The organism is Stutzerimonas stutzeri (assembly GCF_002890895.1).
Classification (GTDB): Bacteria; Pseudomonadota; Gammaproteobacteria; order Pseudomonadales; family Pseudomonadaceae; genus Stutzerimonas; species Stutzerimonas stutzeri_AB.
Genome location: NZ_POUL01000002.1, coordinates 1 through 115,343, shown reverse-complemented (window position 1 = coordinate 115,343; position 115,343 = coordinate 1). Strand labels below are relative to the sequence as shown.

Annotated in this window: 91 protein-coding genes and 2 pseudogenes (1 of these 93 running past the window's edge); 39 read left to right on the top strand and 54 right to left on the bottom strand. The window is 61.6% G+C overall.

Annotation, left to right across the window (positions count from 1 at the left end):
* The 6 genes in view from CXK96_RS03520 to CXK96_RS03495 are tightly spaced (each overlapping or abutting the next) and all read left to right on the top strand, a layout consistent with a single transcriptional unit that may run on beyond the window.
* Positions 1–733 carry the 3' portion of a creatininase gene (locus tag CXK96_RS03520; protein WP_102835123.1) on the top strand. Its footprint begins 44 nt before the window's first position, so the window shows 733 of its 777 coding nt (coding positions 45–777); its start codon lies beyond the left edge, outside the window; it ends in the stop codon at positions 731–733.
* On the top strand, positions 730–1,374 hold the full coding sequence (locus tag CXK96_RS03515; RefSeq protein WP_256061634.1) for a cysteine hydrolase family protein: 645 nt from the start codon (positions 730–732) through the stop codon (positions 1,372–1,374). The genes CXK96_RS03520 and CXK96_RS03515 overlap by 4 nt, the downstream gene beginning before the upstream one ends.
* The gene (locus CXK96_RS03510; RefSeq protein WP_102835122.1) at positions 1,371–2,165 is read left to right on the top strand and encodes an N-acyl homoserine lactonase family protein; all 795 of its coding nucleotides are present in this window, start codon (positions 1,371–1,373) and stop codon (positions 2,163–2,165) included. Before CXK96_RS03515 ends, CXK96_RS03510 begins: the two co-directional genes overlap by 4 nt.
* On the top strand, positions 2,162–2,965 hold the full coding sequence (locus CXK96_RS03505) for a hypothetical protein (RefSeq protein ID WP_102835121.1): 804 nt from the start codon (positions 2,162–2,164) through the stop codon (positions 2,963–2,965). The genes CXK96_RS03510 and CXK96_RS03505 overlap by 4 nt, the downstream gene beginning before the upstream one ends.
* Positions 2,962–3,855, top strand: coding sequence for an ABC transporter permease (locus CXK96_RS03500; protein ID WP_102835120.1), 894 nt, complete (start codon positions 2,962–2,964; stop codon positions 3,853–3,855). The genes CXK96_RS03505 and CXK96_RS03500 overlap by 4 nt, the downstream gene beginning before the upstream one ends.
* Positions 3,852–4,691: an ABC transporter ATP-binding protein gene (locus tag CXK96_RS03495; RefSeq protein WP_102835119.1), complete on the top strand. Its 840-nt coding sequence runs from the start codon at positions 3,852–3,854 to the stop codon at positions 4,689–4,691. The genes CXK96_RS03500 and CXK96_RS03495 overlap by 4 nt, the downstream gene beginning before the upstream one ends.
* A gap of 128 nt (positions 4,692–4,819) precedes the next feature.
* Here CXK96_RS03495 and CXK96_RS03490 read toward each other — a convergent pair whose 3' ends face one another.
* The 6 genes from CXK96_RS03490 to CXK96_RS03465 all read right to left on the bottom strand — a co-directional run bounded on the left by CXK96_RS03490 (position 4,820) and on the right by CXK96_RS03465 (position 13,656).
* The gene (locus CXK96_RS03490; RefSeq protein WP_102835118.1) at positions 4,820–5,554 is read right to left on the bottom strand and encodes a proteasome-type protease; all 735 of its coding nucleotides are present in this window, start codon (positions 5,552–5,554) and stop codon (positions 4,820–4,822) included.
* Between the two features lie 85 nt (positions 5,555–5,639).
* Complete coding sequence (locus tag CXK96_RS03485) at positions 5,640–6,434, bottom strand: transglutaminase family protein (RefSeq protein ID WP_102835117.1); 795 nt, start codon at positions 6,432–6,434, stop codon at positions 5,640–5,642.
* Positions 6,431–7,381, bottom strand: a complete 951-nt coding sequence (locus CXK96_RS03480) for an alpha-E domain-containing protein (RefSeq protein ID WP_102835116.1) — start codon at positions 7,379–7,381, stop codon at positions 6,431–6,433. Before CXK96_RS03480 ends, CXK96_RS03485 begins: the two co-directional genes overlap by 4 nt.
* Complete coding sequence (locus tag CXK96_RS03475; RefSeq protein WP_102835115.1) at positions 7,381–8,793, bottom strand: circularly permuted type 2 ATP-grasp protein; 1,413 nt, start codon at positions 8,791–8,793, stop codon at positions 7,381–7,383. The genes CXK96_RS03480 and CXK96_RS03475 overlap by 1 nt, the downstream gene beginning before the upstream one ends.
* 348 nt (positions 8,794–9,141) lie before the next feature.
* Entirely contained in the window at positions 9,142–12,525 is a 3,384-nt protein-coding gene (gene amt / locus CXK96_RS03470; protein ID WP_102835114.1) for an ammonium transporter, read from the bottom strand.
* Between the two features lie 108 nt (positions 12,526–12,633).
* Entirely contained in the window at positions 12,634–13,656 is a 1,023-nt protein-coding gene (locus CXK96_RS03465; RefSeq protein ID WP_102835492.1) for an alpha/beta fold hydrolase, read from the bottom strand.
* Positions 13,657–13,797: 141 nt separating this feature from the next.
* Between CXK96_RS03465 and glnT the strand changes: the two genes are divergently transcribed.
* The 4 genes from glnT (at position 13,798) to CXK96_RS03445 (ending at position 18,268) form a co-directional block, all read left to right on the top strand.
* Entirely contained in the window at positions 13,798–15,162 is a 1,365-nt protein-coding gene (glnT, locus tag CXK96_RS03460; RefSeq protein ID WP_102835491.1) for a type III glutamate--ammonia ligase, read from the top strand.
* A gap of 22 nt (positions 15,163–15,184) precedes the next feature.
* Entirely contained in the window at positions 15,185–16,258 is a 1,074-nt protein-coding gene (locus CXK96_RS03455) for a putative urea ABC transporter substrate-binding protein (RefSeq protein ID WP_102835113.1), read from the top strand.
* A gap of 82 nt (positions 16,259–16,340) precedes the next feature.
* On the top strand, positions 16,341–16,949 hold the full coding sequence (locus CXK96_RS03450; protein ID WP_102835112.1) for a TetR family transcriptional regulator: 609 nt from the start codon (positions 16,341–16,343) through the stop codon (positions 16,947–16,949).
* A 221-nt stretch (positions 16,950–17,170) separates the two neighbouring features.
* Positions 17,171–18,268 carry a hypothetical protein gene (locus CXK96_RS03445; protein WP_102835111.1) on the top strand — a complete coding sequence of 366 codons (1,098 nt, stop codon included), beginning with the start codon at positions 17,171–17,173 and terminating at the stop codon, positions 18,266–18,268.
* A gap of 44 nt (positions 18,269–18,312) precedes the next feature.
* Here the strand turns inward: CXK96_RS03445 and CXK96_RS03440 are convergent, their stop codons facing one another.
* Positions 18,313–18,675: a response regulator gene (locus CXK96_RS03440; protein ID WP_102835110.1), complete on the bottom strand. Its 363-nt coding sequence runs from the start codon at positions 18,673–18,675 to the stop codon at positions 18,313–18,315.
* Entirely contained in the window at positions 18,672–20,462 is a 1,791-nt protein-coding gene (locus CXK96_RS03435; RefSeq protein ID WP_102835109.1) for a PAS domain-containing protein, read from the bottom strand. Before CXK96_RS03435 ends, CXK96_RS03440 begins: the two co-directional genes overlap by 4 nt.
* Positions 20,463–20,690: 228 nt before the next feature.
* Here CXK96_RS03435 and CXK96_RS03430 point away from each other — a divergent pair, with 228 nt between their 5' ends.
* The 6 genes from CXK96_RS03430 to CXK96_RS03405 all read left to right on the top strand — a co-directional run bounded on the left by CXK96_RS03430 (position 20,691) and on the right by CXK96_RS03405 (position 28,653).
* The gene (locus CXK96_RS03430) at positions 20,691–22,202 is read left to right on the top strand and encodes a CoA-acylating methylmalonate-semialdehyde dehydrogenase (RefSeq protein ID WP_102835108.1); all 1,512 of its coding nucleotides are present in this window, start codon (positions 20,691–20,693) and stop codon (positions 22,200–22,202) included.
* Positions 22,203–22,269: 67 nt separating this feature from the next.
* On the top strand, positions 22,270–23,166 hold the full coding sequence (gene mmsB, locus CXK96_RS03425) for a 3-hydroxyisobutyrate dehydrogenase (protein ID WP_102835107.1): 897 nt from the start codon (positions 22,270–22,272) through the stop codon (positions 23,164–23,166).
* Entirely contained in the window at positions 23,163–24,218 is a 1,056-nt protein-coding gene (locus CXK96_RS03420) for an enoyl-CoA hydratase/isomerase family protein (protein WP_102835106.1), read from the top strand. Before mmsB ends, CXK96_RS03420 begins: the two co-directional genes overlap by 4 nt.
* Before the next feature lie 10 nt (positions 24,219–24,228).
* Positions 24,229–25,380 carry an acyl-CoA dehydrogenase family protein gene (locus CXK96_RS03415; RefSeq protein ID WP_102835105.1) on the top strand — a complete coding sequence of 384 codons (1,152 nt, stop codon included), beginning with the start codon at positions 24,229–24,231 and terminating at the stop codon, positions 25,378–25,380.
* A 201-nt stretch (positions 25,381–25,581) separates the two neighbouring features.
* Positions 25,582–27,234, top strand: a complete 1,653-nt coding sequence (locus CXK96_RS03410) for a long-chain fatty acid--CoA ligase (protein WP_423835178.1) — start codon at positions 25,582–25,584, stop codon at positions 27,232–27,234.
* A 345-nt stretch (positions 27,235–27,579) separates the two neighbouring features.
* Entirely contained in the window at positions 27,580–28,653 is a 1,074-nt protein-coding gene (locus CXK96_RS03405) for a CaiB/BaiF CoA transferase family protein (RefSeq protein ID WP_102835104.1), read from the top strand.
* Between the two features lie 124 nt (positions 28,654–28,777).
* Here CXK96_RS03405 and CXK96_RS03400 read toward each other — a convergent pair whose 3' ends face one another.
* From CXK96_RS03400 to CXK96_RS03375, 6 genes are all read right to left on the bottom strand, one after another.
* Positions 28,778–30,442, bottom strand: coding sequence for a cation:proton antiporter (locus CXK96_RS03400; RefSeq protein WP_102835103.1), 1,665 nt, complete (start codon positions 30,440–30,442; stop codon positions 28,778–28,780).
* Between the two features lie 307 nt (positions 30,443–30,749).
* Positions 30,750–31,880 (bottom strand): acyl-CoA dehydrogenase, encoded by a 1,131-nt coding sequence (locus CXK96_RS03395; RefSeq protein WP_102835102.1) that lies wholly within the window; start codon positions 31,878–31,880, stop codon positions 30,750–30,752.
* A gap of 9 nt (positions 31,881–31,889) precedes the next feature.
* Positions 31,890–33,077: an acetyl-CoA C-acyltransferase gene (locus CXK96_RS03390; RefSeq protein ID WP_102835101.1), complete on the bottom strand. Its 1,188-nt coding sequence runs from the start codon at positions 33,075–33,077 to the stop codon at positions 31,890–31,892.
* Positions 33,078–33,092: 15 nt separating this feature from the next.
* Positions 33,093–33,860 (bottom strand): SDR family NAD(P)-dependent oxidoreductase, encoded by a 768-nt coding sequence (locus CXK96_RS03385; protein ID WP_102835100.1) that lies wholly within the window; start codon positions 33,858–33,860, stop codon positions 33,093–33,095.
* A gap of 158 nt (positions 33,861–34,018) precedes the next feature.
* On the bottom strand, positions 34,019–35,065 hold the full coding sequence (locus tag CXK96_RS03380; protein WP_102835099.1) for an AraC family transcriptional regulator: 1,047 nt from the start codon (positions 35,063–35,065) through the stop codon (positions 34,019–34,021).
* Positions 35,062–35,952 carry a LysR family transcriptional regulator gene (locus CXK96_RS03375; RefSeq protein ID WP_102835098.1) on the bottom strand — a complete coding sequence of 297 codons (891 nt, stop codon included), beginning with the start codon at positions 35,950–35,952 and terminating at the stop codon, positions 35,062–35,064. Before CXK96_RS03375 ends, CXK96_RS03380 begins: the two co-directional genes overlap by 4 nt.
* 173 nt (positions 35,953–36,125) lie before the next feature.
* Here CXK96_RS03375 and CXK96_RS03370 point away from each other — a divergent pair, with 173 nt between their 5' ends.
* Complete coding sequence (locus tag CXK96_RS03370) at positions 36,126–36,902, top strand: enoyl-CoA hydratase (protein WP_102835097.1); 777 nt, start codon at positions 36,126–36,128, stop codon at positions 36,900–36,902.
* A 216-nt stretch (positions 36,903–37,118) separates the two neighbouring features.
* Here CXK96_RS03370 and CXK96_RS03365 read toward each other — a convergent pair whose 3' ends face one another.
* The 8 genes from CXK96_RS03365 to CXK96_RS03330 all read right to left on the bottom strand — a co-directional run bounded on the left by CXK96_RS03365 (position 37,119) and on the right by CXK96_RS03330 (position 45,991).
* On the bottom strand, positions 37,119–38,144 hold the full coding sequence (locus CXK96_RS03365) for a branched-chain amino acid ABC transporter permease (protein WP_102835096.1): 1,026 nt from the start codon (positions 38,142–38,144) through the stop codon (positions 37,119–37,121).
* Between the two features lie 2 nt (positions 38,145–38,146).
* Complete coding sequence (locus CXK96_RS03360) at positions 38,147–39,034, bottom strand: branched-chain amino acid ABC transporter permease (RefSeq protein ID WP_102835095.1); 888 nt, start codon at positions 39,032–39,034, stop codon at positions 38,147–38,149.
* A gap of 79 nt (positions 39,035–39,113) precedes the next feature.
* Positions 39,114–40,331, bottom strand: a complete 1,218-nt coding sequence (locus CXK96_RS03355; protein WP_102835094.1) for an ABC transporter substrate-binding protein — start codon at positions 40,329–40,331, stop codon at positions 39,114–39,116.
* Positions 40,332–40,553: 222 nt separating this feature from the next.
* The gene (locus tag CXK96_RS03350) at positions 40,554–41,270 is read right to left on the bottom strand and encodes an ABC transporter ATP-binding protein (RefSeq protein ID WP_102835093.1); all 717 of its coding nucleotides are present in this window, start codon (positions 41,268–41,270) and stop codon (positions 40,554–40,556) included.
* On the bottom strand, positions 41,267–42,040 hold the full coding sequence (locus CXK96_RS03345; RefSeq protein WP_102835092.1) for an ABC transporter ATP-binding protein: 774 nt from the start codon (positions 42,038–42,040) through the stop codon (positions 41,267–41,269). Before CXK96_RS03345 ends, CXK96_RS03350 begins: the two co-directional genes overlap by 4 nt.
* Before the next feature lie 246 nt (positions 42,041–42,286).
* Positions 42,287–43,558, bottom strand: coding sequence for an OprD family porin (locus tag CXK96_RS03340; RefSeq protein WP_102835489.1), 1,272 nt, complete (start codon positions 43,556–43,558; stop codon positions 42,287–42,289).
* 104 nt (positions 43,559–43,662) lie between these two features.
* Positions 43,663–44,256: a peroxidase-related enzyme gene (locus CXK96_RS03335; protein ID WP_064482396.1), complete on the bottom strand. Its 594-nt coding sequence runs from the start codon at positions 44,254–44,256 to the stop codon at positions 43,663–43,665.
* Between the two features lie 58 nt (positions 44,257–44,314).
* Positions 44,315–45,991: an AMP-binding protein gene (locus CXK96_RS03330; protein WP_102835091.1), complete on the bottom strand. Its 1,677-nt coding sequence runs from the start codon at positions 45,989–45,991 to the stop codon at positions 44,315–44,317.
* Between the two features lie 237 nt (positions 45,992–46,228).
* On the opposite strand from CXK96_RS03330, the gene CXK96_RS03325 reads away from it, so the two are divergent.
* The 4 genes from CXK96_RS03325 (at position 46,229) to CXK96_RS03310 (ending at position 51,872) form a co-directional block, all read left to right on the top strand.
* Entirely contained in the window at positions 46,229–47,392 is a 1,164-nt protein-coding gene (locus tag CXK96_RS03325; protein ID WP_102835090.1) for an isovaleryl-CoA dehydrogenase, read from the top strand.
* A gap of 104 nt (positions 47,393–47,496) precedes the next feature.
* Positions 47,497–49,104, top strand: a complete 1,608-nt coding sequence (locus CXK96_RS03320; RefSeq protein WP_102835089.1) for a carboxyl transferase domain-containing protein — start codon at positions 47,497–47,499, stop codon at positions 49,102–49,104.
* Positions 49,105–49,158: 54 nt separating this feature from the next.
* Entirely contained in the window at positions 49,159–49,962 is an 804-nt protein-coding gene (locus tag CXK96_RS03315; RefSeq protein WP_102835088.1) for a gamma-carboxygeranoyl-CoA hydratase, read from the top strand.
* Entirely contained in the window at positions 49,959–51,872 is a 1,914-nt protein-coding gene (locus CXK96_RS03310; protein ID WP_102835087.1) for an acetyl/propionyl/methylcrotonyl-CoA carboxylase subunit alpha, read from the top strand. The genes CXK96_RS03315 and CXK96_RS03310 overlap by 4 nt, the downstream gene beginning before the upstream one ends.
* A gap of 200 nt (positions 51,873–52,072) precedes the next feature.
* Here CXK96_RS03310 and CXK96_RS03305 read toward each other — a convergent pair whose 3' ends face one another.
* The gene (locus CXK96_RS03305) at positions 52,073–53,695 is read right to left on the bottom strand and encodes a methyl-accepting chemotaxis protein (protein ID WP_102835086.1); all 1,623 of its coding nucleotides are present in this window, start codon (positions 53,693–53,695) and stop codon (positions 52,073–52,075) included.
* A 152-nt stretch (positions 53,696–53,847) separates the two neighbouring features.
* On the opposite strand from CXK96_RS03305, the gene CXK96_RS03300 reads away from it, so the two are divergent.
* The 8 genes from CXK96_RS03300 to CXK96_RS03265 all read left to right on the top strand — a co-directional run bounded on the left by CXK96_RS03300 (position 53,848) and on the right by CXK96_RS03265 (position 61,890).
* On the top strand, positions 53,848–54,762 hold the full coding sequence (locus CXK96_RS03300) for a hydroxymethylglutaryl-CoA lyase (protein WP_272867942.1): 915 nt from the start codon (positions 53,848–53,850) through the stop codon (positions 54,760–54,762).
* Between the two features lie 40 nt (positions 54,763–54,802).
* Positions 54,803–55,498 carry a CoA transferase subunit A gene (locus CXK96_RS03295; RefSeq protein ID WP_102835085.1) on the top strand — a complete coding sequence of 232 codons (696 nt, stop codon included), beginning with the start codon at positions 54,803–54,805 and terminating at the stop codon, positions 55,496–55,498.
* Positions 55,499–55,500: 2 nt separating this feature from the next.
* A complete protein-coding gene (locus CXK96_RS03290; protein WP_102835084.1) occupies positions 55,501–56,127 on the top strand; it encodes a CoA transferase subunit B in 627 nt (208 codons plus the stop codon).
* 130 nt (positions 56,128–56,257) lie between these two features.
* Positions 56,258–56,653, top strand: coding sequence for a MerR family transcriptional regulator (locus tag CXK96_RS03285; RefSeq protein ID WP_102835083.1), 396 nt, complete (start codon positions 56,258–56,260; stop codon positions 56,651–56,653).
* A 377-nt stretch (positions 56,654–57,030) separates the two neighbouring features.
* Positions 57,031–58,116, top strand: coding sequence for a TRAP transporter substrate-binding protein (locus CXK96_RS03280; protein ID WP_102835082.1), 1,086 nt, complete (start codon positions 57,031–57,033; stop codon positions 58,114–58,116).
* Positions 58,117–58,324: 208 nt separating this feature from the next.
* Entirely contained in the window at positions 58,325–58,939 is a 615-nt protein-coding gene (locus CXK96_RS03275) for a TRAP transporter small permease subunit (protein WP_256061635.1), read from the top strand.
* A gap of 16 nt (positions 58,940–58,955) precedes the next feature.
* The gene (locus CXK96_RS03270) at positions 58,956–60,323 is read left to right on the top strand and encodes a TRAP transporter large permease (RefSeq protein WP_102835080.1); all 1,368 of its coding nucleotides are present in this window, start codon (positions 58,956–58,958) and stop codon (positions 60,321–60,323) included.
* A gap of 76 nt (positions 60,324–60,399) precedes the next feature.
* Positions 60,400–61,890 (top strand): sigma-54 interaction domain-containing protein, encoded by a 1,491-nt coding sequence (locus tag CXK96_RS03265; RefSeq protein ID WP_102835079.1) that lies wholly within the window; start codon positions 60,400–60,402, stop codon positions 61,888–61,890.
* Between the two features lie 202 nt (positions 61,891–62,092).
* Here the strand turns inward: CXK96_RS03265 and CXK96_RS03260 are convergent, their stop codons facing one another.
* From CXK96_RS03260 to CXK96_RS03250, 3 genes are all read right to left on the bottom strand, one after another.
* A complete protein-coding gene (locus tag CXK96_RS03260; RefSeq protein WP_102835078.1) occupies positions 62,093–62,863 on the bottom strand; it encodes a 3-hydroxybutyrate dehydrogenase in 771 nt (256 codons plus the stop codon).
* 551 nt (positions 62,864–63,414) lie between these two features.
* The gene (locus tag CXK96_RS03255) at positions 63,415–64,398 is read right to left on the bottom strand and encodes a M28 family peptidase (protein WP_336442432.1); all 984 of its coding nucleotides are present in this window, start codon (positions 64,396–64,398) and stop codon (positions 63,415–63,417) included.
* 146 nt (positions 64,399–64,544) lie between these two features.
* Positions 64,545–65,471, bottom strand: coding sequence for a LysR family transcriptional regulator (locus CXK96_RS03250; RefSeq protein ID WP_102835076.1), 927 nt, complete (start codon positions 65,469–65,471; stop codon positions 64,545–64,547).
* Positions 65,472–65,593: 122 nt separating this feature from the next.
* Here CXK96_RS03250 and CXK96_RS03245 point away from each other — a divergent pair, with 122 nt between their 5' ends.
* Positions 65,594–65,998, top strand: coding sequence for a RidA family protein (locus CXK96_RS03245; RefSeq protein WP_102835075.1), 405 nt, complete (start codon positions 65,594–65,596; stop codon positions 65,996–65,998).
* Between the two features lie 57 nt (positions 65,999–66,055).
* Here the strand turns inward: CXK96_RS03245 and CXK96_RS03240 are convergent, their stop codons facing one another.
* From CXK96_RS03240 to CXK96_RS03225, 4 genes are all read right to left on the bottom strand, one after another.
* On the bottom strand, positions 66,056–68,938 hold the full coding sequence (locus CXK96_RS03240; protein ID WP_102835487.1) for a PAS domain-containing hybrid sensor histidine kinase/response regulator: 2,883 nt from the start codon (positions 68,936–68,938) through the stop codon (positions 66,056–66,058).
* A gap of 483 nt (positions 68,939–69,421) precedes the next feature.
* Positions 69,422–71,086, bottom strand: coding sequence for a phosphoglucomutase (alpha-D-glucose-1,6-bisphosphate-dependent) (gene pgm / locus CXK96_RS03235; protein ID WP_102835074.1), 1,665 nt, complete (start codon positions 71,084–71,086; stop codon positions 69,422–69,424).
* A gap of 224 nt (positions 71,087–71,310) precedes the next feature.
* On the bottom strand, positions 71,311–71,904 hold the full coding sequence (locus tag CXK96_RS03230; RefSeq protein ID WP_102835073.1) for a LysE family translocator: 594 nt from the start codon (positions 71,902–71,904) through the stop codon (positions 71,311–71,313).
* A gap of 104 nt (positions 71,905–72,008) precedes the next feature.
* Positions 72,009–72,848, bottom strand: coding sequence for an AraC family transcriptional regulator (locus tag CXK96_RS03225; protein ID WP_102835072.1), 840 nt, complete (start codon positions 72,846–72,848; stop codon positions 72,009–72,011).
* A 262-nt stretch (positions 72,849–73,110) separates the two neighbouring features.
* On the opposite strand from CXK96_RS03225, the gene CXK96_RS03220 reads away from it, so the two are divergent.
* Complete coding sequence (locus CXK96_RS03220) at positions 73,111–75,633, top strand: bifunctional diguanylate cyclase/phosphodiesterase (RefSeq protein ID WP_256061637.1); 2,523 nt, start codon at positions 73,111–73,113, stop codon at positions 75,631–75,633.
* Positions 75,634–75,697: 64 nt separating this feature from the next.
* Here the strand turns inward: CXK96_RS03220 and CXK96_RS03215 are convergent, their stop codons facing one another.
* From CXK96_RS03215 to CXK96_RS03205, 3 genes are all read right to left on the bottom strand, one after another.
* Positions 75,698–77,806, bottom strand: coding sequence for an ATP-binding protein (locus tag CXK96_RS03215; RefSeq protein WP_102835070.1), 2,109 nt, complete (start codon positions 77,804–77,806; stop codon positions 75,698–75,700).
* Between the two features lie 280 nt (positions 77,807–78,086).
* Complete coding sequence (locus CXK96_RS03210; protein ID WP_102835069.1) at positions 78,087–80,672, bottom strand: sensor domain-containing protein; 2,586 nt, start codon at positions 80,670–80,672, stop codon at positions 78,087–78,089.
* Between the two features lie 200 nt (positions 80,673–80,872).
* Positions 80,873–81,763 carry a LysR family transcriptional regulator gene (locus tag CXK96_RS03205; protein ID WP_102835068.1) on the bottom strand — a complete coding sequence of 297 codons (891 nt, stop codon included), beginning with the start codon at positions 81,761–81,763 and terminating at the stop codon, positions 80,873–80,875.
* A 114-nt stretch (positions 81,764–81,877) separates the two neighbouring features.
* Between CXK96_RS03205 and CXK96_RS03200 the strand changes: the two are divergent.
* Together CXK96_RS03200 and CXK96_RS03195 are read left to right on the top strand one after the other, a co-directional pair.
* Positions 81,878–82,303 (top strand): annotated as a pseudogene (locus CXK96_RS03200) (VOC family protein).
* Between the two features lie 621 nt (positions 82,304–82,924).
* Positions 82,925–83,341, top strand: a complete 417-nt coding sequence (locus CXK96_RS03195; protein ID WP_102835067.1) for a hypothetical protein — start codon at positions 82,925–82,927, stop codon at positions 83,339–83,341.
* Here the strand turns inward: CXK96_RS03195 and CXK96_RS03190 are convergent.
* Positions 83,338–84,978: a Na+/H+ antiporter gene (locus CXK96_RS03190; RefSeq protein WP_102835066.1), complete on the bottom strand. Its 1,641-nt coding sequence runs from the start codon at positions 84,976–84,978 to the stop codon at positions 83,338–83,340. The two genes, CXK96_RS03195 and CXK96_RS03190, sit on opposite strands and share 4 nt — an antisense overlap.
* Before the next feature lie 520 nt (positions 84,979–85,498).
* On the opposite strand from CXK96_RS03190, the gene CXK96_RS03185 reads away from it, so the two are divergent.
* Together CXK96_RS03185 and CXK96_RS03180 are read left to right on the top strand one after the other, a co-directional pair.
* Positions 85,499–87,226 (top strand): tannase/feruloyl esterase family alpha/beta hydrolase, encoded by a 1,728-nt coding sequence (locus CXK96_RS03185; protein ID WP_256061638.1) that lies wholly within the window; start codon positions 85,499–85,501, stop codon positions 87,224–87,226.
* Positions 87,227–87,504: 278 nt separating this feature from the next.
* A complete protein-coding gene (locus CXK96_RS03180) occupies positions 87,505–88,761 on the top strand; it encodes an OprD family porin (protein WP_102835065.1) in 1,257 nt (418 codons plus the stop codon).
* Between the two features lie 84 nt (positions 88,762–88,845).
* Here CXK96_RS03180 and pcaD read toward each other — a convergent pair whose 3' ends face one another.
* The 18 genes from pcaD to CXK96_RS03090 form a co-directional block, all read right to left on the bottom strand.
* Positions 88,846–89,634: a 3-oxoadipate enol-lactonase gene (pcaD, locus tag CXK96_RS03175; RefSeq protein ID WP_102835064.1), complete on the bottom strand. Its 789-nt coding sequence runs from the start codon at positions 89,632–89,634 to the stop codon at positions 88,846–88,848.
* A 199-nt stretch (positions 89,635–89,833) separates the two neighbouring features.
* On the bottom strand, positions 89,834–91,039 hold the full coding sequence (gene pcaF, locus CXK96_RS03170) for a 3-oxoadipyl-CoA thiolase (protein ID WP_102835063.1): 1,206 nt from the start codon (positions 91,037–91,039) through the stop codon (positions 89,834–89,836).
* The gene (locus CXK96_RS03165) at positions 91,036–91,830 is read right to left on the bottom strand and encodes a CoA-transferase subunit beta (protein ID WP_102835062.1); all 795 of its coding nucleotides are present in this window, start codon (positions 91,828–91,830) and stop codon (positions 91,036–91,038) included. The genes pcaF and CXK96_RS03165 overlap by 4 nt, the downstream gene beginning before the upstream one ends.
* Positions 91,830–92,699, bottom strand: coding sequence for a CoA transferase subunit A (locus CXK96_RS03160; protein ID WP_102835061.1), 870 nt, complete (start codon positions 92,697–92,699; stop codon positions 91,830–91,832). Before CXK96_RS03160 ends, CXK96_RS03165 begins: the two co-directional genes overlap by 1 nt.
* 186 nt (positions 92,700–92,885) lie before the next feature.
* On the bottom strand, positions 92,886–93,728 hold the full coding sequence (locus CXK96_RS03155) for an IclR family transcriptional regulator domain-containing protein (RefSeq protein ID WP_102835060.1): 843 nt from the start codon (positions 93,726–93,728) through the stop codon (positions 92,886–92,888).
* 91 nt (positions 93,729–93,819) lie between these two features.
* Complete coding sequence (locus CXK96_RS03150) at positions 93,820–95,091, bottom strand: OprD family porin (RefSeq protein ID WP_102835059.1); 1,272 nt, start codon at positions 95,089–95,091, stop codon at positions 93,820–93,822.
* Between the two features lie 96 nt (positions 95,092–95,187).
* Positions 95,188–96,411 (bottom strand): benzoate/H(+) symporter BenE family transporter, encoded by a 1,224-nt coding sequence (locus tag CXK96_RS03145; RefSeq protein WP_102835485.1) that lies wholly within the window; start codon positions 96,409–96,411, stop codon positions 95,188–95,190.
* A gap of 261 nt (positions 96,412–96,672) precedes the next feature.
* Complete coding sequence (gene catA, locus CXK96_RS03140) at positions 96,673–97,611, bottom strand: catechol 1,2-dioxygenase (RefSeq protein WP_102835058.1); 939 nt, start codon at positions 97,609–97,611, stop codon at positions 96,673–96,675.
* A 73-nt stretch (positions 97,612–97,684) separates the two neighbouring features.
* Positions 97,685–97,975, bottom strand: coding sequence for a muconolactone Delta-isomerase (catC, locus tag CXK96_RS03135; RefSeq protein WP_102835057.1), 291 nt, complete (start codon positions 97,973–97,975; stop codon positions 97,685–97,687).
* Between the two features lie 15 nt (positions 97,976–97,990).
* Positions 97,991–99,112: a muconate cycloisomerase family protein gene (locus CXK96_RS03130; RefSeq protein ID WP_102835056.1), complete on the bottom strand. Its 1,122-nt coding sequence runs from the start codon at positions 99,110–99,112 to the stop codon at positions 97,991–97,993.
* Positions 99,113–99,139: 27 nt separating this feature from the next.
* Positions 99,140–100,483 carry an MFS transporter gene (locus tag CXK96_RS03125; RefSeq protein WP_102835055.1) on the bottom strand — a complete coding sequence of 448 codons (1,344 nt, stop codon included), beginning with the start codon at positions 100,481–100,483 and terminating at the stop codon, positions 99,140–99,142.
* A 103-nt stretch (positions 100,484–100,586) separates the two neighbouring features.
* A complete protein-coding gene (locus tag CXK96_RS03120) occupies positions 100,587–101,366 on the bottom strand; it encodes a 1,6-dihydroxycyclohexa-2,4-diene-1-carboxylate dehydrogenase (RefSeq protein ID WP_102835054.1) in 780 nt (259 codons plus the stop codon).
* 72 nt (positions 101,367–101,438) lie between these two features.
* The gene (benC, locus tag CXK96_RS03115; RefSeq protein WP_102835053.1) at positions 101,439–102,449 is read right to left on the bottom strand and encodes a benzoate 1,2-dioxygenase electron transfer component BenC; all 1,011 of its coding nucleotides are present in this window, start codon (positions 102,447–102,449) and stop codon (positions 101,439–101,441) included.
* Positions 102,450–102,459: 10 nt separating this feature from the next.
* Positions 102,460–102,948 carry a benzoate 1,2-dioxygenase small subunit gene (benB, locus tag CXK96_RS03110; protein ID WP_044315803.1) on the bottom strand — a complete coding sequence of 163 codons (489 nt, stop codon included), beginning with the start codon at positions 102,946–102,948 and terminating at the stop codon, positions 102,460–102,462.
* Positions 102,948–104,309 carry a benzoate 1,2-dioxygenase large subunit gene (gene benA / locus CXK96_RS03105; RefSeq protein WP_102835052.1) on the bottom strand — a complete coding sequence of 454 codons (1,362 nt, stop codon included), beginning with the start codon at positions 104,307–104,309 and terminating at the stop codon, positions 102,948–102,950. The genes benB and benA overlap by 1 nt, the downstream gene beginning before the upstream one ends.
* Before the next feature lie 210 nt (positions 104,310–104,519).
* The gene (locus CXK96_RS03100; protein ID WP_102835051.1) at positions 104,520–106,460 is read right to left on the bottom strand and encodes a hybrid sensor histidine kinase/response regulator; all 1,941 of its coding nucleotides are present in this window, start codon (positions 106,458–106,460) and stop codon (positions 104,520–104,522) included.
* A gap of 202 nt (positions 106,461–106,662) precedes the next feature.
* Complete coding sequence (locus CXK96_RS03095) at positions 106,663–107,616, bottom strand: AraC family transcriptional regulator (protein WP_102835050.1); 954 nt, start codon at positions 107,614–107,616, stop codon at positions 106,663–106,665.
* Positions 107,617–107,842: 226 nt separating this feature from the next.
* A complete protein-coding gene (locus CXK96_RS03090; protein ID WP_102835049.1) occupies positions 107,843–108,742 on the bottom strand; it encodes a LysR family transcriptional regulator in 900 nt (299 codons plus the stop codon).
* A gap of 168 nt (positions 108,743–108,910) precedes the next feature.
* On the opposite strand from CXK96_RS03090, the gene CXK96_RS03085 reads away from it, so the two are divergent.
* From CXK96_RS03085 to CXK96_RS03070, 4 genes are all read left to right on the top strand, one after another.
* Positions 108,911–109,609, top strand: a complete 699-nt coding sequence (locus CXK96_RS03085) for a CoA transferase subunit A (protein ID WP_102835048.1) — start codon at positions 108,911–108,913, stop codon at positions 109,607–109,609.
* Positions 109,610–109,633: 24 nt separating this feature from the next.
* Positions 109,634–110,293, top strand: a complete 660-nt coding sequence (locus CXK96_RS03080; protein ID WP_102835047.1) for a CoA transferase subunit B — start codon at positions 109,634–109,636, stop codon at positions 110,291–110,293.
* Positions 110,294–110,368: 75 nt separating this feature from the next.
* A complete protein-coding gene (locus tag CXK96_RS03075) occupies positions 110,369–111,550 on the top strand; it encodes an acetyl-CoA C-acetyltransferase (protein ID WP_102835046.1) in 1,182 nt (393 codons plus the stop codon).
* 134 nt (positions 111,551–111,684) lie between these two features.
* Entirely contained in the window at positions 111,685–113,025 is a 1,341-nt protein-coding gene (locus CXK96_RS03070) for a short-chain fatty acid transporter (protein ID WP_102835045.1), read from the top strand.
* An 88-nt stretch (positions 113,026–113,113) separates the two neighbouring features.
* Here CXK96_RS03070 and CXK96_RS03065 read toward each other — a convergent pair whose 3' ends face one another.
* Both CXK96_RS03065 and CXK96_RS20890 read right to left on the bottom strand, forming a co-directional pair.
* Positions 113,114–115,075 (bottom strand): methyl-accepting chemotaxis protein, encoded by a 1,962-nt coding sequence (locus tag CXK96_RS03065; protein WP_102835044.1) that lies wholly within the window; start codon positions 115,073–115,075, stop codon positions 113,114–113,116.
* A 160-nt stretch (positions 115,076–115,235) separates the two neighbouring features.
* A pseudogene (locus CXK96_RS20890) lies at positions 115,236–115,343 on the bottom strand (IS110 family transposase); the annotation flags it as partial.

Sequence of the window (115,343 nt, the reverse complement as noted above, 5' to 3'; positions counted from 1 at the left end):
ACACCGCGTTCGTGACGGCTCCGTGCTCTTCCTCCCTTGCGGTGCCACCGAACAACACGGCCCGCACCTGCCACTGGGCACCGATGCACTGCTTGCCAGCGCGATCTGCGCCGATGTGGCGCAACGTGTCGGTGGGCTGGTCGCGCCAGCGCTGTCCTACGGCTACAAATCACAGGCCAAATGCGGTGGCGGCCAGCACTTCTGCGGCACCACCAGCCTTGATGGCGCCACGCTCAGCGCCCTGGTGCGCGACGCCGTGCGCGAATTCCATCGGCACGGCGTGAAGCGATTGGTGCTGGTGGTTGGCCATTACGAAAACCAGTGGTTCGTTGGCGAAGGCATTCAACTGGCGCTACGTGATCTGGGACCGGATGCCGGACTCGAGGTCATGCGCCTGGAGCACTGGGACTTCTGTCGTGAAGACACCCTGGCCGATGTGTTTCCAGACGGTTTTCCAGGCTTCGCCCTGGAGCACGCCGCTGTCATCGAAACCTCGCTGATGCTGCATTACTACCCCAGCCTGGTGGCGCTGGAGCGCATCCCGGACGAAGCCCCCGCCGACTTTCCACCCTATGACATGTACCCGCCCCGCACCGAGTGGGTGCCGCCGTCTGGCGTGCTGTCTTCGGCCAAGGGTTCGACGGCAGCAAAAGGTCAGCGCATGGCCGACGACATCGTGGGCGGTATTGCTGCCGCTGTGCGCGGAGAGTTTGCTCTGGAGAATCTCCTGTGAATCCGGCATTGGCGCATACCGCGCTGCTGGTAATCGATATGCAGCGTGATTTCTGCGCACCGGGCGGCTATGCCGATCAAGCCGGACTGGACATCGAGCGGCTGCGAGCGCCCATCGAGCCGATCCGCCAGTTGCTGGTCGCCGCACGCCGTTGCGGCCTGTTCATCGCGCACACCCGCGAAGGCCATCGGGCCGACCTCAGTGACCTGCCCGAGACCAAGCGGCGGCGCGCCCAAGCCAGCGGCGCACCCATCGGCACGCCTGGCCCCATGGGTCGCCTGATGGTTCGTGGCGAATACGGCAATGACCTGATCGATGAACTGCAACCCGAGCCGGGTGAGCCGGTGATCGACAAACCCGGCTACAGCGCCTTCGCCCACACCGACCTGGAATTGCTGCTGCGCAATCGCGGTATTCGTCAGTTGATCCTGACGGGCGTGACTACTGAAGTCTGCGTGTCATCGACCCTGCGGCACGCGGTGGACCTCGGCTTCTCCTGCCTGACGGTGGCCGATGCTTGCGGCTCGGCCTACCCCCCGCTGCATGCCGCCGCGCTGTCAATGATTGGCGTCGAGGGTGGGCTGTTCGGTGAAGTCATCACCAGTGATGCGCTCATTTCTCTGCTGGAGATGCCCGCATGACCGATGTGCTCAAACTCTGGCCGCTGCTCACCGCGACCCATCGCTACGACAAGTCCATCTCGACCCGCAATCGGGGCCAGGGTGTCCAGATCGAGGCGCCGATCCTGGCGTTTCTGATCGAGACCCGGCAGGGCCGCATCCTTTTCGACGTCGGCTGCGACTACGCCAAGCTCAGCGATCCGGAGCTCAGAGCTCGGTGGTACGACCCGGTGGAGTTCCCCATGGGCCCGCCGCAGATGACCGAGGAACAGCGCCTGCCGGCACATCTGGCCCGGCACGGGCTGACACCAGCCGACATCGACCTGGTGTTTCTCAGCCACCTACACTTCGACCACGCCGGTGGGCTGTGCGAGCTATGCGGTTGTGATGTGCACGTGCACGAGGCCGAACTGGAGGCCGCGCTGGCCGAGGCCGACGATGCCTACTTTGCGGACGACTTCTCCGACACCATCGTCGACCAGCAGCGCTGGAAATTGCAGCGCGAGGAATATCAGCTGGTGCCGGGTGTGCAGGCGATCAACACGCCTGGGCACACCGCCGGCCACATGTCATTGATGGTCGAACTGCCGCACGGCAAGCCGGTGATTCTGACCGGCGACGCGGCCGACCTGCAGGAAAACCTCACCGATGAAATCGCGCCCGGTCTCTGCTGGCAAGACAGAGAAGACCTGGCGCTGGACAGCATTCGCAAGCTCAAGGGATTGGCCGCCGAAGCCAAGGCTGAGTTGTGGCCGAACCACGACATGGCCTTCTGGCGAACCCTCAAATGCTTCCCGGAGTACCACGCATGAACAGTGTTCCCGAATCTTATCTGGGCGTGTGGCGACGCCGTCTGTTGACCACGACCGACGGGCGCCGCGATGAAACCAGCGATGTCTACTGGCTGCAGACCGCCCAACTGCACGCCGACATACGCATCCCTCACCCGCCCACCGCCTCCGCGTCCCTGGCTACCTGTTCGCAGGCGCAACAGCTCGACCTGTGCGAGCAAGGCGGCTTTGCCGGGCTGACCCTGGTGGAGGGTGACATCTGCCAATGGCAGCGTCTGATCGATTACCAGCCACCAGGCGCTGCACCGGACATCGGCCGTATGCGTTTCGAAGGTGCGGATCAGTTGCTTGAAGACGGCCTGGACGGCCGCTATCACGAGGTGTGGCAGCGCGTTCCCGAATCGGCAGGGACCAATTGGGGCCTGTGGCTGCGCTCGGCCGATGAGCTGGAGCGACAGGCCTGTCTGCTGGTCGCCGGAGACTACTTCATGTTCGCCGCCGACCGGCCCTTGGCCCTGGACGCAGATGGCAGTCGCCTGCGCGATCAGGTCGCCCGCGCCGCGCCGGCAAAACGGCTCGAACTGCTGGCCTGCGAAATTTCCTTCGGCCGCCAACGCAACGGTGCGACGCCCTGGATGATCAGCCACTCAACCCTGCCCGGACGTGTCGGTGACAGCCTGCTGCCGAGCTATTGGAATTTCAGCCAACCGGCCGGGATTCCCGAAGAGGATTTGGCCCGCATTGGCCAGTTTCCGCCAGCGCTGGGCTGGGTCAGCGTAGCGAATCCGCATTTACCGACCGTTCAAGAGGTAGTCGCATGACGGCGCATTTATCCCTAACCGCGGACTCCGCTCTGGATCGACCCACGGCGGCGGAAAGGCAGCCCGCCAGCACGCCGCACACGGTCCCGGCCAAGCCACGCCGAGCGCGCTGGTGGCGCATCCGAGGCGATCTGCCGAAAACCACGGTCTGGGCACTGGCAGCCGCAGGCCTGATTGCGCCCTTCGTGCTCTGGTGGGCCTATACCGCTCTGGGGCTGGCGGACCCGATGTTCATGCCCAGCCCCGGTGCCGTGCTCGAACGCCTGGGCCGCTGGTGGACCAGCGAAGGTTTGTTAACCGACATAGGCATCAGCGTCTGGCGGGTGATGGCTGGCTTCGGCGCATCGGCTCTGCTCGCGCTGCCGCTGGGGCTGTACATCGGCACCTATCGCCCGGTGCAGGCTTTTCTCGAGCCACTGACCGACTTTATCCGCTACATGCCGGCGGTCGCCTTCATTCCGCTGGTGATGCTCTGGGTCGGCATCGACGAGGGTTCGAAGGTGCTGATCATCTTTATCGGCACCTTCTTCCAGATGGTCTTGATGGTGGCCGAAGACGTGCGCCGTGTACCTATGACGCAGATCGAGGCGGCGCAGACCATGGGCGCCAACCGGGGCGAGATCGTCAAGCTGGTGATCCTACCGTCGGCGCGTCCGGCCATTCTCGATACCCTGCGCATCACCTGCGGCTGGGCCTGGACCTACCTGGTCGTCGCCGAGCTGGTGGCCGCCAATTCGGGCCTCGGCTACGCCATCCTCAAGGCACAGCGCTACATGCACACCGACAAGATCTTCGCCGGGATTCTGCTGATCGGCATCATCGGCCTGCTCACTGACCAGGGCTTCCGCTGGCTGTCACGCCGGGCCTTCCCATGGAGAAAACAAGCATGAGCGACGCCAAGATCCGCATTCAGCAGGTGGGCAAGACTTTCGTTAGCGAGACGCGCGAGGTCGAGGCGCTGCAGGCTGTCAACCTGGAGATCCAGCCAAACGAATTCATTACCTTTGTCGGCGCATCGGGCTGCGGCAAGTCCACGCTGCTGCGCATCATCGCCGGGCTGGAAACACTCAGCCGTGGAGAAATCCTGCTCGACGGTAAGCCGGTGGGCGGCCCGGGGGTCGACCGCGCCATGGTGTTCCAGCACTACAGCCTCTACCCCTGGCTGACGGTGATGAAGAACATCAAGTTCTGCCGTCAGCTCAAGGTCATCTCTGACACCGTGCGTGGCGATGGCGATGTGGAAACAGCGGCCGGCCGAGGCGATGCGTTGCTCAGCTTGATGGGCCTGACCAACTTCGCCGAGGCCTTTCCAAGCCAGCTCTCCGGCGGCATGCAGCAGCGTGTGGCCATCGCCCGGGCCTTGATGCCCAAGCCCGCGACCTTGCTGATGGATGAGCCTTTTGGCGCGTTGGATGCACAGACCCGCGAGGTGATGCATGACCTGATCCGCCATGTTCACAGGCTGGAGAAGACCACGATTCTGTTCGTCACCCATGACGTCGAGGAAGCCATCTACCTGGGCGGCCGTGTGGTGCTGATGGCGCCGCGGCCGGGGCGCATCGATTCGATCTATGACGTCCCGCTGCCCGCACAGCGCCATCAGGACATGAAGCTCTCGCCTGAATTCACCGCCCTCAAGCGCGAGATTCTTGGGCGGATTCGCGAAACCTCAGGCATGCAGACCGACCTCGACCAGCTGGCGAAACTGACGGCCATCGCGGGTTAAGCGGAGTCCCGTTCAGCGGGCATGCCCATAGACCAGTACGCCCCCGCTTTTGAGAGAAAGACAGCGGGGCCGCAAAGTTCTACATCCAGGCGCACCCTGTGCGCCATCGTGATTGAAAGCCAAGCCCTTCAGTCGAGATAAAAAGCCGGCGCTGGCGGCAACTCTTCAAGCAAGCGTCGCAGAGTGCTGCACCATTGCTCACGGATCTCCAGAAAATACGGATCATCCTCGGTAATCCGGTGGCCTTCAGGAAGCTCCAGGCTGTCCTTGCGGTAGACCATCAGGTCCAAGGGCATTCCGACCGATAAATTGCTGCGGATGGTTGAGTCGAAGGAAATGAGCGCACAGCGCATCGCCTGATCCAGCGTGGTGGTGTGGCTGAGGGCGCGGTCCAGAATCGGCTTTCCGTACTTGCTTTCACCGATCTGGAAATAAGGCGTGTCAGTCGTCGCGCAGATGAAGTTTCCTTGCGGATACAGGTTGTATAGCTCGGGTTCTTCACCAGCGATTTGTCCGCCAATCAGGAACGAGCTGCTCATGTCGATTTCCGGGCCTGTGCTTGGAGCGCTGTCGTGTGCGACGACCTCCCGCATGGTTTCACCCACCAGCCGAGCCGCAGCGAACATGGTCGGCACGTTGTTCAGATGAATGCCCTCACCCGTCAGTCGATGGCGCAGCAAACTGACTACTGCCTGCGATGTTGCCAGGTTGCCGGCCGTTTGCAGCACGATCATCCGCTCGCCGGGGACCCCAAATCGATAGAGCTTGCGAAACGTCGCGATGTGATCAACGCCCGCGTTAGTTCTCGAATCCGAAACGAACACCAGTCCGTCTGCCAGGTTCATGGCTACACAATAGGTCATGCTTTTCTGGCTCGTTAAGTAAAGGCTGGCCGTATAGGGGGCGCTGATAAATAGCCTCAGTGAGCGCCGGTAAATGACCCGGTCGCTACTGCGCTGCCATTTGCATAGGCATCACCTGTACGTGTGCATGCATCGATTCGCTTCCGCCGCCGCGGCGCATGCCCCGTACTGGACAGGCATCAAGATAATCCAGCCCGACTGCCAATTTCAGATGGCGGTCGGGGCGGATCAGTCGATTGGAGACGTCAAAGCTGTACCACTGCCCCTCGAACCACGCCTCAACCCATGCGTGACTGGCGAGATGGCCGCTGTCGTCGGTCAGCAAATACCCAGACACATAGCGTGCAGGAATGCCCAGCGAACGACTACAAGCGATGAATGCATGACTGTGGTCCTGGCAGACACCTGCACCGCCGGCAAATGCCTGGGCAGCGGTGCTTTCCACCTGTGTGGAGCCAGGCGTGTAGATCATGTGGTCGGCCAGTGCGTTCATCAATCCACTCAGCGCCTCTCGATCGCGACGCGCACCGCACTGGCTATGGGCGAAGTCTTTGAGGGCGCCGTCGGCCTGGGTCAGGGGGCTCGATCGCAAGAAAGGCAGTGGCGATCCCTCTTCAGCCTCACACTCACAGGACTCGTCGATTTCCACTTGCCCCTGCGCACGGATGACCAATTCGTCATGCGGCTCATCGAGCGTCAGCACATGCAAGACGTTTCCGTAGGGATCACGTTGTGCACGCACGGGTCTGGGCAACTCAAGCTGCCAATTGAAGACGTGCTGCCGTTGGCTCTGCTGAGGTGTCAGCCGCAGGTACTGAATACTTGCGCGCACCTGATCCTGGTAGCGATAGCTGGTGTCATGGCTGATGGATAGTTTCATGCGGCCTCCAGATAAGAAGAATGAATCGCGCTGCCCAGTCGCCCGATCTGGTCGATATAGGCCGTGATCCAGTCATGCAGACCGGTATCCAGCACTTCATCGATAGAGGTGTAACGCAAGCCGGCTTCCAGCTCGGAGGCCAGGCGTTGGGCGGGCCGACCGTTATCTCCCGGCAGACTCGCCAGAATCAGTTGCAGTTCGACCAGACAGGACCGCAGCGAACGCGGCACATCAGCCCTCAACAGCAGCAACTCGGAAACCTTTGCCGTGCGTGGCGAGCCGCGATAGATCTCGGCGAACGCTTCGAATGATGAGAGCGCACGCAACAAGGCGCTCCACTGGTAGTAAGCGCGAGCGGACCTGTCGTCGAGGTTTTCGCTTTCTTCGCCAAGCAATTCGTGCCGGGCGTCCAGCAAGCGCAGCGTGTTATCGGCCCGCTCGATGAAGGTACCGAGACGGATGAACCGGTAGGCGTCGCTGCGCATGATGGTGCCCACGGTAGCGCCTCTGAACAGATGCGAGCGCTCCTTTACCCATTCGCAAAAGCGGTTGATACCGTATCGCCCGAGGCCTTGCTCCGCGATGCCAGGCATTTCCAGCCAGGCCGCATTGATGTTCTCCCACATGTCAGACGTGATGCGCCCGCGCACAGCGTGGGCGTTGCTACGCGCCAAGCGCAGGCAATTGAAGAGGCTGGCGGGATTACTCTCGTCGAGCGCAAAGAAATGCAGCATCCGGTCGACGTTCAGTGCACCCTGCTGCTCCCGATAGTGATCCAGCGTACCGGTGATCAACAGCGGCATGGCCAGTTCGTCGAGGCCATCGCCGCGGCCATCTTGCGGCATCAATGAAAGCGAGTAGCTGACCTCCAACATGCGCGCCATGTTCTCGGCACGCTCCAAATAACGAGACATCCAATACAGATCGGCAGCCGTTCGACTGAGCATCAGCAGTCCTCCACGATCCAGGTGTCCTTGGTGCCGCCACCCTGAGACGAATTGACGACCAGCGATCCCTCCCGTAGCGCCACGCGTGTCAGGCCGCCAGGGACCAACCGTGTCTCGCGACCGCTCAAGACGAACGGACGCAGGTCGATGTGCCGAGGCGCGATGCCGTTTTCCACGAACGTTGGGCACGTCGACAGGCAGAGGGTCGGCTGAGCGATATAGGCGCTGGGATTGACCTTGATGCGGGCACGAAACATCTCGATCTCGGCCGCGCTCGCGGCCGGTCCGACCAGCATGCCGTAACCGCCAGACCCCTGTGTTTCCTTGACGACAAGATCCTTCAGGTTGGCCAGTACATGAGAGAGATCGGCCGGCTTTCGGCATTGCCAGGTCGGCACGTTGGCCAGAATCGGCTCCTCATCCAGATAGAAGCGAATCATGTCGGGCACGAATGGATACACCGACTTGTCATCGGCAACGCCGGTTCCGATGGCATTGGCCAGGACCAGATTGCCCGCCCGATAGGCCGACAGCAGACCCGGCACGCCCAGTGAGGAGTCGGGATTGAAGGCCAGCGGATCCATGTACGCATCGTCGAGGCGACGGTAAATGACATCGACTTTGCGAGCTCCGGAGGTGGTGCGCATGTACAGGCATTCATCACGAACAAACATGTCCGCACCTTCGACCAGCTCCACACCCATCTCGCGGGCAAGAAAGGCATGCTCGAAATACGCACTGTTATAGCGGCCCGGCGTCATCACCACTACACACGGGTTATCCAGAGGACTGGCGTTCTTCAGTGTCTCCAACAGCAGGTTGGGATAATGGTTGATCGGAGCGATGCGCTGGGCTGAAAACAGCTCAGGAAACAGCCGCATCATCATCTTGCGATCTTCCAGCATGTAGCTGACGCCGCTTGGTGTGCGCAGATTGTCTTCCAGTACGTAGTAGGTCCCGTCACCGTCTCGAACGAGGTCGACGCCTGCGATGTGTGCATAGAGGTTGCGGTGCAAATCCAGGCCCTGCATGGCCGGCTGATAACCTTCGTTGGCCAGGACCTGCTCTGCTGGAACCAGTCCCGCCTTGATGATGCGCTGGTCTCGGTAAAGATCGGCAAGAAACATGTTGAGCGCCTGCACCCGCTGAATGCAGCCCCGCTCCACGACTCGCCACTCGCTCATAGGGATCGAGCGAGGAATGGTGTCGAACGGCAGAAGACGCTCGGTGCCTTGGTCATCTCCATAAAGGGTGAAGGTGATCCCGGCACGGTGAAACAGGAGGTCCGCCTCGCGCCGCCTTTGCGCGAGCAGATCGGGTGGCGTATCGGAAAGCCAGGTCGAGAACGCTTGGTAGTGCGAGCGGCATTTGCCCTGCGCATCGTACATCTCATCGTAAAAAACGCGGTCCATGCGGAGCCCTCGAACAGAAACCTGCCCAACAGCAGTGCAAACTACGCGCCACGCGGTATAGCCCCACTGATTACGATGACATTGGGCTATGGATCAGCGCAGTCCGCACCGTTACTGAGCATTCTGAACGAGGCTGGGAACGCGACGCTCCGTTTTGAGACACGGCGCACGATTTTGAAGGCGTTGGCTCTGCGAAATGCTCCGGCATTACGAATGTCTGCAAAGACGCCGTCGCAATCAGACAGCCATGCGACAACAGCCAGACTTCCGACCGATCACTACGAAAACAATCGGAAGCGAGCAGCGCCACAAACGGCGATGTGTGTCGCCACGGCAGCCGACGCGGCTTCAGCGCGGCATCATCCGCACCCCGGACAGTTCGGACAGCGGCCCCGGTCGGCCCAGGTGATAGCCCTGCACGTAGTCGACGCCGATCTCCTGCAGGCACTCGAGAATGGCCGCTGACTCGACGAACTCTGCCACCGTGCTCAGCCCCATTTCGTGGCCGATGTTGTTGATCGAAGCCACCATGGCTCGCGCAATCGGGTCCTGGTCAATGTCCCGCACGAAACTGCCATCGATCTTCAGATAGTCCACTGGCAAGGTCTTCAGATAGCCAAAGGACGACAAACCGGAGCCGAAGTCATCCAGCGCGAAGCTGCAGCCGACCGCCTTGAGCCCCTTCATGAAAGTCATCGCGCGGCTAAGGTTGGCGATTGCTGCGGTTTCGGTGATTTCGAAACACAGGCAATTGGGGGGGATCCGGTGACGCTCGATGGCTGACAGGACGAATTCGAGAAAGCTCTCCTCCCCCAGCGAGGTTGCCGACAGGTTGATCGAATAATGCCCGAGCGACGCCCCGGGGCGACGACGCAGATCGCCAACCCATGCCAGAAAATTACCCACGACCCAGCGGTCCACCGCTGGCGCCAGGTCGTAGCGCTCGGCCGCTGGCATGAACGCTCCGGGCGGAATGATGCTGCCATCCTCGCCCTGCATGCGTACCAGCACTTCATAACGCTGCGAACCGTCGTCGCCTGCGGCACGCACGATGGGCTGGACGAACAGCCGCAACAGGTCGCCATCCAGCGCTTGCCTGAGCCGCTGCGTCCATTGCATCTCGCCACGGCGTTCCATCAATTGTTGATCGTCCGCCTGATATACATGCACGCGGTTGCGACCGCCGTCCTTGGCCGCATAGCAGGCGCTGTCAGCGGCGCCCAGCAAAGGCCCCAGGGTTTTGACGTGTTCATCAATGGCTACCAGGCCAATGCTGGCGCCAACCGCAAAGCTCTTGCCGTCCCAACTGAAGCGAAACTCGTCTACCGCGTGGCGTATGTCTTCGGCTATCCGCACCGCCTGCTGCAACGAGCAGTCGTTGAACAGGATGCCGAATTCATCGCCGCCCAGCCGCGCCAGCAGATCACTGCCACGCACGCGGCCTTTCAGTAACTGGCCCAGTTGGCGCAGCAGCTCGTCACCGGCTGCGTGGCCACAGGTATCGTTGACCACCTTGAACTGATCCAGATCCATATAGCAGAGAACATGTTCACCAACGCTGTATTCACGCAAGAGCGATTCGATTCGACGTTCGAACGCAGAGCGATTCATCAGCCCGGTGAGGTTGTCGTGGTTGGCCTGGAAGGTCAGCTTGCGGGCCAACTGGTGAGTAACCGTGACATCACGAAAGGTCAGCACCGCACCGATGATTGCTCCTTCTGCATCGCGGATGGGCGCCACTGCATCCTGCACCGCCAGTCGCGTGCCATCTGGCCGTTGCAGAAAGCCCGGCGGCCGTTCGGTACGATCCTGACGGTCGCTTCTGCGACGCAAACCGAGGCTTGCGGCGTTGGGCAGTCGCGCACCGGTGGCTTCGTCGAAAAGCTGATACACCTCATCAAGCACCAGCCCCTGTGCGGCGGCCTGGCTCCAACCGATGAGGCGCTCTGCACTGGGGTTGAGATAGCGCACACGCCCGAGCCTGTCGGTGGTGATCACACCATCGCCAATGGATGCCAGGGTGACTTGAGCGAGCATTTTCTCTGCAAACAGCTGCTCTTCGACCTGCCGGCGTTCGGTGATGTCTCGCACCATGCAGACAAACGCGTCATCCGGGCGAGCACCCTGGCTGGCGGTCAGCTCTGCGGCGAACAACTCACCGTCTTTGCCGTGCAACATCATTTCAGCTTTCATCTCGCCGCCGGCCTCCGGCAACAGCGACGCGTTGCTGCCTAAGACAAAATGTTGAAAGGGCTGCCCGATGATCTGCTCGGCCGGCAAGCCGAACAGCCGCTCGGCACCCGGGTTGCAGCTGGTCAGGATGCCGTCTCGTCCATAAGTGACGATGCCGTCGCGGATATCCCGCACGATGGTCTGCGTCTTCGCCACGGCATCTTCCAGAGCGCGAATTACCTTGTTGTATTGCTCCGCGATCTGGCCTACCTCGGTGAAGGGTTCCACCTCCACTTCGCGCTGGAACTGCCCTTGCCGCTGATGCTCGGCCATGGCGTCCAGCAGCTCGATCAGTTCGGTGCGTGCGCCATGCTCGCTGACGTTCAGCCCCACCCGCTCGTCATCGGGGTCCACCCGCATCGGGTAATAACGATTGATCACTCGCAACAGCAGATAGGTCACGCCAAAGGCCCAGACCGCACACACCAATACGCCCTGCAGCTGAACCATCAGCTGATCGAGGCGACCCAGGCCAGTGCCGAGCAGTATCGGGTCAGCGAACAGCGCCACCGCAACGGTGCCCCACAAGCCAGCCGCCAGATGCACCGGTACCGCGCCGACGGCATCGTCGATGCCAAATCGCACCAATAGCCGGTCCGACAGCCACATGGCCAGGCCTCCGCCCGCACCAATCAGCAGGGAATCCGCAATACCGACCGCATGCGCGCTGGCGGTAATGGCCACCAAACCTGCCAGCATGCCGTTAAGTAACGCGACAGGCTCGATGTAGCCGTGGCGCCACTGCGACAGCAACATCGACAAGGCCATCCCGGCCATGCCTGCCACTACGGTATTCACGACGATCCCCGGCACACGCCCGTCAAAGCTCAGGGTGCTGCCGCCATTGAAACCGAACCAGCCGAACAGCAGCAGCAAGCCGCCCAGCATCGCCAGCGGCAGGTTCGACCCCGGCATGTTCTGCCGCAGCCACTTGCTATCGAAGCGTCCCGCGCGAGGGCCGATAACCATGACCGTTGCCAGCGCGATCCAGCCACCGACCCCGTGCACCACGGTGGAACCGGCAAAGTCGACAAAGCCTTGCTGCGCCAGCCAACCCTGACCCTCACGCAGGGCACCACCCCAGGCCCAATGGCCGAACAACGGGTAGATCAAACCAGCCGAAAGTGCAGCAACGATCAGATAAGCATTGAAACGCATGCGCTCGGCCGCTGCGCCGGAGACGATGGTGGCGGCGGTTGTGCAGAACATGGCCTGGAACAGGAAAAACGCCATCGGCCAGCTGTCGTCGATGGCGAAGTCGAGCATGAACAGACCCGAGCCCATCAGGCCGTCCTGGCTGGTGCCGAACATCAGCGCAAAGCCGAACAACCAATACAACAGCAAGGCGATGCACAGGTCGGCCATGTTCTTGGTTGCAACATTGATAGCGTTCTTGCTGCGCGTCAGACCGGCCTCCAGGCACAGAAAGCCGATCTGCATGTTGAACACCAGCCCGGCGCAGAGCACTACCCAGAGAATATCGATGGAATCTTTCGGCATAGGTGTCCCATGGAAGAAGTCGGCAGCGGCAGCGGTATGCACAGCACCTGGCAGCGCTGGCCAATAGCTATTAGCGAGAAACGTGCCAGTCCGGAAAAGACTTTTTGGTCAGGACGCGAGCAGTTCGTGCATGGCAGAGAAGACCTGCGCCATGGCCTCTGGGCTGCGCCCCGGCCCGCCCGCGCAATGGCCCCAGTCCGACTCCAGCACGCGCAGTTCGGCGTTGGGCATCAGCGAGGCTTCGTGGCGCGCGTCCTCGACAGTGAAGTAAAGGTCGGTGCTGCTCGGCATGATGATCGCCCGCGCCGAGAGGCGGGCCAGCGCGCCCTTCAGGCTGCTCGCGCCGGCCAGCACCGACGGATCAGCCGACTGCCAGGTAGCCAGCACGCACAGCAGATCATTGGCATCCTGTTCCAGATGGTCTAGCTCCCAGTAGTCGAGCAAGGCGTCGAGACTGGTGAAACCCAGTTCACGCCACTGTTCGTTGCGAAAGAACGCCTGCGAGTATGCCCAACCGGCATAGGCGCGACCGAAGGCTCGCAGGCCGCGTTCGGGTGCTTGGGTATAGCGCCCGCCCAGCCAGGCCGGGTCAGCCTGCAACGCCGCCTTCACACCTTCGAGGAAGACGAAGTTGTGCGGCCAGCATCGCGCCGTGCAACAAAACGGCAGGATGCGTTGCACCTTTTCAGGGAACACCAATGCCCAGTAAAGCGCCTGCATCCCGCCCATGGACCAGCCCGTCACCAGCCGCAACCGCCAGGACAGCCCGAACAGCTGGTCGAGCAGCATGCGTTGAGCCCGCACGTTGTCAGTCAGCGTGATGCGGGGAAAGTCCGCGCCCTGCTGCCCTGCGGCGGCATTGCTGGGAGAGCTAGACCAGCCGGCACCGAACAGATTGGTCAGCACCACACAGTAGTCACCACCGGCCAGGGGGCTCCCTGCACCAAGCAGGGGCAGACTGCCCCAATGCGAGCCACCGTAGTAGCTGGGAACCAGCACGATGTTGTCTTTCTGGGCATTTGGCGAACCCACAACCTGATAGCACAACTGCGCTTTTTGCAAAGTCTGGCCACTGTCGAGCACTAGATCGCCCAACTCTGCGTATTGCTTTAGTCGTTCAACTTCAATCACTTGCATGCCTCCTGAGGCACATTGGCGACGACCTTTGCGGGCTTCGCCGAACCGTATCTATACACACTGGCATGTATATTGGATGAAGGATTCGTGCCACAGCGCATGACGCTGGCCCGAATTCAGCAAGGGATTTTCACCATGACGACCTTTCCGCTTTCCCAGATCGACGAACTCAAACAAGGCCTGCAGGACAAGGGCGTCAAGTACGCCATGGCCAGCTACGTGGACATGCACGGGGTAATCAAGGGCAAGTTCGTGCCACTGGCTCATCTGGGCCAGATGCTGCGCGGTTCCGAGCTCTATACCGGCGCTGCGCTCGACGGCGTACCACAGCAGATCAGTGATAACGAAGTGGCCGCTATGCCCGACCCGGCCAGCGCCACCCAATGCAGCTGGAACCGCAGCCTGGCCTGGTTTGCCAGCGACCTGTACCTGGATGGCAAGCCCTTCGACGCCTGCTCACGCGGCATTCTCAAGCGCCAGACCGAAGCAGCGGCCGAGATGGGCTACAGCTTCAACCTGGGCATCGAAACCGAATTCTTCCTTTACAAGGACACGCCGGACGGCGGTTTCGCCCCGCTCAGCGATCGCGACACCGCGGCCAAGCCCTGCTACGACCCACGCCTGCTGATGGACAACCTGCCGGTCATCGATGAGCTGGTCGAAGCCATGAACGAGATGGGCTGGGGCGTCTATTCCTTCGACCATGAAGACGCCAACGGCCAGTTCGAAACCGACTTCAAGTATTCGGACGCGCTCACCATGGCCGACCGCTTCGTGTTCTTCCGCATGATGGCCAACGAGATCGCCCGCAAGCACGGCGCCTTCGCCACCTTCATGCCCAAACCCTCAGCGCAGCGCACCGGCAGCGGCGCGCACTACAACATGTCCCTGGCCGACCTGGCGTCGGGCAAGAACCTGTTCGAAGTAGACGGCGACGATCCCCATGGTTGCGGTGTCACCCCGCTCGCCTACCACTTCATCGCCGGCGTGTTGAAACACGCCAAGGCCATCTGCGCGGTGATCGCGCCAACGGTTAACAGCTACAAGCGCCTGATCCGCAAGGGCGCCATGTCCGGCTCGACCTGGGCACCGGTGTTTGTCTGCTACGGCAACAACAACCGCACCAACATGCTGCGCATTCCGTCTCAGGGCGCCCGGGTCGAATGCCGCGCCGCGGACATCGGCTGCAACCCTTATCTCGGCGCCGCGATGATCCTCGCCGCCGGCCTTGAAGGCATCCGCGAAAAGCTCGAACCGGGCCAGCCGCACCGCGAAAACATGTACGACTACAGCGAAAAAGACGTCGCGGACATGGGCATCGAAACCCTGCCGCGCACGCTGTCTGAAGCCATCGACGCCTTCGAGGCCGACCCGCTGTCGCGCCAGGTGTTCGGCGATGCCATGTACCAGGCCTTCGTCGACTACAAACGCGACGAATGGAATGCCTACCACACCCATGTTTCCGACTGGGAAATCCAGCGCTACCTGAAATTCTTCTGAGCAGATGACAAGGAGATTCACCATGCAAGCCAATACTTTCAAGCGAGCACTCTGTGCCGGCGCCGTCATCTTCGCTGCGCTTTCGCCATTCGCCGCCCAGGCTGAAGAAAAGAAAAGCTTCGATATCGCCTGGACCATCTACGCCGGCTGGATGCCCTGGCAGTACGCCGACGAGTCGGGAATCATGAAAAAGTGGGCCGACAAGTACGGGATAGAAGTCAACATCACCCAGATCAACGACTACGTTGAATCCATCAACCAGTACACCGCGGGCCAGTTCGACGGCGTGGTCGCCACCAGCATGGATGCGCTTTCGATCCCGGCTGCGGGCGGCGTCGATACCACAGCACTGATCGTTGGCGACTACTCCAACGGCAACGATGGGCTGGTGATGAAGGGCAGTGCTGATCTGAAAAGCCTCAAGGACCAGCAGATCCATCTGGTCGAACTGTCGGTCTCGCACTACCTGCTGGCTCAGGCGCTGGACAGCGTGGGGATGAGCGAGCGCGACGTGCAGGTGGTGAACACCTCGGATGCCGACCTGGTCGCCGCCTTCAGCACCGACGACGTGCGCAACGTGGTGACCTGGAATCCGCTGCTGGATGAAGTCGCCGCCATGCCCGATGCGCACAAGGCCTTCGACTCCAGCAATATTCCCGGTCACATCAAGGACCTGACCATCGTCAACAGCGAAACGCTGGCTGACAACCCGGACTTCGGCAAAGCGCTGGTCGGCGCCTGGTACGAGGTGATGGGCATTCTTGAAAGCGATACCGAGGAAGGGGCGAAGGCACGTGCGGCCCTTGGTCAGGCATCGGGCACCGATCAAGCCGGTTACGAAAGCCAGCTCAAGGGCATGAAGATGTTCTGGACGCCGGCCGATTCGTTGGCCTTCATTCAGAGCGATGAGGCTTATCAGGCGATGGACAGCGTTCGTCAGTTCTCTTTCGATCACGGCCTGCTGGGCGACGGCGCCGACTCGGTTGATTTTGTCGGCATCGCCATGCCGGGCGACAAGTTGCTCGGCTCCGAGAGCAACGTCAAACTGCGCTTCGATACCACCTACATGCAAATGGCGGCGGATGGAAAGCTGTAGAAAGCGTCTGGCTTCTAGCTTCCGGTCCAACGCTGGAAGCTAGAACACCCTCGCCCTTCCCTCATCCCCGACGATCGAGCCCATGCGCCGTACGAAAGAAGACGCCGAGCAAACCCGCCTGAAGATCATCGCCGCCGCGCTGGAGCTGTTCAGCAAGAACGGTTATTCCAATACAACGCTGGCGATGATCGCTGATGAAGCGGGTTTCAGCCGTGGGCCAATCTACTGGCACTTCAAGAACAAGGACGAGCTGTTTCAGGCGGTTCTGGGATTTTCCCAGCAGCCGCTGGAGCGGTTGATCTCGCAGAGCCTGGGCATGGCGGATCAGCCGCGGTCGGCGCTAGAACACTTCATCAGCGAGTGGTTCCGCCTGTTGCTTGAAGATCGCTGGCACCGGCAGTCGTTCGAGATCTTGTTGAACAAGACCGAGTTCACCGAGCAGATGGCCGATACGCTCAAGCGTGAGCGCAAACTGACACGCGACATCGTCAAGCTGCTGGAGCAGCTGATCGAAGCGGCAGACTCCGGCAACAGCCCTGCCCCAGCCAAGTCACACAGCCGTGCGCTGTTTCTCTATGCGAGCCTCATGGGCATCACCCACAGCTGGTTGTTCTCGCCAGAATTGTTCAGCCTCAAGTCGCAACAGGCATTGTTCACCCAGCAACTGCTGGCCGCCTGGCCACGGACCTAAGCAGACGCGGCCCCTTGCCACACAGCCCTACGGGTTCTTTATTTCAAATCGGTACAAAGCACAATGGTGGCAATCCCCGCCTGAGACTCAGTGACTGCGTCTAATACAGAGCGACGGTGGCCGGATTAATCCTCCATCCATGCCAGATAGGCTTTCCGGTGGATACACAGCGGCAAACCTGATGAATAGAACTCAGGCTTCCGCACCGGAAGGACTCTGACATGCAAGCCACAAGAACAATTCTGGCAGCCGCCATTTCCGTACTGCTCATCAACCACGCCTACGCGGTCAATGAATCAACCCAGGACCAGGCGGGGTCCGACAACTACGCCGATATCACCCAGCGAGGCGAAGACAGCAGTATCTCCCAGCGCCAGAGCGGTACAGGCAACGTCGTTTACACCGACCAACGCGGCGCCGGGATGACAGCTGACAGCGAACAGGCCGGCAGCGGCAACATCTCCATCACCGATCAGAGTGGCGTTAACGGTAACGTGGCGATCAGCCAGGACGGGGAATACAACCTGGCCACGGTTCTTCAATCCTCGATAGGCACAGGCCAGTCGGTAGCCATCTCCCAGGCGGGGATCAGCAACTTGGCTTATATCGAACAACCCGACGGTGCCGGCAACGCCGCCACGGTTACCCAGAACGGCCAGGGCAACGCCACCGAGGTGTTCCAGGTTGGCCGTTTAGGGAAAAGCTACACCGGCGTTCAGAACGGTGACGGCAATACGGCCTACATCGAACAGACCGGCGGCGCCGCTGCCGATACCGAGCAGAGCGGTACAGCCAACGTCATCAGGCTCACCCAGGATGGTTTCCCCTATGGGGCATACGCGTCGATCAGCCAGAACGGCATAGGTAATGAGGCAACCCTCGACCAGCGTTCTGGAGGACGCTATTCGTCCGGTGATGTAACGCTGGTGCAAATCGGCACGGACAACGTCGCCGATGTCGTGGAGTCTGGTGGCTTCTCTTCGTTCTCTTTCACTCAAGATGGCACCGGCAACGTGCTGACCGCAGAGCAAGGCGGACGCTCGACGACAGTGGACGGTCGCTCTACGGGTAACGACAACCGGGTCGACATCGAGCAGAGCTTCGATGGCAGTAGTCTCGTCATCGACCAGAACGGGACGGCCAACGAGATCGATGTGGTTCAGATGGGCTATTACAGCAGCGGCACAGTCGAGCAGACCGGTACGGAGAATTACGCTTCGCTCCTGCAGACCGGTGCGTGGGACAACGTGCAGCAGTACGACGCGACCATCAGGCAGGACGGCACGGGCAATTCGGCGATTGTTACGCAGGGGCCATAACCCCCAGGGCCTGCAGCCGCCTCATTCCGCAGCAGCAGGCCAGTTCATTCAGCAGCCAGGGCCCGGCGCACGATTTGCTCGAGGTCACTGAAGAAGAAAGGTTTTTGCAGCGTCGGAATGTGCGCGTAGCGCGGGTCCATTCCGACCGAGCCATAGCCGGTCGCGAATACCAGCGGAATGTTGCGCCCAATCAGTCGATCGGCAATCGGAAAGCTACTTACCCCGTCCAGATTGACGTCCAGCACCGCCAGATCGAAATCACCGTTCTCGGCAGCCTGCATGCCTTCGGCAAACCGCGGCACCAGCTCCACATGCTCACAGCCGATATCCTGCAGCATGTCTTCCAGCAGCATCCCGACCAGCGCCTCATCCTCGATGACCAGTACTCTTGAACACAGTCCGCTCATTGCAATGGCACCTCGATATCGCAGACAACGCCACCACTGGGAAAAGCGAGACGTACTTCAGCGTTCAGTTCACCGGCCAGACCGCGCTCGAGCAGGCGCGACCCGAAGCCTTTTCGCACGGGCGGTGAAACGATCGGCCCGCCGACCTCTTCCCAGTGCAACTGCAAAGTGGCTGTCTGATCTGACTGTGACAGCTTCCAGACAATGCGAACCTGGCCCGAATCGCTGGACAAGGCCCCATATTTGGCCGCGTTGGTACACAGCTCATGCAGTGCCATGGCCAGCGCCAGTGCCTGCTTGGGCCGCAACCGCTGCGCCGGCCCCTCGCTGATAAAACGCTGGCGGCCATCGACCCGAAACGGCGCGATAGCCTGTTCAATCACCTCACGCAGGTCAGCGGCTTGCCAGTTCTCCCGAGACAACACGTCGTGCGCCTTTGATAGCGCAATCAGCCGCCCTTCAAACCAGTGATAGCCCTGGTTGCTGGCGTCTCGACGAAAGCTCTGCGCAGCAATCGACTGCACCGTCGCGAGCGTGTTCTTGACTCGATGATTGAGCTCATTGAGCAACAGCTGGCGATGGTCTTCGGCGACCTTTCGCTCGGTGATATCGACCAGCATGTTGACCGCACCAATCAGCTCGCCCGCGCCATTGCGCAGTGGCGCGGGATAGGCGAGAAACGGCACGCGGGTTCCGTCAGGGCGCTCGGCTATCGCTTCGGCCCCCTGGATCGCGCTGTTTTCGGTGACCGCCACCGCCATCGGGCAATCCTCGTGACCCATCGGTGTGCCGTCTGGCCAATACAACCGCCAGGTCACGCACCACTCATCGCTACCGATCACCGGTACACGCCCGGCCAGCTCGACACAAGCCTGGTTGAAATAGCTGACCTTGCCATTCGCATCGGTGGTGTAAACGGCTGTGGGCAAGGCTTCCAAAAGATCGCGCAAGCGCTGTTCTGCTTCTCGGTTAGCGGCCTCCAACTGCTTGCGTTCGGTGATGTCGCGGGTAATTGCCAGTTGCACGTAACCGCCGCTGGATCCGTTGCTGCCGTCTGGCATCGTCATGGGCACCGCGTGGGTTTCCATGTGCCGTCGTTCCCCGGCGAGATTGATGATGTCGAATTCCCAGCTGAGTTTCTCGCCGTCGCAAACGCGCAGGTGTTGCTCCTGCCAAGACGCGCGGTGCTCAGACGCAACGAGCTCGAATACGCAGCCACCCTCTACGTCCTCTGGAGCATTTGCTGCCAGCATCTGCAGGCCAGCGGGGTTCATCTGGACTAGCGTCCCGTCGCGATCAACCACCTTCACGCACTCGGGCGTGTGGTTCACCATCGCGCTCAACCAATCGACGTTACGCCGCCGGTCAGCACTTGATTGCCGCGCAGGTGTAGTCGCCTGAAAGCAGACGACTGCGCCGGTGATCTGCCCGGCGTCGTTGCGCAGCGCTTCGATATTGGCCAGTGCGGCCGCCGGAATGCCATCGGGACGCTCGATCAGCAGCGCGACGTCCTGAGCGGCGCGTCCCGTGCGGATCGTGTGACCCAACGGGGTATCGGCAAGGGATATCAGCTCGCCATCGCTTCGGACTATCCGCAGACGGCCATGACTGGCTAACACACCGCCGCACAGCTGATCGGCCATTCGGTTGTAGCGCAGCACGGCGCCATTGGCGTCGAGCACGCACACACCCATAGGCATGACGTCGAACACGGGATCATCGAACGGCGACGAATCCGCAAGGGCTTCGGCTACCAGGTTCGCACCGGGGATATTTGCAATCTGCATCAGCACCTTTCACGACCAGTCGATGGATGTCCCGCCGGCAGAGTTTACCGAACCAAGCGAGACGGCGAGTCCAGACAGCCCAGCAGTATTCACCGCAAAGGACAGTATGTGCATTTATGCAGACCAGCTATGCAGCGAGCCGCATTGATGTCGGCAAATATGCACTCTAGGATCAGGACAGCTCCATCCATTCTTCTATCCAAAGAACAACAATCGCTAGGACACGCCATGACCCAGTCAAGTGCCATCCCCACAGTCAAACTCCTGATCGGCGGTGAGCTGGTCGAGTCATCAACCAGCGAATGGCGCGACATCGTCAACCCGGCGACGCAGGAAGTCCTGGCCCGCGTACCCTTCGCTACCGAGGCGGAGATGAACGCTGCCGTCGCCAGCGCCAAGGAAGCCTTCAAGACCTGGCGCAAGACGCCCATCGGCGCGCGCTCGCGGATCTTCCTCAAGTACCAGCAGCTGATTCGCGAAAACATGAAGGAGCTCGCCGCCATCCTCACTGCCGAACAGGGCAAGACCCTGCCGGACGCTGAAGGCGATGTGTTCCGCGGGCTCGAGGTGGTTGAGCACGCCGCCGGCATTGGCAATCTGCAACTGGGCGAGCTGGCCAACAACGTCGCCACCGGCATCGACACCTACACGCTGCTGCAGCCGCTGGGTGTCTGCGCGGGCATCACCCCGTTCAACTTCCCGGCGATGATTCCGTTGTGGATGTTTCCCATGGCGATTGCCACCGGTAATACCTTCGTCCTCAAACCGTCCGAACAGGACCCGATGGTGACCATGCGTCTCGCCGAACTGGCGATGGAAGCAGGCGTGCCGCCGGGCGTGCTGAACGTCATTCACGGCGGCGCCGAAGCGGTGAACCTGATCTGCGATCACCCGGACATCAAGGCCGTTTCCTTTGTCGGTTCGACCAAGGTCGGCACCCATGTCTATAACCGCGCCAGCGGAGCCGGCAAGCGCGTGCAGTGCATGATGGGCGCCAAGAACCACGGCATCATCCTGCCCGACGCGCACAAGGAGCAGACCCTCAACAACCTCGTCGGCGCGGCATTCGGCGCAGCTGGCCAGCGCTGCATGGCACTGTCGGTGCTGATCCTGGTGGGCGAAGCACAGAGCTGGCTGCCGGATCTGGTCGCCAAGGCCAAAACACTGAAGGTTAATGCGGGTGCTGAAAGCGGGACCGACGTTGGCCCCGTGGTGTCCTGCACTGCGCTGGATCGCATCAGTTCGCTGATCGAGCACGGCGTGTCGGAAGGTGCAGAACTGGTGCTGGACGGTCGCAATCCGCAGGTCTCGGGCTTCGAGAAAGGCAACTTCGTCGGGCCGACCATCTTCTCCGGGGTGAAGCCGGACATGACCATCTACCGGGAGGAAATCTTCGGCCCGGTGCTCTGCGTGATGCAGGTCGACACCCTCGACCAGGCCATCGAGCTGATCAACGCCAACCCCAACGGCAACGGCACCGCCCTGTTCACCCGTTCCGGCGCCGCGGCCCGGCATTTTCAGGAAGAGATCGACGTTGGCCAGGTCGGCATCAACGTGCCGATCCCCGTACCGGTGCCCATGTTCTCCTTTACCGGCTCGCGCGCCTCCAAGCTTGGCGACCTCGGCCCGTATGGCAAGCAGGTGGTGCAGTTCTACACTCAGACCAAGACCATCACCCAGCGCTGGTTCGATGAGAACGAGGTCGGCGGCCCGGTGAACACCACCATCAACCTCAAGTAACGGGATCGGCGTCGGCTAAACACCCGGCGCCGTTTCAGCCGTCAATCAGAACAAGAAGGAAACGGCCATGCATATCGGATTTCTAGGGCTCGGCAACATGGGTGGGCCCATGGCGCGCAACCTGCTCAAAGCCGGCCATCAAGTCACTGTTTTCGACCTCTCAGCGGCTGCGGTTTCAGGCCTTGTCGAAGCCGGCGCCAAAGAGGCGACCTCTCCGGCTGCCGTCGCGGGTGCAGGGGTTGAAGCCATCATCACCATGCTGCCGGCTGCCGCGCATGTGAAGCAGGTCTACCTCGGTGAAGACGGGCTTCTGGCCAACGTCCAATCCGGCGTTCTACTGATCGACTCCTCCACCATCGACCCAATGTCCGCACGGGAAGTTGCCGCCGCCGCAGCAAACAACGGCAACCCCATGCTCGACGCTCCGGTATCCGGTGGCACCGTCGGCGCCGCAGCCGGCACCCTGACCTTCATGGTTGGCGGCAGTGAGGCGGACTTCCACAAGGCACAGCCAATCCTGGCGACGATGGGCAAAAACATCGTTCATTGCGGCGACACAGGAAACGGTCAGGTGGCCAAGGTTGCCAACAACATGCTGCTCGGCATCTCGATGATTGGCGTGGCCGAGGCCATGTCGCTGGGCGTGGCCCTGGGGATGGACGCCAAGGTGCTGGCCGGAATCATCAACTCGTCGAGCGGACGTTGCTGGGCATCGGAGATCAACAACCCCTTCCCTGGCGTGCTGGAAAACGGCCCGGCCTCGCGAGGCTACAGCGGCGGGTTCGGCACCGACCTGATGCTCAAGGATCTGGGCCTCGCCAGTGAAGCGGCCAAACAGGTGCGCCAGCCGGTTATCCTCGGTGGTCTCGCGCAGCAGCTTTATCAGGCCTTCAGCATGCAGGGCCACGGTGGGCTGGACTTCTCCGCGATCATCAAACTCTACCGTCAAGAGGACGAGACATGACCCAGGCAGAAGCGCCGGTACTGATCGAAGTACGCAACCGCGTCGGCTATCTCACACTCAACCGCCCCGCCGGGCTGAACGCCGTCACGCTGCCCATGGTGCGGATGCTCCACGAGCAACTGCAGGCCTGGGCGGACGACCCCGATGTGGTCGCCGTGGTATTGCGCGGCGCTGGCGAGAAAGCCTTCTGCGCCGGTGGCGATATCCGCTCGCTGTACGACAGCTACAAGAGCGGCGACAGCCTGCATCGGGCGTTCTTCGAGGAAGAATATGCGCTGGACCAGTACATCCATGCCTACAGCAAACCCCTGCTGGCATTGATGAACGGCTTCGTGCTCGGCGGCGGCATGGGCCTGGTCCAGGGTGCCTCGCTGCGGGTGATTTCCGAGCGCACGCGGATGGGCATGCCGGAGGTCGGCATCGGTTACTTCCCGGATGTGGGCGGTAGCTATTTCCTGCCACGCCTGCCGGGCAACCTCGGCCTCTACATGGGCCTGACCGGTAACCACGTCGGCTCGGCCGACGCGCTGTATGCCGGTCTCGCCGATTACTGCGTGCCTTACGAGCGTTTCGCCGAGCTTGAGCAGGCGCTGGACCGCCAGGATTGGAGCACTGCGCCGGTGCAGACACTGACCAACCTGCTGGTGTCCATGGGTTGCACCGAGTTGCCGGATGCGCCGTTCAAGGCGCTGTTCCCGGCCATCGAGCAGCATTTCGCCCATGACAGCGTCGCTGCCATTCGCCAGTCGCTGGCCACCGAAACACGTCCCGAGTTTCGCGATTGGGCGGCCGAGACGCTCAAGACCATGGACAGCCGTTCGCCGCTGTCGATGAGCGTCACGCTGGAAATGCTCCGTCGTGGTCGCAGCTTGTCGCTGGCCGACTGCTTTGCCATGGAGCTTCACCTGGACCGCCAGTGGTTCGACGAAGGCGACATCATTGAAGGCGTCCGCGCGCTGATCGTCGACAAGGACAAGAACCCTCGCTGGAACCCGCCTACGCTGGACGAAGTGACGCCCGAGCGCGTGGCGGCCTTCTTCGCCGGCGCCTGAGGAGCTGCATATGCAAGACATTGAACTGAGCGAAGAACAACGGATGATCCGCGACATGGCGCGCGACTTCGCCCGCGCCGAAATCACGCCCAAGGCAGAGGCCTGGGAACAGGCCGGCTGGATCGGTGACGACACCGTGACCCAGCTTGGCGAGCTTGGCCTGCTGGGCATGATCGTGCCCGAGCAGTGGGGCGGCACCTATATCGACTATGTCGCCTATGCCCTGGCCGTCGAGGAAATCTCCGCCGGCGACGGCGCCATCGGTGCGCTGATGAGCATCCACAGCTCGGTGGGCTGCGGTCCGATTCTGAAATACGGTACGCCGGAGCAGCAGGACCAATGGCTGCCGGACCTGGCGGCGGGCCGCGCCATTGGCTGCTTTGCCCTGACTGAACCCCAGGCTGGTTCCGAGGCGCACAACTTGCGCACCCGCGCCGTGCTGGAAAACGGCGAATGGGTGATCAACGGCGCCAAGCAGTTCGTCAGCAACGGCAAGCGCGCCAAGATCGCCATCGTCTTCGCCGTCACCGATCCGGAGCTGGGTAAGAAGGGGCTATCGGCGTTCCTGGTGCCCACGGATAACCCCGGTTTTGTCGTCGACCGCATGGAAAAGAAGATGGGCATCCGCGCTTCGGATACCTGTGGCGTGACCCTGCGTGACTGTCGCATTCCCGAAGCCAACCTGCTCGGCCCACGCGGCAAGGGGCTGGCCATCGCCCTCTCCAACCTCGAAGGCGGCCGCATTGGCATCGGCGCCCAGGCGCTGGGCATTGCCCGCGCCGCGTTCGAGGCAGCACTCGGCTATGCCCGCGAACGCATCCAGTTCGACAAGCCGATCATCGAGCACCAGAGCGTGGCGAACATGCTGGCCGACATGCACACGCGCCTGAACGCGGCGCGATTGCTCATCCTGCATGCCGCTCGCCTGCGCAGCGCCAACCTGCCGTGTTTGTCCGAGGCCTCGCAGGCCAAGCTGTTCGCCTCGGAAGTTGCCGAATACGTCTGCTCCAAAGCCATGCAGATCCACGGCGGCTACGGGTATCTCGAGGATTACCCGGTCGAGCGTTATTACCGCGATGCGCGTATCACGCAGATCTACGAAGGCTCCAGCGAAATTCAGCGACTGCTGATTGCGCGGGAGCTGAACAACTACGGGCTATGAGCGACATGCGACGCGTGCCCGCGCAAGGCGTGGGTCCAGCGCGGAGGACAGGACCAACGGGTAAGAGCACGCCGGGCCCTTGGCGGACAATCGGCTAGATTTACAGAGCGAGAACAACTCGCCATGGCAGCAAGCAGTATTCGAATGACAGATGGTGGCAAGCGCGGCCGCCATCCAGACAACAATAAGAAGGATACGACGATGCTCAAAGGTACGATGCAGCAGACCCCGCTGATGATCAGCGGCATTCTGACCCATGCCGCCCTCGCCCATGGCGACCGGGAAATCGTCTCGCGGCTGGTGGATGAACCTATCTGGCGCTACGACTACGCCGGGCTCGCCACACGCACCGGCCAGGCAGCCGCAATGCTGCGAAGCCTGGGCGTGAAAGCTGGCGACATGGTGTCGTCCATTGCCTGGAACACGCATCGTCACTTCGAGCTGTTCTTTGCCGTACCCGGCATCGGCGCGGTACTGCACACGGCCAACCCGCGGCTGTCGGACGAGCAAATCATCTACACCCTGAACCACGCCGGCAGTGGCGTGCTGCTGTTCGATCGCAGTTTTCTCGCCGTGGTCGAGCGAGTTCGGCCGCGACTGGAGCATATCCAAACCTTCATCATGCTGTCGGATGCCGAACGCACCGAGCCTGGGGACGTTGGCGCGCAAAGCTACGAAACGCTGATCGCTCGAGAAGCGCCAATCACGGATTGGCCTCAGTTCGATGAAAACGCCGGCGCCATGCTCTGCTATACGTCCGGCACCACCGGCAATCCGAAAGGCGTGGTCTACAGCCACCGCTCGGTCGTTCTGCATGCCATGGCAGCCGGCCTCACCGGCGCCTTCGGCTTCTCGGCCTTCGATTGCATCATGCCGTGCTCCTCGCTCTACCACGCCACCGCTTGGGGCGTGCCTTTTACCGCTGCGATCAATGGCTGCAAGTTCGTCCTGCCGTGCGACAAGATGGACGGCGCCAGCCTGCAGGAGCTGATCCAGAACGAGGGCGTCACCTTTTCTGGCGGCGTGCCGACAATCTGGACGATGTACCTCAATCACCTGGAGCGCACCGGCGAAGATACCGGCAAGCTCAAGTGCCTGGTCATCGCCGGCTCGGCCGTGCCGCGCGCGCTGGCCGAGAAATTCGAGACGAAATATGGTGTCAGCGTCCGCCAACTCTGGGGCATGACTGAAACCAGCCCGCTCGGCGTCGTCGCCACGCCGACGCCCAAGCTCGCCGCCATGGGCGAAGCGGCCACCAACGAGGCCATCTGGACCCGCCAGGGCCGGCTGCAATTCGGTATCGAGCTGAAGATTGTCGATGAGGCAGGCAACGCACTGCCGCATGACGGTATCAGTTCCGGCGCCTTGCTGGTGCGCGGCCCCTGGACGGTCGAGCGCTACTTCCGCAGCGAAACCACCGCACTGGACGCTGACGGCTGGTTCGACACCGGCGACATCGCCACCCTCGACCCCAACGGCTACATGCGCATCACTGACCGCAGCAAGGACGTGATCAAGTCCGGCGGCGAGTGGATCAGTTCCATCGACATCGAGAACATCGCCGTGGCCTGCCCCGGCGTGCGCATCGCCGCAGTGGTCGGCGTGACGCACGAAAAATGGGAGGAGCGGCCGATCCTGATCATCGAGCCCCACGACGACACCGAAATCTGCATCGAAACCGTGCTCGCCTTTCTCGAGCCACAGATCGTCAAATGGTGGATGCCCGACGCCGTCATCATCGACAGCGTCCCGCTGACCGCGACCGGCAAGATTGACAAGAAAACCCTGCGCGACCGTTACCGCGACCACCTGATCGAGCTGGAGGGAAGCGCAGCGGACGCGGCGAGCCTGTAGCGCGGCAGGACCTTGGGGCGCGCCGTAAGGTGGGCTTCAGCCCACCGATCTCACCCAGCCGAGCGAGCGTAGTGGGCCGCACCGTTTCGCGGATTCACCCCGCCTTCTCCGGCGAGCTACCTGGCGGCCCGTAGGCTGGGTCTCGGTCCACCGTTCTTGCCTACTCGAGGGATCTAACGAATCGCGCCGTTTCACTGACTCACCGCGTCATCTCCGTGCGCATCCGTGAACTCGGCCATCAATGCCACTTAGCACGCCAGGCCGATCACAACCGCCCGCGCCGGAACCACACGGATGCCTGCACGTACGGGCGCGATGGCCCCATCACCAAAAGGAACGCGCCTTATGTCGACCGCCACCCCTCGCCAAGGTCCGCTGATCGGTCTGCGAGTACTGGAGTTCGCCAGCATTGGGCCCGGCCCACACTGCGCAATGCTGCTGGCTGACCTCGGCGCCGAGGTGATTCGCATCGAGCGTGAAGGCGGCAATGGCTGGCCCAATCCAGTGGTTGATCGCGGCCGCAAACGCCTTACGCTGGACATCCGCACAGACGCCGGGCGGGAGCAATGCCTCACGCTAGCCGAAGGTGCCGACGTGCTGATCGAAGGCCTTCGTCCTGGCGTAATGGAACGGCTTGGCCTCGGCCCGGAACAGGTTCATGCGCGTAATCCAAGGCTGGTCTACGGCCGGATGACCGGCTGGGGTCAGACCGGCCCCTTGGCCCAAAGCGCCGGCCATGACATCAACTACCTGGCAATCACCGGCGCTCTGGCGGCCATCGGTGGACGCGAAGGCCCAGCGATCCCGCCGCTCAATCTGGTCGGGGATTTCGGCGGCGGCTCGTTATATCTGGCGTTCGGCATCATGGCCGCGTTATGGGAACGCGAGCGGTCAGGCCTGGGCCAGGTGGTCGATGCCGCCATCGTCGACGGCGTGTCCTCGATGATGACCTTCTTCGCCGGCCTCTTGCCCAGCGGCGCCATCTCGCTGGAGCGCAACCGCAACCTGCTCGCCGGGGCCGCCCCGCACTACCGCTGCTACACCTGCGCCGACGGCCGCGACATTGCCATCGGGCCGCTGGAGCCGCAGTTCCTTGCCGAGCTGATGCAGCGGATCGATGCGCCCGACCTCCTGCGTCAGGGCTGCAACAACCCAGAGATATGGGCCGAGCAGAGCGAAGCGCTCGCCTGGTTATTCGCCAGCCGCACCCAAGCCGAGTGGTGCGCCCTGCTCGAAGGCAGTGACGCCTGCTTCGCCCCGGTGCTGAACCTGGAAGAAGCCGCGCAACATCCGCATATGCGCGAGCGCGGGGTCTATCACGACATCGATGGCGCCTTGCACGCCGCCCCCGCGCCGCGGTTTTCAAGAACGCCGGGGTCGATTACGGAGCCCATCGAAAACACAGGCGGTTGGGACTGATAGCGCGGTGTGAGAGCTCGATCTTGGTCAAACCGGGTGGCTCCTATCAGCCAATTGGCCGTACGACGCTCCGCTTCACCCCTACCCTTGCACGCCGCGCGGACCAAACGATGGTGCTGTGCCGCTAGTGCCGTGCCTTTTCTTCCAAGTCACTCACCAGCCAACGTGCCGCAAAGTCTGCTGCGTCGGTAAAGGGGTTGAGCACCATTGCGACACCGGCGTCATCGAGCGACCGGCCGTGCTGGTCGTCTCTTACCACCCCCGCCACCTGGCCACCGAAGCCTGCGACCCGCAGAGCATGTAAAAAGGCCCGGTTCGATTCCCACTGCGGGAAGGTGGTCACGACCCAGTCGGCATGCTGCAGCGGCAGCGCCTCCAGCAGACTGGGATCCTCCCCGTCACCAAAGCGCACATTTAACCCGCCCTGGGCCAGCGCACGCACCGCTTCGGGATCGAAATCAACGCCCATTACGGTGACATCCGCGCCGTCAAGCTGCCGCAGCAAGCGCGCACCATAGCGACCCATTCCAAAAACCAGAACCTGTGGCTGGCCTTCGGGACGCAACGGTCGGTCCACTTCGAGTTCGCGGAACGGGCGCTTGCGCTCGAACACGCCAAGCCAGGGCATCAAACGCTCGTAGAGCGGTTGTGAGAACAGAATCATGTAGGTCGACAACATGATGGTGACCAGCCCTACCAGCGTAGTCAGTCCCAGCGCATGGGCATCGACGTGGCCCAGGGTGATGCCCATGGCGACGAACACGATGGAGAACTCGCTGATCTGCGCAACGGTAAGCCCGGCCAGAAACCCTGTGCGCTTGCGATAACCCATGAACCCCATGATCGCCATGACGATCAACGGGTTGCCGATCAGCACGAAGAGCGACAGCACCACGGCGGGCAGCGCCTCACCGCCAAGGGTGGAAAAATCCAGTTTGGCGCCCAGGTCGATGAAGAAGAACAGCAGCATGAAATCACGAATCCCGGTCAACCTCGCGTTCATCGCTTCGCGGTACCCAGTCGAGGCCAGCGAGAAGCCGGCGATGAATGCGCCGGCCTCCTTGCTGAAGCCAGCCCACTCGCCGATCACTGCGAGGCCGCAGCCCCACGCGATGGCGAAGATCAGCAGCAGCTCCTGAGAGCGAGCCATGGCGGCCATCACCCTCGGCAATACATAGCGCATCAACAGAAACATCAGCAGCGCGGCGAGCACCAGGCGCATGATCAGCGAACCCGCGATTTCCAGTGTGCCCGCCTCGCCAGCCCCCCGCAGCGCACTCATCGTCATCATTGCCAGCACCACGGCCAGATCCTGGACGATCAGGAAGCCGACCGCGATGCGCCCGTGCAGCGAGTCCAGCTCACGTTTATCCGAAAGCAGTTTGACGATGATGATGGTGCTGGAAAAAGTCAGCGCGACGGCGATGTAGATCGCCTCCACCGGGCTCTTGCCCAATGCCAGCGTCAGGATGAACCCGAAGACGATGGTGAACGCTAACTGACCGAGCCCAGTGGCCAGCGCCACCGGTCCGATATGACGAATATGCTGCAGGTCGAGTTTGAGCCCGACCACGAAGAGCAACACCGTTACGCCAATTTCCGCCAACAGGTTGATCTGGTCGTGCGCCCTCACCAGGCCGAATACCGCCGGGCCGACCAAAATGCCGATAACGATATAAGCGATCAACACCGGCTGTCGCAGCCGGACGGCAACCGCACCGGCTGCTGCCGAAAACATCAGCAGCACCGCGAATTCGACATAGGGCCCATGGGCCAGAATCGTCTCCATCCTCAGTCCCCCTCGCCAGCGCTCTGCATGCGGTTGCGAGGAAGTCTAGTTAAGACGGCGACGCTACGGGCTGACTGAGCGTATCCAGTCGTTGCCGGCAAGGCTGGCCTCACTGGAACTGGGGAAGTGCGCGGCGTTGAAACTATTGCTCGAAACGCAGCGCATCGTCTTGGCGGCTCGCATACCAGATGTGAGACACAAGCGTATGTGTGGGACTTGCGACAAGCGGACGGTCGGCGAGCGGCGCTGTCGCAAGTCGCGCAGCGAACGCAGGCCGCCCATGTAAGTTGTGACTGGGCTCTGTCTCCTACCCCAAATTACGCGCGATTACCAACCGCTGGATGTCGCTGGTGCCTTCGTAGATCTGGCAGACCCGCACGTCGCGGTAGATGCGCTCGACTGGAAAGTCCTTGAGATAGCCATAACCCCCCAGCGTCTGAATCGCCGCCGAGCAGACCTTCTCGGCCATTTCCGAGGCAAAGAGTTTGGCCATCGAGGCCTCGACCAGCGCCGGCTGACCGGCCTCGCGCAGCGCGGCGGCATGCAGCACCATCTGCCGCGCAACGGCGGTCTGGGTCGCCATGTCGGCCAGGCGAAAGGCGACGGCCTGGTGTTCGGTAAGCGCCTTGCCGAATGCCTCTCGGTCCCGGGCGTAATCGCGGGCGGCTTCGAAGGCTGCACGCGCCATGCCCACAGCCTGGGCGGCAATGCCGATGCGCCCGCCTTCCAGGTTCGCCAGGGCAATGCGGTAACCCTCGCCCTCCTCGCCCAGGCGCTGGGACTCATGCACGCGCATGTCCTCGAAGGCCAGTTGGCAGGTGTCCGAGGCGTGCTGGCCGAGCTTGTCCTCGACGCGTACCACCTGATAGCCGGGCGTGTCGGTGGGCACGATAAAGGCGCTGATACCGCGCTTGCCAGCCTCCGGGTCGGTTACGGCAAAGACGATCACCGTGCCGGCGTGCTGACCCGAGGTGATGAACTGCTTGGCGCCGTTGAGCACATAGCTGTCGCCGTCACGCCGCGCACGGGTGCGCAGGCTGCTGGCATCGGAGCCCGCATGCGGCTCGGTCAGGGCAAAAGCGCCGATCTGCGCACCGCTGGCCAGCGGCGTCAGGTAGCGCTGCTTCTGTTCCTCGCTGCCGAAGCGCAGGATCGGCACGCACCCGACTGAGTTGTGCACACTCATGATGGTCGAGCAGGCGCCATCACCCGCAGCGATCTCTTCCAGTGCCAGCGCATAGGCGATGTAGCCGGTCTCGCTGCCGCCCCATTGTTCGGGGCAGAGCATGCCGAAAAAGCCGAGCTCGGCCATCTCGCTGATCGCCTCGGCCGGGTAACGGTGTTCACGGTCCCAGTCGGCGGCAAACGGCTTGAGGCGCTCCTGAGCGAACTGCCGGGCCATATCGCGAATGCTGGTTTGATCTTCATTGAGCAGCATGGCAAGTCCTCAGTCGAGCAGCTCGACGGCCATGGCAGTCGCTTCACCACCGCCGATACAGATGGCCGCGATGCCCTTGCGCAGGCCACGGTCGCGCAGTGCAGCGATCAGCGTCACGAGAATACGTGCACCGGACGCACCGATCGGGTGGCCCAACGCGCAGGCTCCGCCATTGACGTTGACCTTGGCGTGATCGAGCCCCAGTTCGCGCATGGTGACCATGCTGACCACCGCAAAAGCCTCGTTGATCTCGAACAGATCGACCTCGTCGAGGCTCCAGCCGGTTCGTTCCAATAGCTTGTGAATGGCCCCGATGGGCGCAGTCGGGAACAGGTTGGGCGCGTCGGCGAATACCGCATGCCCATGAATCACCGCCTGAGGTTTCACCCCGAGTTGTTCGGCGTGGGAACGTCGCGTCAGTACCAACGCGGCGGCACCGTCAGAAATCGAACTGGAATTGGCAGCCGTCACGGTGCCGCCTTCACGGAAGGCCGGCTTGAGCGACGGAATCTTCTCCGGCATCGCCTTAGGTGGCTGCTCGTCTTCGCTAACGGTGCGCTGCGCGCGTCCTTGAGTTACTTCAAGCGGGACGATTTCGCTGGCGAAGCGGCCACTGGAAATGGCATCGCGGGCCCGCTGCAGGGAGGCCAGCGCGTAGGCGTCCTGCTCCTCACGCGTGAACCCGTGATTCTGCGCGCAATCCTCGGCAAAGGTCCCCATCAAGCGGCCTTTGTCATAGGCGTCCTCAAGGCCGTCGAGGAACATGTGGTCGAGCACCTTGCCATGGCCCATGCGATAGCCACCGCGGGCTTTTTCCAGCAGATAAGGCGCGTTGGACATGCTCTCCATACCGCCGGCGATCACCACATCCACCGAGCCGGCGCGTAACGCATCATGGGCGAGGATCGCCGCCTGCATACCCGAGCCGCACATCTTGTTCAGCGTGGTGGACGCGGTCGCCTTGTCCAGCCCCGCACCGAGTGCAGCCTGGCGGGCCGGCGCCTGGCCGAGGCCTGCCGGCAGCACGCAACCCATCAGCACTTCCTGCACCTGTTCGGCGGCGACACCGCTGCGCTCGACTGCTGCGCGAATTGCCGCTGCGCCCAGCTCCGGCGCGCTGAGGCTTTTAAGATCGCCCTGAAAACCGCCCATGGGGGTACGGGCGCTGCCCAGGATAACGATTGGATCATTGTTCATTGCTGTCTTCTCCAATTATTTCGCGGCCATGCGCAGCGCGCCGTCGAGGCGAATCACCTCGCCGTTGAGCATGTCGTTCTCGACGATATGGCGGACCAGCGCCGCGTATTCACTGGCACGGCCCAGACGTGGCGGGAACGGCACACCCGCGGCCAGCGAGTCGCGGACCTCTTGGGTCATGCCAGCCATCATCGGCGTCTCGAAAACGCCCGGCGCGATGGTCATCACGCGGATGCCATGGCGTGCCAGTTCACGCGCCGCCGGCAATGTCATGGCGACCACGCCGCCCTTGGAAGCTGCATAGGCGGCCTGGCCAATCTGCCCGTCGTAGGCCGCGATAGAGGCTGTGTTGATGATCACGCCACGGCTGCCCTGAGCATCGGGCTCGCCGCGGGCGATAACTTCGGCGGCCAGGCGCAGCATGTTGAAGCTGCCGATCAGGTTGAGGCCGATGACCTTGCTGAAACTGTCCAAGCCATGTGGACTCTGACGACCGAGGATCTTTTCGCCGCTGGCGACACCGGCGCAGTTGACCAGCCCGTGCAGACCGCCGAACCGTTCGACCGCTGCGCTCACCGCTGCCTGCGCGGCCGCCTCGTCACACACATTGGTGACTACGGCGTGGGCGTTGGCGCCTAGCATTTCGCTGCGCTCGTTCAGCAGCTCGGCATTGATGTCGGCCAGCACCACCTTTGCCCCTGCGGCGACCAGCGCTTCGGCAGCGGCCGCACCCAGGCCGGATGCGCCGCCGGTGATCAGGAAAACCTTGTCTTGAATGTCCACAGCACGACCTCATGGAGATGGATGGGATCGCGGCACATTGGCTGCCGGATCCTGCTGGGTTCATCTTCTTCAGACCAGTGGGTACGAACAATGGTCGATGCACGCAATCGCGATGACCGGTTTGGCCAAGCCAGGCGCTATGGTCGGTGTGGGCTTCGCTATGAAAAGCGCGAAATAACCGGTTCGTCCGCCCGCAAGATCAGGCTGCGGTACTGCCCCGGATTGGTCCCGGACCATTTGCGGAACGCCTTGTAGAACGAGCTGACATCGGCAAAACCCAAGCGCTCGGCGATTTCCGCGTAGGTGATGGAGGCGTCTGCCAGCCACAGGGTGGCCATTTCCTGGCGCACCTGGTCCTTGATCGCCTGGTACGTTTGCCCAGCCTCGGACAGCCGACGGCGCAAGGTCGAGGCTGATACGCACAACGTCTGCGCCAGCGCTTCGCTGGTCGGCCATTCTTCGGCCGGCAATTCACGCAGCTGCGCCTTGATGCGGCTGGCGAGGCTCGTGGTGTCGCGGTATTTGACCAGGATGTTGGAAGGCGCATGCGCCAGGAAGCCGTGCAACTCCTGCTCGCTGCGGCGCACCGGCAGGTCGAGCACCTCGGCAGCGAAAATGATCCGTGTAGTCGGCCGTGCGAAGCGCAGGTTGCGCGAGAACATGACGCGGTAGTCGTCGGTGTAGGCCGGCTCGTCGCAACGCAGCTCGACGGCCAGCAGCGGGATGCGCCGTCCAACCAGCCAACAGGCCAGGCCGTGCAACAGCATCCAGAAGGTGAAGTAGCTGAAGGCTCTGAGCGGCCGGGCACCGGGTGGCTCCGACAGCGTGATTTCAGCCAGGCTCTCGCTGCGACACAGCTCGCCGCGAAAGCCTTCGAAGGTCAGCCCGAAGAAATCCAGCGCGACACGAAGTGCGCCATCGAGGGTTTGCTGGGCCATCGCCGCTCGGCATACAAAGGCGAAACTGCCGGCACGCATGCGCCGCGCATCCATACCAAAAAACTCATCGTCAAAGTGCCGCGCCAAGCGCCGCCAGAGCTTGCTGAAGTCAGCCACATCGATTCGCGCCTCGGAATCTGCCAGATCGACCGACATCAGCCCGAGCTGATGCAGCAGCTGATCGGCTGGCAACGAGGGCGAAGTGAAGGCTTGCAGCGCCTCGTCCACCAGCCTGACGGAAATGGTGCCCTTGCCGTCGCGGTTCATGCGCGCCCCATCATCACGTCATGACTATTGGCAGCAACGTCCCGCAGGAAATCCCAACACACGCGCATCCGCGCCAGGTCCTTGTTTTCCACCGGCATCAGCATCCAGAAGGTTCGGGTGAATTCGATTTCGCCGACCAGGACCTCCTTGAGCAGCGGCTCCTTGCGCGCCAGGAATGCCGGCAGGATGGCAAGCCCGGCCCCGGCTGCCACGGCCTCTTGCTGGGCAAGGATGCTGGTGCTGCGCAGCGAGTGCTGACGGGGACGGACGATCTCGTCGAGGTAGAACAGCTCTTTGCTGTACAGCAGGTCCTCGATATAGCTGACGAAGACATGATCGCTGAGGTCCTCCCGGCTGCGGATGGGCGGGTGTGACGCCAGGTAGGCTTCCGACGCATAAAGCCGCAACACGTAGTCGGTGAGCTTGGTGATCACATAAGGGCCACGCTCGGGACGCTCCAGCGTGATGACGATGTCCGCCTCATGCCGCGCCAATCTGACCGAGCGCGGCACCGCCAGCAGATCCACGCCCAGGTGCGGGTAATCGCGGGTCAGGTTGGCCAGTTGGCCTGCCAGCATCACCGTGCCGTAGCCCTCGGTCGCACCAATGCGTACCTGGCCTGAGAGTTTGTCGGCGGTGAGGCTCGGTTGTTCGATGGAGGCAATGGCGCTCTCCATCGCCTCGGCCTGGGCCAGCAGTTCGCGGCCCGCCTCGGATAGCCGGTAGCCTGCTTTGGCACGGATGAACAGTTGCCGGTCCAGGCTTTTCTCCAGCGCCTGCACCCGTCGGGCCACAGTGGTGTGGTCTACAGCCAGGCGCCTGGCGGCGACCGTCAGTTTGCCCGCACGCGCGAGTTCGAGAAAAAAACGCAGGTTGTCCCAATCCACTGCAGACTCCAGATCCATCGAGTTGACGCATGCCGTCCGCGGCGCGCTGTGCAAAAACACAGAATACCTCTGCATTTCGCACCATGGGTTTACTATTTTTACACTGCTAGGCTCGTCTATCGAACCTCGTATCGCCTCAGCGCGACCGTCCCTTTCAAGCACAAGGAACCGACATGAGCCAGAAGATCCATCTCGAAATGCGCGACCACACGGCGCTGCTGACCATTGCCAATCCACCTGCCAATACTTGGGATCGCGAGTCGCTGGCGGCGCTGGAACAGATGATCGGCCAGCTCAACGAAGATCCAAACGTCTACGCGCTGGTCATTACCGGCCAGGGCGACAAATTCTTCTCGGCAGGAGCTGACCTCAAACAGTTTGCCGACGGTGACAAGAACGGCGCGCGAGAAGTCGCGCAACTCTTTGGCCGTGCCTTTGATGCACTGACGCGCTTTCGCGGCGTTTCCATCGCGGCCATCAACGGATACGCCATGGGTGGCGGCCTCGAATGTGCGCTGGCTTGCGACATTCGCATTGCCGAAGAACAAGCTCAGATGGCCTTGCCGGAAGCCAGCGTGGGTCTGCTGCCCTGCGCCGGTGGCACGCAGAACCTGCCTTGGCTGGTGGGCGAAGGCTGGGCCAAGCGCATGATCCTTTGCGGCGAACGCATCGATGCTCAGCGCGCCGAGAAGATTGGTTTGGTCGAAGAAGTGGTCCCGCGTGGGCAATCCCTGGACGCAGCCCTGAAGCTTGCCGAAGGCGCAAGTAAGCAGAGCCCTTCCTCGGTCAGCCGTTGCAAACGCCTGGTGATGAACGCGCGCAACGACGATCACAGCTCAGGTTGGGCGGAGGAACGCGAGCTGTTCGCCGAGCTGTTCGATACAAAGGATCAGAAGGAAGGTGTCAACGCGTTCCTGGAGAAGCGCAAGCCTAACTGGCAGAACGCTTGAGGCGCGTCTGATCATCATGGGTAAAGTCTGACAAGACAGGCTCAGGGAAGAGCCTGAACGAAGCGGCGACGTCGCATCTCGTATGCTGTTACTGCGTCAGGCCGATGCCATCCGGCCCCAGCGAAGGCATGGCCGGCCACACCTTTCGGCGCTCCTCTCCCGCCGCGTGTATGGCCAACCAGCGGCGGCACGTCAGGGCCCCTAAACAGCAGCCCGCTATTTGAAGTTGCGCTTGATCAAGCGCTCCACCCACCCGACGATCCCCGAGCGGAACAGCAGCACGCAGAGCACGAAGATCACCCCGAGAATCACGTGCACCCATTCACCCAGCGGGCCGTTGGACAGCGAGCTCTGCAGCGTGACCACCACCGTCGCGCCCACCACCGGGCCGAGAATGGTGCCGACGCCGCCCAGCAGGGTCATCAGGATCACCTCTCCGGACATGTGCCAATGGGCATCGGTCAGTGACGCAAGCTGGAACACCACTGTCTTGGTCGAGCCAGCCAGGCCGGTCAATCCCGCGGAGATGACGAAGGCCAGCAACTTGTGCGCGTCGACGTTGTAGCCCAGCGAGATCGCCCGCGGCTCGTTTTCGCGAATCGCCTTGAGCACCTGACCGTAGGGCGAATGGATGGTGCGTTGGATGATCACGAAGCCAAGCACGAACACCGCCAGCACGAAGTAGTACAGGGACATGTTGTTCTGCATGTCGAACAGACCGAACAGATGCCCGCGCGGTACGCCCTGCATGCCGTTTTCACCACCGGTAAACGGCGCCTGGACGAAGACAAAGAACACCATCTGGGCCAACGCCAGGGTGATCATCGCGAAGTAGATGCCTTGCCTGCGAATCGCCAGCAAGCCGAAGACGAAGCCAAGCACGGTGGACGCCAGTGTCCCGGCGACTATCCCCAGTTCGGTACTCAGACCCGTATAGGTACTCAGCATGTAGCCAGTGATATAGCCGCCGCAGGCGAAGAATGCAGCGTGTCCGAAGGACAGCAGCCCGGCGTATCCCAACAGCAGATTGAATGCACAGGCGAACAGGGCGAAGCACAACAGCTTCATCAGGAACACCGGGTACACCATTAGCGGCGCCACCATCGCTATGCCCAGCAGCGCCAGATAAAACAGGTGCTGGCGCCGTCGCGCAGCACGGCGGCGCTCGCGCTCGGCATTGGCGCGCACTTGTAGCGCCGAGGCCTGCATGGGAGACGCTTGAATGTTTTCTTGAGTCGACATGTTCATGCCTCCTTTCCGAACAGACCGGCTGGCCGCAGCAGCAGTACCAGCACCATGATCACGAAGATCACCGTGTTGGCCGCCTCCGGATAGAACACTTTGGTGAGCCCTTCGATGAGGCCCATCGCGAGTCCCGTGACAATCGCGCCCATGATCGAACCCATCCCGCCGATCACCACGACGGCGAACACCACGATCAGCAGATTCGAGCCCATCCCAGGCGTGACGGCGTAGATAGGCGCGGCGAGCACACCAGCGAACGCGGCCAGCGCGACGCCATAGCCGTAAGTCAGGGTGACCAGCAGCGGAACGTTAATACCGAAGGCCTGCATCAGTTTCGGATTCTCCGTACCGGCGCGCAGGTACGAGCCCAGCCGGGTGCGTTCGATCATGTACCAGGTCGCGAAGCACACCGTCAGGGCCGCAACGATCACCCAGCCGCGGTAGGTCGGCAGGAACATGAAGCCCAGGTTATGCCCGCCCTTCAGCAGGTCGGGCATCGGATACGGCGATCCGGACACGCCGAACAACTTGACGAAACTACCCTCGACGATCAGCGCCAGGCCGAAGGTCAGCAGCAGACCGTACAGATGGTCTTCCCCGGCGATACGGCGCAGCAGACCCCGTTCGATACCCATGCCCAGCAGGCCGATCAGCAACGGCGACAACAGCAAAGCCATCCAGTAGTTGATGCCCAGGTAATTCAACCCGATGAAGGCGGCAAAGGCACCGAGCATATATTGCGCGCCGTGGGCGAAGTTGATGATGCGCAGCAAGCCAAAGATGATGGCCAGGCCGAGGCTCAACAGCGCATAGAACGACCCATTGATGAGGCCGAGCAGAAGCTGCCCGAACAGTACGCTCAGGGGAACGCCGAAAATGAGAGTCATGATTCACTACCCAAAGGGATTCCGGAAAACCCGGCCAGCGCAGCATGGCTGCTGACCGGGTAGCGGTACGCCAGTCTGGTCAGCCCTTCGGAGCCATCTGCTGGCACTGGCTCTCACCGATGGGACGGAAGGCCTCATCGCCCGGAATGGTGCTGACCACCTCATAGAGGTCCCACTCGCCCTTGGATTCGGCTGGGGTCTTCACCTTGACCAGATACATGTCGTGCACCATGCGGCCGTCTTCACGGATCTTCCCGTTCTTGGCAAACATGTCGTTGACCGGTGTCTTGGCCATCTGCGCGCGAACGACCTGGGCGTCGTCGCTGCCCGTTTCCTTCACGGCGTTGAGGTAATGCATGGTCGCCGAGTAGATACCGGCGGGAACCATGCCTGGCATGCGACCAACGCGCTCTTCGTAACGCTTGGCCCAGGCGCGGGTTTCTTCGTTCATGTCCCAGTACCAGCCGGTGGTCAGCATCAGCCCCTGGGTGACGTCCAGTCCCATCGCGTGGATATCGTTGAGGAAGACGACCATGCCGGCGAGTTTCTGTCCGGATTGGGTCACGCCGAATTCGCTGGCGGTCTTCAACGAGTTCACCGTGTCTGCACCGGCGTTGGCCAGCGCGACCACATCGGCGCCTGAACCCTGGGCCTGGAGGATGTAGGAGGAGAAGTCGCTGCTCGGGAATGGGTGGCGTACCGTGCCGACCACGCTGCCACCTTCGGCTTCGACGACCTTCTTGATGTCGTTTTCCATGGCGTGACCAAACGCGTAGTCAGCGGTGAGGATGAACCAGCTCTTGCCGCCATCCTTGAGCACGGCATTGGCGGTGCCGTTTGCCAGCGCGAAGGTGTCGTAGGTCCAGTGGATATGGCTTGGCGCGCAGTACTCGTTAGTGATGCTCGAAGCGGCAGCGCCGGAAATGAGCGCGAGCTTGCCGCCCTGCTCTACCACCTTGGCGGCTGCCAGCACCACGGAGCTGGCGACCATGCCGGTCACCATGTCGACGTTACGCTCGTCGATCCACTGGCGAACCGTATTGGCACCCACGTCGGGCTTGTTCAGATCGTCGGCGTTGAAGGTGACGATCTTCTTGCCGTTGACCGTGCCACCGAAATCCTCGATGGCCATTTGCAGTGCCTCCAGTCCACCAGGGCCAGACAGATCACGGTAGGTTCCTGACATATCGGCGAGATAACCGATGCGAACTTCGTCGTTGCTGATTTCGGCCTGGGCGGCACCGGCGATCATGCTGGATACAAGGATGGCGGCTGCGGTTTTCTTGAGCATTTTCATATTCACCCACTGTGATTGTTTTTGTTGTGGCTATTGATCACCGGCATCTACTGCGGACCGGCTGGCTTGCAGGCGTTGTGAAGACATAACGAACGACGGGAAGGCAAGGCAAAAACAGGGGAGGATGCGGAGTTACGAGCTGTAAATGAGCATTCCAATCCTGTTTTTAACGCTGCATTACCGAGCGCAGTCGTTTTCACAATGACTGCTTGGCGAGGGTGGTCACACCCCCAGACAACTATTCAAAAACTCCTTTTTCGAATCCAGGTCTGCGGCGCTGATCTCTTCGATAATCTGCCCGTGCTCCATTACGTAATGACGGTCGGCCAGTGGTGCGGCGAAGCGGAAATTCTGCTCCACCAGCACGATGGTCAGGCCACGTTTCTTGAGCCTGATCAGGACCTCCGCAAGCTTTTGCACGATCACCGGAGCCAGACCTTCGGTGATTTCGTCGAGCAGAAGCAGATTGGCACCGGTGCGCAGGATGCGCGCCATCGCCAGCATCTGTTGCTCGCCGCCGGACAACCGCGTGCCTTGGCTGAAGCGACGCTCGTAGAGGTTGGGGAACATTTCGTAAAGCTCATCCAGCCCCATTCCGCCGCTGCGCACGGTCGGCGGTAACAACAGGTTTTCCTCGACGTTGAGACTGGAGAAAATGCCGCGTTCTTCAGGACAGTAGCCGACGCCGAGCCTTGGGATCTGGTGGGCAGGTATGCCGATGGTTTCGTTGCCATTAACGATGATGGAGCCGGTGCGCCGGCCGACCATGTTCATGATGGCGCGCAACGTGGTGCTGCGGCCTGAGCCGTTGCGACCCAGCAGGGTAACGAGTTCGCCTCGCCCCACCACCAGGTCGACCCCATGCAGAATGTGGGATTCGCCGTAGAACGCATGCAGGTCATCGACTCGCAGCTGGTCGCGATCAGCTTTGGGCGTCATGCGTGAGCCTCCTCTGCGTTAGCTTCGCTACCCATGTAGGCCTCGCGCACCTCAGGATTTGCCGAGACGCTGTCGTAATCACCCTCGGCCAGGACCGAGCCGCGCGCCAGTACGGTGATGCGGTCACACAGTCGGCTGACGACGCTGAGATTGTGCTCGACCATCAGCACCGTACGGTTTTCGGCAGCGCGTCGTACCAGCGCCACGACCATGTCGACGTCTTCACCGCCCATGCCTTGAGTCGGCTCGTCGAGCAGCAGCACGACCGGGTCCAGCGCGAGCGTAGTGGCCAGCTCAAGCGCGCGTTTGCGTCCGTAAGGCAGCTCGATGGCCAGCGTCTGGGCATAGCTTTCCAGATCGACCTCTGCAAGCAGCTGCAGCGCGCGCTCGTCGAGCTCGCGCAGAGTGCCTTCGGATTTCCAGAAGTGAAACGAATTGCCCATTTTCTGCTGCAATGCGACGCGCACGTTTTCCAGCACGCTCATGTGGCCGAACACCGCAGAAATCTGGAACGAGCGCACCAGGCCGAGACGTGCGATCTGATTCGCCTTCATCGAGGTGATGGCCTTGCCGCGGTAGAGGATCTCGCCCCGTGTAGGCGTCAGAAACTTGGTGAGGAGATTGAACACTGTTGTCTTGCCAGCCCCGTTGGGGCCGATCAGTGCATGGATGTGTCCCTTCTGTACACGCAGATCAACGGAATCCACTGCGGTAAAGCCGCGAAATTCCTTGGTCAGACCGCGCGTTTCCAGCACGAATTCCGGTGCCATGGGATGCCCTCTAACCCTGATTATTGTTGTTGGTTATGGCGCAGATCACTGGGTGACCTTTACGTAAACGATAACAACCGTTTACAAGTTGAAGCAAGCATCCTTTTCAAACGCTCGATTGAGCGTACTACTGGTCATGTCGGGCTATACAGCAGCAGCTGTACACGTGAAATGCCCTGAAAAAACCGGGCCGCAAGGGCCCGGTAAAGGATCAACGAGGAGGTATTGCGGTGCTGCTCAGGACGCTTACCAGAGCGCCAGGGTGTAGCTAAGGATCACGCGAGTTTCGTTGATGTCGCTGCCAAAGTTGCTGCGTACCGTGGCGTTACGCACTTTCATGGCGAGGTTCTTCAACGGTCCGTTCTGGACCACATAAGCGATATCCGTGTCGCGTTCCCACTCTTCACCTTCGCCACCGCCGGCCAGGTTGACGTTGTCACCGGACACGTAGCGGGTCATCAGGCTCAGCCCGGGGATGCCAGCAGCAGCAAAGTCATAGTCGTAGCGAACCTGCCATGACTTCTCGTCTTCGTTGCCGAAGTCATTGATCTGCAACAGGTTGATCAGCATGTTGTCGCCGCCGCTGACGTACGCAAAGCCGGTGTCGCCGCTCAACGTCTGGTAACCGCCAGTAAAGCCATGGCCGCCGATTTTGTAGGTGAACAGCGCGCCGAACGCGTTGTTATCGACGTTGCTGCCGCCGTCATCGGTCGAGCGCACGTAGCGCAGGTCGGTCTTGAAGCTCTGGTTTTCACCGAGCGGCATGATGTGGACCAGCTGCGTGTTGTGCTGCTTGTAGATGCCATCCAGGCCGCCGTAGTAATAGCTACCGGTCAGTTCGGGCATGAACTGGTATTTGCCGCCGGCGAACAGGAACTCGTCGCTGGTTTTGGTACTACCCAAGACGATATTGCGCGCTGCACCACTAGTAGGCGCATAAACCGTCAATTCTTCGTAGTCCGAGGAGTCACGGTAGCTGATGCGATCGAGCATACCGACATCAACGGTCAGACCCTCGATTTCCTTGCTCTGCAACCAGCCCCCACGGAAGATGCTGGGCAGCAGGCGGCTATCGTTGCGCATTACCACTGGGATGATCGGCTGCAGGGTGCCGACGTGCAGGGTCGTGTTGGACATCTTCGCTTTGGCGGTCAGCCCGGCAGTGCCGTAGTCATCAGACGGCTGACCGGACGAATCGCGCTGCAGGATGCCGGTGCCGGAGCGATCCGGGCTGGAATCGAGCTTGACGCCCAGCAAGCCGAGCGCATCCACGCCGAAGCCGACCGGCCCTTCGGTGTAGCCCGATTCCATCTTCAGGATGAAGCCCTGCGCCCATTCGTCGGCCTTGGATGGAGACGCCCCGGACTGGCGGAAATCACGGTTCATGTAGAAGTTGCGCAGCTCGACGCTGGCTTTGCTGTCATCGAGAAACGCGGCGGATGCCATGGTTGAGGTGCCCAGCGCTGAAGCTGCCAGGCTGCTGAAGAGGAAGAAACGGCTCAGGGGTTTCAATTGCATGATCATCTCTCTTGTTATTGTCTTGGTTGATGCAGCTGATGGACCCGACCTCGCTCCTGTCGGGTCTCGTTTACCGCGTTATGCGGTAAATCCATGGCTACCGCTCAGTTCGCGGCAGCTCTGGGCACACGACCCAGCAAATAAAATTCGTCGTTGGGCGGCGTTCGCGCCATCGACACCAGACGGTTGGAAAGACCAAACAGCGCAGCAATCGCGCCAATGTCCCAGATGTCGCTCTGAGTGAAGCCCATCTTTTCCAATCGCGCCTGCCAGGCGTCATCTAGTACGCCACGTTGTGCAGCCAAGTGCAGTGCAAAATCGAGCATGACCCGCTGGCGCTCGCTGAGCCCGGCGGTGTGGTAGTTCACTGCAATCCGATCGGCAATCAGTGGATCCTTGGCCAGGATTCGCAGAATCGCGCCATGCGCCACTACGCAGTACAGACAGCCGTGATCGGCGCTCACCGCCACCACGATCATTTCTTTCTCGGCTTTGGTCAGACTGTCCGATTCTCGCTCCATCAGCGCATCGTGATAGGCAAAAAAAGCCCTGAATTCATCTGGCCTATGGGCCAACATCAGAAAAACATTGGGTATGAAGCCGGCTTTCTCTTGTACCGCCAGAATGCGTTCACGCACATCGTCAGGCAGCGAAGCGAAGTCATCAACGAGCGGAAAGCGACTGATGGGCTGGGTCATGGAGGGCTCCGTATCGTTCAGCAAATGAAGCGGCTAGTCGAAACCAGCCGCTGGGTCATCACTCGGCAATGCCGAGCTCTGCAACGCTGACCTCGCGCATCTTGAACTTCTGCACCTTGCCGCTGATCGTCATCGGGAACTCATCGACGAACTTGATATGTCGCGGCGTCTTGAAATGTGCGATCCGACCTTTGCAGAACTCGCGCAGATCGTCGGCAGTCGCTGAATGCCCCGGGTGCAACTTGACCCAGGCAACGATCTCTTCACCGTAGGTCTTGTCTGGTACGCCGATCACCTGCACGTCAGCCACCGCCGCGTGGGTGAACAGAAACTCCTCCACCTCCCGCGGATACACATTCTCACCGCCGCGAATGATCATGTCTTTGTTGCGGCCGACGATCTTGATGTAGCCCTCCTCGTCCATGGTCGCCAGGTCACCGGTGTGCATCCAGCGCGCGCCGTCGATAGCACCGGCGGTGGCCTCCGGATTGTTCCAGTAACCGAGCATGACGCTGTAACCGCGGGTACAGAGTTCGCCGATCTGCCCGCGCGGGACGATGCGGTTGTGTTCGTCGACTACCTTACTTTCCAGGTGCGGCTGGGTGCGCCCGACACTGGTGACACGGCGTTCAAGGTCATCATCCGGGCCGGTCTGAGTCGAGACGGGGCTGGTTTCGGTCATGCCATACGCAATCTGCATCTCGGCCAGGTGCATGTCGTCGATGACGCGCTTCATGACTTCGATCGGACAGGTGGAACCGGCCATGATCCCGGTGCGCAGATTGCTCAGATCCAGCGATTGACGCTCCGGGTGGTCGAGCATGGCGATGAACATGGTCGGCACGCCGTACATACCGGTGGCCTTTTCTTCGGCTGCCGCTTGCAATGCCGCGAGCGGTTCGAAGGCGGCGCTCGGATAGATCATCGTGGTGCCATGGGTGACGCAACCAAGATTGCCCATGACCATGCCAAAGCAGTGATAGAGCGGGACCGGGATCACCAGCCGGTCGTGCTCGCTGAGCTTGAGACTCTCACCGACCATGTAGCCGTTATTAAGGATGTTGTAGTGACTGAGCGTGGCGCCCTTGGGGAAACCCGTGGTGCCGGAGGTGTACTGAATATTGATCGGGTCATCGAATTGCAGCTGCTCACCGCATTGGCGCAGCTGCTCCGGGCCGACGTTCTCCGCCATGTCCATCAGCCCTTTCCACAGGAGCATGCCGTCAACCGGCGTGTCGCACAGGCTGATCACCCCACGCAGCTCGGGCAGCATGTGGCTCTGCAAGGCGCCGATGGCCGAGCGCTCCAGCTCCGGCAGCAGCTCATGCAGCATCGCGTGATAGTCCGAAGTCTTGAACGCATCAGCGCAGATCAGCAAACGGCAGCCGGACTGCTTCAGCGCGTACTCGAGCTCGTTCAGGCGATAGGCCGGGTTGATGTTTACCAGCACCACGCCCACCTTGGCGGTTGCAAACTGAGTGATGCACCACTGCGCATTGTTGGGCGACCAGATGCCCACCCGCTCGCCAGGCTTAAGGCCGAGCGCCAGCAAGCCGCGTGCGCAACGGTCCACTTCGTCGGCCAGCTGTGCCCAGGTGTAACGCAGGTTCTGGTGACGGACGACCAAGGCCTCACGGTCGGAGAACCGCTCGACAGCCCGGTCGAACGCCGCACCGATGGTCATCGGCAACAGGGGTTTGGTCTGCGGTCCGCAGGTGTAGCTCGGAAGACTCATGTCGAAATTCCTCAGTCTTATGTTTGTTATGAGGCCTTACTGCCACGAAGGCTGCAGTTGACAGTCATTCGGGACGTCGTTACGTTAACGTAAAGGTAACAGCGTGACAACCCACCGCACCCTACGCCTAAAGTCGGTATGGAAGCGGGACAAACGACAGGCTGAACCGCAGGTGAAAACCGGCTCTACTCCCTTCGGCGGCCGGATGAGAACAACTACAAGACAGACAGGTGGCACATGAACTATTCAGGCCTCAACTTCGCTCTCGGTGAAACCGTGGACATGCTTCGCGACCAGACCCGCGGTTTCGTTGCGAATGAACTGGCGCCTCGCGCCGAAGCCATCGACCGTGACAACCTCTTCCCCAGCGACATGTGGCGCAAGTTCGGCGACATGGGCCTGCTCGGTATCACCATAGACGAGGAATACGGCGGCGCTGGCATGGGTTACCTGGCGCATGTCATCGCCATCGAGGAGATCAGCCGCGGTTCAGCCTCGGTGGGCCTGTCCTACGGCGCGCATTCCAACCTCTGCGTCAACCAGATCAACCGCAACGGCACACCAGAGCAGAAGGCGAAGTACCTGCCCAAGCTGATTTCCGGTGAGCATGTCGGCGCACTGGCCATGAGCGAGCCCAACGCCGGCTCCGACGTGGTCTCGATGAAGCTGCGCGCCGACAAGAAAGGCGACCGCTACGTACTCAACGGCAGCAAGACCTGGATCACCAATGGTCCGGATGCCAACACCTACGTGATCTACGCCAAGACCGACCTCGACAAGGGCGCCCATGGCATCACGGCATTCATCGTCGAGCGCGACTGGAAGGGGTTCTCACGCGGCAGCAAGTTCGACAAGCTCGGCATGCGCGGCTCCAACACCTGCGAGCTGTTCTTCGATGACGTCGAGGTGCCGGAAGAGAACGTGCTGGGCGCCGAAAATGGCGGCGTCAAAGTACTGATGAGCGGCCTGGACTATGAACGCGTGGTGCTGGCCGGCGGCCCGGTCGGGATCATGCAGGCGTGCCTGGATGTCGTGGTGCCTTACATCCACGACCGCAAACAATTCGGCCAGAGCATCGGCGAATTCCAGTTCATCCAGGGCAAGGTGGCCGACATGTACACCCAGCTCAACGCCAGCCGCGCCTACCTGTACACCGTCGCGCAGGCTTGCGACCGTGGCGAAACCACCCGCAAGGATGCCGCCGGCGTGATCCTCTATACCGCCGAGGCGGCAACGCAGATGGCGCTGCAGGCTATCCAGATTCTCGGCGGCAACGGCTATATCAACGAATTCCCCACCGGCCGCCTGCTGCGAGATGCCAAGCTCTACGAGATTGGCGCTGGCACCAGCGAGATTCGTCGGATGTTGATCGGCCGCGAGTTGTTCAACGAAACCAAATAAAAGGGCTGGAGGCGAACTCAGTAGGGTGGGCTAAAGCGGAACGAAGCCCGGCCCACCCTACGCGACCGAGCGCATCCACCCCGCGGATTGAACCGGAGCCGAACATGGCCATCCTGAACACCCAGATCAACACCCGCTCGCCCGAATTCGCCGCCAACCGCGACGCCATGCTCGAGCAGGTGGAAAGCCTCCGCACGCTGCTCGGCAAGGTCAGCGAAGGCGGTGGTGAGAAGTCCCAACAGCGCCATGTCGCTCGCGGCAAGCTGCTGGTGCGTGACCGCATCAACGCCCTCCTAGACCCTGGCTCGGCCTTTCTCGAGGTCGCGCCACTGGCCGCCCACGAGGTGTATGGCGAGGACGTCGCTGCCGCCGGCGTGGTTGCCGGTATCGGTCGAGTCGAGGGCGTCGAATGCATGATCATTGCAAACGACGCCACGGTAAAAGGCGGCAGCTACTACCCGCTCACCGTTAAAAAGCACCTCCGTGCTCAAGCTATCGCCCAGCAGAATCGCTTGCCATGCATCTACCTGGTGGATTCCGGCGGAGCCAACCTGCCGCGCCAGGATGAAGTATTCCCTGACCGCGAACACTTCGGCCGAATTTTCTTCAACCAGGCCAACATGAGCGCCATTGGCATTCCGCAGATTGCCGTGGTGATGGGCTCCTGTACTGCAGGTGGCGCTTATGTACCGGCGATGGCCGACGAAACCATCATGGTGCGCAACCAGGCGACCATCTTCCTCGCCGGCCCGCCGCTGGTGAAGGCGGCGACCGGGGAAGTGGTGACTGCTGAAGACTTGGGCGGCGCCGATGTGCACTGCAAAACCTCCGGCGTGGCCGACCACTATGCCGAAAGCGATGAGCACGCCCTGGCCATTGCCCGGCGCTGCGTCGCCAACCTCAACTGGAAAAAGCTTGGCCAGGTACAGCCGCGCCAACCGCGTGCGCCGCTGTATGCCGCGGACGAGCTTTATGGCGTGATCCCCGCACAATCCAAGCAGCCCTACGACGTGCGCGAAGTCATCGCGCGGCTGGTCGATGGCAGCGAATTCGACGAGTTCAAGGCGCTGTTCGGGACCACACTGGTCTGCGGCTTTGCCACGCTGCACGGCTACCCGATCGCGATCCTGGCGAACAACGGCATTCTGTTCGCCGAAGCCGCTCAGAAAGGTGCGCACTTTATCGAACTGGCCTGCCAGCGCGGCATCCCGCTGCTGTTCCTGCAGAACATCACAGGATTCATGGTTGGCCAGAAATACGAAACCGGCGGCATTGCCAAGCACGGCGCCAAGCTGGTCACTGCGGTCGCCTGCGCCCAGGTGCCGAAATTCACCGTGGTCATCGGCGGCAGTTTCGGTGCCGGCAACTACGGCATGTGCGGCCGAGCCTACGACCCGCGCTTCCTGTGGATGTGGCCCAACGCCCGTATCGGCGTGATGGGTGGCGAGCAGGCTGCCGGGGTATTGGTGCAGGTGAAGCGAGAGCAGGCCGAGCGCAGCGGACAGACCTTTTCGGAGCAAGACGAGGCGCAACTCAAACAGCCAATCCTCGAGCAATACGAGCACCAGGGGCACCCCTACTACTCCAGCGCGCGACTGTGGGATGACGGTGTTATTGATCCGGCGCAGACGCGCGACCTGCTGGGCCTGGCAATCTCGGCGAGTCTCAACGCACCGATCGAACCGACCCGGTTCGGCGTATTCCGGATGTAAGGCCCGCGACAGAGCGCAGTACTGACCGCTGGCTGGCTCGTATAGGAGAAGCAGATGACCGATTTCCAGACCATCGAATTGAACAAAGACGCGCGCGGCTTCGCCACCCTGTGGCTCAACCGACCGGAAAAGAACAACGCCTTCAACGCCGAAATGATCCGCGAACTGGTACAGGCAATCGACACGGTGCAGGCGGACAAGAGCCTGCGCTTCCTGCTGCTGCGCGGCCGCGGCAAGCACTTTTCGGCCGGGGCGGATCTGGCCTGGATGCAGCAGTCGGCGAAGCTGGATTTCGATGCCAACCTCACCGACGCCCGCGAGCTGGCCGAACTGATGTACAGCCTCTACCACCTCAAGCTGCCGACGTTGGCAGTGGTGCAAGGCGCAGCGTTCGGCGGTGCGGTCGGACTGGTCGCCTGCTGCGACATGGCCATCGGTGCGCATGACGCGCTGTTTTCCCTCTCCGAAGTGCGCATCGGTCTAGCTCCCGCGGTAATCAGCCCCTTCGTGGTCAAGGCCATGGGCGAACGCGCCACACGCCGCTACGCCATGACGGGCGAACGCTTCAGTGGCGAGCGCGCCCGCGACCTCGGCCTGTTGTCCGAGACCTACGCCGCCGCCGAACTGGATGACGCCTTGCACGGCTGGCTCGACAACCTGTTGCTCAACAGCCCGCAGGCCATGCGAGCCAGCAAGGATCTCTTACGCGAAGCCGCCAGCATCTCGCTGAGCCCGGCGCTGCGTCGCTACACCGAAAATGCCATTGCGCGCATACGGGTCAGCCCCGAAGGACAGGAAGGCCTCAACGCCTTTCTGGAGAAGCGCAAACCCAATTGGACGCAGGAGCCAGAACAATGATAACTACCCTGCTGGTCGCAAACCGGGGCGAAATCGCCTGCCGCGTGATGCGTACCGCCAAGGCCATGGGCCTCACCACCGTAGCTGTGCACAGCGGCATCGACCGTGATGCCCGGCATGCCCGCGAAGCCGACATTCGCGTTGACCTCGGCGGCGCCAAGCCGGCCGACAGTTACCTTTTGATCGACAAACTGATTGCCGCCGCCAAGGCCAGCGGCGCGCAGGCGATCCATCCGGGCTACGGCTTCCTTTCCGAGAATGCCGACTTCGCTCGCGCCATCGAGGATGCCGGCCTGATATTTCTTGGCCCGCCTGCCTCGGCCATCGATGCCATGGGCAGCAAATCGGCGGCCAAGGCACTGATGGAAAAGGCCGGCGTGCCACTGGTGCCCGGCTATCACGGCGAAGCCCAGGACGTGGAAACCTTCCGCGTCGCTGCAGAAAAGATCGGCTACCCGGTATTGCTCAAGGCCACCGCAGGCGGTGGCGGCAAAGGCATGAAGGTGGTCGAGCGCGAGGCTGATCTGGCCGAGGCGCTGCAATCAGCCCAGCGCGAGGCGCAGTCGTCGTTTGGCGACTCGCGCATGCTGGTCGAGAAATACGTCCTCAAGCCGCGTCACGTCGAGATCCAGGTGTTCGCCGATCAGCATGGCAATTGCCTCTACCTCAATGAGCGCGACTGCTCGATCCAGCGCCGCCACCAGAAGGTCGTCGAGGAAGCGCCCGCCCCGGGCCTCTCCGCTGAGCTGCGCCGGGCCATGGGCGAAGCCGCGGTCAAGGCTGCGCAGGCCATCGGCTACGTCGGCGCCGGGACGGTCGAGTTCCTGCTCGATGCCCGTGGCGAGTTCTTCTTCATGGAAATGAACACCCGCCTGCAGGTCGAGCACCCGGTCACCGAGGCCATCACCGGACTCGACCTGGTGGCCTGGCAGATCCGCGTAGCCCGTGGCGAACCGCTGCCAATCACCCAGGATCAGGTACCGCTCACAGGCCACGCCATCGAAGTGCGGCTGTATGCCGAAGATCCGGACAACGACTTCCTGCCGGCCACCGGTACGATCGACCTCTACCGCGAATCGGCCGCAGGGCCTGGGCGTCGGGTCGACAGCGGCGTGACAGAAGGGGACACCGTTTCGCCGTTCTACGACCCGATGCTCGGCAAACTCATCGCCTGGGGGGAAAACCGTGAAGAAGCGCGCCTGCGTTTGCTGGCGATGCTGGATGAGACCTGCGTTGGCGGCGTGCGCACCAACCTTGCTTTTCTGCGTCGCGTAGTCGGGCATCCGGCTTTCGCAGCGGCAGAGCTGGACACCGGCTTCATCCCGCGCCACGAAACCGAGCTGATGCGGGCAACCGGCGAGCTGCCCGACGCGTTCTGGCAGCTCGCCGCCGGGCTGTTCGTGCAGACCGAGCCGGCGAAAATTCGTGAGGACGACCTTCATTCGCCTTGGGCGCAGCGCGATGGCCTGCGCTTCGGTATGCCGGCGCGGATCGGCGTGCACCTGCAATGCAACGGTGAAAGCCGACTGGTGCGCATCGATACTGCCACCGCCAGAAGCGAGTTGGCCGCCTCGCAAGCCAGCCGTCAGCCAAAGACCCTCCGTAAGGACGAAACGCTTTACCTTGAATGGAATGGCGAGTTGCAGGCGGTCACCGCGTTTGATCCCATCGCCGAAGTCGAGGCCAGCCACCAACATCACGGCGGCCTCACCGCCCCCATGAATGGCAGCATTGTTCGCGTACTGGTCGAGGCCGGGCAGACCGTCGAGGCCGGCACCACACTGGTCGTGCTGGAAGCGATGAAGATGGAGCACAGCATCCGAGCCGCCGAAGCGGGCGTGGTGAAAGCCGTCTACTGCACTGAAGGCGAGATGATCAGTGAAGGCACCACTTTGGTAGAGCTTGAGTGATGAAAGCCGCCGCAGGCCGGGCAATCGGGCAGGCTCTGCCGGCCTCGCCAGGCGCTGGTGGCGTAGGTCCAGCCGCTCAATGCGGCCGTTGTAGAAGCGAGCCTGCTTGCGAAGGCAGCGACCCGAGAGGTCGCCGCTCTCGCGGACGAGCAATAAATCGCCCTTCACGCTCCGGGAGCGGCGCAGTCACAGCGCAGCGGCTACATCCGGAAACGACTCACCAGTCCATTCAGATCCACCGCCAGGCGCGACAGCTCCTGAGTCGCCACACTGGTTTGCTGGGCGCCAGCAGAGGTTTGCACCGAGAGATCACGAATGCTGACCAAGTTTCGATCTATCTCACGGGCCACCTGCGCCTGCTCCTCCGACGCACTGGCGATGACCAGGTTGCGCTCGTTGATTCCGGCGACCGTCTCGGCAATCCGCACCAGGGCAACGCCAGCCGCTTCGGCCTTGTTCAGGGTGGTCTGCGCGCGCGAGGCGCCTTGTTGCAGCGCTTCGACTGTCAGCCCGGTGCCTTGCTGAATGCTGCCAAGCATCGACTCGATTTCTCGGGTCGACTCACCGGTACGTTTCGCCAATGCTCTCACCTCATCCGCCACCACGGCGAAGCCGCGGCCGGCGTCTCCGGCTCGCGCCGCCTCAATGGCAGCGTTCAGGGCCAGCAGGTTGGTCTGCTCGGCCACCGCGCGAATTACATCCAGCACACGGGTGATGTTGTGGGTCTGATCGGCCAGCTCACCGGCACGGGCCGAGGCGCTGACAACATCAGCCGCCAACGCCTGTATCGATGCAATGGCGTCTTCGAGCTGCATACGTCCCTGCTGAGCCGACTCGCTGGAAGCCCGCGACGCCTCGGAGGTGGATACGGCATTGCTGGCCACCTCTTCGACCGCACAAGTCATCTCATTCACCGCCGTGGCGGCCTGTTCAATCTGATCGTTCTGCCGCTGCAAGCCCTCGGTGCTGTCCAGCATGACAGCGCTCATTTCTTCGGCCGAAGCCGTCAGCACATGGGCCGAATCGTTGATCTGCCCGATGATGCTACGCAGGTTGGCCTGCATCTCGCTCAGCGAGGTCAGCAGCTCAGTGGCTTCGTCGTTGCCATTAACATGAACTTCATGGGTGAGGTCGCCTTTGGCAATCTGATTCGAAACGGCGACAGCGCGACGCATGGGCCGCACGATGCTGGCGGTCAACAGCAGCGCCAGCGCAACGGTCGAGACCAACGCAACCAGGATCACCGAGGCGATCACCCTCTGCGCGTTCCGATAAACGGACGTGGCCGCCTCGACAGCATGATGGGCGCCCTCCTCGTTAAACGACCGGAGTTCCAACAAAGCCTGTTCGAGCTGGTGGCTAAGCTCGCTAACCCGCGCGTTCACCGCGGCAGCCCTGTCCTCGCTCGGGTTGGCGGCAAGCACGCGCTGGCGATCCTGAAGCGCTTGGGGATAGCTGGCGTATACATTCTTGACGACACCGAACACGCGAGCCTCATCAGGATTGGATATGTGCTCCTCGTAACGAGCCATCAGCTGGCTGAGCTTGGTCATTGCTGCAGCGATCTGCTCGTCGCTCTTGCGAAGCGTTTCGGCGTCTTGGAAGGCCAACTGCCGCATGGATTCGATCCGCACGTGAGCAAGATTCAGCGCCATATCGTCAGCGGCCGCCTGGCTTGGCATCCAATCGGAGTCGATCTCGCTGCCCGCAGCACGTATCGCGGACATCTGCATCAGGCTGAACAACCCAAGCGCGGCCAGCAGCACGGCTACAAGCGCAAAGAACAGCAGCGTGCGATGGGAGATTTTCAATTTGCGTAGCATGGCGGTTCTCAAACGTGGTGCCGCCAGCAAGAGGCGGGGCTTCCAGTTTTATCTGCCATGCTGTTGATAACTTGAGCCGCAGAGTCTTGCTATGACCTGCCGGTCATCGGCTTTCACCGCACGGCGCTCGAACTTGTTCATGAGGACAACCAATGACTCCAACCACTGAAATGCCACGTCGGGTACGCCTTGTGGAAGTCGGCCCCCGCGACGGCCTGCAGAACGAAAAGCAGCCCATCAGCGTTGCAGACAAGGTTCGCCTGGTCGACGACCTCACCAGCGCGGGGCTGCACTATGTCGAGGTGGGCAGCTTCGTCTCGCCCAAGTGGGTGCCACAAATGGCGGGTTCTGCCGATGTGTTCGCGCAGATCAAGCAGAAGCCCGGCGTCACCTACGCCGCGCTGACGCCCAATATGAAAGGACTCGAAGCAGCCATCGAAGCCGGCGTCAGTGAAGTGGCTGTGTTTGGCGCCGCCTCGGAAGCCTTCTCGCAAAAGAACATCAACTGCTCCATCGACGAAAGCCTGGCGCGCTTCGCTCCGCTGATGACTGCAGCGCGCGAGAACGGCATTCAGGTACGCGGCTACGTCTCTTGCGTGTTGGGCTGCCCTTACGAAGGCGAAGTAGACCCCAAGCGCGTCGCGCATGTGGCGCACGAGCTGTTCGCCATGGGCTGCTATGAGGTTTCGCTGGGCGACACCATCGGTGCCGGCACACCGGGCAAAACCCGACAGCTGATCGAGGCGGTCAGTCGCGAGGTTCCGCGTGACAAGCTCGCCGGTCACTTTCACGACACCTATGGTCAGGCGCTGGCGAACATCTACGCCAGCCTGCTGGAAGGCGTCGGCACCTTCGACAGTTCGGTCGCAGGCCTCGGCGGCTGCCCCTATGCCAAAGGCGCCAGCGGCAATGTGGCCAGTGAAGACGTGCTCTACATGCTCGACGGCCTGGGCATCCAGACCGGCATCGACCTGAACGCGCTGATCGCGGCCGGTCAGCGCATCAGCGATGTGCTGGGTCGTCCCAACGGATCACGCGTCGCGCGGGCCCGACTGAGCGCGGAGTAACCCGAGTCTGTAGCCAACCTCAGATAACAAGAGGCATTTCATGAACAAGATCTATCCCAACGCCAAGCAGGCGCTCGACGGCCTGGTCGAGGACGGCATGACGCTCGCCGTTGGCGGTTTTGGCCTGTGCGGCATTCCCGAGGCACTGATCGAGGCACTGCGCGACACGGGCAGGAAAGACCTCACCGTGATCAGCAACAACGCCGGCGTCGACGGCTTTGGCCTCGGTCTGCTGCTCGAAACGCGCCAGGTGCGCAAGATGATTTCCTCCTACGTCGGTGAGAACAAAGAGTTCGAGCGCCAGTACCTGGCCGGCGAACTGGCACTCGAATTCACTCCGCAAGGCACCCTGGCCGAGAAACTGCGCGCCGCTGGCTCCGGCATACCCGCCTTCTATACCCGTACCGGTTACGGCACGCTGATCGCCGAAGGCAAGGAAACCCGCCAGTTCAATGGCGAGTGGTACGTGATGGAAGAGTCGCTGCCCGCCGACGTATCGCTGGTCAAAGCTTACAAGGCGGACAAGGCCGGCAACCTGGTTTTCAACAAGACCGCGCGCAACTTCAACCCGCTGGCGGCCATGGCAGGCAAGGTCTGCGTGGTCGAGGTTGATCATCTGGTGGAAACCGGAGAACTGGACGCCGACCAGATCCACCTGCCGGGCATTTACGTGCAGCGCATCATCCATAACCCGAACGCCGAGAAGCGCATCGAAAAGCGCACGGTGAGGAGCTGATCATGGCCTGGACACGCGAACAGATGGCGCAACGCGCCGCGCAGGAGCTGCAGGACGGTTTCTACGTCAACCTGGGCATCGGCTTGCCGACTCTCGTCGCCAACTACATTCCCGAAGGGATGGACGTCTGGCTGCAGAGTGAGAATGGCCTGCTCGGCATCGGTCCTTTCCCTACCGAAGACGAGATCGACCCGGACCTGATCAATGCCGGCAAGCAGACCGTCACCGCCCTCCCCGGCAGCGCCTTCTTCGACAATGCGATGAGTTTCGGCATGATCCGCGGCGGCCATATCAATCTGGCCATCCTTGGCGCCATGCAGGTCTCGGAGAAAGGCGACCTGGCGAACTGGATGATCCCCGGCAAGATGGTCAAGGGCATGGGCGGTGCGATGGATCTGGTGGCTGGGGTCAAGCGCGTGGTCGTCTTGATGGAGCACACCGCCAAGGGCGCGCACAAGATCATCAAGCAATGCGACCTGCCGCTGACCGGCGTCGGTGTAGTCAACCGGATCATTACCGATCTGGGCGTGCTTGACGTGACCGAGCAAGGCCTGAAGCTGGTAGAGCTGGCCGACGGGGTGAGCTTCGAGGAGCTACAAGACGCCACCGGTTGTTCGATCCAGCAGTGAGTGGCGCGATATGGCCCGACGCCACTGTGCATCGGGCCAACGCAGCGTGTAGCCTTGACTCGCTTTCAAACCGTAGTAAACGCGCCCGGCTCCGTGAGTCGTGGGTGGATAGGCAGAACTGGATACCTTCATGGCAAAGCAGACGTACAGCATTTCCGATTTGGCCAACGAGCTCGATATCACCACCCGCGCCATACGCTTCTATGAAGAACAAGGCATGCTCTCGCCGAAGCGGCGCGGCCAGGAGCGTATCTACACCCCCAAGGATCGTGTCGCCCTGAAGCTCATCCTGCGTGGCAAGCGCATCGGCTTCTCGCTCGCCGAATGCAAGACCCTGATCGAACTCTACGACCCCAAGGCCGGCAACCAGAAACAGCTGAACATCATGCTTGGCATGATTGCCGAACGCCGCCAGCAGCTCGAACAGCAATTGCTTGATATTCAGCAAATGCAGCTGGAACTTGATACCGCCGAAGAACGTTGCCTCACCGCGCTGAAGGCGACCGTGGAAAAGGATGTGGGCTGAGTCCGGCCCCCGCTTTCGCTTAAAGCACCCTAGAGGGAAAGATCGCAGCGCTCCTAACGTCATGCTTGCTGCCGGATTGAGCCTTCGGGTCCAGATATATAGACATCAGTCCAGAGGTTTGGACAGCCCTTAGGTCGGCGCGGATGAGTGTCCGGCCAGTTGGACACATGCAAAATTGGCTGAACGCCGATAAGCCTCTGGCCCGTGGGTTATCAGGTTTTCCCACAGTCAGGCACAGAACCTGCTAAGTAATACAGGCAAGACGCCAGAACACCTGGCGGGACGATAAATCAGTGCTGCCTCGTCTCGCTTTCCGGCCAACTGAACGCCGGCCCGCGCCTCTGGTTACCAAAACAAAAAAAAGAAGGAAACCTGCAATGTCGATATCCAAAAAGCTGTCCCGACTCGCCTGCGCCATCGGTGCTACCACCCTTCTCAGCGCCAGCCTGATCAGCACTGACGTCATGGCAGCCGAGAAGATTCGCTGGCAAGTGCCCCTGGCCTTTCCCTCTCACCTGGTCGGTCTGACCACACCTATCAAGCATCTCTCAGAATCCCTCAAAGCCATTTCTGGCGGTGATATCCAGCTGCGCTACTACGAGCCTGGCGAACTGGTGCCACCCTTCGAAATCATGGATGCAGTCAGCAACGGCAAGTACCCCGCTGGCTACACCTGGATCGGCTACGACCAGGGCACAATTGCCTCACTCCCCCTGTACTCCGGCGCACCCTTCAATATGGAGCCGCCAGCCTATCTGGCCTGGTACTACGAGGGTGATGGCAAGAAGCTGCTGGAAGAGATTTATGCCGAGCGCAACATTCACCCGATGCTCTGCAGCATCATCGGTCCTGAGGGCGCGGGTTGGTTTGCCCAGCCAATCGAGAAGCTGGAAGACTTCGATGGCCTGCGCATCCGCTTTGCCGGCATCGGCGGCAAGGTACTGGAGAAGCTCGGCGCCTCGGTCACCATGATCCCCGGCGGCGAGATCTATCAGGCGCTGGAGCGCAAGACCATCGACGCCACCGAGTTCTCGCAGCCAGCAATCGACAAGATGCTGGGCCTCGATCAGATCATCAAGAACTACATCATGCCGGGCTGGCACCAGACGCTGACCACCTCGCACCTGCTGGTCAACAAGGACGTCTGGGACAAGCTTGAGCCACAGAGCCGCGCGTTGATCGAGATGGGTTGCGAGTCGGCCACGCTCAAAGGCTTTGCCGAGAGCGAGTGGGCCCAGCCGACCGCCTTGCGCGAGTACGAAAAGCAAGGCGTGAAGGCCCAGGTGCTGCCTGAAGAAGTACTGCGTGAGCTGGAGCGCGTAACCAACGAAGTGCTCGATGAAATAGCCGCCAAGGACGAGATGTTCAACCGCGTTCTGAGCAGCCAGCGCGACTTCATGAAGCATCACTCGATCTGGCACGGCAAAGGCTACTTGCCGCGCGATTACTACCAGTACGAGTGATCCACTCAGCAAAGCCTAGTACCCGCTAGGGTTGGCCTTTCATCAACGTTTGGATCCTGCTGTGCTGAGGTCTCTGCGGTCGGTCGGCAACTGCCGAAGCGCAGTAACGCAGTCTTAGCACAGCAGGTGAAGAATCTTGCCAACCTGACAGGTCTCTAGCGCACGGTTCGCGCCGTGCTTTCTCCTGGTTCGGATCTCCGAGGTGGCCGTGTCCGCTCATCCCGTTTCCCCTAATGACGCAGTGCCTGCCGCTCAAGCGGATGCACTGCCTCACAACAAACTGTCTTGGTGGCTGGACAAGGCGCTTGTCGCCATCGGTGAAGCCAGCGCATGGATCTGGCTGCTGGTCCTGGCGGTGGTGCTGACCAACGTGTTCAGCCGCTTCGTGCTGTCTCGCGGCTCGATCGCGTTGGAAGAATTGTCCTGGCATCTGTTCGGTGCCGCTTTGATGCTCGCCCTGGCCTATGCCGTGGTGCGTGACGACCATGTCCGCGTCGACGTGCTGCGCGAGAAATTCACGCTGCGCAGCCAGGCCCTCATCGAACTGCTGGCGATCCTGATATTGGCATTGCCGATCGTGGTGCTGATGGTCGATGCGCTGGTGCCCTTCGCCTACCAAGCCTTCATCTATGACGAGCGTTCTCAGGCGCCAAGCGGGCTGCCGCACCGTTACATCTTCAAGAGCGTATTGCCCATCGGGCTGACGCTGGTTGCGCTGGCCTTGCTGTCACGGGCCACACGCTGCAGCACGCTGCTATTCAACTTTCCCCGGGCTTTTATAGCCCCGACGCATGACCGCGACCGCGGCCATTCGCAGCCCTGATGGAGTAGCCGTAATCATGGGTCTGGAAGAAATTCTCGTCATCAGCATGTTCGCCACCTTCATGGGGCTGCTGCTGCTTGGCTTTCCGGTCGCCTGGTCACTGGCCGGCATCGGGTTGTTGTTCGCGGTACTCGGGCACGTCATGGTCGAGCACTTCGATGCTGACCTCTGGTTCACCTGGGACGGCACCATCGGGGTACTGGACGCACGCATCTACGGCATTGTCGCCAATGAGCTGATGGTTGCCCTGCCGCTTTTCATCTTCATGGGCATCATGCTCGACCGCTCCGGCATCGCCGAGCGGCTGATGCACAGCCTGGTCCGGGTGCTCGGTCCGTTGCGTGGTGGTTACGCCGTAACAGTGGTGCTGGTGGGCATTTTGCTGGCCGCTTCTACCGGTATCGTCGGCGCCTCGGTGGCCTTGCTCGGCATGCTCTCGATCGGGCCGATGCTGCAGGCCAAATACAACAAGAGCCTTGCCGTCGGCACCGCTTGTTCGGTCGGTACGCTGGGCATTCTGATTCCGCCTAGCATCATGCTGGTCCTGATGGCCGACCGACTCGGCACCTCCGAAGCCTCGGTGGGCAAGCTGTTCATGGGTGCTCTGGTACCCGGGATGATGCTGGCCCTGATGTACATCCTCTACATCGTGGTGGTGTCGTGGCTGAAGAAGGACTTTGCGCCTGCTCCTGCCAATCGCCAGAAGCTTGATGCCAAGGCGCTGATCGATGTGTTCTGGGCAGTGGTGCCGCCCTTCGTCCTGATTCTGGCCGTGCTCGGCTCGATCTTCTTCGGTATCGCTACAACGACGGAAGCGTCTGCGGTCGGTGCGTTTGGTGCGGTGCTGATGGCGGCCCTCAGCCGCAAGCTGAACATGGCGGTATTGAAGGAAGCGCTCTACCAGACCAGCCGCACCTCGGCATTCATCTTCGGCATCTTTATCGGCGCCACGGTGTTCGCCGCAGTGTTGCGCGGCCTGGGCGGTGATGACGTGATCCGTGCCGCGCTCACGGGTTTGCCGTTCGGTCAGACCGGTGTGCTGCTAACCGTACTGTTCATCACCTTCCTGCTGGGCTTTTTCCTGGACTGGGTGGAGATCACGCTGATCATCCTGCCGCTGGTTGCGCCGGTGCTGTTTTCCATGGGTGTCGACCCGCTCTGGTTCGCGGTGCTCTTCGCGCTGTGCCTGCAAACCTCCTTCCTGACTCCGCCCGTGGGCTTCGCGCTGTTCTACATCAAGGGGGTCTGCCCTCCGGAGGTCACGACGCGGGACGTCTATCTCGGCGTTATGCCCTACATCCTGATTCAGCTGCTCGGCCTGGCCTTGGTGTTCTTCTTTGCGCCGCTGGCGACGTGGCTACCCAACGAGGTGTACGGACTCTGAGCCCGGACCGGTTGCCTTGCCCACGGCAGCCGGCGCCTTCCATAATCGGCCGAACCTCACCGGACAGCTCGAACCCATGGCAATCGCCCGCAACGACCTTGACCTCAACGGCCTGACCATCGGCGTATCGCCCGAACGCTTCCGTGCGGTGGCCATGCCGCTGCTGTTCGACCACCTCAATGCTCAGTGCGAAGGCACCATCGCGGTCAATCGCCAGGCGCGTATCGTCTGGATCAATGACAAATACGCGGAAAAGATCGGCATCAGCGACCCGCGCAGTGTTCTCGGCAAGGAAATCGAAGAAGTGCTGCCCGCCAGCCGCTTGCGCGAAGTGGTGGAGAGCGGCCAGCCGAGCATGCTCGATCTGATGGCTTTCGGCAGCGAGCATTTTGTCGTGACGCGAATCCCGCTTCGTGACGAGGACGGCACCCTGGTCGGCGCCCTGGGTTTCGTGCTGTTCGACCGAGCCCGGCACCTGAAGCCCTTGATGTCCAAGTTCACCACGCTGCAGACGCAGCTGGTCGCGACCCAGAACGAGCTGGCCAAGGCTCGCCGGGCGCGCTACACCATTGCAGGCTTTATCGGCACCAGCCCGGCCGCCAGTGAAGTTAAACGTCAGGCTCGTCGCGCCGCACAGCTGGACGCCACCGTGCTGATCCGCGGCGAGACCGGCACCGGCAAGGAGCTGCTGGCTCAGGGCATTCATAACCTGTCGCCGCGCGCCAATGGGCCTTTCGTTGCCGTCAACGTCGCGGCGATTCCAGAGACATTGGTCGAAGCCGAGCTGTTCGGCACCGCGCCTGGCGCCTTTACTGGTGCAGATCGCAAGGCGCGCATCGGCAAGTTCGAAGTGGCCAACGGGGGCACGCTTTTTCTCGACGAAATCGGCGACCTCCCATTGGCCCTGCAAGCCAAGCTGTTGCGGGTGCTGCAGGAGCAGGAAATCGAGCCACTGGGCTCCAATCAGGTCAAGCCACTGAACGTGCGGGTGATCGCCGCCACGCACATTGATCTGGAAGCCAAGGTCGCTGCCGGCGAGTTTCGCGATGACCTCTATTATCGACTCAACGTGCTGGCGCTGCAGGTGCCGCCGTTGCGCGACCGTGCCGCCGACATACCCGCCGTGATCGAACATCTGCTCGATGACATTGCCAACCGCTCCGGGCAGGCTCCGATGGAACTTGCGCCGAGCGCCATTGCATTGCTCTGTAACCAGCCCTGGCGCGGCAACGTGCGCGAATTGGGCAACCTACTAGAACGCGCACAGCTGAGCGCGGATGGCACACCGCTGGAAGCGCGCCATTTCCTGCCGCTGTTGGGCGCGAAGACTGCCGCCGCGCCGCAGGCTGCCTTCACCCCCAGTGAGCCGATGCTTGCTGAACCCACACCGGAACCCAACGCCCCACTGCAACTCCTCGCAGAGAGCATCGCCCAGGCCGAACGCCGCGCCTTGCAGACCGCCCTGCTCGCCTGCAAAGGCAACCGCCGCCGCGCAGCGGTCGAGCTGGGCATCTCCAGAGCAAGCCTGTACTCAAAGCTTCAGTTGCATGGCTTGAGCGAGCGCTGAAGTCACGCCGCAAGATCATCGAGACACGCCACGAACTCGTGAACAGGTCAAAACGCCGCTGCACGCGGTCGGCTGCTTCGTCCCAAGCGGTCAAGAAAACTTGCCGCAGGGTGTGAGCGATCGAGTCTCTCCGTCCGCACCCTGCGACAGCTCAGCGGAACCGGTTGAACCCGTACCGCTGCGCCATGGCTTCTTCAGGCAACTACTGCGCGACCCAGCCGCCATCCATGTTCCAGGCGACGCCACGCACCTGAATGGCTGCATCGCTGCACAGGAAAAGCGTCAATTCACCGAGTTGCTCCGGCGTCACGAAGTCCAGTGACGGCTGTTTTTCCATCAGCAACTCACGCGTTGCACGCTGGGGGTCGCCATGGGCTTTGGCAATGTTGTCGATCTGCTGCTGCACCAGAGGCGTCAGCACCCAACCCGGGCAGATGGCGTTGCAGGTTATTCCGGTAGTGGCGGTTTCCAGCGCGACACTTTTGGTCAATCCGACCAAGCCGTGCTTGGCCGCCACGTAGGCAGACTTCTGAGCCGAAGCCACCAGCCCGTGGGCCGAAGAAACGTTGATGATCCGCCCCCAGTTGCGCTGCCGCATACCGGGCAAGGCCAGGCGGATGGTGTGAAAGGCCGAAGACAGATTGATGGCGATGATGCTGTTCCAACGCTCTGCCGGAAAGCTCTCGATCGGCGCAACGTGCTGAATACCCGCGTTGTTCACCAGCACGTCCAAGGTGCCGAATTCGCGTTCGGTCTCGGCGACCATTTCCGCAATCTGATCGGCGTCGGATACGTCAGCTGGGTGATGCAGGACGCGGGTGCCATACGCTGATACTTGCGCAACGGCGGCATCGACATCGCCAAAACCATTGAGCATCACATTCGCGCCCGCCTCCGCCAGCTTGCAAGCGATGCCGAGCCCTATTCCGCTGGTCGAGCCAGTTACGAGAGCCGATCGGCCGTTGAGTTTCATACTGGCCTCCGCAGGCGCACAGCGTCACCAATGGCGGCGCGGGACATACCGCGCGCGCAATACACAGCATGGGCCATTAATGGTAAGACGGAGACAGACGACACAAAGCAAACTGACGCGTCAGCAGGTTCGGGACGGGGCTTCATTGCAAGATTCCTTATTGTTCTGGCGCCATATTCGGCGGTCCGGTTCGCTGAAGGCTCCGAGCGAACAGGCAAGACCCAGACAACGGAGCGAAAGCCGTGCCAATAGGCGGAATGAGCTATAAAAGTCTCAGTCGCCCCTGAAATCGCCTCATTGCAGGGCTTTTAAAGGGCTTCATGACTCAACGATAGTCGACCCGATGTCTAAGAATCTGTACATGCGTACCCTGGCATACATAGCGCAACGCCAGTGTCCGATTGGCTGGACGCCATTGCGTTCAGCCCCCGAAGGCGTGAGGTGCTTGGTCTGGTAGAGCCTGAGACAAGCAGAGCACCCGTGTTTGCTGCTTCGCCTTGGCTCAGTTGCGCCTGTGACGGCGAAAATCCGGCCAGCCGCGGCCAGCCTGTTTACGCTGCATTCAGGAGGTACTCGATGAGCGTGCGCGCACAGGCGTGCATGCCGTCATCGGTAATCAACTCGTAGCCATGCGTATTCTCCGTCGGGATAGCCAGGCAACCGGCTTGAGGCGAAGAGCCCGAGCTGAGCACTGCGCTGGCATCGGAGGCAAAGCCGGGCATAAGCGCCGGTTGAGGGGTGTAGCCACAGCGGATGGCCGCGCCCAACAGGTCATCGGAGACGGACTTGGTGTACAGGCCCTTCTCGTCCCCGGTCAGGATGATCGGGTCCGCACACAACCGCGTGCCGTACTCTTGCGCGATGGGTCCCACTTCAATCGCGATGCACACCACGCCCGGCAGTGTTCGCGCCGCGTACTGCGCACCCGAGTTGGTTTCCTCTTCGTTGGTGGTCAGCACGAAATACAGGTCCTGTTCGAGCTCGCCCTTGCGCTCAGCCAGCGCCTCAGCTGCGCGCAGGACGGCAACCACCGGCGCGCGGTCATCGAGGAAGTGGCCGGCAATGGCGTCGTGTACGCGGAATGGTCGACGCCAATGTTGACTCAGAACGACCCGAGTGCCCGGTCTTACGCCCATTTGCGCCAGCTCGTCTCTGGTTCGCCGGGTGATGACGTGTACATCGCGCCACTGCACATTGCCGCTGAGGATATCCATCGACTGGGTCGATTCGGCTGTCCCGTGCATGGTGCCAAAAGACAGCACCCCCGGCAGATTTTGCGATTCGCCCATCACATCGACCGGACACATCCCGAAGTTCACCGGAAAGGCCCCTCCCAGCGCAACGACGTGAAGCCGCCCATCGTCGCCGATGCGTTTGACCACCATGGCGATTTCATCCTGATGTGCCATGACCCGAATCGCTCGTGACTGCGCCGTTTCTCGCGCCACGTTTGCAGCACGGATCACCCCGATCAGGTTGTTCGCTGCATCTACCCAGACCTCATCGCAGCTCGCTTCAAGTTCCGCGCGGCACACCGCCCGGACTTCCTCTTCCTGGCCGCCAGGCCCACGGCCAGCAACAGTGATTCAAGCAGTGAAAAATCCGCCTCGACCGACATGCACCCTCCTGTTCTGTCTACTCCTCGGTGTGACAGCAAGGCATCCGCAGGGTGCGGCAGTGGTTACGCGCGCTCCTGACGCGCAACCGGCGCTTGCTGAGCCATCAACTCAGCGATCCAGTCGATGAAGACCCGCACCTTCACGCTGACGTGCCGGTTCGGTGGGAAGGCGACATACAGCGGCATCGGCTCAAGGCGCCAGTCTTCAAACAATGGCGCCAAATCGCCATTTTCCAGATGAGCGTGGGACAGATAGTCAGGCAGCCATAACACACCCAATCCCGCCAGGCCGGCAGCCAGATAGGCGTTGCCGTCGTCCACAGAAAGCACATAACGACCCATGACGCTGACGCGTTCGCCGTCGCGATGTATGGCGTAGGGAAAGACCTTCCCGGTGCGCGCCCACAAAAAGCCCACGATGCGGTGATGCGTGTCCTCCAGCTCACGTGGATGGGACGGCGTTCCTGCTCGCTCGAGGTAACTGGGTGCGGCATAGACCCCCAGCTGGAGGTCGCCAATGTGCCGAGCCATGAGTGACAGGTCGGTGAGTTCACCCCCGCGCACCACGCAATCGACGTTCTCGTTGATCAGATCCACCATCCGGTCGCTGACACCCAGGTCCAGCTGAATTTCCGGATACCTCGCATGAAAGGTGGGAAGCGCTGGTATCAGGATGGAGCGCGCAAACGGGCTGGGCACGTCCACCCTGAGGCGACCACGCGGCGATGTCGACGCACTGGACAGGCTGGTTTCGGCATCATCCAGATCCGCTAATAACCGCACCACGCGCTCGTAATACGCGGCGCCATCGGCGGTGACATTGACTTTGCGTGTCGTTCGGTTGAGCAGCTTCACGCGCAGCCGCGCTTCGAGCTGTTGCACCAGTTGGGTCACGCTGGTTTTACTCAGGTGCAGTGTGTCGGCAGCTCTGGTGAAGCTGCCGGTTTCGACCACTCGAGCAAAGGCCTGCATCGCGACAAAGCGGTCCATGTCGGCTCCGGGCGCTGGGATTGTTTGGATTTTGAGAACAGTGCTGAACAAGCTGGCGAGTTTATCCCTGCAACGGGCAGCTCTACAGTCTCCATCAAGATCAACCGACGCAAGAGGCTCTTATGAACACACGTGACGTGGTTTTCCCTGCTGGGCGACAAGCACTTTATGAGCAGAACCGTTACTCGCCAGCCGTTCGATCCAATGGAATGCTGTTCGTATCGGGACAGGTCGGCAGCCGCGAGGACGGATCGCCGGAACCCGAACTCGAAGCTCAGGTAAGACTCGCCTTTGAGAACCTGAACGCGGTGCTCAAGGCTGCCAGTTGCACGTTTGACGATGTGGTTGACGTGACCGTCTTTATGGTCGACCCACAGGCCAATTTCGAGCGTGTCTGGAGCGTTGTGCCGGAATATTGGGGCAGCGCGCCGCACCCTACCGTGACGGCCATTGGCGTGACCTGGCTGTATGGGTTTCAGTTCGAAATCAAGGTGATCGCGAAGCTGCCCGAGTCATCTACCCACTGACGTCAGCCTTCAGACAGGCGCAAGCCGCCATCGTTAACGGTGCTCCTGCCCGACAGGCTACCGAGTCATCAGCCCCTGAACCCTGGTGGTAAGCGTGTCGATAGCGAACGGCTTCGTCAGCACCTGCATCCCTGGCCCAAGCGTTTGATACCCAAGGGCTGCGCTCTCTGCGTAACCGGTGATGAACAAAGTTTTCAGATCGGCACGGACTTCCCGGCCCGCATCGGCCATCTGCCGTCCATTCATGCCGCCGGGCAAGCCGACGTCGGTGATGAGCAGATCGATGTTGACGTCCGATTGCAGCACCTTGAGGCCGCCGATGCTGTCGGCCGCTTCAATCAGCGTATAGCCAAGTTCGCCCAGGACATCCATGAGAAACAAGCGCACGGTCGGTTCGTCATCGACAATCAGAATGGTTCCCCTGGCTTCGCCCAGGACACTATCAGTGCACGCCGGGGCAACTAGGGGCTCGGTCACATCACCTCTATAGCGCGGCAGGAACAGCGACACCCGGGTGCCGCGCCCGACCTCTGAATCAATACGAACCTGACCACCAGACTGATTGGCGAAGCCATAGATCATCGACAGTCCCAGGCCTGTACCCTGACCGATCGGCTTGGTCGTGAAAAAGGGTTCGAAGGCCTTGGTGATCACTGCAGGCGTCATACCCGTTCCGGTGTCGGTAACGCTCAATGACAGATATTGGCCTTCAGGAACATCGTAGGCGCGAGCCGATTCTCCCTCGAGCCATCTGTTGGCCGTCTCGATGGTGATCCGTCCGCCGTCCGGCATGGCATCGCGTGAATTCAGGCAGAGATTGAGGATGGCACTCTCAAGCTGGCTGGCATCGACGGACGCCGACCACAAGTCATCGGCACTGACAGTGTTGACCTGGATGCCCGGACCGACCGTGCGCTGAATCAACTCTGTCATGCCCTCCACCAGCAGATCTGCGTCGATCGGCCTTGGATCGAGCGTCTGCCGGCGCGAAAACGCCAGAAGACGGTGGGTCACACCGGCTGCGCGTTTTGCAGCGCCCTGGGCAGTAGCCAGGTATCGGTCGATATCGTCCAGACGGCCCTGGGACAAACGCAGGCTCATCAGCTCCAATGCACCAGATATACCAGCGAGCAGGTTGTTGAAGTCATGGGCGAGCCCGCCAGTGAGCTGTCCGACTGCCTCCATCTTCTGCGACTGGCGCAGCTTATCTTCGGCCTGCATCAGTGCTGCAGTCCGGTCGGCCACACGTTGTTCCAACGTGTCATTGAGCGATCTCAGTGCTGCGGTTGCACGGTCGCGCTCTGCCTCGATGGAGCGCTTGTGCTCGACATCAATCAGAACGCCTGGGAAATTTTGAGGGGTACCGTCCTGGGCATGATCGACACGTCCATTCGCCTCTATCCAGTAGTACCTGCCGTCAGCCCGCCGTACCCGGTATTGATGGGCGTAGGCACCGCCGCGGGAGATTGCTTCCGCAATCGCAGCCTTGAGTCCCTCCCGGTCCTCGGCGTGCACGGTGGCAATTACCTGCTCAAGGCTCAGACCTTCACGGCCTAAGGACGGGTCGAGGCCAAAGGTATGTGCAAAGCCCTCATCGACGGTGAAGCGGTCGTTCGGCAGATGCCAGTTCCAAGTGCCGATGATCGCGCCCGCCGCCAAGGCAAGCTGAACGCGCTGAACGTTTTCCCGAGCCAGCGATTCACTGACGCGTAGACGCTCTTCGGCAGCTCGCCTTTGTGTGACATCGCTAAAGAGAATCGCGATCTGGCGGTCGGCGGGGTCTCCTACCCGAACAGCCCGAACATCGAACCATCGCTCGAACGCCTCAGCATAATTCTCGAAACTGGCAGGCTCCCCGGTTTTGGCAACATGGCCATAGGTTTCAAACCAGAAATGCTCCAACTCCGGGGCGAATTCGGTAACCCATTTGCCTCTCAGGTCGACACCAGCCTGACGTTCGAAGGCGGGGTTGGCCTCCAGGAACATGTAGTCCACGGGCTGATCATCCGCGTCAAACTTGACCTGAACGATAGCAAACGCTGCTTCGATCGTCTCCAGAATGGTTCTGAATCGCTCTTCGCTCTGACGCAGCGCTATCTCTACGGCGCGCATGCGGGTCAGATCAAGCATCGCCCCAATCATGCGCACCGCCCGCCCTGCAGCGTTGCGAATCACCTGGCCGCGATCGATTACCTCGGCGTATGTGCCGTCCTGACGTAGAAAGCGGTACTCGTCTGTCCAAGTGATACCGCCTCCATCGATAACGGCGTAGATCGATGAATGAATCCGCGTGCGGTCGTCGGGATGGATGCGTCCGATCCACCACTCTGCCTGGTTGTCGACGTCCGCTAGCGAGTAGCCATACGCCTGTTCCAACGCGTCGTTCCAGAGCACTTGATTGCTGCTCAGATCCCAATCCCAGATGGCGTCATTGGTCGCTTCAGCAGCCAGACGATAGCGTTGTTGGGATTCTTCGATAGCGCGGCCCGCCAGTTGTTCGCTGGTGCGATCCTGGAGGACTTTCATGTATCCGATATGGCTTCGATCATCGGCATACAGCGGCGACATCGCCTCCGACATCCAGTACTGCTGACCATCCTTGTGCAGATGCCAGCGCTCGTTGGTCATGCGCCCCTGATGGAGGGCATCGTCCATTTCCTGCTTGGCCCGATGGGTGGCTCGATCGGTCGCCGTGAAGATACGTTCGATGCTCTGGCCAATCATTTCTTCCGCGCGCCACCCCATCACCCGCTCGGCCTCCGCATTCCAGTCGGTAACGATGCCGGCCGGGTCGGTCAGGATAATGGCCAACTCATTGAGGTTGTTGAACACCGCAAGTCGGCGTGCATCGCCACAGACACGCGCGCCCGTGCTGGACCCAGTTTCTCCGGCAGGTCTCTGCACGTGCACCGGTCCGCTCGCACTTGTCGCGTGGGGCATCATTACAGCAGCCGGCTGATGGAGATCGGGCCACGCCTGTTTTTTCGCGCCGGTTCCTGCCTGTTCGAGCAGCGTGCGCAGGCGCTTTATCTCTGCCTCAAGCGCCTCTCTGGTATGGTCTTTCAAGCAATACCTATCTCTTTGATGACGACGGCGGCCACTCTCCGCGACCTGCTGACCGGACGACCTGTGCGCATTATCCAGCCTTCATTCGACACAAGCACCTACCCCGGTTCTGGCGAAGTGAGCCCAAACGCACGTGCGGCGGCACGGCAAACCTTATTGCATCCACCGCCATCACACCGGACGCGTTCACACCTTCAGCTGGGAATCGTGCCCCTGGATAGGTGGATGTGCTTCAGGCCGCTTCGCTAGGAAACGGCCGCGCTGCCAGGAGCTGGAGTTTAAGTCGCACAAAGCAAATCGCCTGCTCGGATCAACCAACCTGTGCAGCGCGTTGCCGCCATGGCAGTGTAGAAAACTTCATCCTGCGAGCACCTTGTCGACCAGCGCCTTGGCCTCTTCCTGAATGCGCTTGAGGTGAGCGTCGCCCTCGAAACTCTCCGCATAGATTTTGTAGACATCCTCGGTACCGGACGGCCGCGCCGCAAACCAGCCGTTGTCGGTTACAACCTTGAGGCCGCCAATGGCGGCACCGTTGCCTGGAGCTTCGGTAAGAATCTGGGTAATTGGCTGACCCGCCAGTTCGCCCGCCGTGACCTGAGACGCAGAGAGCTTGCCGAGTTTGGCTTTCTGCTCGCGGTTCGCGGGGGCATCGATACGCTGATAGACCGGAGCGCCGAAACGCTCGGTCAGCGCCTGATAGCGCTCGCCCGGGTCCTTGCCAGTCACTGCGGTGATTTCCGCAGCCAGCAGGCCGAGGATCAGGCCATCCTTGTCCGTCGACCAGGCGCCGCCCTGCTTGCGCAGGAACGACGCGCCAGCGGATTCCTCACCGCCGAAGCCCAGGCTGCCGTCCATCAAACCGTCTACGAACCATTTGAAGCCCACCGGCACCTCGACGACCTTGCGGTCGATGCCCTTGGCAACGCGGTCGATCATCGAAGACGACACCAAGGTCTTACCGATGCCCGCCGCAGCGCCCCACTCGGGGCGATGCGTGAACAGGTATTCGATGGCAACGGCCAGGTAGTGATTGGGGTTCAACAGGCCCACCGAGCGCGCGACGATGCCGTGGCGGTCGTGGTCGGTGTCGCAGGCAAAGGAGACGTCGAAGCGGTCCTTGTTCTCGATCAGACCGGCCATGGCATGCGGTGAACTGCAGTCCATACGGATCTTGCCGTCCCAGTCCAGGCGCATGAAGCGGAAGGTGGGATCCACGCGGGTCGAGAGCACCTCAAGCGGCAGGCTGTAGCGCTCGGCAATGCGCGTCCAATAGTGCACGCCAGCCCCGCCCAGCGGATCGACGCCAAACTTCAGCCCGGAATTACGGATCGCTTCGAGATCGATCACCTGCTCCAGGCCGCTTACATAGCTGTCGATGAAATCGAAGCGCTGAGTAGTGGGCGCCTTGAGCGCCTGGGCGTAATCCATTCGCTGGACGCCCTTGAGCCCGGCGACCAGCAGCGCATTGGCACGCTCCTGGATCCACTTGGTCACGCCGGTATCGGCCGGGCCGCCGTTGGTGGGGTTGTATTTGAAGCCGCCGTCAGCGGGCGGATTGTGCGACGGCGTGATGACAATGCCGTCAGCCAGGCTGCTGCTGCGACCGGCGTTGTACTCGAGAATGGCGTTGGAAATAGCAGGCGTCGGCGTATAGCCCGGCTCGCCGTTGGTTTCGCTGCAGCCGGCGTCGATGCGCGTCTCGACGCCATTGGCGGCCAGCACTTCCAGCGCGGAGACGAATGCCGGCTCGGACAACGCATGGGTGTCCATGCCCACGAAGATCGGGCCATTTATGCCCTGCTCCCGGCGATAGTCACAGATCGCCTGTGTGGTCGCCAGGATGTGCCACTCGTTGAAGCTCGCCTTAAGCGAGGAGCCGCGATGCCCGGAGGTGCCGAAAGAAACCTGCTGCGCTGGATCGGACGGATCTGGTCGCTCGCTGTAGTAGCGCGAGATCAGGCGCGGAATGTTGGTCAATGAATGTTCTTCCGGGAGGCGTCCTGCGTTGAGGTCGATGCTCATCTATCGTTCCTTTGAAGGGTAAGTAGGTCGCCTCAGGCAACAGCGCCGCACGGGAGGCAATCGAAAACCAAGACCGGTGGTGGTCATTGTCTAGGCGCTTCGACCATCACTGAGTCGGCTTTGGTTCCCCAGTCCGCGATGAATATGCAAGCGCCCCGGCCGCGCATGATAGTTGCCTTTGCGAACCAGGCGTAGCGCGCTAAACGCCGCCGCGAGAAAGCGCCTTACATCAGCAGGCTGCCCCATGCCGAGACGAGCAACAGTAGCGCCATAACCCGATTGAAGCACCGCAGCGATGCCGGGGAGCGCAGCAGCCTGACCGCCCCTCGGCCGAGCGCGGCCCATCCAATCAGGCAAGGCACCGCTATGCCAAGAAAGATGAGCGCGTAGCCCGCGTATCCTGCCGGGCCTGCGTCAGCGCCCGCGAATACGCTGACTACCGCAAGCGCCATCATCCATGTCTTGGGATTTATCAGCTGCAAAGCCGCCCCGCCCCATGCCCCGATGCGTATGCCGGCCGAGTCTGTATCCAAGGGCTCATCGGCGCTGCGCCAGAGTTTCCAGGCCAGCAGCGTGATCCAGGCAACGCCCAACCAGGCCATCGCATGTTGCACAGCTGGCAGCCGCATCAATATTTCGCCCAACCCCAGGCCGACCAGCATGACGATCAGCGCGGCGCTTAGGCAGGCGCCCGTCAGCAGAGGGAGAGCGGCGCGCCAACCGAAACGGGCGCTGCTGCTGAGCACGAGCATGTTAGTAGGCCCAGGGGTGATCGAAGCGACAAAGGTGAAGAGTACAAACGGGAGAAGCTGGTTCATCGCAGCCCCCCGCTAACAGGACGGGGAGCGGTGCATGAATGGGGGGCGGTGGAAGGCATGGGCAGGTCTCCAGTTTCGGTCCTGCCACTTTGCGTCTGTTCGGCTCAGCGGTCTGGAAGGTTTGAGCAGCTTTTTCGATACGCCGCGGGGCTAAGGCCGTAGGTCCGGCGAAACCATCGGCCAAGGTGGCTCTGGTCGGCGAATCCCAGCTCCATGGCGACGTTAGCAGGTGCCAAACCCTGCCGCAGCAGCTTGCGAGCGGCGCTTAGCCGAAGCTGAACGAGATAGGCGTGGGGCGCCAGCCCAAAGGAAGCCTTGAACGCACGGGACAAGCGGAAGCGGTCGACCCCGGCTACCGCTGCAAGCTCGTCGAGCCCGAGGTCCTGGTCAAGATGAGCATGAAGGTAATCCCTGGTCCTGATCGCAACCGAAGGTAGCGGCGCGGAAGCCTCCAGACGCTTGCGCCAGTGCATCCGCCCCGACAACACATCCAGCAGACCGTCGAGTGCGGCATGCCGAACGATGCGCATCTCGTCGAGGTGAACGGCCTGAAATGCGTAGGCGATGTGCCTCACCAGGCCCGGCTCATCGGCAAGGGTTTCCTTGAAACTGGGCAGGCAATCGCTCGGTGCATCTTCGAACAGCCCGCGCAGCTGGGCCTCCAGCCAATGGGGCTGCAGGTAGAAGGTCGAGTAGGTGAAGCCGCCGGGAGTCGGCGCACGGCCATCGTGGATCTCGCCCGGCTCCAGCAGAAACGCCTGCCCTACGATGCTGCTGTGCAGGGCCCTACGGCAGTGGAACTGCTGAACGCCTTGCTCCGTAAAGCCGATGAGGTAGCTGTCATGCCAATGCGGATCGTAGGCATGGCCTTCGAAATGCGCGCGGATGGTCTCGATGCCTGTTTCGGCATCCAACTTCAGGTCGATCCAGCTGCTGTCGTTCATGTCGCCCCCGGCTTCTGGACACCGCGTATCCAACGGAGATTATCGACTCGCGGAGAAGCAGGCGAGCTAGAACGTTTGTGCAGCGATAGGAATCGTGCCTCGCGCCATCGGTCGGAATCTGCCGACCAGCACAGCGGCAAGACGGGCTTCAGCCGATACAGACCGTGCAAGCGTTCTCAGCGCAACTCACTCGAGCCCGGCCATATCGATGATACGTCCCATCGCAACTAGCATCCCCAACGAAGCAGCAGGCTACACCGCCATGACCCGCCGAGCCTCACTCGGTTTCATCTATGTGGTCGCTACGCTTTTCATCACCGTCGCCCTGGCGCTGGTCTATCTGTGCATGGAGCTGGACGAACAGCAGGTACAGCACAGCGAAACAGACGCGGCCAAGGCAATGGAGAGCCGGCGAGACAAGATCGGCACCGCGCTGGCCGACTACGCTTTCTGGAACGATGCCTACAAGCATATGAGCGGCGACGTGGATGTAGGCTGGGCGTTCGAAGGCGACAACATCGGCCAGTCGCTGTTTTCCACGTACGGCCTGGACGGCGTTTTCGTTCTGGGGCCCGACGCATCGACCCGCTATGCCATCGTCGATGGCGAGTTGAGCGACGTTGAAGCGCACGACTGGATAGCCGGCGACTTGCCGGCGCTGTTGGCCAGCGCCCGCAGCCGGTCTGCCGAAGACGGCTTCACGCAGGTCTACTTTTCAGTCACAGGAATGCCGGCCGTGGTGTCGGCCGCTGTGATACGGCCGGACAGCTCGTACGATGATTTCGCACAGCTGTCCTATCTCGTCTATGTCGACGTGCTGACCGGCCCGAAGCTGAAGGTGCTGGACGAAGCATTCGACCTGATCGGCCTCACCGCTACCGTTGGCACCGTTCCCGACGGCTCGAGACCGATGCTGACGCTGCAAGAAAGCCTCGGCATTGCAACCACACTGCAATGGCAGAGCGAAGCGCTGGGCAGGTCGGTGCTGGCGAAATTCCTGCCCATGCTGTTGCTGCTCGGAACACTGGTCGCCGCGCTTATGTTCTGGTTGCGCAGTCGTGTCATCCATGCAGCGGACATGATCGATACCTCTCAGCAAGCGTTACGGGTCAGCGAGCAGCGCTTCAAGAATATTTCGGAAGCATCCTCGGATTGGATCTGGGAAACCGATTCAGAACAACGGCTGACGTTTCTGTCCGAGCGTTTCACGCAGGTCACGGGTCTAGCCTGTCACGCCTGGATAGGGCGTCAGCTCACCGAGTTGCTGGCGTATGACAAACAGCTGATGGCTGCCACTGCCGAAGACGGAGTCGCTGCCGGTCGCAGACCAATTCCATGTGAAATGCGCGACGACCACCAGAGCCCACGCTATTGCCAGCTCTCTGCCCGCGCCGTGCGGGTTGCAGAACAGTTGCAGGGTTACCAGGGCACTGTCTGCGACATCACCGAGGAAATCGAAGCCAAGGCGCGCATCGAGCACATCAGCCAGCACGATGCCCTAACGGGGCTGGCCAATCGTCACCGTCTGAACAACTTTCTCAATACCCGCTTGAGCGAAGGCCTGAGTGGTGACCACCCCGTGTTTCTTCTCGCTCTGGATCTGGACCGCTTCAAGCCTGTCAACGACACCTTTGGTCACGCTGCGGGCGATGTGGTGCTTCGCGAAGTGGCCAAGGCGCTCACCGGCGGCACACGGGAGACAGACCTGGTAGCAAGGCTTGGCGGCGACGAGTTCATCGTTGTGGCCACCGACTGCCGCACCCAGGAGCAGGCAGAGCGGCTATGCCTGCGGCTGATCGAGCAGATCAACCAACCTATACGAATCGGAACCAACGACGTCAGCGTAGGCGCCAGCATCGGTATCGTTTCGGCGCCGTTCGACGGGCTGACCGCGGAGGACCTGCTGCGCTATGCCGACATCGCGCTGTACGAAGCCAAGTCCAGCGGCCGTAACCTGTTCCGGTTTTACGAGCCGGCGATGAACGAGCGAATCATGGAGCGTCGCCAACTCGAAATGGACATGCGACAGGCGTTGCGCCGCCATGAGTTCCGCCTCGATTTCCAGCCGCGCTACGATGCGTCTTCACAAACCATCGTCGGTGCCGAGGCCCTCGTGCGCTGGCAGCATCCGATCCGTGATCTGCTCAGCCCGGCCTGTTTCATCCCATTGGCCGAGGAAACCGGCCTGATCGTGGAGCTCAGCGACTGGGTGCTGCGTGAAGCCTGCCTTAACGCCCTGAGCTGGGGCGATGAGCTGATGGTTTCGGTGAACCTGTCTCCGGTTGAGTTTCAGCGCAGTGATCTAGTCGACCGTATCGCAACCGTTCTCAAGAGCACGGGCATTGCGCCGCAGCGTCTTGAGCTGGAGATCACCGAAAGCGTCATGCTCGAAGATGCCGCCTCGGCGCTGACGACCATGAACGCGCTCAAGGCGCTGGGAACTCGCCTGTCCATGGATGACTTTGGCACTGGCTATTCGTCCCTGAGCTACCTTCGCAGCTATCCGTTCGACGGCATCAAGATCGACCGCAGCTTCATCTCCGGACTTGACCAGTCACAAAGCAGCGAAGCAATCGTCCACGCCATTGTCAGCATGGGTCACGCCCTCTCGCTGACCGTAACCGCCGAAGGTATCGAGACAGTTGCACAGCTTGGAAAGCTGACCGAGCTTGCGTGTGACCAGGCGCAGGGCTTCTATCTCGGTCGCCCCATGTCACCGCTGCTGTTCCAGCAGGTCCTGGCGGATGCGCGGGTGGAGCATGTCGTCGAGGCCGGCGGGTGCTAAACGGCGATCAAGCCAGCAGGCACTGGCCAGCACCTGTGCCTGTGCCTGCCCTCTGCGTGCGTCTTCAAATAGCGCCCGATGCAGCCTGCGCTTCAAAGGCGGCTGAAACCGTATCTGCCAGATGCTCGAGCGTGAAGGGTTTGGTCATCATGCTCATCCCCACGCCGAGAAACTCGGATCGAATCGCCGCGTTTTCCGCGTAGCCACTGATAAACAGGACGGGCAGATCTGGCCGTTTCTGCTGGATGATTTCTGCCAGCTGGCGGCCGTTCAGACCGGGCAACCCGACGTCGGTTATCAACAAGTCCAACGCATGCAAGCCATCGAGCAGACTCAACGCCTGCTGACCGTCTTCAGCGAGGTGGACTTGATAGCCAAAGTCTCCCAGCGCCGCGGCTAGCAGCAGGCGTACCGAATCATCATCCTCGACCACCAGGATCGCCTGCCCTTTACCGCAGGTAAAATCCACGGGTGCGACGGTCGATGCCTTCTCGACAGCAGACGTCTGCGCCAGTGGTATATACAAGGTGATCGACGTTCCGGCGCCCTCCTCGCTGGTTACCGAGACGAACCCGCTGCTCTGCTGGACGAATCCGTAAACCATGGAAAGGCCCAGCCCAGTACCTTGCCCCAAAGGTTTGGTCGTGAAGAAAGGTTCGAAAATTTTCCCCAGCACAGACTCAGGGATGCCAACCCCGGTGTCCGATACCCTGATGCTGACATAGCCCCCCTTGTTACCACCCAGACGAATCGCGTCTGCCTCGTCGACATCAGCCCGGCTGGTCACAATCGCCAGCGTGCCCCCGTCGGGCATGGCATCACGCGCATTGATGCAGAGGTTCAACAAGGCATTTTCAAGTTGGTTGGGGTCGACCAATGCCAGTCCAGCATTGTCGTCAAGCTGAAGCTCAAGCTTGATTCGCTCCGTCATGGTCCGTTTGAGCAAATCACCTAACGACAGAATCAGTGGGTTCACCGACGTGGCGCGGGCTTCAAGCGACTGTCGGCGGGAGAACGCCAATAAACGCTGGGTCAGGGCCGCCGCTCGGCTGGCGGACGTGTGAGCGGCCGTCATGTAGCGATCCAGATCGCCGTATTGCTGCCGACCAATACGAAGGCGCATCAGGTCCAGCGCGCCGATCACACCGGTCAGCATGTTGTTGAAGTCATGAGCGATGCCACCCGTGAGCTGACCCACCGCGTCCATCTTCATGGATTGACGGAGCTGCTCTTCGGTTCGGGCGCGCTCCTGGCTCTCCTGCGTCAGCTTTTCCAATGCCTCTTCCAGCGCACGGGTGCGTGCCTTGACCTGGTACTCGAGATCATCGTTGAAACGGCGCAGCATCTCTTCGTTCTGCTTTTCAGCGTTGATGTCGATGACCACTAGGGCCGCGCCTTTGATCTTCCGCTGGCTGTCATACAACGGCACGGCATTGACGCGCGTCCACAGCTCGGGCCCTTCGTCTGGGTAGTAGCGGAAATCCGCTCCTTCCACCGTTTCTCCGCGCAGCGCACGGGCGCCGGCGAACCGATTGCGCGGTATCAGTTGACCCTCGCTGTCCAGCCCCACCCACCGTTCGGCATGCTGAGTGTCGGCAGATGGGATTCTGCGATTGGGCACATATCGCTCGTAGGTGGGATTGCTGAGTACGGTGGTCCCGTTCACGTCGATCAGGCATATGCCAACCGGAAGATGTTCGACCAGCCTCTCGAGCGTCGCCTGCTGCTCAGCAAGTTCGACAAGACGGTCTGCAATTTCGAACTGACGGAGCCGTGAGCGCCAAGCCATCGCCACAGTACTCAGCAGAGCTGCCGGTGTTACCGGTTGCTCAAGAATCACCAGGTCCGGTAACCATGCAGGCAACCGCTCCTTGATCGCGGTGAAGTCGTCGCGTGATTCACTCCGGGTGTCGGAAATCAGGACAAAGGGGATATCCGCTTTGTCGCTTGCCTCCATGACGGCGCCGCCGCTCGCCATCGCCGATGCAAGGAACCGGTCGGTGGCGATCACCGCACCTACACGGTGATCCAGCTGTTGAAAAAAACTGTCGCTGGAGCAGAAAGCGATCTCATAACCCTCTTCGTCCAGTAGCTGGATCAGGTGAGAGAAATCGACGCCGCAGCCAGTGCCAATCAATAGCCGCCTGGCCTCGGATGAAATGTCAGCAGTCACGTCGGTGCTTTCCGGTAGTTAGGAACAGGTGAGGTTGCCCTTCGCGTCCGTTTAGCACTCAAACGTCTGCATAGAAGAAGCCACTACGTAAGCGCCCGATAGTCTGAAGGGGCTGCTGTGCTGGACAGCAGTGCGCCAGTCAGCCGCCGCAGCGGTCTGGCCAACGCATCTAATGTAGTGGTGTAGGCAAATGGTACAGAGCCGACTGTGCGGGCAGAAGCCACCGTGCATCTGATTCTTACAAGAATCGAGTTCAGCGCGGGCAGTAACGGCGTAAAGCTCAACTCGCCCGGCGATCGATGATGTAGTCCCCCAGCTTGGTCAGCGGCATGGGCTGGGCGAACAGATAGCCCTGCGCCTCGTCGCATGACGACCGCATCAACTGACGCAGCATATCGGCATCCTCCACACCTTCGGCCACAACGCGCATGCCAAGCGAGTGACACATTTCGGTCACTGCTTTGATGAAGTCGAGACAGTTGTCGGCCTTGCTTGAGGGGCAGAGAAATGTCCTGTCGAGCTTCACGACATCAATAGGGTACTGGCGCAAATAGGCGATTCCGGCGTACCCGGTGCCAAAGTCATCGATGGCAAGCCGCACGCCGATGGCCCCAAGGTTTCTCAGCAGTTGATGCGACGTGTCGGTGTCTTCGATAAGCCCGGACTCGGTCAGCTCCAGTTCAAGACGGTGCGTATCCAACCCGGCCGCACTTAATGCTCCACTGACTTCGCTGCACAATGTCGGCGATTTGAGCTGCACCGGTGACACGTTGACCGATAGCATCAACTCGGTACCGATGCGCTCGGTCAACTGCTGAATGTCTTTGCACGCCTGCTGCAGCACCCAGTTACCAATCTTGCAGATAAGGCCCGTGGCCTCAGCGATGGGAATGAACACTGCCGGTGAAACCAGTCCCTTGCTTGGGTGGTTCCAACGGATCAGCGCTTCCACACCGCACGGGGTGTCGTCGTCCAGGCAGATGCGCGGCTGGTAATGCAGCACGAACTCGTTTCGTTCCAGCGCTTCGCGCAAATCGAGCTCCAGCGCCATGCGGTTCTTGGTCTCGATGCTCATCTCGGCGGAAAAGAACTGCATCCCGGTGCCGCCTGCATCCTTGGCGCGATACATGGCGATATCGGCGTGCTGTAGCAGTTCGTCGATGGTGGTGTCAGGGTTTGGATACAGACACATGCCCATCGATGCCGAGGGGTAGTAACGGGTGCCGAGCACATCGCAGGGCACCTGGATCGCATGCAGCAGGTCGGTCGCCAGCCGCTCGGCCGAGCGCACCCCGTCAGGTAAATGGGCCACCACCACAAACTCGTCCCCGCCCAGGCGCGCCACCAGGTCACCGGATGGCAGCGCCTCACGCAGGCGATGGGCAATCTGCACCAACAGCACGTCGCCGTAGCCATGCCCCATCGAGTCGTTCACTTCCTTGAAGCGATCCAGGTCGATCAGCATGATCATCAGCTGCTGGTTTTCCGGGATGAAATTGACCAATTCGCGCAAGTGATCGTTGAGGTAGGTGCGGTTGGGAAGGCCCGTCAAGGAGTCATGCGTGGCCATGTGGTGAAGCCGGTGCTCGACCTGCTTGCGGTCGGTGATGTCGGTCAGCCCGCCTGACCATTCCTTCATGATTCCGCGGTCATCGAAGATCGGCACCGCATGACCGGACATATGCCGATACTCGCCGTCCGCCCGCCTAATGCGGTACTCCGCGCGCTTGTTGGTATAGACCGAACACATTTCTTCAATGACGGATTCAAGCTCGGCGCGGTCCTCTGGATGCACGGCTTCGAGCCAGCCCTTGCCTCGCGATTGCTCAAAGGTCTGCCCAGTGAACTCAGCCCAATCGTGCTGCGGCTCGACAAGATCAACCTCAGGCGAAGCAGACCAGATCAGACTATTCGTCGCTTTGACCAGCCCCCTGAAGCGGCGCTCGTTGGCTGCCATTTTTCGTTCAACCTTGGCCCGCGCCCGGTTGGCTCGATCACGCTGCACCACCAATGCTGCCGTGTTGGCCAGGAGGGTGATGCCTTCCTGCTCCAGGGACGACGGCGCGCTGCAGACAGTGCTGTAACAGGCGATGGTGCCCATCACCTCGCCGCCGTCGGAAAGCACGGGTGTCGACCAGCAGGCGCGCAGGCCATGCTCGAGCGCCTTGTCCCGGTGCGTGGCCCAATACGGGTCGCTACCGATATCCACGGCGACGCTTGGCTTGCCGGTGCGCACCGCCAAGCTGCAACTCGATTCATTGGAACCGGCATCCATCTCATCTACCGCTGCGACAAAATCCGCAGGGAGGCTGGAGGCTTCAACGAATCGCAGCTTGCCATCCTCGTCCAGGCGCATGATCGCGGCACGAATGGTTCCAGCCGACTGCTTTTGCGCCGAGCGGGTAAGTTCAACCAGTACCTCCGTCAAAGGTGCACCGGCCACCGCCAGCTCGAGTGAGCGCATCTGCCCTTCGGCAATCGCCTCGGAGCGGCGGCAGTCAGTCACGTCCTGGCTGATGAAATGCAGCGCGCGTAGTTCGGGATGGGCGGTGGAGCGACCGGTCACGCTGACCATTTGCACGCCGCTGTCGCCGACCAGGACACGGCATTCGAAGCGCACCTCATTACCGGTCGAGAGCGCTATGGCGACATGTTCGGCGACCGGATCGCGGTCGTCGGGATGGATATGTTCAAGAAATTCGGTAAGCGAGGTGCTGCCTAAAGAACAGGCATCGAGCGCATGGGTAACGGCTTCGACCGTTGCCTGGGTATCGCTCAGCGAATCGTCCAGTTCGACGTACCACTCCAGCAATCCAGCCGATTGCAGCGTGAAAGCAAGCCGGGATTGCAGATCTGGTTGGGCCATGCAGATTATCCAATGGAGTGTATGGCGGGCTTCAGGTTGGACCCACAGAGTCGGTTACCGTTCTGAGGCGAATCCATATGCGCGGCATTGCGTTGCCTTCCACCTTGACTAGGGTAGCCCAAGAGCCCGGCATGCCCCGAAAAAAGCCTTCTGTAGCCGACGTTCGGCGCGGCTGGCAGACGCTCTATCTCGTCGATTCACTAAGCAGCCGCCGGACGACCCTGCTCCGCCAGCACGTCCCGCACACAGCGGCGAAACAGCTGCTGCACCGGCAGCTGTCGGGCGCTGTGTCGGCCAACCAAGACCAGCTCCCGGTAAAAGGTCGCGCCCCCCAGACGCAGGACGCGAACGGTCGGCTGACGCTCGAGCCATAAGCCGGCCTCTGGCACCAGCGCGACGCCTAAACCACAGGCGACCATCTTGACGATGGCATCCAGCTCATCGAGTTCCAGGCCTGGGCGTACATCCAGATGATGTTTGCGCAGGAACTGACTCACCTGCCGACCGCCAAACGAGCTGCGGTCGTAACGCACGAAAGGCTGCTCGACGAGCAGTTTCAGCGGGTCATCACCGGCTACGTCGAGCGGCGTGAGTAGCACGAACGGCTCGCGTTGAATCAGCTCGGCGTGCAGTTCCTTGGGCAGGGCGAACGGCGGTCGGATCATGATGGCCAGGTCGATCTCGCCAGCATCGACCTGCGACAGCAGGTTCAGCGAAACGCCGGGAATCAGCTTTGGCGCGACACCCGGCGCTTGTTCCAGCAGGCGAAGCAGCACTGACGGTAACAGCCCGGTCTGTACGGTCCCGATCGCACCGATGCGCAGTTCGCCCCGGTAGTCTTCGAGAGAGTCCGGCTGCCCCATCAGACTGAACGTCTCTAGGATCTGCTCGGCCATCGGCACGGCCCGCAGTCCGGCCGGGTTGAGATAAGCCGAGCGGCCCGTTCGATCAAACAAACGCAGGCCCAGCGCCGTTTCGAGATTCTTGATCTGAGCGCTGACGGCGGATTGAGTCAGACCGACCTTGTGGCCTGCAGCAGCAAAACTGCCGCAGCGGGCAACCGCGAGAAAAGTTCTCAGTTCACGGATCATAAAGACCTAGATTGATCGAAATATTCGAGGCTCGACATGAACGATATCCGCTGTTGACGGGTGCGACAAATCGGCAAGATGGCACTCAAGGCCCCACAACAGAAGGAAGCCCTGATGAGCCTCTCCCCTTTTCACCTTGCGATTCCCGTCTACGACTTGCCGGCCGCGCGCCGCTTTTACGGTGAAGTCTTCGGCCTGGCCGAAGGACGATCGTCCGAGCACTGGGTCGACTTCGACTTCTACGGCCATCAACTGGTCATTCACGAGCACCCGCGCACTGCTACGCAGGAAGCCGCACACACCAACGCGGTGGACGGTCACAACGTCCCGGTCCCGCATTTCGGCATCGTGCTCAGCTGGCCCGAGTGGGAAGCCTTGGCAGAGCGCCTGCGCGCCCGCGGCACTCAGTTCGTGATCGAACCCTACGTGCGCTTTCAAGGCTAGGTAGGCGAACAGGCCACCATGTTTCTCTTCGACCCCTGCGGCAATGCCCTGGAATTCAAAGCCTTCAAGGACATGAGCCAGCTGTTTGCCAAATGACCCTGATGGTCGGCTGATTGAGCATCGGCGGCTACCCGCGACCCAGCAGGTTGGACAGCCTTGAACCGCTGGACCTTCCGCTTTCGGGCTGACGCCCCTGTGCTTGATCAGAGGCATGCAGCAGATCACGTTGAAGCCTCGCGGCGGATGGCTTACTGATGCTCAAACCCCGCTGCGAGCGAGTGCCGGTGCAACGCCGGCCTGAACGCACTCGTGCTGATCAGTGGGTTCTGTTGGACTCCAACGACTAAGCGAAGCTCTCGCATCTGATTCCGAGATGGCGTCCGCCAGAGCGTCATCCGTTCGCTGCAGGCTGCTGTCTCCCCGCACGCCTTCGTTCTGCTCGTGTACGCCCCGACGGTTATGCGATCACCTACACCGGGAATGGTGGCAGCGACAAAGGCATTCAGCAGATAAGAGCTGCGTGACGGACGAACTTTTCGCGCGCTCGGGGCTAAACAAAACCCTCGACCAACCGATAACCCGTCATGCCAAGCGAAGGCTGAACAGTTCACGGCTGAAGGCCTCGCACCGCACTATCTCGCGGATTTCGTCCTGCTGCGTATTGATCGCTTCAGCTCGAAATGCGCAACCACCACCCTGCAGACGGAAGCCATTACCGTGCAACTCATTGATAACCGAGCGCTGATCAACGATGCCTTGAGCCAGTCTGCGGAACTGACGGGGGGGCGCTTCGATCATCGCTATTGGTTGAGCAAGGTGGCGGATGTAAAGCTGCTGATCATCTCCAAGCCGGAAGTGCTTTTCGATCTTTCGGTCAAGGTCTACATCCCCTTACCGGCCGGGCAGCACACGCCGCTGACCTATGGCGACGGCTGGTTCAACTGGCACTTTCTCGGCAGCAAGAGCGCGGTTGTCACCATTGCTCGCGAGATTCTGGCGATCGCGATGCGCAACCGGAAATCTCACTCTCCTGTGCTGCAGGCCTGGCTGACCCAGCTGGTGGCGTTCAAGCACAGCGACCATACGATTGCCGTGCTTGAACCCGAGCAACAACAGGACTCGGTAGGCGGTTAAACGCTCTCACCAGCGCCCAGCGCGGCCTCTTCGTAATCGAGTTCACGTAGCAGCGTCTGCAGCATCTGCTCGTCGATCTCGTGCCGCTTTCTCATCCGATACATTTCCTTGCGCTGCACAGCAATGGCGTTGAGGCGGATATCGCGCTCCAGCGCCATGGTTTCACGTGCCTGGTTTGCCCGGCCGTGGTGATCCATCAGGGCCTCGATGTCGTGCCGGTAGGATTCGGTAACCCGCGCCGTGACCTCACTGCGCAGCAGCATCTCGTCCGGGTTCTCGACCGGGTTGGCCTGTTTCCAGTTCTCCAGCCAGCTGACCGCCGCCTGAGCGGCGATTCGACGGGCTTTTTTCAACTCTTCCCGATGTTCTTCGAAGTCGTTGTTGGGTAACTGCTTGAGGAAATAGGGAATACCCAGCGCCCCGATCAGCAGGGACAGGATGATCACCGCCGCAGCGAGGAAGATCATCAGATCCCGGCCGGGAAACGGCGTGTCGCCAATCATCAATGGGATCGAGAGCACACCGGCCAGGGTGATCGCGCCGCGCACGCCAGCCACCGCGCTTAGTGCGGAGAACAAGCCAAGGGGCTTGGGCTGAACCGTCTTGCCGAGCAGGCGGCGCACCCGGGCCTCGCCCCAGTGATAGGCAAACACGAACCCGAAGCGCACTACCAGCAGCAGCGCCATGATCGCCAGCGCACTGAACACCAGCATCGGCATGCTGTAGGTCTCGTGCCCGGCCGCTTGCCAGACACGCTCAACGATCCGCGGGAACTGCAGACCCAGCAACAGGAACACCAGTCCGTTGAAGCTGAAATCGAGCATTTCCCAGATGCTACGGTTGAGGATGCGGGTGCTGGTTTTGACCGGCAGCATGTCGATGCGGCTCTGCACCATGCCTGCTGCTACTGCCGAAAGAATGCCGGACATGCCGGCATGCTCAGCCAGGAAGAACGCAGCGAACGGCAGTAGCAGGATCATCACCACGTAGGTCGAGGGATCGAACAGGTCCCGCGCGGTCATCCACTGCTTGGCCTTGCCCACTGACCAGCTCAGCCCTGCTCCGATTGCCAGTCCGCCCAGCGCAATAACAAAGAACTCTCCGGTGACGTTCAAGAGAGAGAACGAACCGGTGATGGCCGCAGCCAAGGCGAACTTGAACGAGACCAGGCCCGTGGCATCGTTCATCATCGCCTCACCTTCCAGCTGGTGAGACATGTGCCGTGGCAGCCGGCCCTGGGCGATGGCGATCACCGCCAGCGCATCGGTTGGCGAAAGGATCGCGGCCAAGGCGAAACTGGCGCCCAGCGGAATGGCCGGCAACAACCAGTGAATGAAATAGCCCACCACCACCAGAATGATCAGCACCAGCACCAGCGCCATGGCGGTCATTTCCGGACCGTGCTCGGTAAATTCGCGCTTGGGTATCTTCCAGCCGTCGTAGAACAACAGCGGGGGAATGAACAGCAGCATGAAGATCTCGGGCCGCAGTTCCACGCCCATACCAAACGGCGGGAGCGCCAGCACGCTGCCCATGATGATCTGCATGATCGGCAGTGGTAGCGGAACAACGTTGGCCAGGATGCGACTTGCGCCGACCGCAAGCAGCAGCAGGAAGATGAGGTAAAGCGTTTCCATGGGGCGGGCTGATCTCTACAAAAAAGGCGGGGGGCATGCGGCCTGTGCGCGCACGCGACGAAAGTATAGTCGGGAGGTTTTGGAATAGCCGGTTCGCGGATCAGATCCGCTTGGACTAACTGGCGACAACCGCGACGCTTGGCGTGCTACAAGCACAGACGTCATCGCTCAGGCGCCCCGTCACGCCTGAACGCAGCTTTTCTGCGACTCTCCCCGCACCGCCTGTCGAAAAAGTCCGAGTAGCCATACAGAGTGTCCAGACGGGACGACATTGCGCCTATCCATGTCCTGCAACTTGGACAGACGAGATCGTCTGAGAGCACCGCGTTCAACCTGCTGCTCGACGCGCTAGAGCGGTCCGCCTGTGATCTGGTGACCGGTCATCGGCCTCAACCTCGACCCACGTATGACTGGCACAGCTTTGGCTCAACCTCCAGGCCCGGTTGCAGCGCTGTCTTCTCGGGTATCCACCTTGTGGCGTCAGCTACAAGGCATGACAACAAGAAGAAGGAAACGCCAAATGAAAGCACCCCATGCACCCCGCTTTCGCTACGCCACATCCCAGCGGCTGCGGCTGACGATCCCGGCCTTACTCGCGCTGGCAGCGGCCGAACCCACGCTCGCTGCCAGTTGCGCTGAGTTGAACGGTGCCCAGATTCCTGCCGCTGCGATAGCTCTGCCGACCTCTGGAGCGAAAGTTACCGCTGCGACGTTGGTGCCAGGCGGTGGCAGCGCACCGCAAACCTTTGGCCCATATTGCGACCTGAGCGTGGAAATCGCGCCGATTGACCGGAGCGCGCCCAACATCAGGATGCGCATCGTTCTGCCTGAACGATGGAACAGCAAAGCGATGATGTATGGCGGTGGCGGCTATAACGGCACCGTGCCAAACGTGGCCGGCAATGTTCCGGCCGGCCCGGTCGACCAGCCGACGCCGCTGGGCCGTGGCTATGCGGTGTTCGCCAGCGACTCTGGCCACGTAGCCAATCCCCTCAACCCCGGCGACTTCGCCTGGAACGAAGAGGCCTTGGCCAACTACGGTCACGATGCCTTGAAGAAGACCCGTGATACGGCGATGTACCTGATCGAGCAACGCTACGGCCAGCCTCCGGTGCGCAGCTACTTCGCCGGCGGTTCCACCGGGGGCCGAGAGGCGCTTGCGGTGGTGCAGCAGTGGCCAACGGATTTTCACGGCGCGATCGTGCTCTACCCGGCCTACAACGCCGCCGCACTCGATCTGCAATTTGGCCGCATTACCCGCGCGCTTGCCTCGCCGGGCGCCTACCCCAGCCTGGAAAAGCGCTCTGCCCTGCTGGAAGCCTCGATGCAGGCCTGCGACGGGCTTGATGGCGTGCGCGACGGGGTGATCAGCAACCAGGCGGCATGCAACGCCCAGTTCGATCCAGCCACCGCCAAGCTCAACGGCCGCCCCTTGCGCTGCTCCGATGGCGCTGACACGGGTAGCAGCTGCTTGTCCGATGCGCAGATCAGTGCGCTCAAGGTGTTCGATACGCCGATCCGTTTCAGCCAGCCCCTGGCCAGTGGCGAACGCGGCTACCCCGGCTTCAATACCTGGGGCACCGATCTGGGACGGCCTGGCGAAGGCCTGCAAGCGATCGTCAACCGGCTTGGCCTCAACACCCTGCAGCCCGACTATCCGATGCCGGTACACGGCACAGGCTTCGCCGAGGGCGCGCCCTACCACTCCGGGTTTTGGGATGAGTGGGTGCGCTATTTCGTGACCCGCAATCCAGCCTTCAACTCGCTGACACTTGACCCCGCCAACCTTGGCCCGTGGCAAGCGCGAGTCGATGCGCTGTCGTTGCGCCAGGACGTCAACCAGACTGATCTGTCGGCATTCGTTGCCAATGGCGGCAAGATTCTGATGGCTCACGGCACCTCGGATCAGTTGGTCAGCACCCGCGCCACGGCTGAGTACTACCGGCGCGTGCAACTGGACATGGGCGTTGGGCAGACCCGTCGGTTCATGCGCTATTACGAGATCCCCGGCTACGCCCATGCGGCCAGCACGGTGTTCAACGCCGCCTGGGATTCGCTGTCGGCGCTGGAAAACTGGGTCGAGGTGGGCTTCGCGCCCAAGCGCCAGATCGTCACAGACACCGTCGCCGTCCCTGGTCGCACCCGCCCACTTTGTGAATACCCCGGCTGGCCGAAGTACAAGCGACGCGGCGATGTAAACGACGCCTCCAGCTTTGTCTGCGTGAAGAGCCATCAAGGCCGGCACTGAAGCCGCCGCCGCATTCATGCTGCTCAGGATGAATGCGGCGCTTCGTAGCCTCCCCGACAAGCGTCCAGCGGACTGAACACTTCCTGGCTCCTGCCCTGAACATGTCCGCACGATTGGACATCCGATCCGTCGCCGCTGCCTCAGATCCTCGGTGCAGCAACTGCACATCCTGCTCCGATGACGCTCTGCGCACGCTGTTCCGGGATTTGTTAGCGCGCCCAACCAGAGCTGGCACGGCATTCGCTGAGGCCAACCCAATAACAACAAGAGGAAAGACCATGCAAGACCACCGCAAGACCACCCGCGGCCTCCTTTGCCTAGGCGTTGCGCTAGGCACTGCCGGCACCGCCAACGCCGCATTTCTCGATGACAGCAAGGCAACCGTCGAGCTGCGTAACTTCTACATGAACCGTGATTTCCGTCAGTCCGGCGCTCCGCAGTCCAAGGCTGACGAGTGGGCGCAGGGTTTCATTCTGAAAATGGAATCAGGCTACACCGAAGGGCCGGTCGGCTTTGGCCTTGATGCCCTCGGCCTGCTGGGCGTCAAGCTCGATTCCAGCCCGGATCGCTCCGGCACCGGCATCCTGCAGAGGGGCTCGTCCGGTCAGCCGTCCGACGACTACGGCACCGCCGGCCTGACCGCCAAAGCGAAGATGTCCAACACAACCCTGCACGTCGGCACCCTGCAACCGATCATCCCGGTGGTGATGCGCAACGACAGCCGTCTGTTGCCTAGCATCTACCGTGGTGCCTGGTTGCAGAGCAAAGAGGTCGATGGGCTGACGCTCGATCTCGGCATGCTCGACCGCACCAGCTACCGTGACTCCTCGAACTACGAAGAGATGGCGGTGTTCAATGGCGGCGCGCGAAATATTGTGCTGGGGAATACCGCCACCAGCGACGAGTTCATGTTCGCCGGCGGCAAATACCAGTTCATGCCCGAACTGACCGGTAGCTATTACTACGGCGGACTGGACGGCATCTACAAGCAACACAACACGCAGCTGGTCCACATCATGGCGCTCGGCGAAAACCAGAGCTTCAAGACCGACCTGCGCTACGTGCGCTCCACCGATGACGGCGGCAGCAACGTCGACAACAACGCCTTCGGTGCGCTGTTCACTTACAAGCTCGGCGGCCACGCGTTTACTGGCGGTTACCAGACGTTGAGCGGCGACACCGGTTTTGCGTATATCAGCGGTGGCGACAACATGCTGATCAACCTGCTGCAGATCAACGACTTCGGTAACGAAGACGAGAAATCCTGGCAGGTCCGCTACGACTATGACTTCGCCGCGGCGGGCATCCCCGGGCTGAGCCTGATGACCCGCTATGTGTCCGGTGACAACGTCAACCTGGCAGGCGGCGGAGAAGGTGAAGAGTGGGAGCGCGACACCGACATCGCCTATGTAGTCCAGAGCGGGCCGTTGAAGAACCTCGGCATGAAGGTGCGCAACGCCACCGTGCGCAGCAACTTCGGCAGTGACATCAATGAAACCCGCGTGATTCTCAGCTACACCCTGGCGCTCTGGTAAGACCAGAAAGCAACACAGCAATGACTCCTCATTGATCTTTTGCCGGGCCCTTGCGGCCCGGTTTTTTATCGAATCGAGGATCGCTCAGCCGCGCAGAAACGCCAGCACCGGACGGGTGAACTCATCGCCTGTCTCGACATTCGACAGGTGCGCCGCCTCCAGTTCGATCAGCTGTGCACCGTCCACATGAGCCTGGATGAAGCGCCCGTGCTCAGGTGTCGTGACCGGATCGTGGCGGCCACAGACCACCAGCGTCGGTACCTTGATCGCGCCCAGCTGCTCCCGATAATCGGCATCGCGCACCGCAGCGCAGTTGGCGGCGTATCCAGCCGGTGAGGTGCCTGCGATCATCTGGGTAATACGGCCAGTCTGCTCGGGCGAGCGACCGGCAAAGGTCGCTGTGAACCAGCGTGAAATGGCGGCATCGCGCATGTCGCGCATGGCCTGCTCGCCGCCGCGCAGCACGCCGTCGATCCGCTCGTTCCACACCGCGTCGGTGCCGATTTTCGCGCCGGTGTTGCACAGCACCAGACGGGTCAAGCGCTCGCCTGCGTGGATGCCCAGCCATTGGCCGATCAGGCCACCCATGGACAAACCGCAGAAGGCGAAACGGTCGATCGCCAGGGAATCGACCAGATCCAGCACGTCCCGGCCGAGCTGCTCGATGCTGTACGGGCCGGGGGTAACGGAGGATCCGCCGTGGCCACGGGTGTCATAACGCAGCACACGGAAGTGTTCGCTGAATGCGGGGACCTGTGCATCCCACATGTCGAATGTCGTGCCCAGCGAGTTGGACAGCACCAGCACAGGCGCATCCACCGGGCCATCGAAGCGGTAATTCAGTTCGCCATCGGCGAGTTTGATGCTGGGCATGGGAGCCCTCCTGAACGTCGATCAAAGTTGGCCGCACACGCGCGAGAAAGACGCGGTGCCTGCAGTCACACAGGGCCGTGGCGCGGCAAAGGCCGTCATGGGTAGCACTGGTGGGCAGAAGCCCACCCTACACGGGCGCGACATTAACGGCCGTTGTTGGGCCGCGCGGCGTTCCGCTGCAGCCCACCCTGGCGAGACCTCAGACCTTTTCCAGTGCCAGCGCCAAACCCTGCCCCACGCCGACGCACATGGTCGCCAGCCCCAGCTTGCCGCCGTTCTTTTCCAGCGCATGCACGGTCGTCAGTACCAGCCTGGCGCCGCTCATGCCCAGTGGGTGGCCAAGGGCAATGGCGCCGCCCTGCGGGTTGACCTTCGGGCTGTCATCTTCCAGCCCCAGGTCGCGCGTCACCGCCAGCGCCTGGGCGGCGAAGGCTTCGTTGAGTTCGATCACATCGAAGTCGCTCACGGCCAGATTCAGCCGCTCGCACAGCTTGCGCACTGCCGGTACCGGACCGTAGCCCATGACCCGCGGCGCCACGCCGGCGCTGGCCATGCCGAGCACTTTGGCGCGAGGCTTGAGGCCGTACTTGTTAACCGCTTCGGCGCTGGCGAGAATCATCGCTGCCGCGCCGTCGTTGACACCCGACGCGTTACCGGCGGTCACCGTCTTGTCCGGCCCGTTGACCGGCTTGAGCTTGGCCAGCGCTTCGGCGGTGGTGTCCGGACGCGGATGCTCGTCGGTATCAACGACGGTATCGCCCTTGCGGCCCTTGATCATCACCGGGACGATTTCCTCAGCAAAGAACCCGGCCGCCTGCGCCTTGCCAGTACGTTGCTGACTGCGCAGCGCGAAGGCGTCCTGGTCCTCACGACTGATCTGATGCTCTTCGGCCACGTTGTCGGCGGTTTGCGGCATGGCGTCGACGCCGTACATCTCCTTCATCTTCGGGTTGATGAAGCGCCAGCCAATGGTGGTGTCCTCGATCTTTTGTGTGCGGCCAAAAGCGGTATCGGCCTTGCCCATCACGTACGGCGCGCGGGTCATGGACTCGACGCCGCCGGCAATGGCCAGCTCCATTTCACCGCAGGCAATGGCGCGAAAGGCGCTGCCCACGGCATCCATGCCCGACGCACAGAGGCGATTGAGTGTCATGCCCGGTACGGTTTCCGGCAGGCCGGCCAAGAGCGCGGCCATACGCGCGACGTTACGGTTGTCCTCACCCGCCTGGTTGGCGCTGCCCATGAAGACCTCGTCAACCGCCGCCGGGTCGAGCCCGGGGTTGCGCTCGAGCAGTGCCTTGATCGGCGTGGCGGCCAGATCATCGGTTCGCACGGCAGCCAGCGCACCGCCGAAGCGGCCAATGGGCGTGCGTACTGCATCGCAGATATAGACTTCGCGTGTCACTCGTCACCTCCAGCTTGTCCGTGGGCGGCGGCAGTGCGGGCCTCAAGGGCACGCAGGGCCTCCAGTTCAGTAGTGGTCGGCGCCTCGGTTTCGCCCAGTTGATCGGCGAAACGGATGGCCCAACCGGTGTTCTCGATTACCTGTTCACGGGTCACGCCCGGGTGCAGCGAGGTCACCACGAATTCGTTGGACCCGGCTTCGGGCTCCATGATGCACAGGTCAGTGATGATTCCCACCGGCCCATTGCCCGGCAGCCCGAGCTGCTTGCGGTGGTCACCGCCCTCGCCAAAGCCGACCGAGGTGATGAACGCCAGCTTGTCGACAAAGGTGCGGTGCGACTGTTTGAGAATGATCAGCACCTGCTTGGCCGACCCGGCAATTTCCGGCGCCCCGCCCGCCCCTGGCAAGCGAACTTTCGGTTGGTGATAGTCACCGATCACCGTGGTGTTGATGTTGCCGTACTTGTCGACCTGCGCCGCGCCGAGAAAGCCGACGTCGATGCGGCCACCTTGCAGCCAGTAGCGGAAGATCTCCGCGGTGGGCACCACAGTGTCAGCGGTCTCGGCCAACTCGCCGTCGCCGATGGACAGCGGCAGCACGGACGGCTTGGCGCCAATGGGGCCGGATTCGTAGATCAGCACCACTTCCGGTGCGTGAGTCAGGCGCGCCAGATTGGCGGCTTTCGACGGCAGGCCGATGCCGACAAAGCAGACGCTACCATCACCGAGCCGGCGGGAGGCGGCAACGGTCATCATTTCGTTGGTGCTGTAGTCATTGGCGTGAGCGCTCATCACTTGGCCTCCTGCTGCGCGGCCAGCTTGGCCCCTATCTTTTCTTGAAACGCTGAGAAATCTTCGGTACCGCGAATGAACTCATCGATCCAGGCGGTGAAGCTGTCGCGGTCGCGAGCGATTGGATCCCACTGCTGATAGAAGCGGTTGTCGCGCTCGTAGTAGCCATGCGCGTAGGACGGATGCGCCCCTCCCGGTACCAGACACACGGCGCTCAGTGCCCAGGTCGGCAATACGCAGGCATTCATCGGTGCCTGCAGGTCATCGACGATTTCCTCGACGGTGACGATGCAGCGCTTGGCCGCCAGCGCCGCTTCCTTCTGCACACCCAGAATGCCGGCGATCAGCACGTTGCCCTTGCGATCGGCTTTTTGCGCGTGAATCACGGTGACGTCCGGGCGCACGCTGGGAACTGCAGCCAGGGTTTCGCCGGTAAAGGGGCAGTCGATGAACTTGATCATCGGGTTGACCTTCGGCAAATCGGAACCGAGATAGGCGCGCAGGACGGCAAACGGCAGTCCCGACGCACCGGCAACGTAGGCGTTGGCCAGATCGGCATGGCTGTGCTCTTCGATTTCCAGCGGCTGCGGCCACTGCTTTTCCACCGCATCACGCAGGCGATGCAAGGAACCCACACCCGGATTGCCGCCCCAGGAGAACACCAGCTTCTTCGCGCAACCGGCGCCGATCAGCAGGTCATAGACCAGGTCGGGGGTCATCCGCACCAGGGTCAGGTCCTTCTTGTCCTGACGGATGAGTTCATGGGCGGCGGCGGTGGGAATCAGATGCGTGAAGCCTTCAAGCGCAACGGTGTCACCGTTGCTGACGAAGCGATCCACTGCTTCGCGAAGGGAAAGGAGGTCGGCCATGGGTCAGTCTCGTGTGAATAGCGAAATGCGCGTGATGCGCTTGCGATCCACACTACCCATCGAACCCCGCCGGGACAATCCGATAATCGATTAGATGTGCGATTAACGAACACTAACCACAGCACCTCGGTCCGACCAAGACAGGCTCCGCTCGCCATCCGCGGTATTCGGATAACGGCTGCAGCGTCAGTGAAACAGACGGGTGCTCAGCTCCTGGCTTGCCTCCAGTAACACCGGCAGGAAGCGCGTCTCGAGCTCCTGCTTGGTCATGCGGCTGGCGTGGGTGCCGACGTTCAGCGCGGCCAGAACTTGGCCCGCAGAATCCTTGAGCGGCACGGCCAGCGACCGCAGGCCGACTTCCAGCTCCTGGTCAATGATCACCCAGCCCTTTTGTCGTATCTCGGCTATCGAGCCACGGATGGCCTCGGGCGTATGCAGCGTACGGCTGGTCTTGATCTGCAGATTGGCATGTTCCAGATAGTCGTCCAGCGCCGCATCATCCAGTGCCGCCAGCAGAATGCGGCCCATGGAGGTGCAGTACGCAGGCAGCCGGCTGCCGACGCTGAGATCGACCGAAATCAGTCGCTGTGGCGTGGCAGAACGCGCCACGTAGAGCACTTCATCGCCTTCCAGTGTTGCCATCGAACAGGCTTCGTGGAGTTGATCGCTCAGACGGTCGAGGATCGGCTGCGCGGTGACCGCCAGCGGCGTTGAGGACAGGTACGCATGGCCGAGGGTCAGCACCTTGGGCAGCAGCGAATAGGTGCGCCCGTCGGTGGTGGCGTAACCCAGCTTGATCAGCGTGTGCAGGCAACGCCGCACAGCGGCCCGGGGGATTTCCGTGCGGTGGCTGATCTGGGCAATGGTCAGGTGGCGCTTGCGCTCCTGAAACGCATGTATCACCGCCAGCCCCCGCGCCAGCGAGGTCATGAAATTCGGGTCACCGGTCAGCGCTTCGATGCGTTTGGCCGGCGACGCGATGATGGCCGGCGCCATTGGAGCAAGACTGGTGCGGGATTCGTCATTCATGGCAGGCGTCCTTGGCGAAAGCGATGGGCGATTATCGTACTGGCGTTCGATAATCGCAGAGCTGATCACTTAAAGCCAAGGGCTGTAGCTGTTACAAAAGTTGCCAGGTGTAGTTGAAGATCAGCCGATTCTCGTCGATATCGCTGCGATAGTTGGAGCGCGCAGTGACGTTGCGCACCCGTACCGCCAGATTCTTCAGCACGCCGCTCTGGAAGGTGTAGCCAAGGTCCAGATCGCGCTCCCACTCTTTGCCCTCGAAGCCACTGCCGGTGTCCACATTGTTGCCGCGCAAGTATCGCAGCGTGGTCACCAGCCCAGGAATGCCGACAGCGGAAAAGTCGAAGTCATGCCGCAACTGCCAGGAGCGCTCATCAGCGCCAGCGAACTCGTAGGTGGGCACTTCGTTACCCAGCGGGCTGACATTGTTGAAGACCCGGGGAAAGGCATCGTCGCCAAACATCGCCTGGTAGCCGACCGAAAAGGTGTGGCCTCCACGCTTGGCCGACAGCAGCGAAAACAGCGCCTGGTTGTCGATTTCACCCAGCATGCGCTCGCCGTCCTCTTCAGAATCATAGAAGCCGAGATTGGCGCCGAACACCCAATCTCCCACTTGCTCACTGTGCTTGAGGTTATAGAAACGCTGGTTGTAGATGTCCTTGAGCTGCGCATACCAGATCCCGGCGCTGGTGCGCTTGTCGTTGAAGGCATAGTCCGCGCCGGCATAGTTGAAGCGGTCAGTCTCGGCATAGCCACCCAACTGCGGGACATGGCCGAGCTTCGCGCGCATCTTGCCGTCACCCGCTTCGTTGAGCACGCTGGCCGAGCGGAACTGACCGGCCAGCACGGTCAGGCCGTCGATTTCCTGGGATACGAGACTGGCGCCTTGATAAGTCGGTGGCAGCAGGCGGATGTCACTGAAGGTCAGCACTGGCAGGTTCGGGGTCAGCTCGCCAATCTTGAGTTCGGTCTTCGACAGCCGGGCCTTGAGCGCTGCGCCAATGCGACCGAAGTCATCTGCCGCGTTGCCATCACTGCCGGTCGGAAGCAAGCCCGTGTTGACCCGACTTCCGCTGCTGTCGAGCTTGAAGCCGAGCTGGCCAAGCACATCGACGCCAAAACCGACCGTGCCTTCGGTGTAGCCCGACCTGACGTCCAGAATGAAACCTTGCGCCCACTCCTGCGCTTTGGATTGCTGGTTAGGCCCGACAATGTCGGAGAAATCGCGACTGAAGTAATAGTTTCGCGCCTGCAGTGTTGCCGTCGTGCCGTCGATGAAGCCCACCTCGGCGGCATGCGCTGCACCAAGGCTGAGGGTGGTGCCGATAGCCAGGGCGATGCGGGACGGTTTTAACTTGTTTGTCATCGTTATGGACTCGTTGTTGTTGTTTTTCAGGTACACACCGCCGTACCGCCAGCATGAGCGGGCAGACAGACGAGGTTCAGGTGGAAGCGGTGTGGCTCAGCGCGTTGGCTGTTTCTCTTCAAGTACCGGAGTGCCAACCGGTGCGGTTGACCGAGGCCGTCGCGCCGCCAGCAGCAGATGAGCGGCCAGGCCGAAGATCAGCCCCCAGAATGCCGCGGACAAACCGAGCAACGACATGCCGGAGGCGGTCACCAGAAAGGTGATCAGTGCGGCTTCGCGATCCGCTGGCACTGACATCGCAGCGCTCAGTGCACCGCCGATGGCGGCCAGTAGCGCCAGCCCAGCCAAGGCAGCGATCAGTGCCGCGGGAAACGCCGTGAACACCGACACCAGGGTCGCGCCAAAAATACCCAGCAACAGGTAGAACACTCCCCCGGAGACGCCGGCGACATAGCGTTTGGCCGGATCCTCGTGGGCTTCCTTGCCAGTGCAGATGGCGGCGGTGATTGCAGCCAGGTTCAGGCCGTGGCAACCGAACGGCGCCAAGATCAGCGAGCCCAACGCAGAGCTGCTGATCAAGGGGCTCGCCGGCGTCTGGTAACCGTCGTTACGCAGTACCGCCATGCCCGGCACAAACTGCCCAGTCAGCGCCACCATCACCAGCGGCAAGGCCACGCCCACGACGACCTGCCAGCTGAATTCGGGGGTGATCCAGACCGGTGTCGCCAGGCCGATCACCAACGCCTCGCTGTGCAGCTCGCCGCTGGCAACGGCCATGGCAACGCCTACCACCAGCACGGCCATCACGGCATAGCGCGGCATTGCCCGCTTGAACAGCAGATAGGTTGTGAACATCGCCAGAACCAGGCCGGGCTGATCCTTGACTGCCACGAATAGCCCGGTGCCGAAGCGAAACAGAATGCCCGCCAGCATGGCCGCAGAGATCGCTGCGGGCAGCTTGCGAATGATTCGGTCAAATGCGCCCGACAGACCGACCAGCAGCACGATCAGGCTGGAGACCAGGTAGGCGCCCACCGCCTCGTTCAGGCTGATGTCGGGAAGCATACTGACCAGCAATGCCGACCCCGGCGCTGACCAGGCAATGATGATCGGCACGCGGTAGCGCAGGCTGAGAACGATGCCCAGCACACCGCTCCCGATGGACACCGTCCACACCCAGGAAGACAGAATGTCGCGCGGCAAGCCGCCCGCCTCCGCCGCCTGGAAAATGATCACCAGCGGACCGGCGTAGGAAATCATCGTCGCGATAAACCCGGCGACCACCGCCGACAGGGAAAAATCTTGGTACAGCGCTTTCATATCGCCTCGCACGTCAGGCATGGCACTCCGTGACAGTGTCCGGAGCGCTCTTTTTGTAGGTCACGCATTCGACCCGCCATCGGGTCTTGTACTGCACCAGGCACCGTAGGGTGGATGACGCTTCACCCATCCACCGCGCGGCACCACACTAGCGCCAATGCCCTCCTCCGCAGGCGTTGCGTAGAAGCCGGTGGATGAAAAAAGCGTCATCCACCCTACGTCAGCCGCGACATCCGTGCCTGCCACCGCCGCCGCCGCGCCTCACGCCTCTTGCAGAGCCCGCGGGCGATTGCTGCGTTGCTCGGCGGTCGGTGCGGGCGCCTGCTGCAACTGAAAGTCGAATTCGACTTCGGCAAACCGCCCCTGCACCCCGTGAGCCTGCGCCGCCTCTGGATCGTCGTTGAAATGTATGTCACCGATCAGGCCGTCACGGGTGGCGTAGGCGAAGTCGTCCCACAGGTACTTGTCGCCGGCCAGGTTGATCTGGGTGGTCAGATGACGATGACCCGGTGCGGAGATAAAGAAGTGAATGTGCGCTGGGCGCTGCCCGTGCCGGCCGAGCTGGTTCAGTACTTCCTGGGTTGGACCATCCGGCGAGCAACCGTAGCCGGATGGCACGATGCTGCGAGCACGGTAGCGGCCTTCGGCGTCGGTGATGATGCGGCGGCGCAGGTTGTACTCCGACTGGCTCTGGTCGAAGTACGAGTAGTTGCCTTGGGTGTTGGCATGCCACAGGTCTACGGTGGCGCCGGCGAGCGGCTTTCCGTCCGGGCCGGTAACACGCCCCTGGAGGAACATCGTCGTGGCGACACCCTCCTCGCTGCCATCGTCCATGCGGACTTCACCTTCGGCAATCGGCGCGCCGGCGACGTAAAGCGGCCCTTCGATGGTGCGCGGCGTGCCACCGGTCAGACCCACCTGAGCGTCCTTGGCATCTTCCAGCAAGTCGAGGAAATGTTCGAGGCCGAGCCCGGCCACCAGCAAGCCGGCTTCATTGCGCCCGCCGAGGCGATTGAGGTAGTCAACTGCCTTCCAGAATTCGTCCTGGCTGATTTCCAGGTCTTCAATGATCTTCGCCGCGTCGACCAGGATGCGGTTGGTCACGGTCTTCATCCGGCTGCTGCCCTGGTCGTTCTGAAAGCCGCTGGCTTCCTTGAAGAATTGCTGGACTTCCGGGGAGTGGGAGATTTTCACAGTCATGGCTCAGGCCTCATCTTGTAGTTGTGGTAACGCGGGGTCGCTGGCCGGCGGACACCGGCCTTTTGAAAATCGGTCAGCTGTCGTTTTCCCGGATCGAAGACGGGTGCCGACAGAGCGGGTTGACCTCGATTTCCATATAGGGGAACAGCGGCAGCTGCATCAGGGTGTCGTGCAGCTCCTGCACGCTGGCGACATCGAACACGCTGTAGTTGGCGTACTGACCGGCGATGCGCCACAGGTGGCGCCACTTACCCTCGCGCATAAGGCGCTGGGCCAGTTCCTTCTCGTCGGCCTTCAGCTTGAAGGCCTTGCCGGCGTCCATGTCGACGGGCAGTTTTACGGTCATCTTTACGTGGAACAGCATCGGTTCAGCCTCCGGTTATTTGCGACTGAAGAACACCAGGCGCTCTTCATCGAGGGTCAGGCCAAGGCCCGGCGTGCGCGGCACTTCCAGCTGAAAGTCGCGATAGACCGGCGGCTCGGTGACGATTTCTTCGGTGAGCAGCAGCGGCCCGAACAGCTCGGTGCCCCACTGCAGTTTGTTCAGCGTGAGGAAGGCATGCGCCGAAGCCAGGGTGCCGATGGCGCCTTCGAGCATGGTGCCGCCGTACAGCGCGACGCCTGCGGCTTCGGCGATCTGCGCGGTGCGCAGCACGGCACGTGGGCCCCCGTTCTTGGCGATCTTCAGGGCGAAAATACTGGCGGCGCCGTCGGCGGCCAGGCTGAAGGCATCTTCGACGCTCTCGATGGATTCGTCGGCCATGATCGGCGAGGGGCTGCGCTGGTTCAGCCTGATCTGCCCGCCGCGGTTGATCCGCGAGATGGGCTGCTCGATCAGATCAATGCCGTTGTCGCCGAGGATGCGGCAGGCCCGCAGCGCCACCGACTCGTCCCACGCCTGGTTGACGTCGACGCGCACACTGGCGCGCTCGCCAAGGGCCTGCTTGATGGCGATGACGTGCTTGAGGTCAGCATTCACTTCACCGGCGCCGATCTTCAGCTTGAAGATGCGGTGGCGGCGGATATCGAGCATGCGCTCGGCCTCTTCGATGTCCTTGGCCGTGTTGCCGCTGGCCAGGGTCCAGGCGACTTCCAGGCTGTCACGTACGCGGCCGCCGAGCAGCTCGCTGACCGGCAGCCCGAGGCGCTTGCCCTGAGCGTCCAGCAGCGCGCTTTCCAGGCCGGACTTGGCGAAGGTGTTGCCCTTGGCGGCCTTGTCCAGCCGCAACATGGCGGCGTTGATATTCGCCGCATCCTGACCCACCAGCAGCGGACCGAGGTGGCTGTCGATGTTCTGCTTGATGCTTTCCGGGCTCTCGTTGCCGTAGGCCAGGCCACCAATGGTGGTGGACTCACCGATGCCTTCGATACCGTCACTGCACTTCGCTCGGATGACCACCAGTGTCTGCTTCTGCATGGTGTGCATGGCCAGCTTGTGCGGTCGAATGGTTGGCAGGTCGACGACGATTGCCTGGATGCTTTCGATCAGGATTGGGGTCATATCGTTTTCCAATGTGGGTGCTCGGGATCAGGCCTTCGCGGCCGACAGCACCACCGGGGCGGAGTCGGTGCTGCGCTTGCTGGAGAAGGCGAAGACAGCCATGGCCAAGGCGGCGATAACGCCCGGTACGGCAAAAGCCATGAAGTTGAGTTGCAGCGGCAGGTTGATGCCTAGCAGTGCCCCTCCCAGCAGCGGGCCGACGATGGCGCCGTTGCGGCCGATACCCGAGGCCCAGCCGAGACCGGTGGAGCGGATCGACAGGCCATAGAACTGGGCAGCGGTTGCGTACAGCAGGATCTGCGTGCCGATCACCGTGGCGCCGGCGATGAAGATCAGCGTGTAGAGCACCGGCATCGGCGTCTTGAAGCCCAGCAGGCTGATGGAGACTACCGACACGGCGAAGAACACCACCACTACCTTGGACAGGTTGAAACGGTCGCCCAGCCAGCCGCCGAGAATGGCACCGGCCATCCCGCCGAAGTTCAGCGCCAGCAGGAAGGACAGGCTGGAGCCCAGGCTATAACCGGCGTTCGCCATCAGCTTCGGCAGCCATGAACCCAGCGCGTAAACCATCAGCAGGCAGCAGAAGAACGCCAGCCACAGGGAGAAGGTCCGTACGCCACGGCCGTCGCGAAACAGCTCCAGCACCGAAGCGCTCTTGCCTTTCACATCGGTCATCACCAGCTCATCGTCCGCTGTCAGCTGGCGGCTTGGGTCGACCTTGTTCAGCAGCGCCCGGGCCTGTTCACCTCGCCCCTGACGAACCAGGAAACCCACCGATTCCGGCAGATACCAGAGAATCACCGGCAACAGCAGCAGCGGCACGGCAGCAGCGAAGAACATCGCTTCCCAGCCGAAGCGCGGCAGCATGTAGATTCCGAGGCCGGCCGAGAGCATGCCGCCCAGCGAGTAGCCGCTGAACATGACGGCTACCAGCGTGCTGCGCAGTTTCTTCGGCGCGTACTCATTCATCAGCGCCACCACGTTGGGCATCAGCCCGCCGCAGCCGAGGCCGGCGAGAAAACGGAAAATGCCGAACTCGGTCGGCGTGCTGGCGAAGCCATTGAGCACGGTGGCCCCGCTGAACAGCACGAAGCACACGGCGATGCCTTTTTTGCGGCCGATGCGGTCAGCCAGAGTGCCGAACACCAGCGCGCCGAACATCATGCCGAACAGCGCATAACTGCCGAGGGCGCCGGCTTCCAGTGGGCTCAGCCCCCACTCTTTCATGATCACCGGCAACACCACGCCGTAGATGAACAGGTCGTAGCCGTCGAAGATCAGCAGCAGTGCGCAGAGGCACACGACCAGCCAGTGGAAGCGGCTGAAGCGCGCGTTATCGATGATTTCGTGAACATCTACTTTTCGCATGGCAAGACTCTCTATTGTTTTTGTTAGTCGCGGTTCGGCCGCAGCGGTAGCGCTGCAAGCCCGAGGTGCCCTGACGTTGGCCGACCAGGCCGGTCTCTGTGATTCAGCCGAGATCGCCACCGCCCACCGGCAGCGTCACGCCGGTGATGTAGGAAGCGTCGTCCGAAGCGAGAAACAGGATGGCGCCGGCCTGCTCGTCGACTGTCCCGTAGCGTTTCATCAGCGATGAGTCGACGGTTTGATCGACGATCTGCTGGTACCAGATCTTTTCCTGCTCGCTCTGCTCGGCGGCGTTGCGCGGAATGCGGCGCGGCGGCGCCTCGGTCCCGCCCGGCGCGGTGGCGTTGACGCGAATGCCGCGCTCGGCATTCTCGAAGGCCAGGCACGCGGTCAGCGCATTGACGCCGCCCTTGGCCGCGCCGTAGGGCACGCGGTTGAGGCTGCGGGTGGCAATGGAGGAAACGTTGACGATGGCGCCAGCGCCCTGTTCCAGCATGTGCGGCAGTGCGGCGTGGCAGCACCAGAGCGTGGGGAACAGCGAGCGCCGCACCTCGGCCTCGATTTCGTGTTCCTGGTAATGCTCGAAGGGCTTGGCCCAGATGGTGCCGCCGACGTTATTGACGAGGATGTCGAGGCGACCGAAGCGCGCCTTCGCCGCGGCCATGACGCGATGGCAGTCGGCGAACTGCTCGAGATCAGCCGTCAGCGTCAGCGCCTCGACACCCTTCGCCCCTAGCTCATCGGCCAGTTCATGGACCAACTCAGAGCGGTCGACCAGCAACAGCCGGGCACCCTCTTCGCCCATGCGCTCGGCAACACGACGACCGATGCCCTGGGCCGCGCCGGTGATCACGGCGACCTTGTTCTGAAAACGTGTGTTCATCTACCCAACCTCTGGAATGGCGAGGGATTCGGTGGGCAATGCGGCGCAGTTGCCCACCGTACGGCTGGCGAATCAGGCGCTGGCGGCGAACTTCTCGTAGTAGAAGTTCGCCGGCTCCAGCCCCTGCTCACGAATGAACCCGCTGACCGCCTCGACCATCGGTGGCGGGCCGCAGAGGTAGATGTCCACCTCACCGTCATTCAGGTGCTTGGGCTCGATGTGCTGGGTCACGTAACCCTTCTGTGGATAGGCGCTGTCCGGGCTCGCGACGCAGGCGCTGTAGGTGAAGTTAGGGATGCGCGCGGCGAAGGCCTCGAGCTTGTCCATTTCCACCAGGTCGTGGTCGTGGGTGACGCCGTAGATGAGGTGCAGCGGATGCTCGCTGCCGTGCTCGGCGATCTTCTCCAGCATTGCGGTGAACGGCGCGAGGCCGGTGCCGCCCGCCAGCAACAGCAGCGGCCGCTTGATTTCGCGCAGATAGAAGGCGCCAAGCGGCCCGGCCAGGTTGACGCTGTCGCCAGCCTTGGCAAGGTTGGTCAGAAAGCTGCTCATCAGCCCGCCCGGCACGTTGCGAATCAGGAAGCTGACCTCGCCGTCCTTCTGCAACGAACTGAAGGAATAGGCGCGGGTCTGGTCGCTGCCAGGCACCTGCAGATTGACGTACTGCCCAGGCAAAAAGGCCAACTGACTCAGCGACTCGCCCTTGATCGACAGTGCGATGGTGCTCTCTGACAGCTGCCGCACATTGCTGATGGCAGCCTGGTAGTTGGCCTGCTGGGTCTTGCAGATGTCCGAAGCGGCCGGCACGCGAATCACGCAGTCGCTCTCGGCGCGCATCTGGCAGGTCAGCACGTAACCCTGCTCGGCTTCGGCTTCGCTCAGCGCGTCCTCGATGTATTCCTCGCCGAGGTCGTAGCGACCGCTTTCGGCGAAGCACTTGCAGGCTCCGCAGGCACCGTCCCGGCAATCCAGCGGGACGTTGATGCCTTGGCGGTAGGCGGCATCGGCGACGGTTTCGCCTAAGTTGGCGTCGATGAAACGGGTGACGCCGTCTTCGAAGTTCAATGCGATCTTGTGAGTCATGGCGGCGCCCTCAGAGGTGGTACACGTCGATCATCTGGCGGATGTAGTCGTTCTTCAGCACGACCTTCTTGGCCTTGATCAGCGGGTTCTCGCCGCGCGTATCCAGGGTGTAGAAGCTGGTTCCGTAGAAGTGGTCGACCGTCTTGTAGCGAAAGCTCATCGTGTGCCAGTTGAAGCGCAGCTTGCAGACACCATCGGCCTGCTCGAGCAGTTCGAGGTTGCTGATGTTGTGGCTCGTGCGCGTATCCGGAATGGTCGCGCTGGAGCGCTCGGTGCGGATGCGGAACACCCGATCTTCCAAGCCACTGCGGTTGCCATACCAGATCAGCGAGATTTCGCTCATCGGGTCCTGGGTCAGCTGGTCGCGATCATCCCAGGCCGGCATCCAGAAGGTGGCGTCCGGCGCATAGAGTTCGAGCCACGCGTCCCAGTCCTTGTCGTCCAGATAGCGCGCCTCGCGGTAGAGGAAGTCGCGCGCGGCGTCGTAGGAAAGAGTCATCACGCACCCTCCACGTGGATCAGCTGGTCCTGCTCTTCCTTGAGCCCCTTGATCATTTGCTGCTGCCAGTAGTGGTGCTGCAGCACGAACAGGCCTTCATCCTCGGTACGTGCGCCGCTCATCAGCGGATGCAGGTCGATTTCCTGCGCGCCCTCGTCGGCGCCGTCGATCCAGTGCTTGGCACCGCGGGACATGTCGTTCCATTCCATCGCCCTTCCGGCGAAGCCCTGCTGGCAGGCGCGAAATTCTTCCAGGTCGTCGGGGGTGGCCATGCCGCTGACGTTGAAGAAATCTTCGTACTGGCGGATGCGGCGGGCGCGGGCTTCGGCGCTCTCGCCCTTGGGCGCGATGCAATAGATGGTGACTTCGGTCTTGTCGACGGAGATCGGCTTGGCGATGCGCAGCTGCGAGCCGAACTGGTCCATCAGATACAGATTCGGGTAGAGGCAGAGGTTGCGGGAGTTTTCGATCATCCAGTCGGTGCGAGCCTGGCCGACCTCGGCGATCATCTCGTCACGGCGCGCATAAAGCGGGCGGTCTTCCGGGTTGTCCCAGCGGGTCCAGAGCAGCAGGTGGCCGTTCTCGAAGGAGTAGAAGCCACCGCCCTTCTTGCCCCAGCCGCCGGCGCTCATGGCGCGGATGTCGTCGCCCGCTTCCTTGAGCTTTCGTTGCTGCTGGGTGGCGGCGTAGTTCCAGTGCACCGCGGTGACGTGGTAGCCGTCGGCGCCGTTTTCCGCCTGCAGCTTCCAGTTGCCTTCGTAAACGTAGGTGGACGAGCCGCGCAGGACTTCGATGCCCTCAGCGGACTGGTCGACCACCATGTCGATGATCTTTTTCGATTCGCCGAGGAAGTCTTCCAGCGGCGCGACGTCTTCACGCAAGCTGCCGAACAGGAAGCCGCGGTAGGACTCGAAACGGGCGATCTTCTTAAGATCATGGGAGCCGTCGCAGTTGAAGCTGTCGGGGTAGCCGGCTTCTTTCGGGTCCTTGACCTTCAGTAGCTTGCCGGAGTTATTGAACGTCCAGCCATGGAATGGACAGGTATAGGTCGCCTTGTTGCCGCTCTTGAAGCGGCACAGCATGGCGCCGCGATGGCTGCAGGCATTAATGAAGGCGTTGAGTTCGCCCTCCTTGTTGCGCGCGATGAAGACCGGCTGGCGACCCATCTGGGTGGTGTAGTAGTCGTTCTTCTCGGGAATCTGGCTCTCGTGAGCGAGGTACAGCCAGTTGCCCTCGAAGATGTGTTTCATCTCCAGATCGAACAACCGAGGGTCGGTGAACATCTCGCGCTTGCAGCGAAAGACGCCCTTCTCTTTATCTTCTTCGAGCAGTGAATCAAGGTAGTCGAATCCCAGGGACATGGCCGGGGCCTCCATTGTTATTGTGTCTACGTGATGAAGGCTACGGCGCGGGAGACGGCATCAATATCCGATTCCTGCAGCACCTTTATCCGTTTTCTGCAAAACAATGGAGAACGTGGCCCGAACAGGCCGGACGACCTTGCGCAACAAGCTGTGACGCCATAAGCGGCGCCGGGTGATCGCGTCAGTGCGGATTACGAGAGGAGTTGATCAGACGTGCCAGCCGTCAGGGCTGCTCATGACCGCTGTAATCTTCTCGGCCAGCGCGTCCATATCGAACGGCTTGCCCAGTCTAGGCAGGTTGCCGGCGCCCCCTCCGAGTTTGTCGGCGTAACCGGTCGCGAGAATTACTTGCAGTTGCGGATAGCGGTTCCGGATGAAGTCGGCCAGCTGTGTGCCTGTCATCTGCGGCATGGCCTGATCGGTCAGCACCAGATCGACCTGATGTTGCGTCAGCACCTCGATCGCCTGCTCGGCAGAGCTTGCCTCGATCACCTCGCAACCAAGCTCCTCGAGCATTGCCGCGGTCGTCATCAGCACCAGCGGATCATCATCGACCACCAGCACTTGCAGCGCCATCAGGCACTGTGGCTCCGGCTGCTGGACGCTGTCAGGCCTAGCCGGTGCAACCGCACTGACCGCCAGGGGCAACCACAGCTCGGCGGTGGTACCGCGACCCTTCTCGCTTTTGAGCAACAAACGGCCGCCCGACTGAGCGGCCAAGCCATGAACCATCGAGAGTCCCAGGCCTGTGCCCTTACCAACGCCCTTGGTGGTAAAGAACGGTTCCATCGCCTGTGCAAGCGTCGCCTCGTCCATCCCCGAGCCTTCATCGGTCAGCGCCAGGCACACGTAGTTGCCCGGTTCCAAAGGCCCCTCCTTGTTATCGAAGCGGTATTCGCACGCCGAGATGGTGACAGTGCCGGCATTGGGCATTGCGTCCCGTGCGTTCACGGCCAGATTCAGTAGCGCCAGTTCGACCTGATTGGCATCCGCCAGGACGGGCTGAAGCGAAAGCGGAAAGCGCGTTTCGATGTCGATACAGGGACCGAGCGATTGTCTGAGCAGATCCGCCATGCCGCGCACCAGAGCAGACAGATCGACCAACTCGAGGTGCAGTTCCTGGCGTCGTGCATAGGCCAGCATGCGCTGGGACAGCGATATGCCCCGCTGCGCACCCTGGATGGCGTTGTCCAGCAAGGGGACGACTCTCGGGTCGCCGTCCACACGCCGACGGACGATTTCCAGGCCGCCGCGCACGGCCATCAGCAGGTTATTGAAGTCATGGGCGATGCCGCCGGTCAGCCTGCCGAGCGATTCCATCTTCTGCGCCTGGAACAGCGCCTCGCGCGTCTTCTCCAGTGCGCGCTGCGCCTCGACAGTTTCGGTGATATCACGGGTCACCTTGGCAAAGCCGATCAGAACGCCGGTCTCGCTGCGAATCGGGTCGACCACCACGCTCGCCCAGAACCGTGAACCGTCCTTGCGCACCCGCCAACCCTGACTCTCGAACCGACCATCGCGCAACGCGGTGGCGAGGCCTCGTTGTGGCGTGCCGTTCTGCCGATCCTCCTCGGTGAAAAACAGCGAGTAGTGCTGACCGATCACTTCATCGGGCCGATAACCCTTGATGCGCTGTGCGCCCGCGTTCCAGTTGGTGACGAGCCCGGTCGGGTCCAGCATGTAAATGGCGTAATCGGTGACGCTCAGCACCAGCAGCCGAAACTGCTGTTCGCTCTGCTTGAGCGATTCCTCGGCGAGCTTGCGCTCAGTGAGGTCGCGGGTGATCTTGGCAAAACCGATCAGGGCGCCGTCCGGAGAACGGATAGGGTCAACCACCACATGGCACCAGAAGCGCGAGCCGTCCTTGCGCATCCGCCAGCCCTCGCCTTCGAACCGGCCCCTCGCCGCCAGCTCCAGAGTCCGCTGCGGCATGCCGGCCGCGCGGTCTTCAGCCGTGTAGAAGCGGGAGAAGTGCTCGCCGATTATTTCGGCCTCTTCGTAGCCCTTGAAACGCTTCGCGCCGGCGTTCCAACTGACGACCCGACCATCGATATCGAGCATGTAGATCGCATAGTCGGTTACCGCTTCGATCAACAGGCGGTATCGATCATCGAGTCCCATCAGCGTGTTCGACGCGGCCCCTTGCATGCCAATATTCCTTGCCGAGCGATTTAGTCAGGATTATGGACCAGCGCTGCCCGCAGAGGATATGCGCAGCTCGCCAGCTTCCCACCAGCATAGGCACCCCGGCAACGCGAGAGTTCGCCCGCGCGGTTGGAAATCGAATCGCCAGCCAAGCGCCCTGGGATGGCGCACAGCGCAAGCAGTTGCACTACCGCCAAGCGGAAGACTAGTGATGCTTGCGCAGTGTGTCCGACGGCAGCTCACCGAAGGTGCTCTTGTAGCTTTCGGAGAATCGCCCGAGATGGAGGAAGCCGTAGTCCATGGCAATTTCGGTGATGTTGCGGACCTTGGCCGAGGGGTCGCTCAGGCGCCCATGGATCTGCTCCAGCTTGCGTTGGCGGATGTAGGACTTCGGCGTGGTGCCAACCTTGCGCTCGAACAGTGTGTACAGCGACCGCGCGCTCATGTTCGCCAGTTGCGCCAGCTGCTCGATGGAGATGTCGTGTTTGAGGTGTTCGTCGATGTAATCGGTGATGCGCCCGAACGACGGGCAGCTCTCGCTCAGCGGCTCACGGTAGATGTTATTGGCCAAGGTGCAGAGCAGCTTGGAGGCGATGATGCGGCTGTACTGATCCTGCAGCTGAGGCACGCAATGTTCGGCTTCGGCTTCCTGGCAAATCAGGCCCAGCAGGCTTTCGATGCCGTCGAGCTGCTTGAGCTCGTAACGGCTGGCGGTAAATCGAATGCCCTCACCGGGCGCTCGCCACTGGTTATCGGCGCAGGCCTTTTCAAGAAACGAAGCGGGTAACTTGACGATCAGCTTCTCGCAATCGTCGGAGTAGGTCAGGTCTACCGGGTCGTCCGGGTTGATCAGCAGCAGCTCGCCTGGGGTGAAATAGTGCTCCTGTCCACGACCTCGCCACAGGCAATGCCCGCGCTGCAGCAGTTGCAGGTGGTAGATGGTTTCCAGAGCTGGCGAGGTGACATGGACACTGCCGCCGTAGCTTAGCTTGCAGAGGTCGAGCTTGCCGAAGGTGCAATGGCTGAGGCTGGCTTGCGGGTGGCCCGTGCGCGGCAGCTGAATGCAGTGCGAGCCGACGTGCTGATTGACGTACTCCGAGACCAGGTGAGGGTCGACCCGGTCGAAGATCCGGCTTTTGCTATTCAGCAGATTGTCCATCGCGAGGCACTCTTGTCTTTATTATGGTGAGGCCGCGCCAGTACAGCGGCGCCAGGCCTGCCCATACCTGATTCCGGGCATTGGCCGGTCGGTCGGGCTGCGAAGCAAATAACTGCAAAGAGCATAGAAGATCGGTCCGGGCTCCGACATCCCAGACGGCCGGTTACCGCACGCTTTCGAAGGATCCCCTCAGGCCCAGAGCTACTGCTGCCGTGGCCTCAAGCGCTCAGGCAGGACCGTATGGGTAGCTCGTTTCTGCGCGCAAGGTGTCTGCAATCGCCTGCGCCGCCACCGAGGGTTCGTGACCGGGCTTGGTCAGGATGCCAACCGGCCTCTCGATCACCGGATCGGTCAGTGCAACACAGCACGCACCGAGCTCCAGCATCTGCTGACGACACAGCGCCGGTACAGCACTGACACCCAGACCACTGCCCACCATGCGCCCCACCGTTGCCAGCTGGTGACTCTCGAACTGCACCGGTAACTGACGGCCCCGCGGGCGCAGGTGGTCTTCAAGCATGACGCGCACCGTCGAGGGGCGCTGAAGGGTAATGAAGGGATATTCCAGCAAGGCGTCCCAACTCACTTCCGTCTGGCTCGCCAACATCGAGTTAGCCGGCACCACCGCCACGAAGCGGTCGGTGTACAGCGGCGTGAAGGTCAGCGGTGTGCTGGGCTCGGGCTCGAAGGCAATGCCGATTTCCACCAGGCGGTCACGGACCATCTCCATCACCTGCTCGTTGATCACGTCATGCACGGTGACGCTGATTGAGGGGTAACGGTCGCGGAAGGTACGCAGGACCGCCGGCAGCAGGTTGCCGGCAAAGGACGGCATCGAGGCCAGCACTACCCGCCCCTGTCGCAGCGTAAACCGCTGACGCAGCTCATCCTCGGCATTATCCCAATCGGCCAGCAAGCGACGCGCCAGCGGCAGCAGCGCTTCGCCTTCAGGGGTAAGGCTGACGGCACGCGTGGTGCGGCTGAACAACCGCCCTCCCAGGCCGTCCTCAAGCGCCTTGATGGTCAGGCTCAGCGCCGACTGCGACAGATGCAGACGCTCGCAGGCCTGGGCAAAACTCAAGGTGTTCGCCACAGCCAGGAATGCACGAAGTTGTTTGACGGTCATCAGCAGCGTCCAGGAGCAACGGGGTTGCAAGTAATCGACAGGTTGTTTCGATTTATCAATTAATAGCGCTTAAAAATCAACTTAACAAATCCACTCATCAGGGGAAGACTCAAGCCACGACCCCGTCATCATCACGATCAGGTCTCCAACAACAAGAAGGAAAGGTTTATGGCTGGTTTCGACAAGCGCGTGAATTCCTATGCCGAGGCACTTGAAGGCCTCGAAGATGGCATGACCGTTCTGGCCGGTGGCTTCGGCCTTTGCGGCATCCCTGAAAACCTGATCGCTGAAATCAAGCGCAAGGGCACTCGCGACCTGACCGTCGTTTCCAACAACTGCGGCGTCGACGGCTTTGGCCTCGGGGTACTGCTGGAGGATCGGCAGATCCGCAAGATGATCGCTTCCTACGTCGGTGAAAACGCGCTGTTCGAAAAGCAGCTGCTCAACGGCGAGCTGGAGGTCGAGCTGACGCCCCAGGGCACGCTGGCTGAAAAGATGCGTGCAGGCGGAGCCGGCATTCCGGCCTTCTACACCGCCACCGGCTACGGCACCCCCATCGCCGAAGGCAAGGACGTGCGTGATTTCAATGGCCGTCCGCACATCCTCGAGCACGCCATCACCGGTGACTTCGCCATCGTTAAAGGCTGGAAGGCCGACCGCTACGGCAACGTCATCTACCGTCACACGGCGCAGAACTTCAATCCGCTGGCTGCGGCCGCCGGCAAGATCACCGTGGTGGAGGTCGAGGAAATCGTCGAACCCGGCGAGATCGACCCCACCCAGATCCACACGCCTGGCATCTACGTTGACCGCATCATCTGCGGCACCTTCGAAAAGCGCATCGAAAAGCGCACCGTCCGCAGCTAATCAAAAGAATAAGAGGAATAGACGATGGCACTGTCTCGTGAACAAATGGCCCAGCGCGTCGCCCGTGAACTGCAGGACGGCTACTACGTGAACCTCGGCATTGGCATCCCGACGCTGGTTGCCAACTACGTGCCGGAAGGCATGGAAGTGATGCTGCAGTCGGAGAACGGCCTGCTCGGAATGGGCGCCTTTCCCACCGAGGAAGAGCTCGACGCCGACATGATCAACGCCGGCAAACAGACTGTCACCGCCCGGGTCGGGGCGTCCATTTTCAACTCCGCCGAATCCTTCGCGATGATCCGCGGTGGCCACATCGATCTCACCGTACTCGGCGCTTTCGAGGTCGACGTGCTGGGCAACATCGCCTCCTGGATGATCCCCGGCAAGCTGGTCAAAGGCATGGGCGGCGCCATGGATCTGGTCGCCGGTGCCGAAAACATCATCGTGCTGATGACGCACGCGTCCAAGGATGGCGAGTCCAAGCTTCTATCCAAGTGCACCCTGCCGCTGACCGGCGCCGGTTGCATCAAGCGCGTGCTCACCGACCTGGCCTATCTGGAGATCGAGAATGGCGCCTTTGTCCTTAAGGAACGCGCGCCGGGCGTGAGCGTCGAGGAGATCGTCGCCAAGACTGCTGGTGAGCTGGTGGTCCCCGATCATGTGCCGGAAATGCAGTTCGCCTGATCGGCGTCGTTCGAGAGCCTCGTGGTGCGCACAGCGCATGCGGGGCTTTTCCCGTTTCGGATTGGAGAATCTTTCATGCAAGACGTCGTTATCGTAGCCGCCACCCGCACTGCCATTGGCGCCTTTCAAGGCAGCCTGGCGAACATCGATGCGCCTGATCTGGGTGCTGCCGTGATCAAGCGCCTGCTTGAGCAGACGGCGCTCAACCCTGCCGAAGTCGACGAAGTCATTCTCGGCCAGGTGCTCACGGCCGGTTCCGGCCAGAACCCTGCGCGTCAGGCGTCAATTAAGGCCGGTCTGCCCCCTGCGGTCCCGTCATTTACGCTGAACAAGGTGTGCGGTTCGGGCCTCAAGGCGCTGCATCTGGCAACCCAGGCCATTCGCTGCGGCGATGCCGAGGTGGTTATTGCCGGGGGCCAGGAAAACATGAGCCTCGCGCCCTATGTGCTGCCCAAGGCGCGCACCGGTCTGCGCATGGGCCATGCCGAGCTGGTCGACAGCATGATCAGCGATGGCCTTTGGGATGCCTTCAATGATTTTCATATGGGTATCACGGCGGAGAACCTCGTCGACAAGTACGAGATCAGCCGTGAAGCGCAGGACGCATTTTCTGCCGCATCGCAGCAGAAGGCAGTCGCCGCCATCGAGGCCGGGCGTTTCAACGACGAGATCACGCCCATCGAAATCCCTCAGCGCAAAGGTGATCCGCTGCGTTTCGACACCGACGAGCAACCGCGCGCCGGCACCACCGCCGAGTCACTGGCCAAGCTCAACCCGGCCTTCAAGAAGGACGGTTCAGTCACCGCCGGCAACGCCTCCAGTCTCAACGATGGCGCCGCGGCGGTTTTGCTGATGAGCGCCGACAAAGCCAAGGCTCTCGGCCTGCCGGTGCTGGCGACGATCAAGGCCTACGCCAACGCAGGCGTTGACCCAGCAATCATGGGGATTGCGCCGGTTTCGGCCACCCGTCGCTGCCTGGACAAAGCAGGCTGGTCGCTCGACGAGCTGGACCTGATCGAAGCCAACGAGGCCTTCGCGGCTCAGGCACTGTCGGTGGGGCAAGAGCTCGGCTGGGATGCGAGCAAGGTCAACGTCAACGGCGGCGCCATCGCCCTTGGCCACCCGATTGGTGCTTCGGGCTGCCGGGTGCTGGTCACGCTGCTGCACGAGATGATTCGCCGCGACGCGAAAAAAGGCCTTGCCACGCTGTGCATCGGCGGCGGCCAGGGCGTTGCGCTGGCCATCGAGCGCGGCTGAACCAACTACATTGGCCCATAGAGGAGGATTAGCGCTGCGGTCAGGATCGACCGCCTCGACGTATTGAAATGACTGCGGCGCACGCCACGCACGTGCGCCGCCTTAAAAAGAAGAACAACCAAGGATCAATAGCCATGCTCAGCTCCGTTACCGCTTTGAGCGTCAAGCTCATTCAGCGATACCTCCCCTCGCCTTTCGTGTTTGCCATTCTCCTCAGCCTCATCGTCCTCGCCGCCAGCATCCTGGTCACCGGCCAGGGTTTGCCCGCCATGGCCCAGCACTGGGGTACGGGTTTTTGGAATTTGCTCACCTTCGCCATGCAGATGGCATTGATTCTGGTCACCGGTCATGCCCTGGCCAGCGCCCCCTTGATCCATCGTTTGCTGGCGGGCCTGGCGCGAACCGCCCGCACGCCGGGCCGTGCGGTAGTGCTGGTTACGCTGGTGGCGCTGGCCGGCTCGTGGATCAACTGGGGCTTCGGCCTGGTGATCGGCGCGGTGTTTGCCCGCGCTCTGGCCCGTGAAGTAAAAGGTGTCGACTATCCGCTGCTGGTCGCTGCGGCCTACTCGGGCTTTCTGATCTGGCACGGCGGACTGTCCGGTTCCATTCCCCTTTCGCTGGCCACCGGAGGCGCAGACCTGGAGCGCATGACCGGCGGCGTGGTGACGGCCGCCATCGGCGTCGGCGACACTCTGTTCACCACCATGAACCTGACCATCATTGCGCTGCTGGTGATCGGTCTGCCGATCCTCAATTGGGCCATGCATCCGAAAGACCCGAAAGTTGCAGACCCTGCAAAACTGCTCGACCCCGCCCATGAGGCCCTGCCGCGTAACACCCTGGCGCAGCGCATGGACGACAGCCGCATCCTCAACGTGATCATCGTTGCGCTGGCTGTAGTGTATTTCGGTTTCTACTTCGCCGAGAACGGCTTCGCCCTCACGCTGAACATCGTCATCGGCTTGTTCCTGTTTATCGGCCTGGCGCTGCACGGCTCGCCAGAACGCTACATGCGTGCGGTACAGGACGGGATCGGGGGCATCAGCGGCATCGTCATCCAGTTCCCCTTCTACGCCGGAATCATGGGGATGATGGTCGGCGCCAACGCCGAAGGATTGTCACTGGGCCGACAGATCACCGACACCTTCATCGCCTGGTCTTCGGCTGACACCTTCCCGGTGCTGGCTTTCCTGAGCGCTGGGCTGGTCAACGTCTTCGTGCCATCCGGTGGCGGCCAATGGGCAGTGCAAGGGCCGATCATGCTGCCGGCTGGCCAGGCGCTCGGCGTGACGCCAGCCGTCACAGCCATGGCGATTGCCTGGGGGGACGCCTGGACCAATATGATCCAACCGTTCTGGGCGTTGCCGATCCTCGGCATCGTTGGGCTCGGCGCGCGCGACATCATGGGCTATTGCCTGCTGATGCTGGTTTATTCGGGCATCGTCATTTCAGGCTGTCTGTATTTTTTCGGCTGAAAAAAAAGGGCTGGCACCGTAACGGTCCCAGCCCTTCGCTTTTTCGCACCTGTCGCCAGAAGCTGGCTAGCAAACTCGCCCGGCGGCCTCAGACCAGACGGAATCGGCTTACCTGGGCCTGCAACTCACCGCCCAGCCGAGCAAGATCGGAACTGGCAGCCGAAGTCTGCTCCGTAGCCGCAGCGGACTGATCTGCCACATCGCGGATTTTGGACACGCTGCGATTGATCTCCTCGGCAACCGCACTCTGCTGTTCGGAGGCTGTCGCAATTTGCTGGTTCATCTGCTGGATGCTTGAAACCGCATCGTTGATGGCCGTCAGCGCCTCACCGGCCAGCTGTGCTGCCTCGACGGTCTGATCTGCAAGATCACAGCTTTTACCCATTACCTGCACAGCGCCTTCGGTCCCGGTTTGGAGCGCGACGATCAGCTGCTCGATCTCCGACGTCGATTGCTGCGTTCGCCGCGCGAGCGATCTGACTTCGTCCGCCACCACAGCGAATCCACGCCCAGCCTCCCCTGCACGGGCCGCTTCGATCGCAGCGTTGAGTGCCAACAGGTTCGTTTGATCGGCAACGCTCTTGATCACATCGAGCACATTGCCGATACCGGCGCTGTGGTGTTTCAACCGCTCAATGGATTCGGCGGACTCGCCAACCGAGCGAGCCAGTTCTTCGATATGTTCTATGGTCTGCCTGACAACCGAACGGCCTTGTTGGGCCTGTATGTCAGCAGACGACGCCGAATGTGCGGCGGTTTCCGCGTTACGAGCCACATCTTGAACGGTCGCTGTCATCTCGTTCATCGCCGTGGCCACCTGGTCAGTTTCAAGCTTCTGCTGGCCTACACCGACACTGGTTTGCTCGGTCACGGCCGACATCTGTTCTGCGGCAGTGGCGAGTTGCGCAATCCCGTCCGAGAGCCGGGTCAGCAAAGAGCGCAGGCTCTCGCTCATCTGCTGCATGGCCTGCATCAACTGGCCAAGTTCATCGCGGCGATCGACCGTCAGATTGGTAGACAGGTCGCCATCGGCTACACGACGTGCCACTGCAACAACCTCCTGCAAGGGCTTGACGATCATTTGAGTAATCAGCGCCGCACACAGCACGCTGATCACCAGTGCGATCACCGTGGCGACGATCAGCACTGTCCGAACTTGGCGTTGCTCGGTACGCAGCTCCTCGAGCTGACTGGCATAGGCCGTCTGCGCAACGTCGACGATCATCCGGGCGCGCTCGGTCAGTGCCTCTTCGCTGGCGACGCGATCCGACTGTGCCTTGCGGTAGTCGAGAAATTCCGACCGATACTGGTCCAGACGATCGAGCGCCTGGGCTAGCGCTTCGCTGCTGCGGCCGTCCGGCAGGCTGGCCTTCAACTCACGGCCCGCCTGAGCTGAGACGTCCAGCTGGGCCAGCAGGGCCTCTGCGTCGCGCGGGTTACCGCCGCTCACGAAATTCTTTTCCAGCCGGCGGGTATCGAACAACTGCTTGGCAAGGTTGGATGCCTGGTTGGATAGGACCAGGGTCTGGATGCTTTCGGCGTCACCGGTGGCGACAATCTGCTCCTGCACCCTCCTACGCAGTTCCGCCTCGGCTGCATTGAAGCCTGCAAGGGCTTCACGAGCCGCCTCTTCCATGTTGTCTTCGGCCTTCTGCCGTTGACGCATGGCTTCGGCAAACTGGGCAAGCCGGGCCTGGTACTCATTACCATCCTGCTCAATGCGATCCATCAGCTGGATGCTGTCTGCGCTTTCAAAGGACTCACGGGCATCCTGCGCGACGGCGATGGTCTTGTTGACGGCGCCTTTTGCCTCCTCCAGGAAGACCGCATCTCGCCTGAGCAGGAAGTTCTTTTCGCCTTGTCGGGCATCGGAAACGAGCGACTTGATTTCAGCCACCCGGTTGAGTTTGGCGAACCGCTCGAACACGGAATCCAGCGCGTTGTAGCTTATCCACGCGATGATCAAGGTGATCAGCAGCACCAGGCCAAAGCCTGTCAGCAACTTGCGCCGTACGCTCAGATCGAGCAAGAGACTACGTAACCCTTTCATGGGAACCTTCTTTAAGTGTTACAAAACAGAAACGGGACGGACCGCTTTGTATAAGTTTTGCACAGCAAGGTCAATATATCAGCGCCATTATTACGGCGTGCGGACGACGACTGGCATTGCGCTGAAGCGGGTTGTATCCCGGTAGATACCGTCTTCCCCATTACCGAGCAAGGGCCAGTTGAGGGTCGAAACGCTGGCCCGATTTAAGTACCCCATAGGCGATGTGCAGCAGCTTGCGCATCGCTGCACAGACGATTTGTTTTCCGGA

Excerpts from the sequence above, each read along its gene's own strand:
- CXK96_RS03210 (WP_102835069.1), bottom strand. The coding sequence starts at position 80,672 with ATGGCCCAACCAGATCTGCAATCCCGGCTTGCTTTCACGCTGCAATCG.
- CXK96_RS03410 (WP_423835178.1), top strand. The coding sequence starts at position 25,582 with ATGCTCAAAGGTACGATGCAGCAGACCCCGCTGATGATCAGCGGCATT.
- CXK96_RS03345 (WP_102835092.1), bottom strand. The coding sequence starts at position 42,040 with ATGGCACCGGAATTCGTGCTGGAAACGCGCGGTCTGACCAAGGAATTT.
- CXK96_RS03100 (WP_102835051.1), bottom strand. The coding sequence starts at position 106,460 with ATGCAAGGGGCCGCGTCGAACACGCTGATGGGACTCGATGATCGATAC.
- CXK96_RS03290 (WP_102835084.1), top strand. The coding sequence starts at position 55,501 with ATGGCCTGGACACGCGAACAGATGGCGCAACGCGCCGCGCAGGAGCTG.
- pgm (WP_102835074.1), bottom strand. The coding sequence starts at position 71,086 with ATGAGCATCGACCTCAACGCAGGACGCCTCCCGGAAGAACATTCATTG.
- CXK96_RS03125 (WP_102835055.1), bottom strand. The coding sequence starts at position 100,483 with ATGCGAAAAGTAGATGTTCACGAAATCATCGATAACGCGCGCTTCAGC.
- CXK96_RS03145 (WP_102835485.1), bottom strand. The coding sequence starts at position 96,411 with ATGAAAGCGCTGTACCAAGATTTTTCCCTGTCGGCGGTGGTCGCCGGG.
- CXK96_RS03185 (WP_256061638.1), top strand. The coding sequence starts at position 85,499 with ATGAAAGCACCCCATGCACCCCGCTTTCGCTACGCCACATCCCAGCGG.
- benC (WP_102835053.1), bottom strand. The coding sequence starts at position 102,449 with ATGACTCACAAGATCGCATTGAACTTCGAAGACGGCGTCACCCGTTTC.
- CXK96_RS03455 (WP_102835113.1), top strand. The coding sequence starts at position 15,185 with ATGCAAGCCAATACTTTCAAGCGAGCACTCTGTGCCGGCGCCGTCATC.
- CXK96_RS03445 (WP_102835111.1), top strand. The coding sequence starts at position 17,171 with ATGCAAGCCACAAGAACAATTCTGGCAGCCGCCATTTCCGTACTGCTC.
- CXK96_RS03505 (WP_102835121.1), top strand. The coding sequence starts at position 2,162 with ATGAACAGTGTTCCCGAATCTTATCTGGGCGTGTGGCGACGCCGTCTG.
- CXK96_RS03360 (WP_102835095.1), bottom strand. The coding sequence starts at position 39,034 with ATGACTCTCATTTTCGGCGTTCCCCTGAGCGTACTGTTCGGGCAGCTT.
- CXK96_RS03500 (WP_102835120.1), top strand. The coding sequence starts at position 2,962 with ATGACGGCGCATTTATCCCTAACCGCGGACTCCGCTCTGGATCGACCC.
- CXK96_RS03265 (WP_102835079.1), top strand. The coding sequence starts at position 60,400 with ATGGCAATCGCCCGCAACGACCTTGACCTCAACGGCCTGACCATCGGC.
- catC (WP_102835057.1), bottom strand. The coding sequence starts at position 97,975 with ATGCTGTTCCACGTAAAGATGACCGTAAAACTGCCCGTCGACATGGAC.
- CXK96_RS03160 (WP_102835061.1), bottom strand. The coding sequence starts at position 92,699 with ATGGCCGACCTCCTTTCCCTTCGCGAAGCAGTGGATCGCTTCGTCAGC.
- catA (WP_102835058.1), bottom strand. The coding sequence starts at position 97,611 with ATGACTGTGAAAATCTCCCACTCCCCGGAAGTCCAGCAATTCTTCAAG.
- CXK96_RS03390 (WP_102835101.1), bottom strand. The coding sequence starts at position 33,077 with ATGAACAATGATCCAATCGTTATCCTGGGCAGCGCCCGTACCCCCATG.
- CXK96_RS03270 (WP_102835080.1), top strand. The coding sequence starts at position 58,956 with ATGGGTCTGGAAGAAATTCTCGTCATCAGCATGTTCGCCACCTTCATG.
- CXK96_RS03120 (WP_102835054.1), bottom strand. The coding sequence starts at position 101,366 with ATGAACACACGTTTTCAGAACAAGGTCGCCGTGATCACCGGCGCGGCC.
- CXK96_RS03380 (WP_102835099.1), bottom strand. The coding sequence starts at position 35,065 with ATGAACCGCGACGGCAAGGGCACCATTTCCGTCAGGCTGGTGGACGAG.
- CXK96_RS03370 (WP_102835097.1), top strand. The coding sequence starts at position 36,126 with ATGAGCCAGAAGATCCATCTCGAAATGCGCGACCACACGGCGCTGCTG.
- CXK96_RS03080 (WP_102835047.1), top strand. The coding sequence starts at position 109,634 with ATGGCACTGTCTCGTGAACAAATGGCCCAGCGCGTCGCCCGTGAACTG.
- CXK96_RS03065 (WP_102835044.1), bottom strand. The coding sequence starts at position 115,075 with ATGAAAGGGTTACGTAGTCTCTTGCTCGATCTGAGCGTACGGCGCAAG.
- CXK96_RS03085 (WP_102835048.1), top strand. The coding sequence starts at position 108,911 with ATGGCTGGTTTCGACAAGCGCGTGAATTCCTATGCCGAGGCACTTGAA.
- benA (WP_102835052.1), bottom strand. The coding sequence starts at position 104,309 with ATGTCCCTGGGATTCGACTACCTTGATTCACTGCTCGAAGAAGATAAA.
- CXK96_RS03285 (WP_102835083.1), top strand. The coding sequence starts at position 56,258 with ATGGCAAAGCAGACGTACAGCATTTCCGATTTGGCCAACGAGCTCGAT.
- CXK96_RS03450 (WP_102835112.1), top strand. The coding sequence starts at position 16,341 with ATGCGCCGTACGAAAGAAGACGCCGAGCAAACCCGCCTGAAGATCATC.
- CXK96_RS03295 (WP_102835085.1), top strand. The coding sequence starts at position 54,803 with ATGAACAAGATCTATCCCAACGCCAAGCAGGCGCTCGACGGCCTGGTC.
- CXK96_RS03250 (WP_102835076.1), bottom strand. The coding sequence starts at position 65,471 with ATGGACCGCTTTGTCGCGATGCAGGCCTTTGCTCGAGTGGTCGAAACC.
- CXK96_RS03230 (WP_102835073.1), bottom strand. The coding sequence starts at position 71,904 with ATGAACCAGCTTCTCCCGTTTGTACTCTTCACCTTTGTCGCTTCGATC.
- CXK96_RS03130 (WP_102835056.1), bottom strand. The coding sequence starts at position 99,112 with ATGACCCCAATCCTGATCGAAAGCATCCAGGCAATCGTCGTCGACCTG.
- CXK96_RS03490 (WP_102835118.1), bottom strand. The coding sequence starts at position 5,554 with ATGACCTATTGTGTAGCCATGAACCTGGCAGACGGACTGGTGTTCGTT.
- CXK96_RS03365 (WP_102835096.1), bottom strand. The coding sequence starts at position 38,144 with ATGTCGACTCAAGAAAACATTCAAGCGTCTCCCATGCAGGCCTCGGCG.
- benB (WP_044315803.1), bottom strand. The coding sequence starts at position 102,948 with ATGACTCTTTCCTACGACGCCGCGCGCGACTTCCTCTACCGCGAGGCG.
- CXK96_RS03340 (WP_102835489.1), bottom strand. The coding sequence starts at position 43,558 with ATGCAATTGAAACCCCTGAGCCGTTTCTTCCTCTTCAGCAGCCTGGCA.
- CXK96_RS03420 (WP_102835106.1), top strand. The coding sequence starts at position 23,163 with ATGACCCAGGCAGAAGCGCCGGTACTGATCGAAGTACGCAACCGCGTC.
- CXK96_RS03225 (WP_102835072.1), bottom strand. The coding sequence starts at position 72,848 with ATGAACGACAGCAGCTGGATCGACCTGAAGTTGGATGCCGAAACAGGC.
- mmsB (WP_102835107.1), top strand. The coding sequence starts at position 22,270 with ATGCATATCGGATTTCTAGGGCTCGGCAACATGGGTGGGCCCATGGCG.
- CXK96_RS03300 (WP_272867942.1), top strand. The coding sequence starts at position 53,848 with ATGACTCCAACCACTGAAATGCCACGTCGGGTACGCCTTGTGGAAGTC.
- CXK96_RS03415 (WP_102835105.1), top strand. The coding sequence starts at position 24,229 with ATGCAAGACATTGAACTGAGCGAAGAACAACGGATGATCCGCGACATG.
- CXK96_RS03190 (WP_102835066.1), bottom strand. The coding sequence starts at position 84,978 with ATGGAAACGCTTTACCTCATCTTCCTGCTGCTGCTTGCGGTCGGCGCA.
- CXK96_RS03280 (WP_102835082.1), top strand. The coding sequence starts at position 57,031 with ATGTCGATATCCAAAAAGCTGTCCCGACTCGCCTGCGCCATCGGTGCT.
- CXK96_RS03260 (WP_102835078.1), bottom strand. The coding sequence starts at position 62,863 with ATGAAACTCAACGGCCGATCGGCTCTCGTAACTGGCTCGACCAGCGGA.
- CXK96_RS03075 (WP_102835046.1), top strand. The coding sequence starts at position 110,369 with ATGCAAGACGTCGTTATCGTAGCCGCCACCCGCACTGCCATTGGCGCC.
- CXK96_RS03240 (WP_102835487.1), bottom strand. The coding sequence starts at position 68,938 with ATGCCCCACGCGACAAGTGCGAGCGGACCGGTGCACGTGCAGAGACCT.
- CXK96_RS03480 (WP_102835116.1), bottom strand. The coding sequence starts at position 7,381 with ATGCTCAGTCGAACGGCTGCCGATCTGTATTGGATGTCTCGTTATTTG.
- CXK96_RS03335 (WP_064482396.1), bottom strand. The coding sequence starts at position 44,256 with ATGACCCAGCCCATCAGTCGCTTTCCGCTCGTTGATGACTTCGCTTCG.
- CXK96_RS03435 (WP_102835109.1), bottom strand. The coding sequence starts at position 20,462 with ATGCAGATTGCAAATATCCCCGGTGCGAACCTGGTAGCCGAAGCCCTT.
- CXK96_RS03320 (WP_102835089.1), top strand. The coding sequence starts at position 47,497 with ATGGCCATCCTGAACACCCAGATCAACACCCGCTCGCCCGAATTCGCC.
- CXK96_RS03355 (WP_102835094.1), bottom strand. The coding sequence starts at position 40,331 with ATGAAAATGCTCAAGAAAACCGCAGCCGCCATCCTTGTATCCAGCATG.
- CXK96_RS03350 (WP_102835093.1), bottom strand. The coding sequence starts at position 41,270 with ATGACGCCCAAAGCTGATCGCGACCAGCTGCGAGTCGATGACCTGCAT.
- CXK96_RS03245 (WP_102835075.1), top strand. The coding sequence starts at position 65,594 with ATGAACACACGTGACGTGGTTTTCCCTGCTGGGCGACAAGCACTTTAT.
- CXK96_RS03395 (WP_102835102.1), bottom strand. The coding sequence starts at position 31,880 with ATGCTGCTCAATGAAGATCAAACCAGCATTCGCGATATGGCCCGGCAG.
- CXK96_RS03495 (WP_102835119.1), top strand. The coding sequence starts at position 3,852 with ATGAGCGACGCCAAGATCCGCATTCAGCAGGTGGGCAAGACTTTCGTT.
- amt (WP_102835114.1), bottom strand. The coding sequence starts at position 12,525 with ATGCCGAAAGATTCCATCGATATTCTCTGGGTAGTGCTCTGCGCCGGG.
- CXK96_RS03090 (WP_102835049.1), bottom strand. The coding sequence starts at position 108,742 with ATGACCGTCAAACAACTTCGTGCATTCCTGGCTGTGGCGAACACCTTG.
- CXK96_RS03305 (WP_102835086.1), bottom strand. The coding sequence starts at position 53,695 with ATGCTACGCAAATTGAAAATCTCCCATCGCACGCTGCTGTTCTTTGCG.
- glnT (WP_102835491.1), top strand. The coding sequence starts at position 13,798 with ATGACGACCTTTCCGCTTTCCCAGATCGACGAACTCAAACAAGGCCTG.
- CXK96_RS03485 (WP_102835117.1), bottom strand. The coding sequence starts at position 6,434 with ATGAAACTATCCATCAGCCATGACACCAGCTATCGCTACCAGGATCAG.
- CXK96_RS03205 (WP_102835068.1), bottom strand. The coding sequence starts at position 81,763 with ATGATCCGTGAACTGAGAACTTTTCTCGCGGTTGCCCGCTGCGGCAGT.
- CXK96_RS03165 (WP_102835062.1), bottom strand. The coding sequence starts at position 91,830 with ATGAGCGCTCACGCCAATGACTACAGCACCAACGAAATGATGACCGTT.
- CXK96_RS03430 (WP_102835108.1), top strand. The coding sequence starts at position 20,691 with ATGACCCAGTCAAGTGCCATCCCCACAGTCAAACTCCTGATCGGCGGT.
- CXK96_RS03220 (WP_256061637.1), top strand. The coding sequence starts at position 73,111 with ATGACCCGCCGAGCCTCACTCGGTTTCATCTATGTGGTCGCTACGCTT.
- CXK96_RS03310 (WP_102835087.1), top strand. The coding sequence starts at position 49,959 with ATGATAACTACCCTGCTGGTCGCAAACCGGGGCGAAATCGCCTGCCGC.
- CXK96_RS03475 (WP_102835115.1), bottom strand. The coding sequence starts at position 8,793 with ATGGACCGCGTTTTTTACGATGAGATGTACGATGCGCAGGGCAAATGC.
- CXK96_RS03070 (WP_102835045.1), top strand. The coding sequence starts at position 111,685 with ATGCTCAGCTCCGTTACCGCTTTGAGCGTCAAGCTCATTCAGCGATAC.
- CXK96_RS03330 (WP_102835091.1), bottom strand. The coding sequence starts at position 45,991 with ATGAGTCTTCCGAGCTACACCTGCGGACCGCAGACCAAACCCCTGTTG.
- CXK96_RS03510 (WP_102835122.1), top strand. The coding sequence starts at position 1,371 with ATGACCGATGTGCTCAAACTCTGGCCGCTGCTCACCGCGACCCATCGC.
- CXK96_RS03405 (WP_102835104.1), top strand. The coding sequence starts at position 27,580 with ATGTCGACCGCCACCCCTCGCCAAGGTCCGCTGATCGGTCTGCGAGTA.
- CXK96_RS03155 (WP_102835060.1), bottom strand. The coding sequence starts at position 93,728 with ATGAATGACGAATCCCGCACCAGTCTTGCTCCAATGGCGCCGGCCATC.
- CXK96_RS03095 (WP_102835050.1), bottom strand. The coding sequence starts at position 107,616 with ATGGACAATCTGCTGAATAGCAAAAGCCGGATCTTCGACCGGGTCGAC.
- CXK96_RS03180 (WP_102835065.1), top strand. The coding sequence starts at position 87,505 with ATGCAAGACCACCGCAAGACCACCCGCGGCCTCCTTTGCCTAGGCGTT.
- CXK96_RS03400 (WP_102835103.1), bottom strand. The coding sequence starts at position 30,442 with ATGGAGACGATTCTGGCCCATGGGCCCTATGTCGAATTCGCGGTGCTG.
- CXK96_RS03315 (WP_102835088.1), top strand. The coding sequence starts at position 49,159 with ATGACCGATTTCCAGACCATCGAATTGAACAAAGACGCGCGCGGCTTC.
- CXK96_RS03325 (WP_102835090.1), top strand. The coding sequence starts at position 46,229 with ATGAACTATTCAGGCCTCAACTTCGCTCTCGGTGAAACCGTGGACATG.
- pcaD (WP_102835064.1), bottom strand. The coding sequence starts at position 89,634 with ATGCCCAGCATCAAACTCGCCGATGGCGAACTGAATTACCGCTTCGAT.
- CXK96_RS03150 (WP_102835059.1), bottom strand. The coding sequence starts at position 95,091 with ATGACAAACAAGTTAAAACCGTCCCGCATCGCCCTGGCTATCGGCACC.
- CXK96_RS03440 (WP_102835110.1), bottom strand. The coding sequence starts at position 18,675 with ATGAGCGGACTGTGTTCAAGAGTACTGGTCATCGAGGATGAGGCGCTG.